Origin of the sequence: Streptococcus parasanguinis ATCC 15912, from assembly GCF_000164675.2 — a bacterium.
In the GTDB taxonomy this organism is placed as follows: Bacteria; Bacillota; Bacilli; order Lactobacillales; family Streptococcaceae; genus Streptococcus; species Streptococcus parasanguinis.
On the sequence record NC_015678.1, the window covers coordinates 1,960,835 to 2,076,177 of the forward strand.

A 115,343-nucleotide genomic window follows, 5' to 3' on the forward strand; every position below is an offset into this window, starting at 1 on the left:
CTGTTGGCTCTTGAGTTTGGGAGCGTATCTAAGTAATTCAACCATATAGCGATATCTTTTTCATGTAGAACTTGAATTCGATTTTGAGGTGCTTTAGGCTTGGGTGGTATCCTGACTTGTTTTGCGGGATTATTCTTTAGATTAAAGTGTACCATTCCGAAATCAAGAATATCTTTTAGTTTATGAACGACTGCACCATAATCAGATGCCTTTCCTTTATCTGCCTTACGTTTTCCCTTATTTATTTCTATTCGAGCTTTTTCTGCTAGCTGATCAACCCATTTTTGAACTTCAGTAGATTCAATAGAATCTATTTTATAATCACCAAATTTTGGAAGGATATATGTATCCAAATATCCCCTTACTCTATTTCTAGTATTATCAGATGATACCCAAGATTTATAACTATCATACCAAAATTCCGACAGTTCTTTTATAGTACCGACAGATAGAGTTTCTTTTCGAGTAGAATCATTTTCTTCAAATTTTCTTTTAGTCTCTAAATATTTGCGATCTAAGGCTTTTAGTGTTGGAGCTGATATAGTAGTTGTAACTTGTTTTCCTGTTTTTTTATCAGTTCCTAAATAAGCTCCTTTCATAGAATAAGTTATAGAACCATCTTTTTTGATTTTCTTAAGAACTTTCTTATTGTTTCTTTCTATTGTCTCAATTTGCATTTAGTTTACCTCAGATGGTCAAGAATTTAAGAATATCCCCACGTTTATAATACACTGTTCGGGTCCCTTCGATTGGTGGCTCCAACCGTGGCAGTCCTTTACGTTCCCAACTTTTGAGTGTATTAGGGGAAATATTCAGTTCTTTGAGGACTTCCTTTTGGGTCATAATTTCTAACTGATTAGTATCTGATCTTTTATCCAGAAGATTTACCAGAACCTGTAATAGATTTTCGATTTTATCTAGTTTTACTTGTTGTAGTGTATCCATATAATTATCCTTTCTAATGTCCAATAACATAGGTAAATTGTTTGGCAGTTTCTGCGTCAAAAGTACGGTAACTAATGATTCCTAACCCTTTTACATTACATTCTGAGACGAGAATTGAACCATCTGATTTGACCTGTTCCACAAATGAAATGTGTCCGTATATTGGATCAGCTCCAGCTTGTCCAGGGCTAAATGATAGAGCAGAGTGCTCTGTTGGTGTATGGGTTGTTGTGAATCCTGGCTTATTCATCCATTGTCCACCATTTCCCATAAATGGATCAAAGTTGACTCCGACTTGTTTTCCACGGTTGAAGACATACCAGGTACATTGTCCCCAAGGATAGGTACTAGTGATATATCCTGTGGTATCAATAGCTGTTGTCAAACTATAACCTACCGGTATATCATTTGAAGTGACTCCTCCACCATCTCTAGTTTTTCCTGTAGTTTGTTCAGGAGCTTTTGGTGTTCCTCCATGTTCATCAATGAAGGCATCCAGTTTTTGCATGGTTTCAGCACGTCTTTTTCCCGATCCTGTAGTATCTGTGAAATAGACCCCGCCATCAGTTGCTGGATTGAGTGTTCCATTCGCAAACTTTTTAGCCTTATCATCTTGAATTTTGAAGGTTTGGTTTTTATTTCCAATGATGGTTTGTTGGGTTAATTCGACAACAGCAATCTCATCATTAAAGTTATTGGCATATTCTGGATTGGAGTCATAAGCTCCAAAACCAAACATATTGGCTCCAGGATTGGTGGCCACCCCAGCAGTTCCAAGGGAACTTTCATTTAGTGCGATCGCAACGATTCCACGGACATCAAGATTAGATTTAGCTTCCCATTCGAGGAGTTTCTTTCCATTAATTCGATTCTTATCATAGGAGATTCCTAACGTATCTAAAAAGCCGTCTAATTGCTCTGCTGTGATACCGAAGCGATGAACCAGTAGATTGTGAGTATAGGGATCTCCATCTGACCAGTGATCCGCATAAGTCACTCCATTTTGGGATTGGGGTGAGCCATTCGTTCCACCACCTCCGACAGCCCCCATAAGGATAATAATAATGAGGACTGGTAGAAAGAGAGGAATGAGACCAGCTAATAGAAACCATTTTAGTTTTTTCATCGAATCTCCTTTCTAGTTAATGTCTTATATAAGCAGTGAACAAAACAGTCCCAAAACGCCATTTTGCATCTAAAACGACTGAATGGGACTTAGTTTGTAGGATGATTTGGTCTCTTTCTTGTTCTGTGACTGGAAACAAAAGAAGGAAATCGACTGAGCGTTTTCCTTCTTGGTAGGCCTGATAAAGAGTTTCTTCAAGAACTCTTGGAAAAGCAGTTCTTGAGCGTATCTTGGTATTCATATCATTCTCCTCTAAGTTGTTTTAAGCGTTCTGTTAATCGGTCTCTTCGTTCAATATTGGCTCTTAATTTATCATCTCGTGTCATGGTCTTCCTGTAAGCACGAGTGAAGGCATTCGATCCTTGAGCTTTGTACATAGCTTGAGGGTCTTTATATCCCTCTAATTTGCGTTCAATACTATTAATGCGGAGTTGTTTAAATGGAGAAATCCATTCTTCTTTAAGAGTTTGGAATTCCTCGCTTGAACTTGGTGTTGGCTCCGCTGTGATTGGGGATTCCATTGAAGGAGTTGGTGTTTTTTCTTCAACTGGTTTAATCCTTTCTAGCGCTGGCTTTGTTTTCGGAATGTTTGGTTCTGGAGTATCTGGACTTGTTGGCGTCTCAAGCGTTTCCGTTGGGAGCACTTCATCGGGTTGGTGCTCTGATTCCTTATTAGTAAAGAAAGAACCAACATTTTGAAAGTGACTCTTGGCATTCATCATCATCCCAGCTCCGAAACCAGCACCTGCTAAGGCAAAGTTCCCAAGGTGTTGAGCAGATGAAAGGCTTCTCGATGGTACTTGCGAAGCCACCTCTCTGGTCTTTGTGACCCCTTTTTCAACTTTGTTTCCAATATCATTCGCAACCATTCGTGCTTTAGATCCAAGAATGAATTGAATCAGTTCAGCTTTGTATTTCCATAGAAGAAAATATACAAGTCCTTTTGAGACAACTGAGATGAGTAGTTTAAAGACAAGGCCAAAGATGATCAAGGATGGAAGAGTTTTAAGGATACCATCAAAGCCAGTAATGACGATATTTTCTATCATTTTTTCAATGTAGAAGACTAATAGAGTCAATAGACTCGTGATAGCTGGAAAAAGCAGCCCACCAAACATGACTTTCAAGACTCCAAAAATCAAATCTTGCATTCTTGGTACAAAGGACATTAGTAGCACAATTGGAAAGAGCAAAATCATCATCAGGACGAGTGTCTGAGCGATGACGTTTAACATCTGAATCAAAATAACCGGTATCGCTAATACGAAAGCTTCACAGATTTTGAAGATGACGTAAAACATACGGGTAAAGATGAAATCTGGCATAGCTGAAACCCAGCGGTTCTTTTCACCATCATCATTAGCTCCATTTCCTAGTTCATCCAGATATTTATTACGATCTTTAGATTTGACCGCTTTAAAGTTTCCATTCTTATCGCCTGTTCCTAATACCTTACTATCGTCAAAAGTCTCTTGTTTCCCATCTTGGCTATTCTTATATTTCCCGTTTTCTTGTCCTGTATTGACAAAGACATAAGCTTTATAAGAGGTTTCTGCAATATAGCTATCTGCCATGGAATCACCAATTTTAATGGATTTATTATTGCCATACTCCACCTTGATATTCGTAATATTTTTAGTGACATCTTGGGAAACATGGTTGATAGTATCAAGTAGATACAGACCACCTGATGTTCCAGCAATTGTTCCAAAATAACCAAAGCCAAGGATGAGAACTAGAAAGACATGAAGAAGAGTTCTTGAAAAAGCTCCCTTAGAAAAGAAAAACTGATAAAAGAGATAAAACGCTAGAATCAGAAGCAACATTGAAACGAGTGATTGTTTTGCGACTCCACCAGAACTTGAACCGATGAATCCTTTCCAGATATTCATTGCTCCATTAAATACATAGTTCTTGTAGTTGGAGTATAGATCAATCTTTTCAAGAATTCGAATCAGCAAAGAAAAGAAGCCCACCACTGCGTTTAGAATGAAAAAGAAGAAGTTGACGAAAAGCTCGTTAATCAGAACCCAAGCCCCGTTAAAGGAAGCGAATCCAGTCGGCTCCATATAGGACTTGAGAGAGAAGATATCGACTCCCCTTAGTTTGTCAAAAGCTTCTTGCATGGATTCACCTCCTAACTAGCGTATTTATTTTCAAGGCTTGATGATACCGTAGCTTTCATTGGTTTTAGAAGCATATCAATATCTTCAAAGATGTTGTGTACGGAAATCATATTGAGATTGCCATAGACGTCATAGTACAGGCATTGGCCAGAGATCATATTGTCAATCCATTCGAGATTGCTTTCAGTGACTTCAAGATTGACGTGTTTTAAGATATCTTCTCGCTCAGACTTTTCATAGAAAGCAAAGATAGTCCCAAATCCAGTTGTATCATCGTCATTTTCTGCATCATGTACAGATTGAGTAATCAGTGCCAAGGTATTGTTTTTGGAGCGTCCAATCCGACGCATATTTTTGATAACGGCTTTTCCTTCTGCGGACTTCATAAGAATCCATGCTTCATCAAAGAACTCAATGGTATCTTCATTTTCATTTCGTTCTCCAAAGTGGGTACAGAAGGCACCAAGCGCAAACATGAGGGCAATAGAATTGCGTTCATGATCTGAAATTTTTGTGGAATCGTCTTTTGGTAGTTTGAGGTTATTGACCTCTAGAATGGTCACCCGTGATTCATAGTTAAGTCCTTGAGTGGTTCCATCTGAAAAGGCTAGTTCCAAGATAGAGTTTGTGACAATTGAAGTCAGATAACGACCAACCGAAGCAATTTCAGAGGAAGTGGATTCTCTAAGTACTTTTAGGACGTGTTTAAAGCCGACTTTCTCGCCAGCGACTCGTTTCTCCACAATCGCATTAATAGCTTCTGTGATCGCTGTTTTCTGGTCCATTGTGACATCATCTACAGCTTGTAGTAGAAATTCAAGCATGTTTTTTGCGACCTCTACAGCTTGTTCTTTATCTAGAACAACAATAGGATCTAAGACTCCGTGGTTTGATGGTAGTGAGCTATCTAGTGTTACAAAGTTAAAGTTCTCAATCTGTTTCTTGCGTTCAGGATAGAGACGTGCAAATTCAGGTGAGTTGATTACTTCTTGGTAGTGATTCCTAAGTTCACGTTTAGGGTCAATATAAAGGGTTTTAACATTTTGTAAAGCCACACTTAAAAAGATGATCTGAGCGAGGAAAGACTTTCCTTGTCCTGTTGCCCCCGTAATAATGATGTGCGGGTTCTTGGTAATCTTTCCAGCTATATCTTCTTTATTTCCCACTGTCGCATTGTAAAGTACAATGTTCTTTGAGGAATCAATAGCTTTAGCGATATTGTCCCAACGGCCTGTCCAATTATCTACTCGGCCAATATACCAACCGATACGGTTTCCAGAAGAGGTATTAGTAAAAGGCATGAGTTCTGAAAATCCACGAGCTGTGACCATATGTGTCCATGTGCGAGTTTTCTTTTGGAGGTTTTCTCCATAGAGCAGAGCTTGAAAGAGATAAGGTCCGTCTTGAGAGGCCTCACTAATCTCGACTCCCATATCATCAAAGTAGTTCAAAACCACTTGTCGTCTTTGACGGAGTTGGTTCACACTAGAAGCAGAGACAATCAGATAGGCTCCGTATTCGATGATATCTTCTTTATTTCCGACTTTCTTCATTAAGTCCTTTAGGGAGATGGAACCCATGATGATCTCGTCTTGTTGAACAGTATCAGTATTTTCTGCCTCTTCCATGATGTTTCTGTAACGTGTATTAGAACGTCCCATTCGACCCTTGATTTTGTTGGTATCAATGAATTCTGCCTTGATTCGTAGCTCAACGGGAAAGTTTAAACGCTGGATAAACTCACCTAGATGAAAGCCGTTAAATTGAACGGGGAATTTACCAACCGGAAGAATAGTCACAAAAGAAGATCCATAAGGGCTTTCTAGCTTAAGAAAGCCACCTTTTAGGACTTTGATCAAGGTGTCTGTGATATTGAATTGAGCACGATTAGCGAGCACCTCCTTCTTGTAGTGAGGGATATAGCGAAGATACTGCATCCGCTGGTAATAAAAGAGTTCTTCATTAGATAAACGCTTTGCCCGAAGGACAGAGAAGGCTTGGAAAATAGTGAATTCATCACTTTTATAGTCTTCATACCAGGTGGGACTTAATTCATATTCATAGCCCAGACCCTTGGCTATTTTTTCAGTGAACTCATTAAAGCTCTCATAGGCCAAGTCTTTGACGGTAGCTCCGTGATTTTGTTTGCGTAAGGTCACACCCACGACCCAGTCAAACTGATAAGGGATTTCCATTTCTTCTGTTAGACGATCCACCGTGTAGAGAAGAAGTTCTTCTCCTAGTTCACGACTGTCATCTGCGAGAGCATCTGAAAAGTCCCGCATTTTCTCTTCTAAGAGATAGTCTTTAGGGATCAGAGATATTTCAAAGAATTTGTTTTTCTGGAGCTTTTTCATCATTTGAGCAACAGTGATTTTATGTTTGCCCTTTTTTTCATTATCCGTAATTGTGATGGGAGTGTTTGGAATACGATAATAAGCAACGACTGTTTGATCTTTTTTGAGAGCTAGATTTTCATGTGTTTCCCTAATAGGATAGGTTAAAGTAATACTCATAGGTCCTCCTTTTCTATAGATTTGTTTTTTCAAAGACAATTTCTTCTACAGACTCTATTCGATCTTCATGGTAGATAGCTCTTTTATTGATTTTAAAGTCCCAGAAGTAAATCAGGTAATCTCCAATAAAGACATGCATCTTTTTACCGTGTGGTTCGTATTCAGTATAGAACTTGGCCAATTTGTAAGGGAGATACCAATAGAGCAAGAGAGAAATTGAATGAGTGATTTTTGCGAGTGGCACAAAGATAAACCCTCCAAAGAGTAACATGGCCACAAAAACGATGATAAAGACAATGAAAAAGGACAACTGCATAGGAGTCGCAAAGTACCAAAGTCGAGTGCCCTTTTTTGTCTTGATTTCTTGGATCCAATAAGGAGCATTTAGACCCTTACTGTAGTCATAAAGTCTTTCTTCATTCATACTTAGAGTCCTGATTCAATACCAAAGAGTCGAAGGAACCAGCCGACTGCTTTTAGGATATCTTGTCCTTTCGCAATGGAAACAATAACGGCATAGAAACCAACGACAGAGAAGAGTTGAAGCCAAGAGCTGTTCCGCCAAGCCTTAATCGCTAAGAGCACGGCAATGGCTGTCAGGATCCAAATTCCATCGCCCTGGAGGAAGGTTCGTAGATTGTCTGTATTCATAGAGTTCTCCTATTCTTTATCATTTGCATAATTTAGTGGAATGGTGTGTTCTAGTTTTGTGACATAGTAGGTCTTTTCTTTTTCTGAGAGGGTAAAAGTGAAGTTTTCTGAGTGAGTGGTCCCTCCGACCTCAAAGGTTGCTTGAACATAAGCGATTAGATTCTGACCGTCTTTTTTTAGATAGGTATAATCAATTGTTTTGAAGGTGGTATTGGCTATAATATCCACATCCTTAGCAATCAGATTGAGGTTGTCTTGGTTAGTAGTATAGTTAGTGAAAAAGACCTTGAGGAACTTTTCAACCTTCTTACGCTGACCATCTGAAAAGTGATCGTTAGCGGTTAGTTGAAGCTGATCGTCTTCGCTAAAGTGTCCAGCTTGTGAGGATTCAATGGCAGAGAACCAAGGAAGTCCAGAAATATAATATTTCCCATCTTTTTCATCAAATGGAATATTGAAACCTGTCACGATCTCTTTTTCTTCCGTGTTATTGTCCCGACGGATGATTTCCTTGTATTTGATCTTATAGGTCGCAACCTTCCCTTCTACAGTCACTAACTGAGAATAGAGGAGTTCACTAGGATTTCGAACTTGACCTTGGGCTTTCACATCAGGAATGAAGTTGTAAAAGCTATTTAAGTATTCCACTTGAGCTTGTTGTTTATCTCCTTCTTGCGGAAGGGTGAAATAGGCATAGACATAGTCATTCAAGTAGTACTGGAGTTTGTAGTCGTATTTTCTACTAGACTCCATTGGTTGTGCCTTTTGTTTTTTAGTAGCCCCCACTTGAGCTTGTAGTGTTCCTACTTTATTTGAAAGTGTGATAGCACGAAGAGATCCCAAGAGACCAACAAAAAGGAGGAAAGCAATTCCTCCTATGACTGCGATATTGACGGTCTTTTTATTGGTGACTTTTAGTTTTGGTGGGCCTCCTTTTTTCTCCACCTTTTTAAAGTGTGAGAGGTATTCTTTTGCTTGAAGCAAGTAGCGTTTGGCTTTATCCATAGATCCTCCTTTTAGAGACCAGCGAGTTCAATGAGCTTTGAGCCTTTTGCATATAGGCGCTTATTGGCTTTTTCAATCTCGCCGTTAATGTAATAGTAGCCTCGCAACTCAGTTTGGAGTTGTTCGATCAAGTCAGGTTTTAGGTCTTTGGCTTCTTCTTTTTTTAGGAGACTATTTAATTCTCCAGCTTTGGTCCAAGCCTCTCTGTGATCTTTCTTTTTAAGCAATTCTCCTAGTTCATTCGTGACTTGAGAGACTTTCTTTTCAAAAATAGTTTTAGTGGCCATTTCAATTTCCTTTCTAAATGTTTCTTGATTGTCTTTGATGGTCTTTTGGATATAAGCAATGAGTGAGGGGCGCATTTTTTTATTTACGCTCAACACTTTACCATCTAGCGTGAAACAGGCATGTTCATAGTCATAGAAACCTTTCGCATCTGGTGGTTTTTCGGTAGATCTTCCAGCGCATTCATAGTAGAAGTCCTTTCCTTTTCGTAAGAGAACGTACATATGCCAGAATTCTTGTTCTGGAAGAAGCAGAAAGTCTGCTTGATAAATCTTCTTCAGCATCTCAAGAAGCCTCAAGCAGATCATCGTAACCTAGAGCTTGGTAGATAAAATCTGAATCAAACCAGAGCCAGTCATTGATTTGTCCTTCTGTTGGTGTATCACCAGAGAAGATATCTTCACAAATGACAGTTAGGGTATCTACTCCACCACGTTCACGGACAGTATTCAAGGTGGTTAATCCACCAGACCAAGCTTTAAAGTTTTCTAGTGAATTGATTTGAACTTTGTATTCCATATTGCTTTTCCTTTCTAATGTTCATAGTGTTTATTGGCTTTAAGAAGTCGTAACATGGCTTTTCCTCGATCTGTTATTTCTCCGCTGTTTTGAATCATCTTCATGTATTCTGTTTGCAGGATTTTATCTGCTTCAGTGACTAGTGCAAGGGAGTTCGCAACTTGATAGGTTAGCCAACGAATCGTTCTCTCAATACTGTAAGGCTGTGGGTTGGTTGAGAGCTTTAAGGGTTCGACACCTCCAAAGAGACGTTGCCATTTTTCATCAGGTTTGTAAGCTCCGAAGCGAGTGAGACCATCATAGACTTGAATTTCTTTATTCACGATACCTCGTGCGATTTCTCCGAGATCTACACCGTTGATGTATTCCTCCACAATTCCTTGAGCCTTCTGATCTGAGAAACGCAATTCATAGCGATTCCAGATACCAAAAATCTCCAAGGATTCGTCCAAGGAGATGTTTTCCATTCGAGCTATTTCATAGCGCTTTTCATAAAAGTTAAAGTAGAGTTGACTTTGACGGCTCCCAAAGTAAATGGACAAGCCGTGATTCGCTTCCATGTCTTCATTATCTGTGAAAGATCCACCACCCGTGATATTCCATTTCTTGATCGTGTCTAGAACAATCTCTTTGGAATAGAGTTTATCAATCAATTTGGGAATCTGAATTTGTTCGTCCTCGTGACCGTATCCTTTATAAAGTTCATCTAGAGCGATATCGAGACGCTTTACCCGAACATCTTCATAGGAATAAAGAATGTTTTGAAGAAAGATCTGCCAAGTGATTCCCTTATCTTCTAGAAGCAATTCCAGCTCACGGCATCCTTGACCAGATAGTTGAAGACAAGTTTGGTAGTCATTGGTCACAGACTTATCAAAGAAATCAAAAATCCAGATGTTTCCTCGTTGCCACAAGTGGGTATAGTTCATAAGACGGGTTTCTTGGTCTGTAAATTCACTTAGGTGGCAGTGAAGAAAGTTTTCACAGAAAGCATCTAAATCTTTTAATCGAGGAAAGGTCAATCGTAGATAGTCGATTTGAGCCCGAAGACTGTTTTTATCGCAATCTTGATAGTAACCAAGTCTTTCTTTAAGTTCTCTAAACTTATCAATCGTCAGTCCTCTTTCGCCTGTTTCATAAGAGCGATAGGTTCTTGTAGGGAGATCAACAGCTTGTGCAAATGCTTTTTGACTAAGTCCTGTTTGTTTTCTGAAATTCTTAATATGAAAAGGACTAATTTTGTCCATTCATCGCAACACCTCTTTCTAACAAAGTGACACACTTTTTTGACGAAAGTGACACACTTCATAAAAATTGAAAACTCAACTCCCATAAGGAATGAGGAGGGGTGGACTTGGCGTTTTTGCCAAATGTAACCCCCCTATTAGAAAACGGGGGTTGAAGTTTCATCATGGCCTAGAAACTTCGGGCTACGGTCTGCGCCTGACCTGCGGTCAGGCTTGCCCTTGCCCTTGTCCTAGCCCATGATGAACAATCGTCGCTTCAACTGCTTTTGGATAAGACCTGCGTCCTCCCTCTTCAAATTGAGCGAGGATTTCAAGAAGAAGTTTTTCTTGAAAAGGATCCACTAGAATAGCGGATACAGTCCGTTCAAAGATGATCCCTTGTTCTGTTAAGAGATAGATAATCTTGCGTAAGGTTGGCATTTTAAGATTTTGTTCGTCCGCAAATTCCTTGAGTGGTCGTTTGTTTGGTTCGTTTTCTATAGTCTCCTCTTCCTCTATAGGATCAATTGTTTCAAGCGGTGGTTTATATTCTTCAAATACTGAGAATTCTTCCCCTTCAAACTCCATAATAGGAATTTTAGAGTAGGCATCATAGAAGGAAAAGCCTTGATCAAGCGGTACGTAGGGAGAGAAAAACTCACCAGCTAGCTCACCGTTGTTTGCGATATAACCCCGTCCTTTGACCTTGACTCCATTGATTTCATCCAGCTTTTTAAACTCTTTGGTTTTATTAGCATCTCCAAACATCATGTCATATCCTGTTGATTCTAAATGACCGACGGAAAGACGCTTCATAAAGTTATCCCGAAGAGCCGTTTTGATAAATTCTCCATCGGGCCGTTGCATAGCAAAGATGATAAAGACTCCAGCTTGACGGCCTTCTAGAACTAATTGTGAGAGGTATTCCATGAGTTCTGACTGTTGGCTATAGTCACGATCAATCTTTGCCATGAGGGCTGCCCACTCGTCTACCAGGATGAATTTTGGTTTCATGTCATAGTGAGTAAAGTTCTTTCCAGCTTGGAATCTTGGCGAAGTGGACATCCGCTCATAGCGTTTTTCCATGAACTCTACATTCTCTTTAAAACAGTTGATGATATCTTCCTTACTAGTATAAACACGGCCATGAAAGACTGGAATTTTCTTTAATCCAGCTAGATCAGAATTCTTTGGATCACAGATATCAACAAAGCCAATTTTAGCTAGTGCATAGATTATAGTCATGAGAACAACTGTTTTTCCTCCACCTGTTCCACCGCCAATGAGAAGATGAGGTTCTTCAATATAATCCCAAGATACATCTTTCATGAGCTGGAGCTTTGATCCCTTGACTTTTACTTCATCGATGGTGATACGGCTATCAATCCGATTAATAGCAATTTCATACTTGATAAAGCGGTTATCAAAGGTTTTATTGCGAAAGTCTCCGTTAAACATGACTTCAAGCGTAGCTCCAAGGTTTAAAAAGCGATCTTGGAACTTATTGCCCTCCAAAATAAAACTCACTTCAATCTTGTAGCGAGACTGCTTGATATACACTTGAGGCAAGGTGATTTTTTCAATGATCTTGTTTTCACGTCTAACCTTTTTAACTAGATAGAGGTTATTCTCAAGCAAAAAACGAGAAAGAATTCGAAGGCTGTTTAGCTTTTGAAAAAAGAGCATCTTCCTGTAGCAAACCCGATTAATAAACCAAGAGAGAAGCAAAGAAAAGAGAAGCCCAGCTCCTAGAAAATATCCTTGGGGTAAGGGATGAGATTTTAATTCTTCTAAATGTAAGTAGCTGTAGTAACTAATAGCCAACAAAAAAGGAAACCACCAGATAAACCATGTGATTCCCTTTAGTTTACGATGAAAAACTCGAACTCTTTTTCCCCGATAGGTAAAGAGTTTCATCCTGCATCACCTCCTAGTTTTCCTTCTTATTTTCTACCGGTTTGTTTTCTTTAATCGGTGCGCCTCCAGTTTTTTTCTTGATTTTAGAAGCAAAGAGCTTATAGATATCATTACGATTGACGTGGGTATGAGTGATAACAATATCTTCCAATTCAACCTCTTCTCGGTATTTAATACCTAGGTCTTCAATTTCAGACTCAGACATATCTGCGATAGTGAAAAAGAGGGTTTCATGCTGGACAGAAGAATGAATTCCTACAACAATTCCACGAATCTCACCTGTATTAACTTGTACAAATGATCCATCAGGATTTCGTTGTGAACGATCCACTTCAAAGATGATATCAGGACCTTCAATGCCTCGGAAAGACAGTTTTCCAAGGACAGCTGGGACATCTAGTCCATCTGTAATGACACGATAAGTCTTGTCAGCAATTTGTAGTTTTTCTCCGTAGTTTAATCCAATTTTAGCCATGTGATTTTCTCCTTTTATTTCTTATTTTTTAATTACCAATTTTTCCGCAAAGACATTGAGATAAGGTGCAACAGTATTGCCGTTTAAAGCAGTATCTGGGAAAAAGATTGGGTTAACTGCTTCTACTAGAGAATCTTCTGGAAAGACTGTTGTAGAAGCTGGTGTGATGACATGAAAGGCTCCGTGCTCTGCGCTGTTTAGAATGTGACGTTGGTATTTGCCTTCTTTTCTAAAAATAAATTTAGGAGCATCTCCTAAACGTTCGTAGTAAGCAGGGCCAATAAATTCTGGTTTCATTTTAAGTGTTTCTGAGATCATAAGATTTTCCTTTCTGAGTGTAAAATAAAAAGAGTTAAGCTAGTTGCTTCACTCTTGAGTAATAGTGGGTAAATAGTTTTCGTTTAAACATGCGACTATAAATATCAATATCCCCATGAGCGTAGCCATTTCTACGAGCATCTTGAACCAAGTGATCTAAATCTATTTGAGCTTGAGCATAGAGTTTAGCCTGTAGTTTATCAGATTCACTAAACATGCCATAGGTGAATTCATAGTTATCATAGAGTCGTTTACATTGTAGTGCGAAAAAAGTTTGTCATATTATTCTCCTTTATTGTAAAAGCAAAAAGCTACTAAGTGAAAAAAGGAAAGAACTTAGTAGCTTGAGAGTAGGTCTATCTTAGTAGATAGACAGCAGTAAAGAAAAGTTATTTGGTTGGAAAGATCCCTCTTTCCACGGTGGCAACGTTTAGCAAGGTGCTTTGCGTCAATTACCATCGCTTTCCCAGCCAATCTCTTTAGGTAGTCATGATCATACCCAAGAGATTCTCTTACGCCCTTTGGCGAAGCCAGTTCACTTTACTATTCGGAAAAGTGCGAAAGTCCGAAATGCGTGGAAGCCCACAAGAATTAAATCCTGTTTTTTATCTTCACTTCAACCATAAAACGGACTTGACTTTTAGTATCAAATAAATTACAATAAAGGTACGAAGTTTAGTGTAGTTTGATAGTCAGTCCTCTGGTTGTCAGACGCACTTTTTATTTAATTGTCAATGATCTCAATTGGTAGGGATTATTATTTTGATTTTCAATATCGCTACCAGCTATATCTATATATTATCGCCTATAGCGATAAAAGTCAAGGGATTTTTAAAATTTTTTTAAAAAATTTGAAGAGGAATAACTATGGCGTTTGCAGAACGTTTAAAAGAACTACGAAAACAAGCTCACCTTACTCAAGTTGAATTAGCAAAGCAATTAGGGATTGGGCAGTCTTCCTATGCAGACTGGGAGAGAGGAAAGAAAAATCCCACTCAAGAGAATCTTATTAGACTAGCACAAATTTTAAATGTGTCAGTTGATTATTTAGTTGGGAACTCAGAAGCAAAATCAGAGGAGTTAGATAATATTGAACTTCTTTTCCGTATGAACTCAAAAGGATTGACCGAAGAAGAAAAAGAGATTTTCAAAAAAGAGTTGATTGAGTTTATGGAAGAACGGAAGAGAAATTTTGAGTCCAGAAGTTAGTATATAAATGTTATGAAAGTACGATTTAGATTCTATAAAAATTTAATTCTTGGATGAAAAATGCCAATAGACTTTATTCAGACTTATAATTGCGTAATGTAGTACTTGTTAATTTTTTGAAAATATTATACAATAAGTTAGTTTAGGAGGTGAAATTTATGTTTTTAAATACCATAGTATATGATGAAAAGCAGTATGAGTCAGTAAAACGTAGTATTTCTACCTATCGAGAAAATTTTAAGAACTATCGTTCTGAACTCGAAAGAAGAGTAGACGATGATGAAGAGCTCAAATTTTTTTATTCTAACATTATATCTGAGAGTATTAAAGTATCTATTTTAGATAAGATTAGTTCTGATAAGGTATTACAAAAAAAATATTCAAATGATTTAATAAAATTTTTAAATTTTTATAGTGGTGTATTATCAAAGGAAACTACTTTCTTAGGACGTAATAGTGATGTAGAAAACTCTATTAATATTTTACACAGTAATAATGATAAATTACAGAATAAATTAAAAGATATTTATATTCAATTTGAAAAAAACTTTTCGAAAAAAGATGATCATAAATTCGAATTAGATAATATTGTAGTAACACTACCAGAAGGAGATAATAATGAAGATAATCAAGTCGATAGATTCAATTTATCCAACAGAATTAGTATTCAATTTAAATAGATTAGATGAAAAACTTTTACCAGATAATGTGGTTGAAATTAAGGTTGGTATAACAGTTAAAGAACTTGAACATGATGACCAAGGAAATTTCAGAGCAATTGTTTCATTCCTATTAAGTGTCGCTGATGAAAAGGAAAGTTTATTTAAATTATCGCATCAAATAGAATTCACTAGTTCAGATGAAAACTTTAATATCAAGGATAGGGAATATAACTTTGCATTGTTTGAAATCGTAGAACCTTATATTAGATATAGATTTAATGAGTTGTTTTCACAAACAAAATTCTCATCTCTTGAGATTCCATATAGATTTTGGGAGACAATTGATGACAGATCCGAAATATAAACTAAAGCATATTAGATTTAAGTCTAATCAAAGATTTGCGCCAACACGTGTACATAATATTGTATTGGAATTATATAAGTGGGCTGTTTCAGACTATTCCTGTTATAGAATTATTAATAGTTTTTTTGATTCAAATAGAAATAATAATGAAACTCAATTAGTTATAAATTCTCGAATTGAAGATCTTAAAGACGAACAAGAAGTCATATATAATAATTCGGTTAATATAGACAGTTTTAATGAATTGAAGAGATTACTTCTAAGTTTATTTAATAATAATTTATCTGCTCAAGACTATCGTATGATATATAGTTATTACCTTGAGTATATCACAATGCGATGGAGAAGAACTCCGGGTAGATTTGGAAAAGTTGTTTATGAACCTTTAATAAAGTATAAGCGGAAGGAACTATTTGGAAATAAAGATTTTTCTAAGTCAAAATGTGATGTAGTGTATAAGAATAATAGAGATAAGTCACTATATATCTATGAGTGTAAATTTGGGTTATCTACTTTTTTCTACCATCTCAGAGTTAATATCAATACTGCAACAGGAAGATTGAAAAAAAACGGAATTCGAGCTAATCGTAAAATTCAATATCTAGAAGAGTGTAACAATGTGTTTAAAACTAGTTCCGATGTTATTAATCTTGATGTAAAAATTGTAACACTTGCAACTAGAAGTTCTATCATAAGTTCTGTTGGCTTATTAAGAGGTATTGATTTAATGACTAGAGATGAACTAGAGGCCAAAGACTTTTACGACTTGTTAAAAAATAAAGGAGTCTAGCTAAAGTTAATGAACATTGTAAATAAATCCTTGGAATAATGTTTTTTCAATAATAGACTATTAAGGTTATGATTTTTAAAATATTATATTATTTTTTTTGGGTTGAAGAGTGGACAAACGTCCACTTTTTTTGTATAATCAACTCAATCAAATTGGTTTAGTTTATAACTAGTGACTTAAAGGAGGTACTATTCATTGGATGAATTGTATTCAAGAGTAAGTAAAATAACAAAACAAGCCCTGTATTCCTTTATGAAAGAGGAAGATATTTCAACCCTGAACTATCTCTTTCGCTACTATTTTGACCATTGTATTGATATGAATCAGATTAAAGTCATCCCTCATCACTTTTCAAACCATAAGATTGAAGGGTTGACGGTTATTGATGAACTAGGAACGAGTTTCTCCTACGAACAAGATAATCCTGTAAGCAAGCGTCACTTTACCTTGTGTCATGAATTAGGGCACTTTATCTTGAAACACGATGGTTCTTATTTTACAGAGTCAGTGGATAATCAGGAATCTATTCTAGAGCGAGAAGCTAATATATTTTCAGCTATCGTTCTCATGCCTGATATTGTTCTACTATCCAAGATTTACTACTCTTGTGATTCATTTCAAAAAGTCAAAGAGGATCTAGAAGTTTCAAAGCAGGCACTTTATTTCCGACTGATTGACTTATTGAGAGTTTACCAAGTGGATACTGAATCAGCCATCAAACAGGCAGTAGATGAATACCTTGACGGTCAAAACGCCTCACTTCACCATTTCTTTCATCAACTCAAAGAAATATTGATTGAAGAGTTCAATCAATATCAACCCTCGCTTATAGCACGGCTAAAAAAGAGATTGAAACAAACCAATTTCGTGACGAGTCAAGAACTACCAGAATTACTTGACCAGACTAGGTGGGACGAAATTAGAGCGGTAAAGAAATTCAAGGTGTGGCTTGTTTACAATAAGGGAAAATCTTTAGCCTACGTGTGGGATAGTGAAAAGTTATCTGAAACAGAAGCAAGGAGAAAGGCGAATTTAGAATTATTAGTCATGTGAGGTAAGTGATGTATCAACCAGAAAAACTAAAAATTCGTAGGAAAGAATTGAAATTAACACAAAAGGATATTGCTGATCAGTTGGGAGTCAGCTATCAAGCCTATTCCGCATGGGAACGTGGAGTAAAACAACCATCTAGAGAAAAAGTGCAACAACTAGAGCAGATTCTAAACGTACCGAAAGGTTTTTTTACAGAGATCGAAATCGTCCGACTATATAATACTTTATCGGATGAAGGTAAGAATAATGCACTTAGTTATGTCAGAGGCCTAGTTCAAAAAGAAAAATGTAAGAACATTGTTTCAATGTCAGAAAAACTATACGAATACCATGTTTACGAACAAATGTCTGCTGGTATCGGTTCATCGGTGTATAACGATCAAAACTATGATACTGTCTATTTTGATGAAGAACTAGCCCACGATTTCGCCTCATGGATTTCTGGTGACTCAATGGAACCCAAATATCAAAATGGTTCTGTGGCTCTCATTCGTGAGACAGGATTTGATTATGATGGTGCAGTTTATGCCGTAGTCTGCAACAATCAGACATACATTAAAAGAGTTTATCAGGAAGAACAGGGCTTACGGTTAGTTTCTATCAATCCAAAATATCGAGATATTTTTCTTTCGTATGATGAAGATCCTAGAATTGTAGGGATTATTGTAGGGAATTTCTTACCTGTTGAACAGTGATATTGTTAATGTAAAATAATAATAGTGTATTATTTTTTCTAGACAGGGTATAAGTGGAAGAAAAGATGAATAAAATGGAGAAGACTCTAATGGTTCTTCTCCATTTTTTTATCTAATTGGTAATGTTGAAAATCGGAAGTGAAATGATACTTTCAAAGAATTCATTTTGGACACTAGCAAACGAAATAGAGCCCTGATGCAAATCAACAATTTGTTTTGAAATTTTTAGCCCAATTCCAGTCGTTCTAATTTAGGATACTGACTACGTCAGTTCCATTTCAACCTCAAAACAGTGTTTTTAGCAACCTGCGGCTAGTTTACTAGTTTGCTCTTTGATTTTCATTGAGTATAAATAAAAATATGAGTTCTCCTCTTATTTTAAAAAATAATTATTTTATAATTTTTTTATACTTAGTGTAAACTATTCAGTGCGTCCCAAATACGGGAGGTTTGTTTCTGATTTTCATATTTGGATTATAATACTCTCATCAGAGTTACTTAAGGAGTAAGATATGAACCAGATTATGAAACAATATAAATTACTATATTTCTTGCTTATTTTATTAAGTCTGACAAGTGCTCTTTTAATGACATTCTTCTCTCTCCAATTAGGAAGAATACTTGATAGTATATCTAATTCAAATAGTGGATTACTCTTTCATATCACTATTTGTGTAAGTTCGATTTTACTGTGGTTCTTGATTTCTTGTTCCTATTCCTATCTTAAAAACCAATATGTAAAAAAAGTTATTTTAGATCTAAAAAGGCGTCTCTTATTACATTATTTATCGCGTGAATTTAACCAAATTGACAACCGTAACCATTCAGATTTCTTAAATAATATCACCAAAAACAGTGACCTTATTCAAGAAAATTTATTAATCCCTAAAATCTCTCTAATTGCAAATTTAGGGAGCCTTATCATGAGTGTGGTTGCTATTATTTATATAGAATGGCGATTAGCATTAGTCTTTCTTTTATTGTCGAGTCTAACGATTTTTCTATCACAAATTCCTGGAAAGTTAATGACTAAATCAACAAATAATTATTCTCTACAAAATAATCACTATTTGTCAAAAATGACAAACTTTATTAATGGTTTTGAACAAATTAAGTTATTAAATATTCAAAGCTGGACCCAAGAAAAAATTCAGGAAATCAGTTTAGAATTTGAAGAGTCCAGAAAAACATATCAATTCTTAAAAGACTTAGCTTCAACTACTGGAATTTTACTAAGTTTTGGCTCTCAACTATCCTGTATGGTTGCTGGTATCTTTTTTGTAAGAAATAACTTACTGACTATTGGATTACTAGTAGCAAGTATTCAATTATTAAACGGTGTTTTTGCTCCATTACAATCTATTCTTTACAATAAAAATTTAATCAGCAGTAGCAAGTCCATTATTGATAATATCCAAGAAAATTTATATGAGACAAATCATGAAATTTTCCATAAAACAAGGACAATTGATTGTGATAACATTTCGACCATTTCTATTAGCCAATTACATTATGAAATTGAAAATAAAATATTATTTGATCATTTTTCCTATGAATTTAAAAAAGGCAAACGCTATGCGATTATAGGTGCTTCAGGAGCTGGGAAAACAACTTTAGTAAAATTAATACTAAACTATTATTCCAAAAATCTTTATGATGGGGAAATAAAAATCAACGGAAAACAGAATATTGATATTCCCTCAGAGGAGTTATATAAAGATATTGCATTTGTGCAAAAAAATGATTTTCTGATTGAAGGAAATATCCTAGAGAATATCAAACTGTCCAGAAACCTTTATTTAACTGAAAAATTAAGAAAAGCCTTAGGATTTAATGAAGACTTCCTTAATAAGAGTCTATCTCAATCAAATCAAACCATTTCAGAAGGAGAAAAGCAACGAATTGATTTAGCTAGGTTTTTAGCCAAACCATATTCTGTATATATTTTTGACGAACCTACAAGCAACCTTGATCCAATAAAAGCCAAAGCAATGATGGACTACATTCTATCCATTAAAGATGCAATTGTTATTGTCATTACTCATGATCAAAATCCAGAAATATTGGAAGAGTTTGATCACGTTATTACCCTATAGATAAATGGCCTAGTCTACTAAATGAATGATGTGTTTCTCAAAGTATTCTTTGTAATTTTTGTAGATTGTTTTATTGAAGAGTTCGAAAATTTTTAAAGCTTCTTCGATTTTTAAAAGTGATTTTTGATTATGATAGAATTTCAGTTCCAAATATCCATCTAAATACAGCAAAATAGTTTGTTCAAAAAAATCTGTGGAATCCGCTAATATATTCTTCGTAGCCTGTTTTAAAAATAAAGATTCCTCATATAAGTCGTTCTCAATCATTATAATCAAAGAATTGAGAAGTAGTTGAATGAGAGATTGTCTATTTTTAGGTATAGAGCTATACAACTTCCCTTTTTTGAGCGCCTCTTTGGCATATCTAAATAATAAATCTGGAGATAGAACACGACAGCAATTTCCAAGGATGAGCGTTTCGTAATAACCCCAGTTTTCAACAGAAAATAAATAGTTTGTAAGATAAGAGGCGTCTTGACGACTCAATTGATGATTCTTATCCATTCCCGAAACAATACTTTCAATGAAAATAGCATTTAATTTATGGTAATGAGAATTTGTCCTATGAAAAAGTTCTATTTCTTTCTCTACCATATCTAGTAATGCTTGAGAATCTTCATTATATGCGGCCTGTTTAACAGAAGCTATTAAGGTATTAAAATCCGAAGGTTGATAATGATTACAGATAAGCAGAAATTCCTCTAGTGTTACTCCTATTCTTTCAAGAAGATACAATAACTTAAAGACAGAAATCTCTGTTTCTCCTAATTCAAATCTAGATATTTGAGATTTTGAAATTTCAGCACCTGCTAATGAAGAAATAGAAATTCCCTTTTCTTCTCTTATTTTCCTATAAGTTTCACCTAAAATCATATTTATCTCCATTTACCATAAAAAATCATTAGAAAGCGTGACAGATTATGAAAAAATACTATCAAATCTTTTTATTATTATTATTTGATATTATCATTATTATTGGATTATATCAATAAAATTAATGAGTGTGTGAAAATTCAATACTAGGAGAAAATGAAATAAATATTTCCACAATAAAAAGTATGATATCAAGTTTTTTGGAAAGCCTCTGTTTGTAAATTATTTTAACTCACAGTTGATGATTCCACAAATTGAAAAGTTTTAAACTTAGCATTTAAACGCTCAATTTTAATACGTATTACAACTATCTCTATTAAACTTCTTATCCTCTACAGTCGATACATGCTTTTTAGAACTTTTTAAAGGAAAAAAGATATCTCATGAATATTCATAGTATCTAAATAACAAAAACAAGTAATTGCTCTGACAAACTTGACCTATACTTTCTTTAAAAAGAGTAAAATCATGTGTATGACCGTCTCAAAAAACTAATTGACAGGCACGAAGTGTCGTTAAATCGATTATGATTGTGTCTTTATGGTGTATATCTTTTTCCAGGATAATTCTTACTTTGGTTTCTTTTAGGACATTGAAATAGGACTTTCTGTGACATCAATAGCTATAGTGACACTTGTTAATTTTAAGTTTTCTAAGTCAAATAGACTTGAGGAATGAAGAGTGTATTCTACGAATGTTAATGTTCACTAGTCCAAGACCAAAATCAAAAAACTAGAAGATGTTGAGTTGATTAATAGCATAAATAATGCAAGTTCAGAATTAACTGTTTTTCTAGACTTAAAGTTTTTGTGCCTCCTCCTTTACAGTGTTTGGATTTATAAGTTGTATCTAGACAGGATATCTTTGTTGGGAAGGTATCCTTTTTGACACTAATAAATAATTTAAAGTTCTCAGGAGTTAGTTGCATGGTTTTTCGTAAATAGTTTTCTTAACTATAGTATAGCATAGTACAGTATGGCACTTTATTTTTTCCAATAAGTCTATTATACCCCAAGGACAGCTGGTTTTAATTTTTTCTCTGAACTGTACGATTTTGCGCCAGAAATGTAGGAATTACCTTTCGTTGTGATGTGATAAAACTTACAAATCTTTTTTGTTATTCTTGACCTAGTTTTTTAGAAAGAAGGTCTAAGATGTTAAATAAAGTCAAAACTAAAGCCTTAATTAGTGTTGGAGCAGTGGCTGCAACTAGCTTTATTCTCTGAATCTTGCATGATAAGAAGAATAAAGAAATAAAAAGAAAAATCAAAGTGTTTGTTTATCGGCAATCATCACAATTCGGTTTTTTAAAATAGGATGGTATATTTTGTTTCTTTGACCAAAATTTGAACAAAAAATAGATTTGACTTTCGGTTAATAATAAGCTTAAAAGTTTTTTGAAGGAATCTATTTAGCACAAAAAAACACCTATTCGGGAAAATAGGTGTGAATGATGTTATTTATATCCATATTGTTTTAGTGCGTTATTATATTCTTCGCTATCTTTAAGATAGTAGTCGTGCTTAACTCCACTAATATCAACAGAAAAGACCCCATCTTTAAATGAATATTCTTCTGTTCGACTTGCAATATTTTGTCCAGTTAATTCGATCGTATTCTTTTTTTGTTAATGGTAAAGCTGTTGGCTTCTCCATGCTCTATGGAAGCATTATCTCCTTTAATAGTAAATGCCAATTCATTTCTTTCACTTGATATCCAATAGTATTCGCCATCCAGAGATTGTTGCTTATTTTTAGTGCAAGCAATTAACGTAATTATTGATAATGACAACAATAATATGCTAACAATTTTTCTCATGTTTCTCGCCTCCTTTTATAATATTACTATACCAAAATAATGTTACAAAACTGTATCAATGTCTGTTATAATGGAAATTTCAAACAATGTCCATTATAACAGACATTAGTAAATTATAGAAAAAGATCTATATTTGGCTATAGTTTTACTAAATCTCTACGACTATAGATTAAAAATGTATACACTTCTATACAAATAGTAGAAAAGGACTCAGTCCTGTGCAATACAGAACTAAATCCTTTGGATAAATTATTAATCTAACTATTTGGGTGCACTTAACTTTCGGGATGTTTTGTCAGGAAATGAATATGTAACGTAATGAAAATCTGTGCTATTACCCTATTCTTCATTGACTATTTTTTAGGCTTACCACTTGATCAGCTTGTTTCCAAATGGTTGGATTATGTGTTGCAATAATGATCAGACGTTCCTTATTTTTTAATGTTAGGAGTAAGTCCATAATCTCCTGTGAGGTCTCAGGATCAAGAGCGGCAGTTAATTCATCTGCCAAAATTAGAGGAGGATCTTTTAAAATGATCTTTGCCAAGGCTACACGTTGTGCTTCTCCTCCCGAAAGCTCATATACTTTTTGATCTAGTTGAATATAAGATAGTCCTACTCTATCTAATACTTCTTCTTTAGTCTCTCTCTTTTTTTGTTTGTCTAATTTATGACCAATTAATCCCAAATCTAAATTTTCTGAAACAGTATTATTATCGATTAGTCCAAAATTCTGGAAGAGATAACCTAGTTCATTTCTGAAATAGTTTGTTGGTTTAATCTTTCGTAAATCTTTCCCTTTATATTGAATACTCCCCTGATCATAAGGTTCTAGCTTGGCTACCATATTTAGTAAGGTTGTTTTGCCACAACCACTATTTCCGATAAGAGCATAGACTTTACCTGCATCAAAATTTAAGTTCAAATCACTAAATACCGTCCGGTCCCCAAAGGTTTTTGTTAGTTGATGGATTTTAATCATTTCTATGCTCCTTTCAATATAATACTAGCCATCCTATCTTCCTTACGAGAACGATGCATTAGTATTAAAATAGAATTCAAACCAAAGACGCAAGAGGTTAGAAAGACTACCCAAAGTTTATTTGTTAGCAAAAGACCAATAGCCCCTCCCAAAATGAAGATAACTATTTGCCAGATAAAAAATTTCTGGTGTAACTCAAAAAAATTTAATCCTGATATTTTCTTAATAAGAATAGTTTTACGAAATTCTTCAAAGTAGAGGATTGTCATTGTATTAAAGAGTAGAATTGAGGTAGCAATACCGAGAAAACCACCAGCAATGATTGTCAATATTTCAACTTGAATGTTGTGACTCATACCACGATAAACATAATAGGCAAGATCATACTGACTGATATATCTCTTTATTCCACCTTGTTCAACTAGTTTTTTAGTGGCATCCAAACCTTTAAAATACAGATAATCAGATGGATAAGTGAAGAAAGCATTTTGATTTTTTCCAAAAGAGCTTGGTTTAAGGACAATAAGTATAGGATCACTTAGAAATTGTTGATATGAGATTGGTGTAGAATTATATACGAAACGCTTCTTATTGTTTGAAATATAGAAAACACGAGCTTTCATAGCCTGTTGAATTTTATTTTCCTTATCGTTTCGAATCGCTAGGAAATCTTCATAAATTTGACGCAATTTATCTTCTTGATCTTTTAATTTTTCAGGCAATAGTAGTCCAAATTCTCCTTCTCCAAGGCTATTAATGCTCTTCTTATCTTCTTCATTTAATTCTACATTCTGAACATCTAAATAATTAGGAGTCACATATAAGCTATTAGCATACGGATTGTAGTCATTTATCGACATTTTTTCTCCCGTTAAGGGATGTGAAGACAGACCTTTTAGATCGAATGATGCAAATGGATGCTGAACAAGCATTCCTCCATTCTGAATGCCAGTTTCTATGAAGTTTTTCCATTGTTCTTCCAACATTTTTCTACTATCCTGATTTCTAATCTCTGACCCAAACTCCCTATTTGTTGAAAGCAATACCCAATCTTTTTGATTTGACCATGCTGTATCTCCAGACTGATGCAATTGCCAAATAGTTGAATAGATACTTGTTCTATGAATGGTAAGTACTATTAAAAGAAAAGCGACCAATTGCCCCAAGTAAAGAATACCCATAATCTGTTTCAAAGGTAACTTTCCTTTGAGTAAAGAAACCAAATGTACCGCTTTAATACTTAAAACATAAAGAAAGCTAAAGAGTATAGAAAGGAACAAAAGTAACAAATTATAAGTTATGCTAGCTGAAAAAATAACTGGAATAGAAAATGGTGTGATATGGAATAGACTTACACCACAGATTCCAAGAAAAATCCCTGTAATTACCCCTAAAAGTAAATCTCCACAATCACTAATCATTGAGTTTCCAAAAATCTGAGTTAGGTGCAATCCAGAAATATATCGAATCCCAACTGTTCGCATTTCCTTGGTTTTTTGAATAATCATTAAGGCTATAAAAGTTAGTAGAAAAATGACCAAAATGAGTAATTGAGTACCATTTCCCATAAACGTAAATAAGCTAAGAAAAATATTTGGATATGAAACAAATGTTTCTGTGAAACCCAATGATTGAAGTTCATGATTTAATCTATCTAGAGTGAGATTTCCAGATAAAATATAATAATTGACAAATAAGCTACTATTGTAAAAATCTTCTTTACTAGCTTTAACAAGGCCATTTGGGATATGGCCAGATCCATATATTGCATAGGAAAAATGAACCTTACCTTTATCATCTATTTTTTCAATTTGTTGACCAATCACACTGTCTGTTTCATTTGCTAATTGATCTAAACTGTATTTTACCTGATCTTTTGATACCTCTTTGTTCTGGGAAAGAATACCAATAGCTGGAAAACTATTGTGAATAACCAGATTTGAGGTTGAAAAACAAATCCAAAGTAGAAAACTTGTTATAAAGATATTTGAAAGGATAACAAAGAAGCGCTTCATACTTTACTCACTTTCTAAAACTTTCATGGATAGTAATATAATCTTTTCTATGAGCTATGAATTTTTTTAAAATCCGTAATTAAAATATGCTACTTCACCCAAATTTGTATTTATAAAAGCTTTTGAGGTCTGATGAGCAGGAGCGGTACCATATTTTGATTTACTATCTCTTGCACGAGTTACGCTTGACCAGTGATATTGGTAATCATGGTAATAATTTGAAAATGCACCCCAGTTATTTGGATCGTGATTAGCACCATAACTCCATACACCACCAGAAACCCAATCTGCAAAAACCGGACAAATTAAACAACAACTAATAACAATAGTTAAAGAAGTTAAAAATATCTTATAAAATTTCATTATTAAATACCTCCTAAACCTATATTTATAATTTAATAACTTATTTGTTTTAGATTACTTAATCTGGGACCTCCTTTCATATTACTATCCATGAAATTCTCAACAATTTATACATAAGGGCTATCAAAAATATTTATGATAAAATTAGATATTATCTTACAATTCTAATCTCATTTCTATTAATGAAATCCCCACCATCTCCAAATGTCTAACAAGTTAAAGAGTGGGAGTGATGCTACAAAAAATAAATAAATAGTGATTTTTTTCATGTTTTTCACCTCTTTCTTTATATATATGATATACTAAACACATATCGAAATGTAAAAATGTCACATATATACACATAATTAGAGGTGGAGTTTTTATGCGTTGGGATTACGGTACGATCTATAAAAAAATACGGAAATCAAAACATATTAGTCAAGAGGAAGTTTGCCAGGGTTACATTTCAAGAGCGCATTTATCACGTATTGAATCGAACCAAGTGGTACCGAGTTTTGAGTCGATGGAGCATCTTCTAAAGCAAGTTGGCTTAGATTTCGAAGAATTTCGATATATATGCCATTCTTACCACCACTCCGATAGGGAAGAAATTATCTTATTAGCGGAAGATAACAATGCCTACCAATCAAATGATAAATTATTGGAACTGAAGAATAAGAGTGTAGCTTATTTAAAAAAACATCCTAATGATATTCCTGTGTTAAATATACTAAAGAGAGTAGAGGTCATTCTTTGTTTACGAGAATCTGGTCCAAATGAAAAGGTAAGAATGATGGCAACGGAAGCTTGGAACGAAATCAAAAATCAGGATGTCTGGTATCATAGTGACCTAAAATTAATTGTCGTTATTTTATTTACACTTCCACTAGAAACAGTGATTTCTATCTGTGATGAAGTGATAGATAGGCTCAATGATTACTCTGATTATACAGAGATTCTTCCCACCAAGTATAAATTACTCTCAAATTTAGCTAGCATTTTTCTGTGGAATGGTTTGATGGAGAAGTGTACGAGTATCAGTTATCTATTGTTAGATACGGCCAAAAAAAGTAAGCGATATGATTTTCTAGGAAATGCTAAAGTGACACTTGGAATTTGTTTAAGTGATAAAAAGCTAGTTGATGAAGGCTTGCAGTTACTCGAATTAACTGATGAAATAACGTTGTTGGAAGCATGTAGGTCAGATGTGAATCGTTTTTTCAAGGAATGAGTTTCTAATTAAGAATCGTAGAAAAAGGCAAAGTTTCTTCGATGGATAACGATGAATGTTTTGCCATCTTAAAAAGCTAGAGTTTGAATTGAAATACAGTACAATAGTTCGCATTTGGCAAAAAGAAAAAAGCCTTTGAAATCAACGTTTCAATGGCTTTTAGCTTAATAAATTTTTTTCTTCTGTAATTATCAAGTATTACAACCTATATTTCTTTTAATATTTTATCAAATAATTTTTCTAATTTCCATAATTCTCCATAGACAGTTCCGTCCATATAAAGGTTGTAAATTTCATCATCTTGTTCCACTCGTATTTGTGCAGAATACCCTTTTGATAGTGCTAAGGAACGAATAACTTCCCGTTGAGTTCGTCCATTACCTTCTCGAAAGGGATGGAAATAATTAAGATTATCAAGAATTTTTGCTAAATGTTTAATGATTTCATCTCTTGAGTTGGCAGTTTGATGATAGGAATGAATGAGATGATTTATATAAGTTTCCGCAGCATTAAACGACTGTATCGACATAAAAGGATTACCACTTTTAGAGATATTCACCTTGCGATATTGTCCTGACCAAGCATAAACATCTTGAAACAAATAGTTATGAATGGCTAAAATATTACTCATGGAATAGACTTTAATGGCTTTCAAGCGCAAATCTGCAAGTCTTTTAGTAACGAATAAGTGTTCATTTCGGTAGGCTTCTTCAATATTTGTAACATTTTGTTTATTGATTAAGACTGTGGAATTTGGATAGGTATATTGGTGATTGGGGTCAATATACTCATAGCCTTCGTATTGATTTTTAACCAATATTCAATTCCTTTCGTTTGTTGATAACATAAGTTTTTAAATCAATCACATCTTGAACAGTAGGTTCATAATTTTCAATCATTGATGACCCAATAGCATACCAGACGGTATCGAAATCTGAAAAGTTATCAAAGGGAATCCCTAAAATTGTTAATTCTTCTTTATTTACATCAAGAGTCATGGCACACTTCCTTGTATAACGTTATCTTTATTATACCATAAAATCGGTATTTTTACCTAAAAGGATAGAGACCAAAAGATATATGTAAGCGTATAGATTAATACTTACAGAACTAAAAATATTCCCCTGTTTTTAGTCCAACTGAAACCCATACTTTCCAAACCAGGTCTTAAGAAAAAAGGTAGAGAAAAAGGTAGAGTTTGAATTGAAATACAGTGCAATATATCGCATTTGGCAAAAAGAAAAAACGCTTGAAATCAGCGTTTTTCTTCTGTATTGATTCGTATTGAACCCCTACTTCACTTCTGTAAAAACCAAATAAGGTAAACTTTTGATATTCTGGTTCGATTTTATCTTATTTTTAATGAAAGTTTACCTTATTTAAATGAAAGTGATTGAAATTAATTGAAATTTTAATTCTTAGAAACTTATGAAAATGTTGATTTTAAAGCATTTTGAAATTGGATAAAATAAGTGGTGCCCCAACCAGGTCTTAAGAAAGCACGTAAAGCTTCACAATTCTCAAAACGTTAATCAATACGATTATATCAACGTTTACAGACATTCAAGAGAACTCTCTTGGATGTCTTTTTTGTTTCAAAAATACAAAGTTCACCCTAAAATTCACCTTATACCTTTTGTGATGTTAAGCCTTCATATTGTCACTGTTTAGAGAAATGCTCTAAGCCATTTTGAATCAGAATGAGCAACTTGACTTAAATTGTTTACAAAATGACAAAAATAATGATATTTTTGACTAATATCATTGTCAAAAATAAAAAGATATGTTACAATGTAATCAAGTTAAAGAAATAAGAACTTAGATAGGGAGGAACTATGTGTGCATCGTTAATACTATCTTATTTAATAGCAAAGGAGGAAAGATCAAATTCTACCGTTTTTAGGCTATCTAAGCCAAGTGGTTGAATTTGATAGACAATGGTAAATATGAAGCTAAAAAATCGTTTAAAAGAGCTTCGCGCTCGTGATGGTTTAAACCAAACCGAGCTTGCAAAGCTAGCAGGTATATCGAGGCAGACTATTAGTTTGCTAGAGCGTGATGAGTATACCCCCTCTATTATTATTGCCTTGAAAATCTCTCAGATATTTCATGAGCCAGTAGAGTCGGTATTTCGCTTAGAGGAGGAAGAATCATGAACAAATATAGAGTAATTTATTATCTTTGTATCATTGCCTTTGTAGCAAATGTTTCGATGATGATCGGGACCTTGCTGGGATGGTTTCACATTTTAGACAGTAATTATTTTTTCTGGAGTAGCTTGATTTTTAGTTTAGTATTTGAGCGGATAGAAAAGAAAGTAAAAGAAAGAGAAAAAGTATAAAAGGAGTAAGATTATGAAAGAGTTTTTGGCAGATTTTCAAGTAGATACCGAACACAAAGAAATTGCAGGGGTTTGTGCCGGTATAGCTAATTATTTCAATATAGACCCTCTGATGATTCGTGCACTGGCTTGTTTGCTTTTTCTATCTTCGATAGAAATTAGTCTTCTCACAGTGATAAGTTATGCTTTTTTAGCTGGCTGGATGGGAAATGAATCTCTTGAAGTAGTCATCAAAAAATCAGGGTACAAGATTCTATTTTTCTATCTAGTTGCCATTCTCCTGAATAGTTTTGGTGATCAAGTTTTAACGGCTACTTTTGGGTTTGGGCATGCTCTGGTTCAAGGACTGCTAGGTTTATTTTAGAAAGAAGATAGAAAATGAAAAAGAAACATTTATTACTATTGTTAGGAAGTTTATTGTTGGGTGGTTTAATCGGAATGTTTGGTGTTGCCTTTACGAATCTTCATTTAAACATTTCTCAAGAGCAAGTACAGTTTATTTTGACGACCATCTTTTTCTGTCTGGGAATACTATCGACAATAGTAGCTCTCTATTTTATCATGAATAGTAGGAAAGTTTATGCTAGCTACCTAGCAGAAGAAGATGATGAATTAAACGAGCTAGCTTATATCAAGATGTATCGCTCTCTAGATTATGGGACAGTTGCTTACAATGTTTTGCAAGTTAGTATGCTTTTTAGCTTGCTTACAGTGTTGCCTAGCCACGATTTACCGATATCAGCTTTTCTCTTAGCAGTATTAACCATTCTTGTTGGAAGTTTCTGCATCAAAACAACGAGCAAAATTCGTAATTACCAACTTTCTATTTTAGCCACACCAAAAGAGGTATTAGATTATCTAGAAACCTATGACGAGGGAGAGAAACAAGCGGAAATGGAAGAGGCTTATTTAATCTTGTTCAAACTCAATCAGCTAATCTTACCATCTGTCTATATCATCTTGTTTGCCCTATCCATTATTCTTGGAGAAGTACAGTTAGTTGCTGCCCTTATTACTGCTGTCATCCATCTCTACATCAATATTGCACAATTAAGAAAAACAAAACGTTACTTTAAATAACAGGGATTTCTATGAATCGTGTCGCAAATGTAGGTGACGATGTTGAAAGGAATGAATCAATCAAAATAAATTTCATTCCAAGATAGAGCTAAACATAAAATTCTAAAAAGTTTGTAAAGTAGCTTTAGTAAACGTTCTTTTAAAAGAATGCTAATCATTACAATGAGCACCCTTCGGGGTGTTCTTTTTGTATAACTGAATTTGAAGCAAATAAAAACCCACCCCATCTTCCACAGTCAAATGCGACTGTAGAAAATAGAGTGGGACTAGGATGTTAAGGCTTAGTTGTCGTCTTTGTGAAAGATATTTTTAACGCCCTTGATAGCTCCTTCAACAGCTTCTTTTGCATCTTCAGCAACTTCTTTTGCTTTTGAAGCAACTTTTTCAGCAGTGCCTTCAGCTTCGGTTTTTTTATCGCCGGTTAATTTACCGAATCCTTCTTTAACAGAACCTTTTGCTTGGTTCAATTTTTCTTCTAATGACATAGGGTCACCTCCATGAAGTTGGTCGTTTATTTCTATGAATGCAATACAGTTGATTTAAAAAAATTAAAAATATTCGTCTCAGATTAGAATGAGTATATTCTTTTAAAAATTGAAAGTCAAATTTTTGCTACGGTATTCTGAAAGCAGGATCGATTTTTGATCTGAAGGCAAATCGTGAGCGACTAATAAGTCACGATATTTCGTTTTTACAGCAAAGATTTGAAATGAAAGAAGCAAAAAACTTTTTCTGTCTCCAATGAAATAAATGGTATAATAATCGTGAATGGAAACATCGTAACGCTGTTTTTTGAAAAAGAGAAGATAAATATGAAAAGAATCCTCACAACCTACCCTATTATCAGCACTTTAGCTCTAATCTGTTTGTTGCTTGGTCTATTGACTTCCTTTAATGGGGATGCTATGTATGACCTATTGGCCTTTCATTCGAAGCCGGTCTATGGTTGGCAATATGTCAGTGGGACCCTGATGCACGGTAGTAAAGGAGCCCCTATCTGGTTTTTATGGGTCCATTTGTTGTTAAATGGACTCATGATCCTTCCTTTCGGAGGACTGCTAGAAAGAAAAAGAGGCTTCAGACAAGTCTTGATTGTTTTTGTGACGGCGACAGTCCTTTCTTCCATCGTTTTTCACCTCTTAACCCAGGGGCAAGACATTCAGGCAACAGGGATCTCTGCTGTAGGATACGCCTTTGTAACCGGAGGGATTATGATCCTGCCAAACGTGTGGAAAGAATTTTCACGCACCGTAAAACTGTTTTATCTATTCTTAATTTTTCTATCTGGCCTCATGCTCTTACCAGCAATCACCGGATGGATCTCAACACTATTGCATCTTTCAGGGATTGTGAGTTATCCATTGGTCTTTATCGGAAGTAAAGTCTTGAAGGGGAGAAGCTAACCATTAAGACGGCTACTTAGTGAGGTTTTCATCGTACTTCCTTGACTCTTCCTCTACCAGGCCGTATAATATTCTATATCAATGAAGAAATCACCTTTTGTCATTGTGCAAAGGGTGATTTTATAACGAAAAAAAGGAGACGCAATGGGGTATATCTCTACTATTAAAACGGCTGTTCAGCTCTTTCCTTTCCTGGCATTTTTGCTGACCTTGCCCTACATGATTTTGAATTATCGCAAATATGGTTCGGTCAATAAATTGCGGGTGCTGATTTTCTATTCTTTTATGCTTTACTTGATGACGGTCTATCTCTTGGTGATCTTGCCTCTGCCGGATCCAAGTAAGATTCATACTAGCTACTCGGAAATGGTCAATCTCCATCCCTTTGCTTTTGTGGTGGATTTTTTCAAGGAGAGCCCCTTTGATCTAGCGCAGACTAGTACTTGGATTCAAGCCCTTAAGCATCCGACTTTTTATGTGCCTGCCTTTAATGTCCTGATGTTGATTCCTTTTGGGATGTATCTGCGCTATTATTTCAAGTGTGGTTTTAAGAAAACGATTCTTCTGACAGCCTTCTTTAGTCTCTTTTTGGAGCTGACCCAGTTGTCAGGTCTCTATTTTATGTATCCGGGTCCTTACCGCCTAGCAGATGTCGATGATATTATTCAAAATACCACTGGTGGTGGAGTGGGCTATGTGCTTGGTTGGTTCCTGGTTTGGTTATTGCCGACACGAGACGAAATTGACGAGCATTCTTTCCGAGTAGGAACGAGAGTATCTGGTTTTCGGATGGGTCTTGCCTTCTTGATCGACTTTGTGATGCTATCCTTGCTTTACGCGCTAATCGAGCGTTTAGAGACGATTCCTTATGTAGCGGTTTTGGCTGTCTATTTTGGCTTGATTCCCTTGTGGCGGGGCAAAACCTTGGGAATGGCTTTGTTGAAATTCCGCTTGCATTTTGACAAGCAAAAATGGCTTCGCACCATCTGGCGGGGAATCCTAGTAGTAGGTTATTTCTACTTGATTCCTCAGAGCTTGTTCTATTTGATTTCGCTCTTGAATAGCGATTTGACGGACAATTCCCTCTTAACCCTGTCCATGATTTTATTGCTCTTCTTTATGCTTTTATTGTATCTGATCCTCACCCTTGCCATCATCTTGCTCAATCGTCGCTTTCCCTTTGACCGTTTAGCTGGAGCTGAGTATGAGAGTACGGTGCGCGTGAAGAAAGAGCTCTTAAAGGATGAAAACGAATCATCAAAATAGAGAGAGTGGGACAGAAATCGGTAATTCGTTAGAATTCGAGTTCGTCGTCTCACCTCCGCACAGTTGAGTAGGGCTGTAAAAGCTGATGAAATCAGCGTAGTAGAGCCCACTCAACCACTGCGTCTTGCTCGACAATCCAAAAACAATTGAGAGGCTAGGACTTTTGTCCCAGCCTCTTTATTGTTTTATACACGTAAAAATATACGAACGTTCCCAGTTGAGAAGGGCGATTTTAAGGGGAATGTGCTACAATGGAAGCAAATAGATAGAATGGAGCAGTGAAATGAAAGCAATTATTACAGTCGTTGGTAAAGACCAAAAAGGAATCGTAGCGGGTGTTGCAACGAAAGTAGCAGAATTAGGACTCAATATCGATGATATCTCTCAAACCGTATTGGATGAATACTTTACCATGATGGCGGTCGTATCGTCAGATGAGAAAAAAGATTTCACACAGCTCCGTTCAGAGTTGGAAGAATTCGGTCAGTCTCTTCATGTGAAAATCAATATCCAAAGCGCAGCGATTTTTGATGCCATGCACAATTTGTAAGATAGGGGTTGAGAATTTATGGACATTAAACAGGTAACAGAAACCATTGCCATGATTGAAGAGCAGAACTTCGATGTTCGGACCATCACCATGGGGATTTCGCTTCTCGATTGTATTGATCCGGATATCGAAAAGGCAGCGGAAAAAGTCTACAATAAGATTGTGACAAAGGCCAAAGACTTAGTGGCTGTGGGGGATGAGATTGCGGCAGAACTTGGGATCCCTATCGTAAATAAACGGGTTTCGGTCACTCCGATATCCATTATCGGAGCCGCAACAGATGCGACAGATTATGTACCTTTTGCCAAGGCACTAGATCGTGCGGCCAAAGAAGTTGGGGTCAACTTTATTGGTGGCTTCTCAGCTCTGGTTCAAAAAGGCTACCAAAAAGGGGATGAAATCCTTATCAATTCTATTCCTCGCGCCCTTGCAGAGACTGATTTTGTCTGCTCTTCAGTCAATATCGGATCGACCAAGACAGGGATCAATATGACCGCTGTCCGAGACATGGGCCGTGTTATTAAAGAAGCATCTCAAGCAGATCCAATGGGGCCTGGTAAGCTCGTAGTTTTTGCCAATGCAGTAGAAGATAATCCATTTATGGCAGGAGCCTTCCACGGTGTCGGTGAAGCGGATGTTGTCATTAACGTTGGGGTTTCAGGACCTGGTGTCGTCCAACGGGCGATCGAAAAAGTTCCAGGCGCTAGCTTTGATGTATTGGCTGAAACGGTCAAGAAGACAGCTTTCAAAATCACCCGTGTCGGACAATTAGTTGGTCAAATGGCTAGTGAACGTCTCGGTGTTGAGTTTGGAATTGTTGACTTGTCCCTTGCTCCAACACCAGCTATTGGAGACTCTGTAGCCCGTGTCCTTGAAGCGATGGGGCTTGAAGTGGTAGGAACCCACGGGACAACAGCAGCCCTAGCTCTTCTCAATGACCAAGTGAAAAAAGGTGGAATCATGGCTTGTAACCAAGTCGGTGGTTTGTCAGGTGCTTTTATTCCGGTCTCAGAAGACGAGGGGATGATTGCGGCGGTCCAATCAGGACATATCAACCTAGAAAAATTGGAAGCCATGACCGCTATCTGTTCAGTTGGTCTTGATATGATTGCCATCCCAGCAGATACACCAGCAACAACCATTGCAGCCATGATTGCGGATGAAGCAGCTATCGGGGTCATTAACCAAAAAACGACAGCAGTCCGGATTATTCCTTATGGCGAAGAAGGCGATATGTTAGAGCTCGGAGGGCTTCTTGGATCAGCTCCAGTTATGAAGGTTAACAAAGCTTCCTCAGCTGATTTCATTGCCCGTGGTGGTCAAATTCCAGCTCCGGTTCATAGCTTTAAAAACTAAGAGAAATCTAGTATAATAGAAACAAGAATGGAAAAGTCTGAGATAAGGAAATTCAGACTTTTTTCTTGTAAAAGGAGACAAGATGGCTAAAACAAGATTATTTATTATTCGTCATGGAAAAACAATGTTTAATACAATCGGTCGAGCTCAGGGATGGTCAGATACGCCTTTGACCGCAGAAGGAGAACGAGGGATTCAGGCTCTAGGAATCGGCTTGCGTGAGTCTGGTTTAGAGTTTGCTCGAGCGTATTCTAGTGACTCAGGTCGCGCCATCCAAACCATGGGAATTGTTCTAGACGAATTGGAATTGAAAGACCAAATTCCTTACCGCTTTGATAAACGGATCCGTGAATGGTGCTTTGGAAGCTTTGATGGGGCTTATGGTGGCGAGCTCTTTCATGGTGTTGTCCCACGCGTATTGGACGTTGAAGATTATAAGAAGTTAACACTTGAAGAGTTAGCGAATGGAATTTACCAGGTAGATACTGCAGGTTGGGCAGAGCCTTGGGAGGTTTTGAAAGAACGGATCCTAGAAGGTTTTGAGGCGATCGCAAAAGAAGTAGAGGGTAATGGCGGAGGCAATGCCCTTGTAGTTAGTCATAGTATGACTATTGGAGCTTTGGTTTGTCTGTTGCATCCAGCAACCAAACTGAATCCAGGTGTTCAAAATGGTAGCATAACTCTATTAGAATATGAGAATGGTCAGTTTGAGGTCAAAACTATCGGAGACATCAGCTATCGTGAAGTCGGAGAGAAGATTTTGGAAAAGTAATTACAAATAGTATAAAGTTGCTGGGCTTACTGTTCTGGCTTCTTTTTGTAAGAGCTTTCCTACTTTCTTTTTGCAAAAAATGATATAATGAAAGGGATGCTACGGAGGTAATACAATGACAAAAACCAGATTATATATTGCTCGGCATGGAAAAACCATGTTTAATACCATCGGACGGGCGCAAGGATGGTCAGACACTCCACTGACAGAAGCAGGAGAGCGAGGAATTCGAGAATTAGGTCTCGGTCTCAAGGAAGCAGGTCTTTCTTTTGAAGAGGCTGTTTCGAGTGATTCTGGACGCACCATTCAAACCATGGGAATTATTCTTCGAGAGCTCGGTCTGACAGGAAAAATCCCTTATCGTTATGACAAACGGATCCGTGAATGGTGTTTTGGTAGTTTTGACGGTGCTTATGATGGCGATCTCTTCATGGGGGTTTTACCCCGTGTCTTTAAGGTCGATGATTTCCATCAGTTGAGTTTGATGGAGTTAGCAGAAGGGATCGTTGAAGTGGATACCACTGGTTGGGCTGAATCCTGGGGAACCTTGAGTAGTCGGATCAAAGAAGGATTTGAAGCCATCGCAAAAGAGGTAGAAGCAGCTGGCGGTGGCAATGCTATTGTGGTCAGCCACGGCATGACCATTACGACCTTGATTTATCTCATCGATCCAAAAGCGGTCGAAGAATTGGTCTTGGACAACGGAAGCGTGACGGTTTTGGCTTATGAAGATGGTGCTTTCAGTATTGAAAAGATTGGGGATATGTCCTATCGTAAGGTTGGAGCAAAACTTCTAGAGGGAAACTATGAGTAAAAAATACAAACGGGCACGTAAAAAACGGAAAAAATGGTGGCCTTACCTATTGAGTTTTTTTCTTCTTGTGGTCCTTGGATCAGGAATTGGCGCTTACTTAGCGAAGCCAAGCTTGTTTTCAGGGCTTCAGTTTTGGAAGGCTAAAAAAACAGCTGTAACGACTCCCTCTTCTTCTAAGAAAAAGAAAGAAAAATCAGATTTACCAGCCGTTTCGACAAAAGACTGGCAGTTGATCTTGGTCAATCGTGACAATGTGAAGCCTGAGCTGAAACCACAATTGACAGATGTGGATGCTATCAAAGTGGATAGTCGGATTGTAGAACCGACTCGTCAATTTTTAGAAGCAGCTCGAAAAATTGCCCCAGAAGAAACCTTGATATCAGGCTATCGAAGTGTGGCCGAACAAACCGAGCTCTATAATGAGCGTGTTGCGCAACTAGAGGCTAGCGGTCTTTCGCACGAAGAAGCTGAAAAGCAGGTACAGACTCAGGTGCAGGTCCCTGGTGCTAGTGAGCACCAGACGGGGCTTGCGATTGATATGAGTGTTGAAGCTGGTCAAAGTGATGAGTTGGGCATGCAGCTGGCTGCCATCGCACCGCAATATGGCTTTGTGCTTCGCTACCCAGATGGGAAGAGCAACATCACGGGTGTGAATTTTGAGAATTGGCATTTCCGTTATGTTGGCGTAGAAAATGCCCAGTATATGGCCAACCATCAGCTAGTATTGGAAGAATATATTCAACTATTGAAAAAGGCTGGAAAATAGGAGGGGATTCACTTCTCTAGGTCTTAAGAATGATTTTTAGCACTCTTGAAAAAAGAGTGCTAATTTTTTGGATTTTTCTCTTGACTTTCTTTTGGATGGGTGTATAATAGAATCATGGTTTAGCACTTGAACGTTTAGAGTGCTAAAAATGAAAGAGAGGTGAGGTCATGGTTACAGAACGTCAAAATGAGATTCTTAATCTTGTTGTCGATATCTTTACCAAGACCCACGAACCAGTCGGTTCAAAAGCCCTACAAGATGTGATTCAATCCAGTAGTGCGACTATTCGAAACGACATGGCTGCCCTCGAAAAACAAGGCTTACTAGAAAAGGCCCACACTTCGAGTGGCCGCATGCCTAGCCGAGCTGGTTTTCAATATTTTGTTCAGAACTCGCTTGATCTAGAGTTGATTGATGAGCAAGATGTTTACCAGGTGGTGAAAGCCTTCGATTTCGAAGCCTTTAAGTTAGACGATATCTTGGATGCTACGGCCAAGTTACTAGCCCAGATGACGGGCTACACCGCAGTGATTCAGGATGTTGAGCCGACAAGACAGCGCTTGACTGGTTTTGAGATTGTTCCATTATCCAATCACGATGCCTTAGCGGTTCTAACCTTGGATGAATCAAAGCCCGTCACCGTCCAGTTTGCCATTCCAAAGAATTTCTTAACCAGTGATTTGGAAATCTTCCACCAGCTGGTTCAAGAACGCTTCATTGGAAATACAGTCTTGGATATCCACTACCGCCTGCGGACAGAGATTCCACAGATTGTACAGCGCTATTTCAAGACGACAGACAATGTGCTGGATCTCTTTGATTACGTCTTCTCGCAACTGTTTCAAGAACTGGTCTTTGTAGAAGGAAAGGTTTCATCATTAACCTACGCCGATCTTCAGACCTATCAGTTCTTAGATAATCCCCAACATGTAGCCTTGGAGTTACGAGGGGGAATGCCAGAAGACCAAATGACCCAGATCCTGGTTGCAGAATCCCAAGAGAAGGCCTTGAAAAATGTGACGGTCATTAGTCACAAGTTCCTGGTTCCTTATCGTGGGATGGCCCTCATGCATGTGATCGGTCCTGTAGAGATGGATTACAGGCGTGTGATTAGCCTGGTCAATGTCATCGGCCGAGTACTGGTCATGAAGTTGACGGATTACTACCGTTACCTCAACAGCAACCATTATGAAGTAAATTAAGACCAAATGAAAGGGGTGTATGCCTTGACAGAAGATATCAAAAAAGAAGACGTGAAAGAAGAGGAAGTTGCCCAAACAACTGAAGAAGTTGTAGAGGAGTCCAACCAACCTTCTGAGTTAGAAGAAGCACAAGCGCGTGCCGAGGAATTTGAAAACAAGTACCTTCGTGCTCATGCAGAAATGCAAAACATTCAGCGCCGTGCCAATGAAGAACGTCAACAATTACAAAAATACCGTAGCCAAGATTTGGCAAAAGCGATCTTACCATCACTAGACAACCTCGAACGTGCCCTTGCCGTAGAAGGATTGACAGATGATGTGAAGAAGGGCTTGGAAATGGTCCAAGAAAGTTTGGTACATGCTCTGAAAGAAGAAGGAATTGAAGAAATTCCAGCGGACGGAGCCTTTGACCATAACTACCATATGGCCATCCAAACAGTCCCAGCTGATGACGAACATCCAGCAGACACTATCGCACAAGTCTTCCAAAAAGGCTACAAACTCCATGACCGCATCCTTCGCCCAGCCATGGTAGTAGTATATAACTAGGATACAAAGCCCGTAAAAAGCTCACAGTAAAAATAGGAGATTGACGAAGTGTTCGATGAACATAAGGAAATCTATCTTTTTTACCCAGAGCTTAGGGCGTGTTCAACTAGGCTACCTTGTCCGAAACGACACTAAACTATGAAAGAAAGATTAACATTGGATCGGCTTTGCCAATAGTGAGCGAAGTGAACCAAAGGCGATACTCTTCGCCGTGGCGATATGTTCGCAAACTTTGAGACCTTAGGCTCAAAGTTTAGTCAAAGAGATTGACGAAGTCAAGCTCTGACGGCGTCGCCACTTAAGAAGAGTATCAAAAAGAAAAAAGAAGAAAAAAGAAGAAAAAAGAAGAAAAAACTTAAGGAGAAAAACATATGTCTAAAATTATCGGTATTGACTTAGGTACAACAAACTCAGCAGTAGCAGTTCTTGAAGGAACTGAATCAAAAATTATCGCAAACCCAGAAGGTAACCGCACAACTCCATCTGTTGTGTCATTCAAAAACGGTGAAATCATCGTTGGTGATGCTGCAAAACGTCAAGCAGTCACAAACCCAGATACCATCATCTCTATCAAATCTAAGATGGGGACTTCTGAAAAAGTTTCTGCAAACGGTAAAGAGTACACACCACAAGAAATCTCAGCTATGATTCTTCAATACTTGAAAGGTTATGCTGAAGATTACCTTGGTGAAAAAGTAACCAAAGCTGTTATCACAGTTCCAGCTTACTTCAACGATGCACAACGTCAAGCAACTAAAGACGCTGGTAAAATCGCTGGTCTTGAAGTAGAACGTATTGTCAACGAACCAACTGCAGCAGCTCTTGCTTACGGTTTGGATAAGACTGATAAAGAAGAAAAAATCTTGGTATTCGACCTTGGTGGTGGTACATTCGACGTATCTATCCTTGAATTGGGTGATGGTGTCTTTGATGTATTGGCAACTGCAGGGGATAATAAACTCGGTGGTGACGACTTTGACCAAAAAATCATCGACTACATGGTTGAAGAATTCAAGAAAGAAAATGGTATCGACTTGTCAACAGACAAGATGGCGCTTCAACGTTTGAAAGACGCAGCTGAAAAAGCGAAGAAAGACCTTTCTGGTGTGACTTCAACACAAATCAGCTTGCCATTCATCACTGCAGGCGCTGCTGGACCTCTTCACTTGGAAATGACCTTGACTCGTGCGAAATTCGACGATTTGACTCGTGACCTTGTAGAACGTACGAAAACTCCAGTTCGTCAAGCCCTTTCAGATGCAGGTTTGAGCTTGTCAGATATCGACGAAGTGATCCTTGTCGGTGGTTCAACTCGTATCCCTGCCGTTGTAGAAGCTGTTAAAGCTGAAACTGGTAAAGAACCAAACAAATCAGTGAACCCTGACGAAGTAGTGGCTATGGGTGCTGCGATCCAAGGTGGTGTGATCACTGGTGACGTGAAAGACGTTGTCCTTCTTGACGTAACGCCATTGTCACTTGGTATCGAAACAATGGGTGGAGTCTTCACAAAATTGATCGACCGCAACACTACAATTCCAACTTCTAAATCACAAGTCTTCTCAACTGCAGCAGACAACCAACCAGCCGTTGATATCCACGTTCTTCAAGGGGAACGCCCAATGGCAGCAGATAACAAGACTCTTGGACGCTTCCAATTGACTGATATCCCAGCTGCACCTCGTGGTATCCCACAAATCGAAGTTACATTTGACATCGACAAGAACGGTATCGTATCTGTTAAAGCGAAAGATCTTGGAACTCAAAAAGAACAAACCATTGTTATCCAATCAAACTCAGGTTTGACAGACGAAGAAATCGACCGCATGATGAAAGACGCAGAAGCAAACGCTGAAGCAGATAAGAAACGTAAAGAAGAAGTTGACCTTCGTAACGAAGTAGACCAAGCTATCTTTGCGACTGAAAAGACTATCAAAGAAACTGAAGGCAAAGGCTTTGATGCAGAACGTGACGCAGCTCAAGCAGGACTTGATGATCTTAAGAAAGCTCAAGAATCAGGTAACCTTGAAGAAATGAAAGCGAAACTTGAAGCCTTGAACGAAAAAGCGCAAGCATTGGCTGTTAAACTCTACGAACAAGCTGCAGCAGCGCAACAAGCTCAAGCAGGAGCAGAAGGCGCACAAGCAACAGGAAATGCAGGCGATGACGTCGTAGACGGAGAGTTTACGGAAAAATAAAATAGTCCCGTGGACTATTTTATCCCGAGCTTGAAAATCGGGGAGCGAGGCGTTAATAATGAATACTCACTCTTGTGATTGTCACCCTACGACAATCGCTATGGCGCCTTTCCTAAACGCCTAACTAGTAAATGATAAAAAGAAATCCAGAGGTTGCAACCCAGCCTCTGTTTTTCGGTAAAATAGAGGATGCTGCCTATGAAAAAAGTACTTTGTATCATTTATCCTAATTTTTCTCTTTATGAGATTACTGCTTTAACGAGTACTTTAGCTCTGTCTTTTGATAGTACGATTGATTATGCCGCTTCAGATCATTCGATGGTGGTCTCTGAGGATGGCTTGCCCTGTCAACCAACGAAAACACTAGATCAAATCTGTATAGAAGAGTATTCTTGTGTGATTTTGCCAGGAATGATCAATATAGGGCCTGCTCTACAGGATGAGAAATTGATTTCGTTTTTGAGGGACCTTGGTGAGCAAGATATCTTAATTGCAGCCATTTCTTCAGCGCCTCTTTTATTAGCGAAAGCAGGTCTGTTGAAGGACACGAAATTTACAGGTGGAATTTGGCAAAACTTCTTTGGTTATTTTGAATTTCTTCCACGTGAAAATTTCCAACCCAAACTGGTTGTGCAAGATAAACAAATCATTACGGCTATCGGTTTTGCCCATCAAGAGTTTGCAAGAAAAGTGATTCTAAGCTTAGGCTTGGCAACTAATACAGACAACTATTTTAAAGAACAGAACGAGTATGCTGAAGAGGATTTGATATTTACTTTATCGGACAAAGAGTTTGATCAAGTGAAGCGAAGTATAGAAAACAGCCTCTAAAGATTTACATGAAAATTATAGAAAGGAACAAAGAGTGTTCGTAACTGAACACGGGCTACGGACGGTGCCAAAAAGATAGTTTTTTCTAGGACGCGAGCGTCCGTCGTCAAAACTCCTATTTTGGCTGTGTCCGTTTAACGCCCTTTGTATCTTGAATTATGAACAATACTGAATTTTATGACCGTTTGGGCGTTTCAAAGAATGCATCTCAAGATGAGATCAAGAAAGCCTATCGGAAATTATCTAAAAAATATCACCCAGATATCAACAAGGAGCCTGGTGCTGAGGAAAAGTACAAGGAAGTTCAAGAAGCTTATGAGACTTTGAGTGACGAGCAAAAACGAGCTGCTTATGACCAATATGGTGCTGCGGGTGCCAATGGTGGCTTCGGTGGCGGAGCAGGTGGTTTTGGTGGCTTTGATGGTGCTGGTTTTGGTGGCTTTGAAGATATCTTCTCTAGCTTCTTTGGTGGCGGTGCAAGTCGTAATCCAAATGCACCTCGTCAAGGGGATGACCTCCAATACCGCGTCAATCTCAAGTTTGAAGAAGCGATTTTTGGTGCGGAAAAAGAAGTCAAGTACCATCGGGAAGCTAGCTGTCATACCTGTCATGGTTCTGGGGCTAAGCCAGGGACTAGTCCGGTGACCTGTGGACGCTGTCATGGTTCTGGAGTCATCAATGTGGATACGCAAACCCCTCTTGGGATGATGCGCCGTCAAGTGACCTGTGATGTCTGTCATGGTCGTGGTCAAGAAATCAAAGATCCATGTAGCACTTGTCGTGGAACAGGTCATGAAAAACAAGCTCATAGCGTGAATGTCAAGATTCCTGCAGGAGTTGAAACAGGTCAACAAATCCGATTAGCTGGTCAAGGAGAAGCTGGCTTTAACGGTGGACCTTATGGTGACTTGTATGTCGTTGTCAATGTTGAGCCGAGCGATCGCTTCGAACGAGATGGCTCAACCATCTACTACAAGTTAGACTTGAACTTTGTCCAAGCAGCTCTTGGAGATACGGTCCATGTGCCAACTGTTCACGGAGATGTCGATTTGGTCATTCCTGAAGGAACCCAAACCGGTAAGAAATTCCGCCTCCGTGGAAAAGGGGCTCCAAGCTTACGTGGTGGTGCTATGGGGGATCAATATGTATCTGTCAATGTCGTCACCCCAACTGGTTTAAATGACAAGCAAAAAGAAGCCCTTCAAGCCTTTGCGGAAGCAAGTGATTTGAAGGTCAACCCAAAGAAAAAAGGTTTCTTTGACAAGGTCAAAGATGCTTTAGATGATTTATAAAAATGAACGAGTTTCCTTTTGAGTAAGGAGCTCGTTTTATTTTGGATCGAATCCAAGAACTTCCTCTCCTAATTAAAGAATAATGAGAAGCCTCATTGAATTTATTAAGATATCGTGCTAAATTTAAGAAAACGATTACAATGACAATTTAGGAGGTCCTGATGAAATCACATCAACCACGTTATGCGATTCGCAAGTATGCAGTAGGAGCTGCTTCGGTGCTCATAGGATTTTTTGCTGGTGCTCATGTTGTAGCGGCCGATACGCCGACGACTACTGAAAGTCCTGCAACGACAGTTCCAACTCAGCCAAACGAGAGTGAGTCAACTATTTCCCTTAATGAGGAAGCTTCTCAGCCAGCAGTAGAAAAACCAACGGCTCCTGCCCCGATCGTCGATCAAAGTCAACCAACACTGCCTGATCGTGAATTGCGGGTATCAGATCTTGACCGTTTGATTCGCGAAGAAGCAAGTTCTGTCGCAGAGTCGGATGTGACAACTCAACCAACGACAGCAGCGACGGAAACGCCTGCTAAAGATCCTGACCAAGAAGAAAAATTAGCCAAGAAAAAGATTGTTTCGATTGATGCCGGTCGCAAGTACTTCTCACCAGACCAAATCAAGGAAATCATTGATGAAGCAAGTAAGACGGGCTATACAGACTTGCATCTTCTAGTTGGAAATGACGGCTTGCGCTTTGTGCTGGATGATATGTCTTTGAAAGTGGGAGATACTTCTTATTCTAGCCAAGCCGTGACAGATGCTGTTGAAAAAGGGACGAAGGCTTATTACGATGATCCGAACGGGACAGCCTTGACCCAGGCTCAAATGGATGATATTTTGGCCTACGCCAAATCGAAGAAAGTAGGTGTCATTCCAACCATTAATAGTCCAGGTCACATGGATGCGATTCTGACAGCCATGGAACAATTGGGGATCGAAAACCCTCACTTTAATTATTTTGGTACAAAGAAATCAGCTAGGACAGTTGATTTGGACAACCAAAAAGCCTTAGACTTTACTAAGGCTTTGGTAGACAAGTATGCGGCTTATTTCAGCGGCAAAGCAGATATTTTCAATATTGGTTTGGATGAATATGCCAACGATGCCACAGATGACCATGGTTGGCAGGTTCTCCAAGCCAGCAAGCATTGGCCAGGTGAAGGCTATCCAGAAAAAGGCTATGAAAAATTCATCCAATATGCTAATGATCTAGCAGCTATTGTGAAAAAACACAAGATGAAACCAATGGCCTTTAATGACGGGATCTACTACAATGGCGATACTTCCTATGGTACTTTTGACAAGGATATCATTGTCTCCTACTGGACAGGTGGCTGGAATGGCTATGATGTCGCTTCTTCAAAACTCTTGTCTGAACTAGGTCATCAGATTCTTAATACTAATGATGCTTGGTATTATGTGATTGGACGGGATAAGGCTGGATCTGGTTGGTACAACCTTGATCAAGGTCTCGAAGGAATTTCCAAGTCAGCGATTGATGTCGTTCAAAAAAATGATGGGTCTAAGGTGCCCTTCATCGGTGGGATGGTAGCTGCCTGGGCAGATACACCATCCGCAACCTACAAAAAAGACCTTCTCTTTAAGTTGATGCATGCCTTCGTGGACAAGAATGCGGACTACTTTGTTGCAGATCTTGAAGTTGTCGAAAAAGCTCTTTCGGAAGCTCCAACTGATTTGGATCACTATACACCGGAATCTCTAGTAGCCTTTACGGCAGCCAAAAAAGCTTTAGAAGGGGTAGGAGCAGACACGACTCGAGCAGAGGCCAAAACCTTGATCGATCATCTTAAAGCGGCTCAAGATGCTTTGGTGTATACAGAAAGCTACGCGAAAGAAGTTGCTGCAAAAGAAGCAGCAGAAAAACTCGCCATGAAGAAGGTCATCTCGATCGATGCAGGTCGCAAATACTTCTCGCTGGATCAGTTGAAACGGATCGTAGATAAGGCCAGTGAGCTGGGTTATTCTGACTTGCACCTCCTTGTCGGAAACGATGGTATGCGCTTCGTCCTCGATGATATGACGGTGGAAGCCAATGGCAAAACCTATGCCAGTGACGATGTGAAAAAGGCCATTCTAGAAGGCACCAAGGCCTATTACGATGATCCAAATGGTCAAGCTTTGACCCAAGCAGAAATGGATGAGCTCCATGCTTATGCTACTGCTAAAGGAATCGGCTTGATTGCGGCAGTCAATAGTCCTGGCCACATGGATGCTTTGTTGGTGGCCATGGAAAAATTGGGCATTGAAAATCCACAAGCCAGCTTTGATACGGTTTCAAAAACAACCATGGATTTGACCAATGAAGCAGCAGTCAACTTTACCAAAGCCTTGATTGGCAAGTATATGGACTACTTCAAAGACAAGTCTAAGATCTTTAACTACGGAACAGATGAATATGCCAATGACGCTACCAGTGCGCAAGGTTGGTACTACCTCAAGTGGTATGACCTCTATGGTAAGTTTGCGGAGTATTCCAATAGTCTTGCAGCCATGGCGCGTGAAAAAGGCTTGCAGCCAATGGCCTTTAACGATGGCTTCTATTATGGAGATGAAGATGATGTTGCCTTTGACAAGGACGTCTTGATTTCATACTGGTCTAAAGGATGGTGGGGCTATAACCTCGCATCTCCACAGTATTTGGCAGATAAGGGTTATAAATTCCTTAATACCAACGGAGACTGGTATTATGTTTTGGGAAGAACACCTGAAACGGGTGGTGGTTATATTGAGAAAGCGATTGCCAATGCAGCTGCTACTCCATTTAGACAACTCCCAAGTACAACGTATCCTGAAACATCTTTGCCGATGATCGGTAGTATGGTAGCTGTTTGGTGTGATACCCCAAGTGAAGAATACATCGAAAAAAATGTCTTTGATCTCATGGAAGCTTTTGCCAACCATAACAAGGACTATTTCAAGGCGGACTTCACTGCTCTTAGAAAAGCAGTTGCTACGGTGCCAACAGATCTAGACATTTACACACCAGAATCGCGCGCAGCCCTTGCGAAAGTCTTAGATAGCTTGAATTGGAATGTGAGCCGTGCTCATCAAGATCAGGTGGATCAAGAAGTGGCCACTCTGACTCAAGCCCTTGCGGGGCTCAAGCCAATCACGCAAGTAGGTAGCTTGGCTGAAAATGACGTCAAAGCCCTAGTGGAAGACAAACCAAGTCTTGAAATCGTAGAAAAAGAACTTGATTTTGACCTTGTGGAACGGAGCAATCCAGATCTCGCTAAAGGAGAACGAAAAGTGATCCAGGCTGGGGTTAAAGGGCAAGGTCTTGAGTATGTAGAGGTTTCGGCACTTGATCAAAGTCGAAAAGTGATTGCTACAGAAGTTGCCACAGAGCCGGTTGCAGAAATTGTTGAAGTCGGTACCAAAGAAGTCGTGATCCCAACAACCCCTTCCGTAGAAGCGCCAGTGAAGTCAGACGTGCTCGTAAACAAAGTGGTTCCAGATCCTTCAACACCTCAAGTGATCTCGAAAGATCAACCAGTTGCACCAGGAAATACCCCAACGCCAATTCCAGCAGCTGTGGAAAAAGAGGTTCGTTCAGAAACAGTATCTTCTAACAAGCAACTTCCAGAAACAGGAGCAGAATCTGCTTTGGGACTCGCTTTACTAGGAGCGATCTTAGGGGCAGCAGGAATGGACTTGAAAAATAAAAAAAGAGACTAAGACCTAGTAGATTTGTAACAGGTCGAAGTTAGGAGAGTGGGACAGAAATCGGTAATTCGTTAGAATTCGATTTCGTCGTCCCACCTCCGCACAGTTGAGTAGGGCTGTAAAAGCTGATGAAATCAGCGTAGTAGAGCCCACTCAACCACTGCGTCTTGCTCGACAATCCAAAAATAATTGAGAGGCTAGGACTTTTGTCCCAGCCTCTTTTTGTGCCTGCAAAACTGTACCCGGACAGTTTGATTTTTTCACTATTGTAACCCCTTCTATATCTTGCTAAAATAGAACCATGACACGATACAAAGCAACCATTTCATATGATGGGACCTTGTTTGCAGGGTTTCAACGCCAACCGCATGCCCGCAGTGTGCAAGAGGAAATCGAGAAGACCTTGACGCGCCTCAATCAAGGAACCCCCGTTACCGTTCATGGAGCGGGGCGAACGGATTCCGGTGTCCATGCTCTTGGACAGGTGATTCATTTTGATCTCCCCCAAGAGCGGGACGAGGAGAAGCTCCGCTTTGCCCTCGATACCCAAACTCCAGAGGATATTGATTTTATCCGTGTGGAGCAAGTAGCGGCTGACTTTCATTCACGCTACAAGAAGCACAGCAAGACCTATGAATTCATCGTGGATTATGGTCGTCCCAAGAACCCCATGATGCGCCACTATGCCACCCACTATCCTTATCCTTTGGATGTGGAAAAGATGCAAGCAGCCATCCAAAAGTTGGAGGGAACCCATGATTTCACCGGTTTCACAGCTTCAGGAACCAGTGTGGAAGACAAGGTTCGTACGATTACAGAGGCTCGCTTGGTCGAGGATGCAGAACATCACCGCCTTGTCTTTACCTTTTCGGGCAATGGTTTTCTCTACAAGCAAATCCGCAATATGGTGGGAACTTTGTTGAAGATCGGAAATGATCGGATGCCGATCGAGCAGATCGATCTAATTTTAGAACAGAAGGACCGCAATCTAGCAGGTCCTACAGCAGCGCCAAATGGCTTATATTTAAAGGAGATCCGTTATGAGTAATGAATTGATTCTAGCTATTTCAGGAAATGATATTTTTAGTGGGGGAGGTCTTCACGCAGACCTTGCAACTTATACGACTAACAAACAGCATGGTTTTGTAGCGGTGACTTGTTTGACCGCTATGACGGAGCACGGTTTTGAAGTGATTCCGGTGGATCCAACGACCTTTGCGCAGCAGCTCAACTCTCTCAAGGATGTTCCTTTTTCTGCAATTAAACTCGGCCTTTTGCCAAATGTCCAAGTGGCAGACTTGGCCTTGGACTATGTCAAAGCCCATGCGGAGATCCCTGTGGTACTAGATCCTGTCTTGGTCTGCAAGGAAAGCCATGATGTTGAAGTTTCAGCTCTTCGAGACGAATTGATCAAATTCTTCCCTTATGTGACGATCATTACGCCGAACTTGCCAGAAGCTGAGATCTTGACCCAAAGCAAGATTCAATCGCTCGATGATATGAAGGAGGCAGCGCGCAAGCTCTACGAATTAGGAGCAGCGAATGTCGTGGTCAAAGGAGGCAATCGTCTCAATAAAGAAAAGGCCATCGATGTCTTTTATGATGGGACGGACTTCACCATCATTGAAGAGCCAGTCTTAGAAAAGAACAATACAGGAGCTGGTTGTACCTTTGCGTCTAGCATTTCCAGCCAGTTGGTGCAAGGGAAATCTCCACTTGAAGCTGTTAAAGCCTCTAAAGACTTTGTTTTCCAAGCGATTCAACATTCAGACCAGTATGGAGTAGTACAGTATGACATCTAATCGAACTCAACTCATTGCCCGCCTCTCTATTTTGACAGCCTTGACAGTTGTACTTGGCTACTATACCAAACTTCCAACTCCTACAGGGATCGTCACCCTACTAGATCTTGGTGCCTATTTCACAGCCTTCTATTTTGGACGCAAGGAAGGTGCTATTGTAGGTGGTGTCGGAGCCTTCTTATTGGATCTGATTTCAGGCTATCCTCAGTGGATGTTCTTTAGCCTCCTCTTTCACGGGGGACAAGGATATTTCGCTGGCTTCAAGGGCAAAGCTCGTTACCTAGGCTTGCTTCTTGCGACAGTCGTCATGGTAGGCGGTTACGCACTAGCTTCTGCTCTCTTTTTAGGCAATGGTTGGGGAGCTGCTATCTCGGACATTCCGAATAACCTCGCTCAGAATTTTGTTGGAATGGCTTTAGGCTATGTGGTCTATTATGCATTTCAAAAGAAAGGAAGCTAATTCATGGATCTGGAGCAACTGAAGAAGGATACAAAAGAAATCTTGGTAGATGTCTTGGAAAAAAGCCGTCTCCGCCAAGGACAGATTCTAGTCCTCGGGATGTCTTCAAGTGAAGTTGCAGGAGGGCGAATTGGAAAAGCCTCCAACATCGATATTGCCGAAGCTATTGTCCAGACCTTGCTAGATGAGTTGAATCCAAGAGGGATTTATCTGGCGGTACAAGGATGTGAGCATCTCAATCGCGCCTTGGTGGTCGAAAGAGAATTGGCAGATAAAAAGGAGTTAGAAATCGTCAATGTCCTTCCAAGTCTCCATGCAGGAGGTGCTGGACAACTCGCAGCTTTCAAGTATTTTAAGGATCCTGTTGAGGTGGAATTTATCACAGCTCAAGCCGGGTTAGACATCGGAGATACCTCAGTAGGGATGCATGTCAAACACGTGCAAGTTCCGATTCGCCCTATCTTGCGTGAACTAGGTGGCGCCCATGTCACAGCCCTCGCCAGTCGGCCAAAATTGATCGGTGGCGCCCGTGCTCTCTACCTCGATGATCCCATCCGAAAATCATAATTAGAACTAGCTTTTAAGGGCTAGTTTTTTTGGATGAAAAGAGAGGCAAAAACGTTTTAAAACTTGCAATTTCAAAGTTTTGTGGTAAAATTATAAGGAATGACTATATTATTTTAAGGAGAGACAGAATGTCTGTATCATTTGAAAACAAAGAAACTAACCACGGTGTATTGACTTTCACAATCAGCCAAGAGCAAATCAAACCTGCTTTGGACCGTGTGTTTGAGTCTGTTAAGAAAACTTTGAACGTACCTGGATTCCGTAAAGGTCATATTCCACGTCCAATCTTCAACCAACGTTTTGGTGAAGAAGCTCTTTACCAAGATGCTTTGAACGATCTTCTTCCAGCAGCATACGAAGCAGCTGTTAAAGAAGCTGGAATCGAAGTTGTAGCACAACCAACTTTCGATGTTGTATCTATGGAAAAAGGTCAAGACTGGACATTGACAGCAGCTGTTGTAACAAAACCTGAAGTAAAATTGGGTGCTTACAAAGACCTTGAAGTGTCAGTAGAAGTTTCTAAAGAAGTAACAGACGCTGATGTGGATGCTCGTATCGAACGCGAACGCAACAACTTGGCTGAATTGGTTGTTAAAGAAGGTGCTGCTGCAGAAGGTGACACAGTTGTGATCGACTTCGTAGGTTCTATCGACGGTGTTGAATTCGACGGTGGTAAAGGTGACAACTTCTCACTTGGACTTGGTTCAGGTCAATTCATCCCAGGTTTCGAAGACCAATTGGTTGGACACTCTGCTGGTGAAACAGTTGATGTGATCGTAACATTCCCAGAAGACTACCAAGCAGCTGACCTTGCAGGTAAAGAAGCGAAATTCGTGACAACGATCCACGAAGTAAAAGCAAAAGAAGTACCAGCTCTTGACGATGAATTGGCAAAAGACATCGACGAAGAAGTTGAAACTCTTGCTGAATTGAAAGAAAAATACCGCAAAGAATTGGCAGCAGCTAAAGAAGAAGCATACAACGATGCAGTAGAAGCAGCAGCAATCGATCTTGCCGTTGAAAATGCTGAAATCGTTGACCTTCCAGAAGAAATGATCCATGAAGAAGTACACCGTTCAATCAACGAATTCCTTGGAAACATGCAACGTCAAGGTATCTCACCTGAAATGTACTTCCAAATCACTGGAACAACTCAAGAAGATCTTCACAAACAATACGAAGCAGAAGCTGAAAGCCGTACGAAGACAAACCTTGTGGTTGAAGCAGTAGCGAAAGCAGAAGGCTTCGAAGCAACTGAAGAAGAAATCAACGCTGAAATCGAACAATTGGCAGCAGATTACAACATGCCAGTTGAACAAGTTCGCAACCTTCTTTCACCAGAAATGTTGAAACATGACATCACAGTGAAGAAAGCAGTGAACGTGATTACAAGCACAGCAAAAGTAAAATAATTGAGATTAAAAAGAAGAGCCGTGAGGCTCTTCTTTTCTGATTTCGTGGAGAATCCTGGAATTTTCCTTTGACGAAAGGGGAAATTTATCGTACAATAGAGTGTAACGATAAAATGCGTGATAGATTTAGTGACGAGAAGTTTTCAATCTATCATTGAGGATAGGATGAGGTTTAAGACCAGATCCTTCTCCATTTAGGAAATGAAACATAAGGAGATTTACCCTTGGAATTAGAAGTATTTGCTGGACAAGAAAAAAGTGAACTTTCTATGATTGAAGTGGCACGTGCGATTTTAGAATTACGCGGACGTGACCATGAAATGTACTTTAGCGATCTTGTAAATGAAATTCAAAATTACCTTGAAAAATCAAACAGCGAGATCCGTGAAGCTCTTCCATTGTTCTACACAGAATTGAATGTAGATGGAAGCTTTATCCCACTTGGAGATAACAAATGGGGCCTTCGTTCATGGTATGCCATCGATGAAGTTGATGAGGAAATCATCGCTCTTGAAGAAACAGACGAAGACGAAACTCCTAAGAAACGGAAGAAAAAACGTGTCAATGCCTTCATGGATGGAGACGAAGATGCAATCGACTACAACGATGACGATCCAGAAGACGAAGAAGTTTACGAAGCAGATCCAGCTCTTTCATATGATGAAGAAAATCCAGATGATGAAAAGAGTGAAGTCGAAGCTTACGATGCTGAAATCAATGAAATCGTACCAGATGATTTGGGTGAGGAAGTTGAATTGAGCGAAGAAGACGACGAAGAAGAGGATGCTGAAGACGAGGAAGAAGAATAAATCATAAGAAGAGGCTGGGACAAAAGTCCTAGCCTCTCAATTGTTTTTGGATTGTCGAGCAAGACGCAGTGGTTGAGTGGGCTCTACTACGCTGATTTCATCAGCTTTTACAGCCCTACTCAACTGTGCGGAGGTGGGACGACGAAATCGAATTCTAACGAATTACCGATTTCTGTCCCACTCTCTTTTTGTTTGCATTGACAAAAATGGCGAAATGGCATATGATAATCGTGTAAGGTTTCCCAATAGGAGGTGTTCAGATGGACTTTCGTTTAGATCAAAGTTTAGTAGCTCTTGGTATTGATACGGTTGTGGTCGGAATTGCTAGAAATGTGGACCCCCAAGCAGTTTTACCCCCTTCTTTTCTTGAAAAGAAGAAAGAGCTTGAACAATGGGCGCTCCAGTGTCAGACAGAAGAAGTAGTGGCATCTCCTGTCATCAAAGGGTATACAGACCTCTTGCAAAAAGTAGGGCGTAGCATCAAGAAAAATCCACCAACAGTCCTAGCTCTTATCCGAAACATCCAGCATCGAGGAGCTCTTCCTCAGATCAATAGCATCATCGATATCTATAATGTCGAATCTCTGAAGTCTTTTCTCGCGATCGGAGGACATGACCTAGATAAGATTGAGGGACAGATTGAATTTACAGTGAGTCAAAGAGACGATCTTTTCCTCCCTATCCTTTCTAGTGAAAAACATGTCGCACCGACAGATCCTGTCTATCGGGATCAAAAAGGAGTTTTGGCTTGGTTGGATGTACGCGATAGTGACCATTACAAATTTGAGGAGACTACGCAAAACGCCCTCTTTGTCATTCAAGGAAATACCGAGACATCAGTCGAGATGCGTTTAGAAGCACTGGAGCGAATCCGCAAGGACCTTGCTCTTTGCATGTCTCAGCTTCAATTTGAGAAATTTCTCGTCACACAAAATGGAGTGGAAAAGGTCTCGTAAACAGCGAAAATCATTTTCATGAAATTTTCAATTTGACAAAGTAGACCATTTGCGGTAAGATATTGTTCGGGCACCTCATTTTGAGGTCGGAGCTCCCTAAGGATTAGGGAGCTATTTTTGTTTTTTCTGCAAAGAGGAATGGCCTCTACAACATTAGAAGAAGAGGAAAGCACATGTCAACAAAATATATTTTTGTCACGGGTGGTGTCGTATCATCCATCGGAAAAGGAATTGTCGCAGCAAGTCTTGGTCGCTTGCTCAAAAATCGTGGATTGAAAGTGACGATCCAAAAGTTTGACCCTTATATCAATATCGACCCAGGGACGATGAGTCCTTACCAACACGGGGAAGTATTTGTCACAGACGATGGTGCAGAGACAGACTTGGACCTTGGTCACTATGAACGCTTCATTGATATCAATCTGAATAAGTACTCAAATGTGACAACAGGGAAAATTTATAGCGAAGTTCTTCGCAAAGAACGTCGCGGAGAATACTTGGGCGCGACTGTACAGGTTATTCCTCATATTACAGATGCCTTGAAAGAAAAGATCAAACGAGCAGCGACAACGACGGATTCTGATGTCATCATCACAGAAGTCGGGGGAACAGTTGGAGACATTGAGTCCCTTCCATTCCTTGAAGCTCTTCGTCAAATGAAGGCAGATGTTGGTGCTGAAAACGTTATGTACATCCACACCACCCTTCTTCCTTACTTGAAAGCTGCGGGAGAAATGAAAACCAAGCCGACCCAACACTCTGTGAAAGAATTACGTGGTCTTGGGATTCAACCAAATATGTTGGTCATCCGTACAGAAAAACCAGCTGGTCAAGGAATTAAGAACAAGTTGGCTCAATTCTGTGATGTCGCACCAGAAGCTGTCATCGAATCACTGGATGTGGACCATTTGTACCAAATCCCATTGAACTTGCAAGCACAAAATATGGACCAAATCGTTTGTGACCATTTGAAATTGGATGTTCCTGCAGCAGATATGACAGAATGGTCTGCGATGGTCGACAAGGTCATGAACCTCAAGAAGCAGGTCAAGATTTCCTTGGTTGGAAAATACGTAGAATTGCAAGATGCCTACATTTCTGTCGTTGAGGCCTTGAAGCACTCAGGTTATGCCAACGATGCAGAAGTCAAGATTAATTGGGTCAATGCCAATGATGTGACAGCTGAAAATGTGGCAGAACTCCTTGGAGATGCGGATGGGATCATCGTCCCAGGTGGTTTTGGCCAACGGGGAACAGAAGGAAAAATTCAAGCCATCAAGTATGCGCGTGAACAGGACGTCCCAATGTTAGGTGTCTGCCTGGGGATGCAGTTAACCTGTATCGAATTTGCCCGTCACGTTTTAGGTTTGGAAGGGGCCAATTCATCCGAATTGGATCCAGAAACCAAGTATCCAATTATCGATATCATGCGAGACCAAATCGATGTGGAAGACATGGGAGGAACGCTCCGTCTCGGTCTTTACCCATCTAAACTCAAACGAGGCTCAAAAGCAGCCGCTGCCTATGACAATCAAGAAGTGGTACAACGTCGCCACCGTCACCGTTATGAGTTTAACAATGCTTTCCGTGAACAGTTCGAAGAAGCAGGATTTGTCTTCTCAGGTGTTTCACCAGACAATCGTTTGGTCGAAATCGTTGAAATCCCAGAAAACAAATTCTTTGTCGCTTGCCAATACCACCCAGAATTGTCAAGCCGTCCAAACCGTCCAGAAGGACTTTACACAGCCTTTATCACAGCGGCAGTTGAAAACCACGATAGCAAATAAAAATCAAGGGAGCAGGTCGAAGGACCTGTTCCCTTTTTGTGAGAAAATGACAAACTTTGAAAAAAGTTTGAAAAAATTCTTGACAAAAAAGTCGTTGATTGATATACTAGTAAAGTACTCAATCGCGGGGATGGCGGAATTGGCAGACGCGCAGGACTAAGGATCCTGTGACCGCTTTAGGTCGTGAGGGTTCAAGTCCCTCTCTCCGCATCGGATCAAGATAGCTTCGGCTATCTTTTTTTATTTCTAAAATTATTTTAGTAGAATAGAAGGAAAGTGAAATGAGCTATAAGAGTGTTTGCATATCCTTATTTTGATATTACAGAGGTATTGAAATCTCCGAAAAGAGGGAATCCTCCTCATTTATCTTAAGAAAGTGCTTAAAGATACAGGAAAAACTAGCAATTTCATCTAAAAAGTGATAAAATAAACAATGTAAGTGGGATTAGCCCCACAAAAATATATAGGAGGCCTATGACTAATGGCAATCGTTTCAGCAGAAAAATTTGTCCAAGCAGCTCGTGACAATGGTTATGCAGTTGGTGGATTTAACACAAACAACCTTGAGTGGACTCAAGCTATCTTGCGTGCAGCAGAAGCTAAGAAAGCTCCAGTACTTATCCAAACTTCTATGGGTGCTGCTAAATACATGGGTGGTTACAAAGTATGTAAAGCCCTTATTGAAAACCTTGTAGAATCAATGGGGATCACTGTACCAGTTGCTATTCACCTTGACCATGGTCACTACGACGATGCTCTTGAATGTATCGAAGCTGGTTACACTTCAATCATGTTTGACGGTTCACACCTTCCAGTTGAAGAAAATCTTAAATTGGCGAAAGATGTCGTTGAAAAAGCTCATGCTAAAGGTATCTCAGTAGAAGCTGAAGTTGGTACTATTGGTGGTGAAGAAGACGGTATCATCGGTGACGGTGAATTGGCACCAATCGAAGACGCTAAAGCAATGGTTGCTACAGGAATCGACTTCTTGGCTGCAGGTATCGGTAACATCCACGGTCCTTACCCAGCAAACTGGAAAGGTCTTCACCTTGACCACTTGCAAAAATTGACTGAAGCTGTTCCAGGATTCCCAATCGTATTGCACGGTGGATCAGGTATCCCTGATGATCAAATCCAAGCAGCTATCAAACTTGGTGTTGCAAAAGTTAACGTTAACACTGAATGCCAAATCGCATTTGCAAATGCTACTCGTCAATTCGTACGTGAATACGATGCAAACGAAGCAGAATACGACAAGAAGAAACTCTTCGACCCACGTAAATTCTTGAAACCAGGTTTCGAAGCAATTACTGCAGCTGTTGAAGAACGTATCGACGTATTCGGTTCAGAAGGCAAAGCTTAATTAAAAACAGGAAAGCAAGGTCCCATGTGGATCTTGTTTTTTTGTATGGGAAAGGTTGCTTCCAGGGGTTAATTTTTGTACAATATGCCTATGAAAAAATTCAAACTGTGGAGCTGGATCGTTTGTGGCTTTCTCCTGCTCTTTTTAGGTGCTACATTTGTTTTTCATCAATTCAGTTTACGAAATGAAAGTGAGCTTCTCACACCTATTGGTAAACAAGTTACAGTCAATGGACATCGAATGAATATCTCTGTTAAAGGAGAAGGGCCTCAAACAATCGTTTTTCTTTCTGGTGCAGGTATCGCCTCTCCTATCCTAGACTTTAAGAATCTATCAGATCCCCTATCCAAAAAATACAAGGTTGTTGTCGTGGAGCGAGCAGGATATGGTTTTAGCCAAGATAGTGATCGTTCAAGAGATGTGATGGAGGTCCTTTCTGAGACGCGTCAAGCTTTGGCGCAAGCTCATGTTTCAGGTCCTTATGTGATTATTTCGCATTCTATGGCTAGTTTAGAGAGTCTTGCTTGGCAAGAGAAATATCCAAATGAAGTGAAGGCTTTGATTGGCCTAGATTGGGCTCTGCCGGAGAGTTATGAGGATTTAAAGGATAATCAGGCCTTGCTTACTGTGGCTTATTGGAGCAGTAAGATTGGCTTATTACGCTATTTCCCTGAGTCCTTTTATATAAAAAATCCAACTCTGACTGAAACTGAACGACAACAATATAAATTACTAGCATATAAGCAGTTGATGTCACAAGCCATGCTTCATGAATCCCGTTTGGCAAAGGAAAATGCCAAGAAAGTTCCATCTAGCATTAATCCGAAAATTCCAGCCTTACTCCTGGTTTCTAACGGTGAAGGCACGACCTTTAGCCAATCAGAGTGGCAACGTTATGCAGAGAGATTTGCAAGCGACCAGTCTAATGTTCAAGTCGACTATATGGATGCGCCTCACGACCTCTATCATTATCAAAGCGATGCTATTGTTTCTCGCATTAAAGAATTTTTAGAGAATAATTGAGGGCTTAAAAATCCATTGAGACTGATGATAATAATTGAAAGGTAATGACTTATGAATAATTCTTATATTTTACTTAGACATGCTCATTCAAGATTTTCAAGTGATGATTTTAATAGAACTTTGTCAGAAAAAGGATTTTCATCTCTTAATCAGTTAGATTTTTTGAATTCTTTTAATATTGGTTATTATTTTTCTAGTCCTTATAAACGAGCATTTGAAACGATTAATAGCTCGCCAATTCAATTTGATAAAATAGTTCTTGATAATCGGTTACGAGAGCGAAAATTATCCTCAAGATTTATTGAAGATACTGAGTTTGAAAAAACAATTCAATATTTATGGCAAAATCCAGATAAATCTCTTATTGGAGGCGAGTCCAATCGAGAAGCATTAAATAGAATTTTAGATTTATTTGAGGACTTGGAAGAAAGGTATTCAGATAAAACCATTTTACTGAGTTCTCATGGAAATTTGCTAGGAATCTTAATCAATCATTTTGATTCAAGTTTTGATTATAAAAAATGGGGACAGATGACTTTTCCAGATTGCTTTCTAGTTGACAAAGATAAGAGTGTGAAAAGAATTATGAAAGTTACATCTAGGTAATCATTTAGTTCAATCTATGTGATTTTATTTTCTGTTATTACAAATAGAATTGAAAGAAAAATAGCCATGATATTCGATCAGTCCTTGCAAGCCTACCTACATGAAGTAGATGATGTTCTTGTAGCTTGGGAAGAAAAACCAAGTGGAAACTTTGAGATGGAAGCTCAGTTGCTTGCAGCCAATTACCATAAAAATCTTTACCGTATTCTTGCATTTATACTGCCTCATTTACAAGAATTTTATGGGTATTTCACAGATGAAGAAGCTACTGAAAAATTGGGTAAACCCATCATCGAGCCAGAAAGACAAATCGTTACTTTCTGCGATCAAACTTTTGATGATATTCATATCTTTTCTTTTGACTATCAGGGGCAGGCATTTGAGAGTCTGGAGAATTTTGCCATTGATGGTTAAGGTCTGTTTTCAGTTTTAAAAAGAAGGAGAGAGACTGATGAGTACTGCTGATTTTGTCTTTATTGAGAGTAAAGGCCCCATATTCCTAGATTTACAAGCCTTTTGTACTGCTTTGAGAGAAAAATTCCCAGGTGTTTTGATCAGAGAAAGGATTAATCCTGAAAAAGCTTACTCGCTTTCTTGGGATTATCAAAGTCCTCAGTTTACCTTGGAAAGTTCTTTGAGTAGCAAGAAAAATGTTTTTGTGATAAATTACTTTGATTCACATAATAGGGTTCAGGATTATGCTTGCTATATCATCTGGCTTCGGAAATGGTTTCCACCTGAAGAGAAAGCTTCCTTTTGTGATGAAGGATATGAGTATGTGTTTGAACTTCCTAGTGATTTATCCCAAAAGGAGTTTGAAAACTACTTACGAACAAGGTTTGATGAGTGAAGAAGAAGTTCGAAAACGAATAATGATATGGAACAGTTGAAAAGGAGAATCAGATGCTTACTAAAGATGATATGTTAGTTGCTTTGCATGATGCAATTACTGAAGACCAAGAATTTGAGTTGGCAGACGAGATTGTAGATGCCATGGAGGCTTCCCCTCAACCCTTTGATTTGGTTGCTCCCATATTAGAACTCATTGCTAACCACCCAGAAGTTGATTTTGGTTCTCCAGGTGAATTGGTACACTTTGTGGAGAAGTTTTATCATCAAGGCTATGAGGATTTATTGTTGGAGTCAGTTCTAAAAAGTCCAACTGTGCATAACATCTGGATGCTTCATCGATGCTATAATGACAATGATCCAAATCTAGTCCGGCAGATTCAGACTTTGGTTGGAGAACTGAAGAAGGATAAGACTCTTGATTCACAAGTAAGAAGCATGATTGAAGACTTAACTTGGTAGAGGTAGGTGATGCAGCATCACCTTTTTATCTTTTCTTAGGGATAAAAATTTTCGATATAAATTAACACTTGTTTTCCTTAGACATTTGCACTATAATAGGGTGTTATTAGGGCTTTCTTTCCTTATGTTGAAAAAAAGGCAGATTTTAGGAGATAGATATGGCAATGATTGAAGTGCAACATCTTCGTAAAAATTTTGTGAAGACAGTTAAGGAGCCGGGGTTAAAGGGAGCCTTGCGCTCCTTTATTCATCCTGAAAAGCAGACCTTTGAAGCGGTCAAGGATTTAACTTTTGAAGTTCCAAAAGGGCAGATTTTAGGATTTATCGGGGCAAATGGTGCTGGGAAGTCAACCACCATCAAAATGCTGACAGGAATTTTGAAGCCCACATCTGGCTTTTGTCGGATTAACGGCAAGATTCCGCAGGATAATCGCCAAGATTATGTCAAGGATATTGGAGTCGTTTTCGGACAACGCACCCAGTTATGGTGGGATTTGGCTCTGCAAGAGACCTACACGGTTTTGAAAGAGATCTATGATGTACCGGACTCGCTTTTCCATAAGCGCATGGACTTTTTGAATGAAGTTTTGGATTTGAAGGAATTTATCAAGGATCCTGTGCGGACTCTTTCACTAGGTCAACGGATGCGGGCGGATATTGCGGCTTCCTTGCTTCACAATCCCAAAGTTCTCTTTTTAGATGAACCGACTATTGGTTTGGATGTGTCTGTCAAGGACAACATTCGTCGGGCCATTACCCAGATTAATCAGGAGGAAGAGACAACTATTCTCTTGACTACTCATGATTTGAGTGATATTGAGCAACTCTGTGATCGGATTTTTATGATTGATAAGGGGCAAGAGATTTTTGATGGAACGGTGAGCCAGCTCAAGGAGACCTTTGGAAAGATGAAGACTCTCTCCTTTGACCTGACGCCAGGTCAAAATCATCTAGTCTCTCATTATGAGGGCTTGCCTGATATGTCCATTGATAGACAAGGAAATACTCTCAATATTGAATTCGATAGTTCCCGCTACCAGTCGGCCGATATTATCAAGCAAACCTTATCTGATTTTGAGGTCCGTGATTTGAAGATGGTAGATACGGATATTGAAGATATTATCCGTCGCTTCTATCGAAAGGAGCTCTAAGATGGTCAAATTGTGGAGACGTTATAAACCCTTTATCAATGCAGGGATTCAGGAGTTGATTAGCTATCGAGTCAACTTTATTCTTTATCGGATTGGCGATGTCATGGGTGCTTTTGTGGCTTTTTATCTATGGAAGGCTGTCTTTGATTCCTCCCAGGAGCCTTTGATTCAGGGCTTCAGTATGGCGGATATCACCCTCTACATCATCATGAGCTTTGTGACTAATCTTCTGACTAGGTCGGATTCTTCCTTTATGATTGGTGATGAGGTCAAGGATGGTTCCATTATCATGCGCTTGTTGCGACCAGTGCATTTTGCGGCTTCTTACCTCTTTACGGAGCTTGGTTCCAAGTGGCTGATTTTTATCTCTGTTGGACTGCCATTTTTAAGTGTCATTGTTTTGATGAAAATCTTATCTGGGCAAGGGAGTGTAGAAGTGCTGGGACTAACTACCCTTTATCTTTTTAGCTTAACGCTGGCCTATCTGATTAACTTTTTCTTTAATATCTGCTTTGGATTTTCAGCCTTTGTATTTAAAAATCTTTGGGGTTCCAACCTACTTAAGACTTCCATAGTGGCCTTTATGTCTGGGAGTTTGATTCCCTTGGCTTTCTTTCCAAAGGTCATTTCAGATATTATGTCCTTCTTACCTTTCTCATCCTTAATTTACACTCCGGTCATGATTATTGTTGGGAAATACGATGCTAGTCAGATCCTTCAAGCACTTTTGCTTCAGCTTTTCTGGCTTATAGTGATGGTGGGCTTGTCTCAGTTGATTTGGAAACGAGTCCAGTCATTTATCACCATTCAGGGAGGTTAGGATGAAAAAATATCAACGCATGCATCTGATTTTTATCAGACAGTACATCAAGCAAATCATGGAATACAAGGTAGATTTTGTGGTTGGTGTGTTGGGAGTCTTTCTGACTCAAGGCCTGAACCTCTTGTTTCTCAATGTCATCTTTCAACACATTCCCTCCTTAGAAGGTTGGACCTTTCAAGAAATTGCCTTTATCTATGGATTTTCCTTAATTCCAAAGGGACTAGACCATCTCTTTTTTGACAATCTCTGGGCTTTAGGTCAACGACTAGTTCGAAAAGGGGAGTTTGACAAGTATCTGACTCGTCCTATCAATCCTCTCTTTCACATACTCGTTGAGACCTTTCAGATTGATGCCTTGGGTGAACTTTTGGTCGGTGGAATTTTACTAGCGACAACGGCGACTAGCATTGCTTGGACTCTTCCAAAATTCCTGATTTTTCTAGTTTGTATTCCTTTTGCGACCTTGATTTATACTTCCTTGAAAATTGCAACTGCCAGTATCGCTTTTTGGACCAAGCAGTCAGGTGCCATGATTTACATTTTCTATATGTTTAATGATTTTGCCAAGTATCCGATTTCTATTTACAATTCGCTCCTTCGTTGGTTAATTAGCTTTATTGTACCTTTCGCCTTTACGGCCTACTATCCTGCCAGCTATTTCTTGCAGGACAAGGATGGACTCTTTAATATTGGTGGTTTGATTCTGATTTCCCTTGTTTTCTTTGTTATTTCCCTCAAACTTTGGGACAGGGGATTGGATGCCTACGAAAGTGCTGGTTCGTAAGAGGTAAAGTAAGACTAAAATCAAGAAAGGAACTTATGATGTTTGTAATTAAAGAAGTCAAGGGTGAAGATCAAAAAATGGCAGTTGTCGCTGAGATTTTAAAGGATTTGCCAGAATGGTTTGGAATACCAGAAAGCACGCAAGCTTACGTCGAAGGAGCTAAGGATTTACGAGTTTGGGCTGCTTATCAAGAAAGTGATGTAGTAGGGTTTATAAGTTTATCATATTCGAGTGAAGATTGTGCTGAAATTGACTGTCTAGGCGTGAAAAAATCATTCCAAGGTCAAGGAATTGGAAGGGAATTAATTACGACTATAGAAAGAGAAGCAGTCAAACAAGTGGACTACCTACAGGTCAAAACAGTCGCAGAAGGTTCAAATAAAGATTATGACCGAACAAATGTCTTTTATCGCAGTCTTGGTTTTAAAAAATTAGAGATTTTTCCATCCCTATGGGATCCGCAGAATCCATGTCAGATTCTGATTAAAAAGATCAACTAAAAGTGCTTGACATCCGCTCTCAGAGTGCTATACTAAGAAGGTAATCGCCGATTTAGCTCAGTTGGTAGAGCAACGCACTCGTAACGCGTAGGTCACAGGTTCGATCCCTGCAATCGGCATCAGATGATACATTGAAAAGCCTGTTGTGACGGGCTTTTTTGATGTTGAATTACTTCTTGTACTAATGAAACTCTAACAGTAGTTTTCGTACGTTGATTTTCTATTTCTGATGACTATGTAATAAAGAATATAGAAATCTTTTACTTTGTAACCCTATGCGCCACCCTTTAAAAATTTAGATAAATTACAAATGTTACAAAAATATTTCAAAAACACTTGACAATCTGTAACATTGTAATATAATAGCTAATATAAATTTAGGTGAGGTATCATAATTATGAAAAAATGGACAAGTTTAGCACTTTTAGGCTTAACTTCTGCAACTCTACTAGTAGCTTGTGGTTCTAAAAAAGAGGAGAACAGTTCTTCTGTAAAAGAAACACAGACTTCTATGAAAGCTGGTCAGAAAAAAACAAATCAGTCTTCTAAAAAGAAAAATACAAAAGAAACTGAATCTAGTTCAGAAGAAACAACACAATCAAGTCAAACAACCACAGCGTCTAATACAACAAGTGGTGACAAAGCTACAGATTCATCCCAAATGGTTCCTGCAGAGCTCGTAGGGACTTGGACAGGTACAACTGAAATTGCGAAAGATGTCCAAATGACAGTGGCTGCGGACGGAACGGTCACTACGACAGCAAACTTTTATCAAGCAGATGTGAACCCAATTCGTACAGCAACGACTAGAGCAAAAGCTGTTCAAGCTTCTGGTAATATCTATTACTGGGAAACAGACGAACCTGGAGCTTTTGATGCCCTCCTTCCTGGTATTGCTGGACTTGGGGGGGCCAATGCCAAGGTAAAAGCCGGTTTCATTTTGGAAGAGGGCCATTATACACCAATTGTATTTGTAACAGGTCTCAATGAAGAGTTTGATTACAGCAAATACAATGATTTCCGTGTCTCACTCACAAAATAAAGACATATTCAACGCTCTTAAAATTGACAACACCCCAAAAGTTAGATTTTTCTATCTATCTTTCAGGGTGTTTTCTTATAGCCAAATTGGGAAAGAAATCAAAAGGTTTGTCCAAGTTCTTAGCTGCTCACTTGATCAGCTCTTTTACTTCTTAGATACGACCTCTTAGTAGGGAAAAGGTGCCACTTACTGAAAAGCCCTTGTTTTGTTTTCAACAGCTGTTATAATGGTACTATCAAAACGTTGGGAAAGGAGTTTTATGAAAGTTAAAATCGAATTGGATCCATCAATGGATGAGCCTGAGATCTTGATTCGAGCTCCGCGCTTGACCCCGGAGTTGACCCAGCTACAAGAGAGAATCCTGGAACAAAAGGTCGCTTCTTTAGCCTTCTACAAGGATCGAAGTGAGTATTTTCTAGATGTTGCATCGATCCTCTTTTTTGAGACGGATGGGGAGAAGATTTTTGGACACACCAAGGACGAAGCCTATGAGGTTAAGCAGAAGCTCTATGAATTGGAGGAGCTGCTTCCCCATCGCCTTTTGTCGGATTTCCAAATCCACCATTGTCAATGCAAAGCAGATCTACTCTCTGGAAAAGTCTTTTTCAGGGACCAGCACGGTCAATTTCTACCAGACCCATAAGCAGGTCCACGTATCTAGACGCTATTATCAACTCTTAAAAGAACGACTAAATGAAATGAGGTAATATCATGAGAAAAAAATTAATTGGAGTATTCTTAATTCTTTTAGCAGCCTTAATCCTCTTACAAGGCTATTTTGTAAAATGGGACATCAGCATCTGGACCTTGGCTTGGGTTACCTTGCTTGCAGTCCTGTCCCTCTCTAGTTTCTTAAAACGCCATTTTGGTTGGGGCTTCATCTATGGACTTTTAGCCCTCTTTTGTCTCAATGGGCAATACCATTTCCTTCCGGTGTCCAATTCGGTTGTCATCCTTTCCTCAATTCTCGCTGTGATTGGGCTCAACATTTTGTTTAAACCCTCTAAGAAAACAAAAGCCCGCCTAGCTTCCTATTCTGCTGGGTCCATGAGTAAGTCGGATGGCAATGACATTGATGTCACTTTTTCAACAGTGACAAAATATCTCAATGACCAACACTTTACCCGCGGAAGTGCAGATGTGAGTATGGGAGAAGCATCGGTTTATTTTGACAATTGCCGCATCGAGGGTCCTTCTGCTCAGTTTGTTGTTGATGTTTCTCTTGGGAGTCTGAGCCTCTATGTACCAAGCGATTGGCGTGTCCATGTAAATGTGGATAATTCCCTCTCAGCGATCCAGCACCAGGAAAATCCAAGTGCTCTGACAAGTAAGGATTTCTACATTACGGGCGATGTTTCCTTGGGAAATCTAGAAATTATCTATGTAGGAGCGAATTCGTTTTCTTAAGTCGGAAATGAAAAACTTTGGCCAAAAGCTTGCCAAGAGAGATTTTTTTTGGTAATATAGTACGGTATGTGGTGCTAGCACATCCGTTATATTAGATCTAATAGGAGGAAACACAGAAATGGCTAAAGTATGTTATTTCACAGGTCGTAAGACTGTATCAGGTAACAACCGTTCACACGCTATGAACCAAACAAAACGTGCCGTAAAACCAAACCTTCAAAAAGTAACTGTCCTTATCGATGGTAAACCTAAAAAAGTTTGGGCTTCAGCTCGTGCATTGAAATCTGGTAAAGTAGAACGCGTTTAATAAAGAAAGAAGGCTGGACAAAAATGTCCAGCCTTCACTTTTTTGATAGGATAGTTGCATGACGCAGTGGTTGATTGCTCGAAGCACTGCTTTGAGGTGGTGGATAGGACTTGCGAAGCAAGTTTCTTAAGACTTTGGAGTTCAAAAGTCCAAAGATGGTCTAATGAGGGAAACAATGTTTCCTTTATCTGCAACCTTCAGCACTCTCCCAGACTTTGAAGCTATTCGGGGTGGGAAGATTGAAGAGGTTGTGGGGGACCTTTTCAACCTTTTTTTATTTTACGAAGTTCTTTCCCACTCCTTTTTCTTCAGAGACAGCTGTTACAGAGGGAGAAGAATAGTCCCTACCCTTTTACAGTTGACCTCTTTTATGGTAAAATAGAATATAAAATACTTTTGAGGTAGAAATTATGACAGTAAAAATCAATACAAAGGACGGTCAAATTGAATTGACTGATGACGTTATCGCAACTGTTGTAGGCGGTGCCGCTACTGAGATCTTCGGTGTGGTTGGAATGGCCAGCAAAAATGCGATCAAAGATAATTTCCAAGCCCTCCTAGGGAAAGAAAACTTCTCTAAAGGTGTTGTTGTCAAAACAACGGAAGCAGGAACTATCGCAGTTGATGTTTACACTGTTTTGAGCTATGGAACAAAGATTAGCGAAGTCTCAAAAAATATTCAAGAACGTGTGAAATTTAGTTTGGAAAATCAACTTGGAATCACTACGGATACTGTGAATGTCTATATTCAAAATATCAAGATTGTGGGAGAATAATCGTGGCTAATATTACTACAAGTTTATTTCAAGAAATGGTTCAAGCGGGGGCTACGCGCTTAAATAAACAAGCGGAATATGTAAACTCTTTGAACGTCTTTCCTGTCCCAGACGGGGATACAGGGACTAATATGGGAATGACCATCGAAAATGGGGCCAAAGAAGTATCTGACCGTTCTGCATCAACTGTTGGAGAAGCAGCAGGAATCTTCGCTAAAGGTCTCTTGATGGGTGCGCGTGGGAACTCAGGAGTCATCACTTCTCAATTGTTCCGCGGATTTTCTCAAAGTGTCAAAGACAAAGAAGAATTGGATGGAGCAGCGCTTGCAGCAGCCTTCCAATCTGGAGTAGAAGTTGCTTATAAGGCCGTTATGAAGCCAGTTGAAGGAACCATTTTGACGGTTTCTCGTGGGGCAGCCATCGGGGCCAAGAAAAAAGCAGAATCTACCAACGATGCAGTGGAAGTGATGCGTGCAGCTCTTGAAGGAGCTAAAACAGCTCTTGCGAAGACTCCAGATATGTTGCCAGTCTTGAAAGAAGTTGGCGTGGTAGACTCTGGTGGTCAAGGTTTGGTCTTCATCTATGAAGGATTCTTGTCAGCCTTGACAGGTGAATTCATTGCTTCTGAAGAGTTCCAAGCAACACCTGCAACTATGTCAGAAATGATCAATGCAGAACACCACAAGTCCGTCGCTGGCCATGTCGCAACTGAAGATATCAAGTTTGGTTACTGTACAGAAATCATGGTCGCATTGAAACAAGGTCCAACCTATGTCAAAGACTTCGATTACGATGAATTCCGTAACTATTTGAACAACCTTGGGGATTCCCTATTAGTGGTGAATGACGATGAGATTGTCAAAGTTCACGTCCATACAGAAGATCCAGGTCTTGTCATGCAAGAAGGTCTTAAGTACGGAAGTTTGGTCAAGGTGAAAGTCGACAACATGCGCAACCAACACGAAGCGCAAGTTGAAAAAGAAGAACGTCAAGCCAAACCAGTTGAAGAAAAAGAATATGCCATCATCGCAGTAGTTGCTGGTGATGGATTGGCTGATATCTTTAAAGCGCAAGGAGTTGATTACATCATCTCTGGTGGTCAAACCATGAACCCATCAACAGAAGACTTTGTCAAAGCGGTTGAAGAGTTGAATGCGCGCAACATCATTATCTTGCCAAACAACAAAAATATCTTGATGGCTGCTCAATCTGCAGCAGAAGTGATTGATCAACCTGCAGCAGTTGTTGAGACCAAGACCATCCCTCAAGGATTGACTAGTCTTCTTGCCTTTGATGAAAGCAAGTCGATCGAAGAAAACTACGAACGCATGAGCGCTTCATTGGGCGATGTTGTGTCTGGTAGTGTGACAACAGCGGTTCGCGATACCACTATTGATGGGCTTGAAATCCATGAAAATGATAATCTTGGAATGGTCGATGGCAAAATCGTTGTTTCAAATCCAGATATGATGGAAACCTTGGAAGAAACATTCGCTCATATGTTGGATGAAGACAGTGAAATTGTGACCATCTATGTCGGTGAAGACGGCAGTGAGGAGTTGGCAAATGAATTGGCCCAAGCCCTTGCTGAGAAGTATGAGGATGTAGAAGTGGAAATCCACCAAGGTGGCCAACCCGTCTACCCTTACTTGTTTAGTGTAGAATAATTGAACAGAGAGGTTGGGACAAAAGTCCTAGCCTCTCAATTATTTTTGGATTGTCGAGCAAGACGCAGTGGTTGAGTGGGCTCTACTACGCTGATTTCATCAGCTTTTACAGCCCTACTCAACTGTGCGGAGGTGGGACGACGAAATCGAATTCTAACGAATTACCGATTTCTGTCCCACTCTCTTTTTTCGTGCTAAGAAAAACTAGATAGTATTTCCAAGAAGCTTATTAGATTTTGTATTTTGAAAGCGAAGCGAGTATTTACTAGGACAAGAATAGGGAGTATCAAATAGTCGAAGGTTTTATTTCCAAATAAAGAGCTTGAAATGGCTGGGAAATGGTTTGAGTGGTGGAGTTTTTAGACAAGAAAGACGCGATATGTTATACTGGTATCAGTATGTGAAAGGAGAGTTATAAAAATGAAGAAATTTTTTGTAACCCTTGGGCTAGCCATTTTGGTATTGACTGGTTGTTCGCAATCCCAAACGAAGAAAACTACAACCGCTAGCTCATCTAGCAGTTCCTCTGTTAAAAAAGAAACAAAAACTGAAGAAAAAACAACAGTATTAGTTGGGAATATCAATGGTGCTAAACATCGGGATGTTATCCAATCTAAAGGGGATAAGGTTGAAAGTCTTCGTATCGAAGTGACAGCTGATTTGCCCCAACAACTTAGTACAATTTCTGCAGAAAAATCACCTGAAGAGCTCACAGTAGCTATTCAAGCTTTGCTGGAGCAAAATGAAGACTATAAGAAGCTAAAAACTGTTCCCGGTTTTAGTTTGGAATACACAGTCACCCCAGAAAAGAAATTGCTCTCAACCAGTGTGATTGACCTCAACCAAATTGATGCCAAGTCTCTAGAAGAAATTTCTTACTTCAAAGATGCTGGTCTCAATGATTTGAAAAATATGAAGGCTGATGCCTTGATCAAAGCTTTGAAATTACACGGTATGAAAATCGAAGAAGGTCAGTAAGAAGAATAGAAAAAGTCGAGTGAAGTCACTTGGCTTTTTTTAGTGACTTTTGTCATGTAAGCGAGTGACAAAATCATCTAGTTGCCTCTTCTTCCTTTTCATATAATAAAGTTAGAAAGTAAGAGGGTTGAAAATGAAACAATGGATCTATAAAGTATTTACGTTAACAGTGGTTGGAATGGTCGTCTATTTGGTCTTTTCAAAGGATGATAGCCTCTATTACCATTTTCCTTGGGAATTATTTGCTGGGCTTGGCATGATGAGCTGGGTGGTACAGGAAGTTTTGAAAATGGTCAAGGCGGTAAAAAAGGAAATGGAGCAATGAAAAAACTAGAAATTGGATTGGTTTTTGCTTTGTGCCTGTTTTTGTGGATAACAGAGATGATGACGGGCTGGTTTTCTGCCCATTTTGCTAGCTGGTGTTTCCAAACGGTTTTGGGAGTGACCTTGGTTGTTTTTGTCATCATTCCTGCTAGCCAAGCCTGCTTGAAAGGAGAGTATCATGAGTGTCATTAGAGTAGAGAACTTGAAAAAAAGTATCAAAGGAAAAGTAATTTTAGAAGATCTTTCTTTTGTGGTTGAACGGGGGGATTGTCTGGCCTTGATCGGCCCAAACGGAGCTGGGAAAACAACCTTGATGAACTGCCTTCTAGGAGATATGAAGGTGACTTCTGGGATCGTTGAAGTAGAGGGGAAGGCACCTGGTCATCCTCAGTTAAAGGCTAGTGTATCCTATCTCCCTCAAGAGAATGCCATCGTTCAAAAGTTAACTGTACAGGAACTGATCAACTTCTTTCGCTCTATTTATCCTAAACCCTTAACAGGGGAAGAAATCGATGATTTATTACGTTTTAGCTTGGAACAAAAGAAGCAATTGGCTAGTAAGTTGTCTGGTGGTCAAAAGCGCCTCTTATCCTTTGTTCTAACCTTGATTGGTCGTCCTAGTCTTCTGTTTCTGGATGAGCCAACAGCTGGAATGGATACGTCCACTCGCCAACGCTTTTGGGAGATCGTCGGACATTTAAAGGAAAAAGGCGTAACCATTGTCTATTCTTCGCATTACATCGAGGAAGTAGAGCATACAGCCGATCGGATCCTGGTCTTGCATCAGGGGCATTTGCTTCGGGATACGACGCCTCTCGCTATGAGAAGCGAAGAGGTTGAAAAACATTTCACCCTGCCCTTGCGTTACCAAGCTCTAGTGGCAGAGATGGAAGGCGTTGGTGAAGTGGTCATTAAACCCGATGCCCTTCAGGTTGTGACACGCCATGCCAATCGTTTGTGGAGGCGATTGCAAGAAGAAGGATGTTCGATCCAAGAAATCGAAGTAACCAATCGAAGTTTATTGGATTCTATTTTTGAAAATACAAAGGAAGTAGGTAGAGAAGATGAAACGCATGAAAGCTCTCAGCGTGGTTGAGTGGCATTTGACCAGTCGCCAAGCCATTTATTACTTGTTATCAATTGGGATGCCCACGGCCTTCTATCTCTTCTTTTCAGGGATGTACCAGGATACGCCAGGGGATTTCATGAGGGATTATCTTTTGTCCATGACGGCTTTTTCTATGATGTCTACGGCTATCTTTTCTTTTCCAACAGTTCTTGAAACAGATCGACTCAATAATTGGCAAAAAGTCTTGCGCCATACCCCTGTATCTATGGTAGAATATTATCTAATAAAGGTTGTCGGTCTCTTTGTCGACTTTCTCCTATCCATTGTAGTTGTCTTCACCGTGGGGCATGTGGTACGGCATGTGAATATGTCCCTGCAGGATTGGGTCTTAGCAGCCTTCCTTCTCATCTTAGGAAGTCTGGCTTTTGTAGCGATCGGTCTGGTCTTGACCCTGCTTCCTTCCAGTCAATTGATGTCTGTTGTGGGTAATCTCCTTTACATGGGGCTGGCTGTCATGGGTGGCCTTTGGATGCCCATTAGCCTATTTCCAGAATGGATGCAAGCCATTGGCAAATGCCTGCCAACCTATCAATTGATGGAACTGATCAAGACCTTTTTAAACAAGGGACAGGTTAATGTCTTTGGGAGTGTCTATTTAACCTTGTTTACCATGGTCTTATTTGCCCTTGTTATCGTTTATCGTCGTCATTCAGAGGTTCGTTCATGATTGAAAAACTCAAACATATTCACCATATGTTTTACGTAGGCCTAATCTTTATGGTCTTTCCCTTTGCTTCTATCTTCTTGGGGCAGATTCCCTGGTGGCATTTCTTTTTAGCCCTCTTCTTTATGGTGAGCTATCTAGGAATCCTCATTACTGAAAATAGGACACTGACCTGGATTTTTTGGATTTATCTTTTGGCTTACATAGGGGGAAATACCTTGTATGTTGGGACGGGCTTTTGTTGGTTTTACTATTATCTAAGCAATATTTTAGTTTATCGTTTTAGAGTCCACAATTTTCGCTCACCCTTTCTTTGGACGGCCTTTGGATCACAACTGATTCTTTTGGGAGCCTTGTTATTTAATAGGGAGATGAGAGAAAATGATTGGATTTTTGTCCTGATCGTCTCTTTGTTCATCGCGATTATGACCTTTAGTATGGTCCGGATGGAGATGGTGGAAGAATTGAAAGCTGACCATGCCAAGCAAAATGCCCAGATCAATCTCTTACTAGCAGAAAACGAGCGCCATCGGATTGGCCGTGATCTGCATGACAGTCTAGGACACACCTTTGCCATACTGAGTGTCAAGGCGGACCTAGCTGATCAATTCTTGGCATTGGGTCAGGTTGAGAAGGCCCAGGAGCAGGTGCAAGAGATTCAAGCCATCAGTCAAGAGTCCATGCACCAAGTCCGTGAGATTGTCGAGAACTTGAAGCAGCGAACCCTGGCAAGAGAGCTAGAAACCGTCAAGCAAATGCTCGAAGTGGCTCAAATCAAAGTGGAGATTCAAAACGAGCTTGATACTGCTAGCATCTCGCCGATCCTAGAATCTGCTCTGGCTATGGTATCTCTGGAATTAGCTACCAATATGATCAAACATGCCAAAGCGACGCAAGCCCTTCTCTCTTATCGCTCCACCGAGATAGGTGTGGAAATGGTCGCAGAAGATAATGGCATCGGCTTTGACAAAGTTTCCGACAAGGACCTGCACTCGATTCGCGAACGGATTGCCTTGTTGGGAGGAGAGCTGGAGATCAGTCATCAACACAAGCCGACCCGGATAGAAATACGGATCCCCTATCAAGAAAGGAAATAAGATGCGCTTATTAGTTGCTGAAGACCAAAGTATGTTGCGCGATGCTCTCTGCCAGCTCTTGCTCCTGCAAGAGGATGTGGAAGATGTCTTGCAGGCTGGCGATGGACAAGAGGCCATTCGTTTACTCGGAACACATCCAGTCGATATTGCGATTTTAGATATCGAAATGCCCATCAAAACAGGGTTAGAAGTGTTGGAATGGGCTAAAAGTCAACAACCCCAGCTCAAGGTCGTCATCGTTACCACCTTTAAGCGACCGGGCTATTTTGAGCGGGCTCTCAAGGCTGGAGTAGATGCCTATGTCTTAAAAGAACGCCGCATCACAGATTTGATGGCGACTCTTCATGCAGTATTAGCAGGGCAAAAAGAATATTCGCCTGAATTAATGGAAGGGATTTTGACCCATCCCAATCCTCTAAGCCCTCAAGAAAAGGCAGTTTTAAAAGAAGTCGCAAAAGGGGCTTCTAACCAAGAAATTGCTGATCGCTTATTTCTCTCAAACGGGACTATCCGCAATTATATGTCAGCCATTCTGACCAAGTTGGATGCGGAAAACCGGACCGAGGCGGCAAAAATTGCCCAAGAAAAGGGTTGGTTATAAGGAAGAAAAGTTTCTAGGATTTCCTAGAGACTTTTTTTCTGATAGACGTAGCATTTTTAGAAAAACTCTCATTATTCGGATTTGAATAGAAAATTCAGAAAATTTACTATTTTTCCTTGAAATATTTTCTAAAAATGGTATGATAGTAGCATGCTAATTTGATATACAAAGTACTGGAAAGGAGAGACATGGAGAAAATTACCTTAGAAACTGCAAAAACCGGTTCAGAGCTCGTTCTTGAAACCCTGCGTGATTTGGGCATTGACACGATTTTTGGTTATCCTGGTGGAGCGGTTTTGCCTTTATACGATGCCATCTATAGCTTTGAGGGTATCCAGCATATCTTGGGTCGTCATGAACAAGGATGCTTGCATGAGGCTGAAGGCTACGCTAAATCAACTGGAAAGCTGGGTGTCGCAGTCGTCACTAGTGGACCGGGGGCGACCAATGCCATTACAGGGATTGCAGATGCCATGAGCGATAGTGTTCCCCTACTAGTCTTCACTGGTCAAGTCAATCGTGCGGGGATCGGGAAAGACGCTTTCCAAGAAGCGGATATTGTGGGAATTACCATGCCCATCACCAAGTACAACTATCAAGTACGTGAGACGGCAGATATTCCGCGAATTATCACCGAAGCTGTCCATATTGCGACGACCGGCCGTCCTGGTCCGGTGGTGATTGACCTTCCAAAGGATGTGTCTGCTTTGGAGACAGATTTCATCTATGAACCAAGTGTGAAGCTTCCAAGCTACCAGCCTACCATTGAACCCAATGAATTGCAGATCAAAAAGATTTTGAAGCAATTGAGTAAGGCTAAAAAACCAGTTCTTCTTGCAGGTGGTGGTGTGAGTTACGCTGGAGCTGCAAAAGAGTTGATTGCTCTAGCAGAGCGCTATCAAATTCCAGTAGTGACCAGTCTTTTAGGTCAAGGAACGATTGCGACCAGTCATCCTCTTTTCCTAGGAATGGGAGGAATGCACGGATCCTTCGCGGCCAACATTGCCATGACAGAGACGGATTTCATGATTAGTGTTGGTTGTCGATTTGACGACCGTTTGACAGGGAATCCAAAGACTTTCGCTAAAAATGCTAAGGTTGCCCATATCGACATTGATCCTGCAGAGATTGGTAAGATCATTGCTGTCGACATTCCTGTTGTTGGCGATGCGAAGAAGGCCTTGCAGCAGTTGCTAGCAGAGCCAACGGTTCATAACAACACAGAAAAATGGATCGAAAAGGTGACCCAAGATAAGAACCGGGTTCGTTCATACGACAAGAAAGAACGGGTTGTGCAGCCACAAGCTGTGATTGAACGCATCGGAGAGTTGACCAAGGGTGACGCTATTGTCGTCACAGACGTTGGACAACACCAAATGTGGGCAGCTCAATACTATCCTTACCAAAATGAGCGCCAATTGGTAACATCTGGTGGACTAGGAACGATGGGATTCGGTGTTCCTGCAGCTATCGGAGCGAAAATTGCCAATCCAGATAAAGAAGTTGTTCTCTTTGTCGGAGATGGTGGTTTCCAAATGACCAACCAAGAATTGGCGATCTTAAATATTTATAAGGTTCCGATCAAGGTTGTTATGCTCAACAACCACTCGCTTGGGATGGTCCGCCAATGGCAAGAAGCCTTCTATGATGGTCGGACATCAGAGTCAGTCTTTGATAGCCTTCCAGATTTCCAATTGATGGCGCAAGCTTACGGGATCAAGAATTATAAATTTGATAATCCTGAAACCCTAGAGAAGGATTTGGAAGTCATCACAGAAGATGTACCAATGTTCATCGAAGTAGACATTTCTCGGAAAGAGCATGTTTTACCGATGGTACCAGCTGGTAAGAGTAATCATGAGATGTTGGGGGTGAAGTTTAATGCGTAGAATGTTAACAGCCAAACTTCAAAACCGCTCAGGTGTTCTGAACCGCTTTACTGGAGTCTTGTCGAGACGTCAAGTCAATATCGAAAGTATCTCTGTTGGCGCAACAGAAAACCCTAATGTATCGCGGATTACCATTATCATTGATGTTGCTTCGCATGATGAAGTAGAGCAAATCATCAAACAGCTCAACCGCCAAGTGGATGTGATCCGTGTCCGGGATATCACAGATAAACCACACTTGGAGCGCGAAGTGATCCTGGTAAAAGTTTCTGCACCTGCTGAGAAGCGAGCAGAAATCTTGGCCATTATTCAACCTTTCCGTGCGACCGTGGTCGATGTGGCTCCAAGCTCTATCACCGTTCAAATGACGGGAAATGCAGAAAAGAGCGAAGCCCTTATTCGGGTTATTCGTCCGTATGGGATTAAAAACATCGCCCGCACCGGTGCAACTGGATTTACTCGAGATTAATTCTCACCTTAACATTGTTAACTCCGCCTTAAAAAGGCAAATAATAAAATAGAAAAGAGATTTTACTTATGGCAGTTCAAATGGAATACGAAAAAGACGTTAAAGTTGCAGCATTAAACGGTAAGAAAATTGCTGTGATCGGTTATGGTTCACAAGGACATGCGCATGCACAAAATTTGCGTGACTCAGGTCATGATGTCATCATCGGTGTACGTCCAGGTAAATCATTCGATAAAGCAAAAGAAGATGGTTTTGATACCTATACAGTAGCAGAAGCGACTAAATTGGCAGATGTGATCATGATTTTGGCTCCAGATGAAATCCAACAAGAATTGTACGAAACAGAAATTGCGCCAAACTTGGAAGCTGGTAATGCGGTTGGTTTTGCGCATGGATTTAATATCCATTTCGAATTTATCAAGGTTCCAGCAGATGTCGATGTCTTTATGTGTGCTCCAAAAGGACCAGGTCACTTAGTACGTCGTACTTATACTGAAGGATTTGGTGTACCAGCACTCTACGCTGTCTACCAAGATGCTACAGGTAATGCGAAAGATATCGCTATGGACTGGTGTAAAGGTGTTGGTGCGGCACGCGTTGGTCTTCTTGAAACAACCTACAAAGAAGAAACGGAAGAAGATTTGTTCGGAGAACAAGCTGTACTTTGTGGTGGTTTAACTGCCCTTATCGAAGCTGGTTTTGAAGTATTGACTGAAGCCGGTTATGCTCCAGAATTGGCATACTTTGAAGTTCTTCACGAAATGAAATTGATTGTGGACTTGATCTACGAAGGTGGCTTCAAGAAAATGCGTCAATCAATCTCTAACACTGCTGAATACGGTGACTATGTATCAGGCCCACGTGTAATCACTGAACAAGTGAAAGAAAATATGAAAGCTGTTCTTGCTGACATTCAAAATGGTAACTTCGCTAACGACTTTGTTAACGACTACAAAGCTGGACGTCCAAAATTAACTGCTTACCGTGAACAAGCTGCTAACCTTGAAATTGAAAAAGTTGGTGCTGAGTTGCGTAAAGCGATGCCATTCGTTGGTCAAAACGACGATGACGCCTTCAAAATCTACAACTAATTGTCTGTAGAAGACTAAGCAAGTTGGGACACCCTGGCTTGCTTTTTTGACCAATACACAAGAGGTATGAAATGATAACAGCAAAAGATGTGGCTAAGGCCCATAAAATATTAAGAGGAGTCGTTGTTAATACGCCTCTTGAATACGACCACTATTTATCTGAAAAATATGGGGCAAAGATATATTTGAAAAAAGAAAATGCCCAACGTGTTCGTTCGTTCAAGATTCGTGGAGCGTATTTTGCAATTTCTCAACTCTCAAAAGAAGAGCGTGAGCGTGGGGTAGTGTGTGCTTCTGCGGGAAACCATGCGCAAGGGGTTGCTTATACTTGTAATGAAATGAAGATTCCAGCGACCATCTTCATGCCGATTACAACACCTCAACAAAAGATCGGCCAAGTCCGATTCTTTGGTGGGGATTATGTAACAATCAAGTTGGTGGGGGATACCTTTGACGCGTCAGCTAAGGCTGCCCAAGAATTTACTCTCGCAGAAAAGCGGACCTTTATTGACCCGTTTGATGATCCACATGTACAGGCTGGCCAAGGAACAGTGGCCTATGAAATTCTTGAGGAAGCTCGAAAAGAATCGATTGTCTTTGATGCTGTCCTCGTTCCTGTTGGTGGAGGAGGCCTCATTTCAGGTGTTTCTACCTACATCAAAGAAACGGATCCTCGGATTGAGGTCATTGGGGTAGAGGCTGAAGGAGCGCGCTCCATGAAGGCTGCTTTTGAAGCAGGTGGTCCCGTCAAATTACCAGAAATCGATAAGTTTGCAGACGGGATTGCTGTGCAAAAGGTGGGCCAATTGACTTACGAAGTAACCCGCCAGCATGTGGAAACTCTTGTTGGAGTCGATGAAGGCTTGATTTCAGAGACCTTGATTGATCTTTATTCTAAACAAGGGATCGTAGCTGAACCAGCGGGAGCTGCCAGTGTGGCATCCCTTGAAATCTTGCGCGAATACATCAAGGGGAAAACCATTTGTTGTATTATCTCAGGTGGGAATAATGATATTAACCGCATGCCTGAAATGGAAGAGCGGGCTTTGATCTACGATGGAGTAAAACACTACTTTATCGTCAACTTCCCACAACGTCCAGGGGCCCTTCGAGAATTTGTAAATGATATCTTAGGGCCAAACGATGATATCACACGTTTTGAATACATCAAGCGTGCTAGTAAGGGAACAGGCCCTGTCTTGATTGGGGTTACTTTGGCCAATAAGCATGACTATGCAGGTTTGGTCAATCGTATTGAGCGTTTTGATCCGTCTTTCATTAACTTGAACGGAAATGAAACTCTCTATAATATGTTGGTCTGAGAATAGTATAGCAACATCGTATTTCTATACAGTGGATGGTTTTTATCAAATTAAGCAATATATTTTTATGGAATATATTGCTTTTTTGTTAGGACTTGTGATATGATATGCATAAATTACAAGGAGGGATACTTTTATGTCTGTATTCTTTTTATTTCTATTGTTCTTACTGTTGGTCATAGGTGGAATTGTGATTAGCTCACTTTATGTGGTCAAGCAACAATCCGTTGCCATCATCGAACGTTTTGGTCGCTATCAAAAAATTAGCGATAGTGGCATTCATATGCGAGCGCCTTTTGGCATCGATAAAATTGCAGCACGTGTTCAATTGCGCGTCTTGCAGAGTGAGATTGTGGTTGAAACAAAAACTCAGGATAACGTATTCGTTACCATGAATGTGGCAACCCAATACCGAGTGAACGAAAGCAACGTAAAGGATGCCTACTACAAACTCATGCGTCCAGAATCACAGATTAAATCATACATTGAAGATGCTCTTCGTTCTTCTGTGCCTAAGTTGACCTTAGATGAATTGTTTGAGAAAAAAGATGAAATTGCTCTTGAAGTTCAAAAACAAGTAGCAGAAGAAATGTCAACTTATGGATATATTATTGTTAAAACCTTGATTACCAAAGTTGAGCCAGATGCTGAAGTGAAACAATCCATGAATGAGATCAATGCGGCGCAAAGAAAACGCGTAGCAGCTCAGGAATTGGCAGAAGCAGACAAGATCAAGATCGTTACTGCTGCTGAAGCAGAGGCGGAAAAAGACCGTTTGCACGGGGTTGGTATTGCCGAGCAACGGAAGGCCATTGTCGATGGATTGGCAGACTCTATTAAAGAGTTAAAAGGTGCGAATGTAGATTTGACCGAAGAACAAATCATGTCTATTCTCTTAACCAACCAATACTTGGATACCTTAAATAATTTTGCAGATAAAGAAGGGAATAATACGATTTTCCTACCAGCAAACCCAGATGGCGTCGAAAACATTCGTACACAAATATTATCAGCCCTGAAAGCAAAGTAAACTTTTTATCATTTTTTAAAAAAGGTTCGTATTTTCAGCAATTTTAGTTGACAAAATGTGCAAAAAAATTTATATTAGTATTGGAAATAATAATATAGGAGAAAGATCATGGCCAAATCGAACTTTGAAAAAGTAGAATCAGTTGTTGGTTGGGTACGCGATAAGAAAATTACGGGATATCGTATCAGTAAAGAAACAAATGCCCGTGAAATGTCTATCATTGCCTTGGCTCAAGGACGTGCAAAAGTGAAGAATATCTCGTTTGAAACTGCACTTGGATTGATTGATTTTTATGACAAAAATCATCAAAAATTCGAAGATTAATTTGTTGTTCCAATTGAAAACCAGAGAGTTTGCTCTCTGGTTTTTTTCGATGCCTCAAAAGCAGAAGCGCTACAAAAAAAACAGCTTGCTTCTATACTGGTAAGCAAACTGTTTCAAGAGATTAATGTAAGAAGCGTTGAAGGAATTCCTTGGTCCGTTCTTCTTTTGGATTGCTAAAGATTTCTTTTGGATCACCTTGCTCAGCGATGACACCCTTGTCCATGAAGATGACCCGGCTAGAGACATCGCGGGCAAATTCCATTTCGTGGGTGACGACAATCATGGTGAGTCCTTCTTTTGCAAGCTCCTGCATGATTTTCAAGACTTCCCCAACCATTTCTGGGTCTAGGGCAGAAGTCGGTTCATCGAAGAGAATGGCATCAGGATCCATTGAGAGAGCACGTGCGATGGCGACCCGTTGCTTTTGACCACCTGAAAGTTGTTTCGGACGGGCAGCCCAATATTGAGATCCCATACCGACTTTTTCAAGGTTTTCTTTGGCAACTTTTTCTGCAGTTTCACGATCACGCTTGAGGACGGTCGTTTGTGCAACGATGGTATTTTCCAAGACGTTTAAATTTTCGAAGAGATTAAAACTTTGGAAAACCATCCCCAATTTCTCGCGGTAGTGGGTAAGATCATACTCAGGATCAAGGACATTTTGCCCACGATAGAGAATCTCTCCAGCAGTAGGAGTCTCTAGAAGATTGATGGAGCGAAGGAAGGTTGATTTTCCGCTACCAGAGCTCCCGATGATGGAGATCACCTCTCCTTTTTCAACGGTGAGCGAAATATCTTTCAAAACCTCATTTTGACCATAAGATTTTTTTAAATGTTGAATTTCAAGAATTTTTTCTGACATTATTTCACCTCCTTGACTTGCATTTGATTTGCACCTGTAGTATAAGTATCAGAATCTAAGCGACGTTCGATGTAGCGAAGGATTCGTGTGATAGTAAAGGTGAGAACGAAGTAAATCACAGCGATGATCGTAAAGGTTGGGAAGTATTGGTAGTTTTGAGTTGCGACCGTATTTCCTGTAAAGTACAGTTCAACTACAGAGATAACATTCAAAACAGATGTATCCTTGATGTTAATACCAAATTCATTCCCTGTTGCTGGCAAGATATTGCGAACAACCTGTGGAAGGACGACCTTGCGCATGGTTTGTCCATGGGTCATTCCTAGAGCAGTCGCTGCTTCAAACTGACCTGGATCCACTGCTAAGATCCCACCACGAACAATCTCACTCATATAAGCTCCGGTATTGATGGATACGATAAAGATGGCGGCCCAGGTACGATCCAAGGAAATGTTGAAGGCTTGGGCGGAACCGTAGAAAATGACCATGGATTGAACGATCATCGGAGTTCCACGGAAGATTTCAATGTAGACATTGAGGAACCAACCAAAGGCAGTTTGGCATCCAGCAAGGAATTTATTTTTAGCCTTCGGAGCTGTCCGGAAGACACCGATTAACAAACCGATAATCAACCCAGCGATAGTTCCAGTCATAGAGATTAAGAGGGTCATTCCAGTTCCCCGTAAGAACTGTGGGCCATTATCCTTTAAAATCTTCATCATTTGGCTAAAGAAAGTCTGCTTATCATCACTAGCATCACTGGAAGCTGGTTGCTTCTTAATCATATCATCCATGAGTTTGACTTGGTCTTCAGACGAAATCTTAGCTAGTGCGGCATTGACTTGGTCAATTCTAGTGTCACCCTTCTTCATCCCGATAGCGATAGTCGCATCTTCTTCCCCAACTTCAAATCCTTTTTTGAATTGAATCATCTTAAATTTAGAATTAGCGGACTCGGCGGTTAGGGCTTCGGGACGTTCAGAAACATAGGCATCGATAACACCTGATTCTAAAGCTTGCCGCATCTGGGCGAAATCACCCATTGCAGTTTCTTGTTTCACACCCTTTAGTTGGGAAATGAGAGAATAGAGGTAGACCCCTTGTTGAGAGGTGACCTTTGCATCCTTAAAGTCATCTAGGCTAGTAGCGTTTGCATAGTTTCCATCTTTACGAACGAGCATGACCGGTTCACTGGTATAGTAGCTCTTGGAGAAGGCGACCTCTTTTTTACGTTCAGCGGTTGGACTCATCCCAGCGATAATCATATCGATTTTACCAGAAGTGAGGGCTGGAATTAAACCGTTCCAAGATGTTTTTACGATCAGAGGTTTTTTACCTAACTCCTCAGCAACTTTTTTGGCGATTTGGACATCGTACCCATTGGCATATTGATTGGTACCGTCAATTTTAACAGCTCCATTTGCATCATCTTCTTGGGTCCAGTTGAAAGGAGCATAAGCTGCTTCCATCCCAATACGTAAATAGTCATCTGCATGAGCAATCTGTGTGATCCCTAAGCAAATGAAAAGCCCTGTTAAGAGCGCAAATATTGTTTTTTTCATTTTTTCTCCTCTTCCTTATTTTAACTTCTCCTATTGTACAGTAAAATAGGCTGCATTTCAAATATGGTCCTCTTTTTATTTAAAAAATGCTATAATAATACAAAGGAGCGTGATCAAATGAAAAAGTATTTGTATGTTTTTTTCGCTTTTCTGGCCTGCCTTTTTGTCAGTCAGAATGTCCAGGCATCTAGCCCATCTTATGATGTTCTTTATTATGGTGGGACCTTGACCTTGGACACCTGGGATGACGCCACCTATGAGGAAGAACTGGTTTATTATTTCAAAGATTCTTATAGAGGGCAGTATGTCAGTCTAGGTACGGCGGGGAACATGCCACAAGGCTTTGCAATTGAGATACCGCCAAAGGTTGAGGTGGAAGGTCGTGATCTTCAAAGAGAACCCGAGATTACGAATCTAGGTGATGGCTACCGAGTGAAAATTTATAACAGTGGTGTGGCGACAGATACAGTCAAAATTAAAGTCACATGGAAATTAAAAAATCTTCTTTATTCACACAAGGATATCTTGCAGTTGAACTGGAAACCGATAACAGATGGTGATCAGAAGGTGGATGAAGTTCAGTTTCGTGTCATCCCTAAGTTCGCGCCCGCCAATGCCCAATCGGAACTGTATATCCATACAGCCTTTATGGGACCGGATGTGACTGTGAAGAAAGAAGATGGAATCTATTCTGCTACTTTCTATAACCTAGGCAAAGGAAAGGCTGTGGAGTTGTATGGTTACTGGTTGAAGTCAGACCTAACTACCTTGTATGATTCTGGTCGAAATACCGGATTGACCAAATTGGATGAATTTCACAAAAACCAAGCTAAAATTGAACAGGAAAAATACTGGACACGCATGTTTTGGAATTGGATCTTGCCAGTCTTGATTTTTGCACTCTGGCTTCTTGCTCTCTTGGGCCGCAACCGGTTCAAAAAAATGATTTGGCCTGGTGTGACCTATCCGACCAATACTCGTCTTTATGAGATTCCACAGGACATTGCACCTCTAATTATGAGTTCGGTTGTTTATTCAGCCGAACTAGACGAGGCCTCCCCTACCAATAAAGAGAAGGCAACTCCTCCGGTGTTTACATTTGAAAAAATGCTTCAAGCTACATTGCTGGATTTGATGGATCGTGGAGTGATTGTCTACGAGCAGCAAGGAAATGAAGTCGTTTTGACCAGAAAGTCTCATGGACATGTGGATGATTTTGAACGCTCCTTTATGAATATGGCTTTTGGGGATCAGGTTTCCTGTCCTGTAAACCGTCTCTTTGAGAATTATGAATTTAGTGATGATGTATACAAACATGCCAAAAAAGCAGATCAAGATGCGATTCGTTCACTAGGAAGTAAGGCTCAGGCTCGTTTTGATACGGCTGTGAACCAAGTGGCCCGAGATGTTCATCGCAAGGTGGAAGATCTCCATTTGCCAAGCTACTATCGCCCTTTAGAGGCAAAAGAAGAAGCGCAAGCTAGACGAAGTCTCTTCTTTGGTTGGGCTGCTTGGTTTATCGCTCTTGGAGCAGAAATCTTTGCCATCTTTGGGATGGGTTGGTTCTCTGTTCCTTGTTTGATAGGGATCCTCATACTTTGGTTTATGCCAGTGCGCTTCAATGGTGTCTTTAAAGCTTGTCTACGAGATGGGGTTGTCAATCTTGCGGGTGCTGAGCAACGCTATTACTGGGATAGTTTTGGTCGGATGTTGAAAGAGATTGCTCACCTCAACGATGCAGAGTTGCAGTCTCTGGTCCTATGGAATCGGTTATTGGTCTATGCGGCCTTGTATGGTGTAGCCGATCAGGTCACAAAGGTCATGAAACTTCGGAATATTCATTTAGAAAATCAAGCCTTAAATGCCTTCGTTTACACCCCATTCTATCATGATGTGACCCACTCAAGTCATGCCATGTCTACTTATGGATCGACAGCATCGACGGCTAGTCATTTCACAGTTTCCTCTGGTAGTGGAGGAGGCTTCTCTGGCGGTGGTGGCGGCGGAGGCTTTGGTGCTTTCTAATAAGCCAAAAGATCAGTCATAGTCACTCAGGCCATACTGGCTGGAGCGATCTAGCCTGGCGAATAGAATTATGATATAATAGAGCAAATGTAAGTTTAGGAGAAAAAGATGTTTCTGATCGAATTAATCAAGGCGGTTCTTTTTGGGATTGTCGAGGGGATTACAGAATGGTTGCCGATCTCAAGTACAGGTCACTTGATTCTGTTACAGGATTTTGTGCAGTTTAAAAATCAAGATCCAGCCTTTATGGAGATGTTCAATGTCGTGATCCAATTGGGTGCGATCCTAGCGGTTGTGGTGATTTATTTCGATAAATTGTATCCCTTCAAACCTGGTAAATCTCCACTAGAAGTACGTCGAACTTGGCAATTATGGGCAAAAGTTGCGGTTGCAACGCTCCCGCTTGTCTTTGTTTTTAAATTAGATGATTGGTTTGAGGCTCATTTTCACAATTCTATTTCTGTTGCGATTATGTTGATCACCTACGGGATTGCCTTTATCTATCTGGAAAGACGAGAACAAGTTGAGCCAGCAGTAACGGAATTGCATAAGCTACCTTATCGAACAGCTCTTTATATCGGACTCTTCCAAGTTTTATCGCTATTTCCAGGAACAAGCCGTTCAGGTGCTACGATTGTAGGTGGCTTGATCAATGGTGTTAGCCGTCCAGTAGTGACAGAATTTACCTTTTATTTGGGGATCCCAGCTATGTTTGGTGCTAGCCTCTTAAAGGTTGGAAAATTCGCTCTTGGCGGACATTCACTAGCACTGGGGCAACTCTTTATTCTACTGGTAGCGATGGGAGTGGCCTTTGTGGTCAGCATGTACGCCATCCGCTTCTTGACAGATTATGTGAAAAATCATGATTTCACCGTCTTTGGGAAATACCGGATCGTTCTTGGTTCCATCTTGTTATTGTATGGCCTCTTCCGTGTTATTTTCTAAGAGAACGGTTGAACTCGATCAAATTATTTTCGAGGTTGGAGACTTTTGTCCCGACCTCTTTTCTATGCATCCTTTTTTTGAATTCTATCCAATTTTTTAGTATAATAGTAAGACTAGAAGTATGAGGTTATGCTATGAAGATGAAGCAAATTAGTGATTCAACAATTAAGATCACGATCCAACTAGAAGACTTAGAAGAACGTGGGATGGAAATTGCTGATTTTCTTGTCCCACAAGAAAAAACAGAAGAATTTTTCTACGCCATTTTGGATGAACTCGAAATGCCAGAAAGCTTCCTGGATAGCGGGATGCTGAGTTTTCGTGTGACGCCAAAACCAGATAAATTGGATGTTTTTGTTACCAAATCAAAAATTGACCAACAATTGGATTTTGAGGATTTGTCAGATCTTCCTGATATGGAAGAGTTGTCGCGCATGACGCCAGATGAATTTATCAAAACCTTGGAAAAAACAATCTCTGATAAGACAAAAGGGGATGCAGAAGCCATTCACCATTTGGAACAAGAAGAGTTACGTGATAATCAAGAACAAGATCCGACACCTGAATCCCCAGTGACTCAGTATATTTATTACATTTTGCGTTTTTCGAATATCCAGCAAGCAGTTGCCTTTTCCAAAACGGTGACTTACCCAGTAGATACCTCTGAATTGTACAAGATGGGGTCGGAATATTATTTGACAGTGCTAATTGATACAGAGAATCAGCCTATCCAATATCCTACTTGGTTACTCGCAACTATTCGAGAGTATGCGGATGATTCAGAAGTGACACGGGCAGTTTTACAGGAGCATGGGTATTTATTGATGGTATCAGGTGCGATAGAGAATTTAAAGAAAGTTGCTAGTTTATGATGTCCTTTTCTCTGCAATTTATTCTGATATTGATCGGGACCTTTTTGATTGCGCTTGTGTTGACGCCTTTGGTTCGTTTATTATCATTTAAAATCGGTGCAGTTGATTACCCTAATGCTCGACGAATCAATACCAAGCCCATGCCAAGTGCTGGTGGATTATCTATTGTAATCGCCTTTTCGATCGCAACCTTAGTATTCATTCCTATGCTGACATCTAATGCTGCACCAATCAAAAGTTATCTCTCTTATACCTTGCCGGTTGTAGGTGCAGGATGGATCATTGCTCTTACAGGCTTGATCGATGATGTGAAAGAATTGTCAGCCAAGAAGAAGATGATTGGCATTCTTCTTGCAGCGAGTATAGTCTGGTTTTTGACCGATTTCAGGCTGAATGATTTCAAGATTCCCTTTGGTGGTCCTTTGCTTCATTTTGATCCGTGGTTATCATATCTTTTAACAGTGATTTGGATCATTTCTATTACCAATGCGGTCAATTTGATTGATGGATTAGATGGTTTGGTGAGTGGTGTATCCATTATTTCTCTAGTGACAATGGGGATTGTTTCCTATTTCTTTCTGCCAGTTCCAAATCTCTTCTTGACCATGACCATTTTTGTTTTAGTTGCAGCAATCGCTGGATTTTTCCCCTTTAACTACCATCCAGCCATTCTTTATCTGGGAGACACCGGTGCTCTGTTTATCGGATTTATGATTTCTGTCTTGTCTTTGCAAGGCTTGAAAAATGCGACAGCTGTTGCGGTAGTCACGCCAATGATTATCCTCGGAGTTCCGATTACAGATACCTTTTTAGCCATTATCCGTCGGACTTTGTCTGGTCAAAAATTTTACAAACCGGATCGCAATCACCTACATCACCGTCTGCTTTCTTTAGGCTTGACGCACCGAGGGACAGTACTTGTGATCTATGGGATCTCGATGATCTTTTCCTTGATTTCTCTACTGCTCAATATTTCAAGTCGAATTGGGGGCATTTTGCTCGTGATAGGACTTTTGTTTGGAGTGGAGTTGTTAGCAGAATTGATCGGGGTTCTGGGGCCACATCATAGTCCTTTGTTAAATGTTCTGCGCTATATAGGGAATTCTTCCTATCGGGAGGAAGTTCGTCAAAAACGAAAAGGAAAAACTAAATAAGAATAGTTCTAATCAAAAGAAAAGCCATTTAGGCTTTTTTTTGATATACTTGAAAGGTAAAAAAATACTTTGTGATGAAGGAATCGATGCTTTGAGAACCTTCTAGACTTCAAAGTAAAAAGAAAGGGAATGCAATGTCGACATTAGAAATTAAAGACCTTCACGTTGAAATTGAAGGCAAAGAAATTTTAAAAGGTGTAAACCTAACCCTAAAAACTGGTGAGATCGCAGCCATCATGGGACCAAACGGAACGGGTAAATCTACTCTGTCAGCTGCCATTATGGGTAACCCAAATTATGAAGTGACTAAAGGGGAGATTCTGTTTGATGGTGTCAACATCTTGGAATTGGAAGTAGACGAACGTGCACGGATGGGCTTGTTCCTTGCTATGCAATACCCTTCAGAAATCCCAGGGATTACCAATGCAGAATTTTTACGTGCAGCCATGAATGCTGGTAAAGAAGAGGACGAGAAGATCTCCATTCGTGATTTCATCAAAAAATTGGATGAAAAGATGGAATTGCTCAACATGAAAGAAGAAATGGCAGAACGCTATTTGAACGAAGGGTTCTCAGGTGGTGAAAAAAAACGCAATGAAATTCTTCAATTATTGATGTTGGAACCAACATTTGCTCTTTTGGATGAAATTGATTCTGGTTTGGATATCGATGCTCTTAAGGTCGTATCTAAAGGGGTTAATGCAATGCGGGGTGAAGGTTTTGGAGCGATGATCATCACCCACTACCAACGTTTGTTGAACTATATTACTCCTGACGTCGTTCATGTGATGATGGAAGGCCGTGTCGTGCTTTCAGGTGGGCCAGAATTGGCTGCACGCTTGGAACGTGAAGGCTATGCCCAACTCGCAGAAGAACTCGGTTACGACTATAAAGAAGAACTATAACCTGATGACAAGTGATCTAATGTTGTCATAAAATCAAACAGATAGTATCTTTATTAGGAGAAAAAAATGAGTATTGAAAATATTACCCTCTTTTCGGAACTGCATGCTGAGCCAAGCTGGCTGCAGGATTTACGAAAAAAAGCTTTTAACAAGATTGATCAGTTGGAATTACCAGCGATTGAACGCGTAAAATTCCATCGCTGGAATCTTGGCGATGGAACGATCACAGAAAGCGAGGCTTCTGCCAATGTTCCTGATTTTACAGCCCTTGATTCGAACTTAAAATTGGTCCAAGTTGGAACTCAGACTGTATTTGAACAGGTGCCACAAGCCTTGGCAGACCAAGGAGTTCTTTTTACAGATTTCCATACTGCCCTAGAAGAAATTCCGCAGGTGATGGAAGACTACTTCATGTCTTCAGTTAAATACGATGATGACAAACTAGCAGCATACCACACAGCTTATTTTAATAGTGGGGCTGTTCTCTATATTCCAGATAACGTCGAAATTTCAGAACCAATCGAAGGCATTTTCTACCAGGATAGCGACAGTGATGTACCTTTTAATAAGCACATTTTGATTATCGCAGGTAAAAACAGCAAGTTCAGCTATTTGGAACGCTTGGAATCAAAAGGTGATGGCTCAGCAAAAGCAACTGCTAATGTGACGGTTGAGGTGATTGCCCGCTCCGGTGCTCAAGTGAAATTTGCGGCGATTGACCGTCTGGGTGAAAATGTCACAGCCTACATCAGTCGACGTGGAAAACTAGGTCAGGATGCCAGCATTGATTGGGCCATCGGTGTCATGAATGAAGGCAACGTGGTTGCAGACTTTGACAGTGACTTGGTTGGAAACGGAAGTCATGCAGATTTGAAAGTCGTTGCCTTATCAAGCGGTCGTCAGGTGCAAGGAATTGACACCCGTGTGACCAACTTTGGTTGCAACTCGATCGGAAATATCTTACAACACGGGGTTATTCTTGAAAAAGGAACCTTGACCTTCAACGGAATTGGTCATATTATTAAAGGGGCCAAAGGAGCAGATGCTCAGCAAGAAAGCCGTGTCTTGATGCTATCGGATCAAGCGCGTTCAGATGCCAATCCAATCCTCTTGATTGATGAAAATGACGTCACGGCAGGCCATGCTGCATCGATCGGTCAAGTGGACCCAGAAGATATGTATTACCTTATGAGTCGTGGTCTGGATCAACACACAGCAGAACGTTTAGTGGTGCGTGGTTTCTTGGGATCTGTTATTGTTGAAATCCCAGTTAAAGAAGTACGTGATGAAATGATTGCCACCATCGAAGAAAAGTTATCTCAACGCTAAGGAGAAACAATGCTAGATAAAAATACGATTGCTCAAGATTTTCCCATTCTCGATCAACTAGTTCACGATGAGCCTTTGGTTTATCTAGATAATGCAGCGACGACGCAAAAACCTAAACGTGTTCTTGAAGCAGTTAATCACTATTATTTGCAAGATAACGCCAATGTCCATCGTGGAGTCCATACTTTGGCTGAACGAGCAACAGCAGCCTATGAGGTGGTGCGTGAGAAAGTTAGAAAATTTATCAACGCTTCATCAACCAAGGAGGTGCTCTTTACAAGAGGGACAACGACTGGACTCAACTGGGTGGCCCGCTATGCAGAAGAAGTCCTAAAGGAAGGGGATGAAGTCCTGATTTCCATCATGGAACATCACTCCAACATCATTCCTTGGCAGCAAGCCTGCAAGAAGACAGGAGCAAAACTGGTTTATGTCTATCTAAAAGATGGCTTACTGGATATGCAGGACTTAAAGAGCAAGCTTAGTGAGAGGACAAAATTTGTCTCCATCACCCATGCTTCGAATGTCTTAGGGGTGGTCAATCCGATCAAGGAAATTACTCGATTAGCTCATGAAGTTGGAGCGATCATGGTCGTAGACGGTGCTCAATCAACCCCTCATATGGCCATTGATGTACAAGACTTAGATGCGGATTTCTTTGCTTTTTCTGGCCACAAGATGGCTGCACCAACAGGGATTGGTGTCCTCTATGGGAAGGAAGAAATCTTAGAGCAAATGTCTCCAATCGAGTTTGGGGGCGAGATGATTGACTTTGTTTACGAACAATCTGCCTCTTGGAAGGAATTACCTTGGAAATTTGAAGCTGGAACACCTAATATGGCGGGCGCAATTGGTCTTGGTGCAGCAATCGATTACTTAGAAGAGCTGGGTATGGACCAGGTAGAAGCGCATGAGCAAGAATTGATTGCCTATGTGTTTCCAAAATTACAGGCTATCGAAGGCTTGACCATCTATGGCTCCCAAGACTTAGCCCAACGTTCTGGCGTCATTTCCTTCAATCTAGGAGATCTCCATCCGCATGACTTAGCAACAGCATTAGATTATGAAGGAATTGCCGTTCGTGCAGGTCACCACTGTGCACAACCGCTCCTTCAATACCTACAAGTCCCAGCGACAACGAGAGCAAGTTTTTATATCTACAACACCAAAGCGGACTGTGATAAATTAATTGAGGCATTGATCAAAGCAAAGGAGTTTTTCAATGGCACTTTCTAAATTAGATTCGCTGTACATGGCGGTCGTAGCTGACCATTCAAAACACCCCCACCACCAAGGACAGATTGAAGATGTTGATCAGATCCAACTCAACAATCCAACTTGTGGAGATGTGATCCAGTTAAGTGTGAAATTTGATGAGAATGACAGGGTTGAAGATATTGCCTTTGTGAATTCAGGCTGTACGATCTCAACCGCTTCAGCTAGTATGATGACGGATGCTGTAATGGGAAAAACAAAAGAGGAAGTTGAAGAATTGGCACAGGTCTTTTCAGAAATGGTCCAAGGCCAATCAGATCCTCGCCAAGAGGAGTTGGGAGATGCAGCCTTCTTATCTGGAGTCTCAAAATTCCCACAGCGGATTAAATGTGCGACCCTCTCCTGGAATGCTCTTAAAAAAGCGATCGAACGTAGTAATTAGTTAAAAGAAGAAACAGAGAAAGAAAGGAAATTATGGCTGAAGAAAGAGTCGAACCGAAACCAATTGATCTCGGTGAATATAAATTTGGATTTCACGATGACGTTCAACCCATTCTCTCTACCGGGAAGGGATTGAATGAAGCGGTAATTCGTGAATTATCTGCAGCAAAAAATGAACCAGAATGGATGCTAGAATTCCGTTTGAAATCCTTTGAAACCTTCAAAAAGATGCCCATGCAAACCTGGGGAGCCGATCTATCAGAGATTGACTTTGATGATTTGATCTATTATCAAAAACCTTCGGATAAACCTGCCCGTTCATGGGACGAAGTTCCAGAGAAAATCAAGGAAACCTTTGAGCGTATCGGGATTCCTGAAGCGGAACGTGCTTACCTAGCAGGTGCTTCTGCTCAGTATGAATCAGAAGTGGTTTACCACAATATGAAAGAAGAGTTTGAAAAGTTAGGGATTATCTTTACTGATACCGATTCTGCCTTAAAAGAATATCCAGATCTTTTCAAACAGTATTTTGCGAAGTTGGTACCGCCAACGGATAACAAATTGGCTGCCCTCAACTCAGCAGTCTGGTCTGGTGGAACCTTCATTTATGTACCAAAAGGCGTAAAAGTAGACGTTCCCCTTCAAACTTACTTCCGTATCAACAATGAAAATACAGGTCAGTTTGAGCGCACGTTGATTATCGTGGATGAGGGAGCAAGTGTCCACTATGTAGAAGGCTGTACAGCGCCGACCTACTCAAGCAATAGCCTCCATGCAGCGATTGTTGAGATCTTTGCCTTGGATGGTGCTTATATGCGCTACACGACTATCCAAAACTGGTCTGACAATGTCTACAACTTGGTCACCAAGCGGGCCAAAGCCCAAAAAGATGCTACAGTTGAGTGGATCGACGGGAACTTAGGAGCCAAGACAACCATGAAGTACCCATCTGTTTATCTAGATGGAGAAGGAGCGCGCGGGACCATGTTGTCCATTGCCTTCGCTAATGCAGGTCAACACCAAGATACAGGTGCTAAGATGATCCACAATGCCCCTCATACCAGCTCGTCTATCGTATCAAAATCTATTGCGAAAGGTGGCGGAAAGGTAGACTACCGTGGACAAGTTACATTTAACAAGGATTCTAAAAAATCTGTTTCTCATATTGAGTGCGATACCATTATTATGGATGATTTGTCAGCATCAGATACGATTCCTTTTAATGAAATTCACAATTCACAAGTTGCTTTGGAGCACGAAGCAAAGGTTTCAAAAATTTCAGAAGAACAGCTTTATTATTTGATGAGTCGTGGACTGTCTGAGTCAGAAGCGACAGAAATGATTGTCATGGGATTTGTAGAGCCCTTTACAAAAGAACTTCCAATGGAATATGCCGTTGAGTTAAACCGACTTATTAGTTACGAAATGGAAGGATCTGTAGGATAATTCATTTTCATCAATCAAAAATCACAATGGATTTGACTCCATTGTGATTTTTTGCTTATAATTTTTCGTTGACATAACGGACGAATTGATTCCACCAAACCTTTAAGAAAAAGCTTTTCTCAACGGTTTTTCCTGCTACCATATCGACTGTCGGCTCTTGATCTTCTAAGTAGCCTCGCCCGATTTTATTTGGATCTGAGTATTGGAGAATTCCAACATCATCTCCAGATTTTACAGGGGCTTTGAATTGGTTTTGACTACTTTTGAATTGGATCTTAGGTTCAGTTTGATTGCCTTGTTTTACCACGACATAGAAGTCTTTTTTGGCAACAGCCGAAACGGACTCAAACTTCCCATCCGTAATGGCGACCTTACTTTTTCCATAGGTATCTCCTCTCTTTACGACAATGGAAGAAACAAAGGTTCGTACCACGTAATTCATCAGTGATGAAGTTGCTACAAAGCGTGCATAAGGATCACCGTCAACTGCTTCAACTCCTAAGACAACTGTGATCATGTGGATACCATTTTGCGTCGTTGATGCAGCAAAGGTAATTCCTCCTTTGGTGGAGTTGCTGACTCGAAGGCCGTCGACTCCAGAACGGTAATTCGGCATCCCTTCTAGCATTAGGTTGGGGTTTTCAATCTGCGTGTTTGAAAAAAGAGCAGTGGGTTTTGAAGTATATTTGGTCACTTCAGGAAAATCCTGGAGTAAGTGCTTGGCAATAACAGCAATATCATAAGCACTCAATTGATTTTCGTCTTCTTTCCCGTCAGGATCTCCGCTGATGGTTTGAGTATTTAATCCGGTAGCATTAATTAAATGAGGAGATTGAATGCCCCATTCAGCAAGTTTTTGCTTCATTTTTTCAACGAAGCTTTTTTCGGAGCCACCCACTTTCTCAGCTAAGGCGAAGGCGGCAGTGCTAGAATTTCCAACTAAAAGAGCAATCAATAACTGATCAACCGTATATTGGTTTGCCTCAATGGGAAGAGTTCCAGCACCTTTAATATCATTTAAGGCCAATGCCTCCTCGGATAATTTGATTGGGTCTTTTAACGAAAGTTTTTTGTCATGAATGGCTTCGAAAATTAGATAAGTGGTCAGCAGTGTAGACAATCCTCCAACTTCTCGCTTTTTATCCGAATCTTTTTCATACAAGATCTTACCAGTGTCTGCTTCGACAGCGATGGCACTTTGAACAGGAAGATCCGGCTCATTCGCAAAAATCCTTTGAGGTGGTAGACTGCATAAAAGTAGGATGAAGGTTAAAAAAGAAAGAAAGAATTTTTTCACGGTAATTTCCTCATTATTTAGTCTTCTCTATTGTATCATACAAAATCTGAATAGAAAATTGGAAAATCATCATCAAGCTAAAAAGTCAGTCGTATCAAGGTTTTTGAATGGTGATGACGCAAATATTCAGAAAATTTAGTTTACTTTTTTTTCTAGTTGTGATATAATCTTAAACAAATCTAAAAAAACTATTGGAGAATTCCTATGAAAAAAGGTAAAGTATTCGCAGTTGCCGGAGTAACACTCCTTGCAGCTGGATTGTTAGCTGCATGTTCTAGTTCAAATACTAGCAAAGCAAGCTCAGGCGAAGACAAAAACTATGGTTATGTCTACACTTCAGATCCAACAACTTTGGACTATACAATTTCTTCTAAAGCTGCTACCCATGACATCACTACAAATGTGGTAGATGGTTTGTTAGAAAATGATAAATACGGTAACCTTGTACCTTCACTTGCGGAAGACTGGTCTGTTTCTAAAGACGGTTTGACTTATACCTACAAGATTCGTAAAGGTGTCAAATGGTATGATGCGGATGGTGAAGAACATGGCGAAGTGACTGCCAAAGACTTCGTGACTGGTTTGAAACACGCTGCTGATAAAAAATCGGAAACTCTTCCACTCGTTCAAGGTTCTGTCAAAGGATTGGATGATTATGTCCAAGGAAAAATCACAGACTTCAGTCAAGTTGGTGTCAAAGCGGTTGATGATTACACACTTCAATATACATTGAACAAACCTGAAACTTTCTGGAACTCTAAAACGACTAACGGAATTTTGTTCCCAATAAGCACAGAGTTCTTGAAGAGTAAGGGAGATGATTTTGGTCAACCAAACGATGTGAAGTCAATCCTTGCAAACGGACCTTTCCTTCTTAAATCAATCACTTCAAAATCATCTGTTGTATTTGAAAAGAATGACAACTACTGGGATAAGAAAAACGTTCACCTGAAAGAAGTAAAATATACTTATTACGATGGATCAGACCAAGATTCATTGGCGCGTGGTTTCTCTGATGGTGCTTATACAAAAGCTCGCCTTTTCCCTGCAAGTTCAAACTTTGCAACTGTAGAGAAAAAATATAAAGACGATATCTTTACTACACCAGCAGGATCAGGTGTAGCAGTTCTTGGCTTTAACCTTGATCGTCAATCTTACAAACACACTGCTAAAAAATCAGATGCTGAAAAAACTGCTACTAAGAAAGCAATTTTGAACAAAGATTTCCGTCAGGCCATCACTTTTGCCTTGAACCGTGAAAACTACTCAGCACAAGTCAATGGTAAAGAATTTGCTAAACCAGCTATCCGTAATACCTACACAGCACCAGCCTTTGTCCAAGTAGATGGAAAAGATTTTGGGGATGTCGTAGCAGATAAATTGACTACTTATGGAGACCAATGGAAAGGTGTGAACCTTGCTGATGGTCAAGATGGTCTTTATAACAAGGATAAAGCTAAAGCGCAACTTGAAAAAGCCAAAGCTGAACTTCAAAAAGATGGTGTTCAATTCCCAATTCATATTGATGTACCGGTAGCACAAAATTCTACAAACTTTGTTTCACGGATGCAATCTCTGAAACAAACTGTGGAAGATACTCTTGGTAAAGACAATGTCGTTCTTGATCTTCAAATGATGGACTCAGACGAAGTGTTGAATATTACTTTGAATGTGCCATCAGCTGCAGACGCAGACTGGGATCTTCAAGGAATGGTCGGATGGAACCCAGACTATGATGATCCATCAACTTACCTTGATACTCTTCAACCAGCTTCTGAGGACCAAACAAAAGTTTACCTTGGTTTTGCAGGTGGTGTAGATAACCCATCAGCAAAAGCAGTCGGTTTGGATGAGTTTGCAAAACTTCTTGACGATGCAAACAACGAAACACAAGATGTTGTGAAACGTTATGAAAAATACGCAGCAGCTCAAGCTTGGTTGACAGATAGTGCGATTGTTATTCCAACGATGTCAAGTACAGGTGCTGCAACAGTTGTTTCTAAGGTAGTTCCATTCTCTGAACCATCATCACAAACAGGTAACAAAGGTTCAACATACTTGAAATACGTTGAAGTTCAAGATGAGCCAGTTACTAAGAAACAATACGAACAAGCACGTGAAAAATGGCAAAAAGAAAAAGCTGAGTCAAACAAAAAAGCTCAACAAGATCTTGAAAAACACGTTAAATAATTAAATTATTGCTTTTCATTAGAACTTTCTCTTCTAGGGGAGAAAGTTCTTTTGGACATTAAAGGAATGAAATATGAAAAAATATGTTTTTATGCGTATTTTGCGTTCGTTAGTGTCGATCTTTCTCGTCACGACATTAACCTACATGATTATCTATACGCTAACACCGAGAAATCTCATCTTTAAAAATGACCCCAACTACAATAAAGTAGCGAAGACAAAGGATTCGAAGATCAACTACGAAAATACAGTCTACGATCGCATGGGTTATTTGGAATACATGGATTCAAAGAGCTTGCAACAAAAAGCAAGTAAAGAAGATTCTTCCGTAACGGTTGATGCGACAAATGCCAATGAAAAGATCTACAAAAAATATATTGAAAAATTAGGTCATGGTTGGCAGTTGAAACGTTTCCCGGAAAGTAAGTCTTTCTATGCGGTGCGTGAAATTCCGGTTTTTGAACGTGTCATTAGCTTCTATGCGAATTTGATTCAGTTTGATCATCCAGGTTGGGTGAAAGATGCCTCGAATCCAAATCTCAAACGCTATATCCGTATTGAAAATGATCCATCTATTGGTTGGTCAGTTGTAGGTTCTGGTACGAAACACAAATACCTCTTGTACTTTAATGGTCAATTCCCATATGTACACCAAAACTTTGTAACCTTAAACCTTGGAAATTCATATCCAACTTATTCAAATACCCCTGTTCTTCAAGTGATTACCCAAGGACAAGGAACAACTAAGAAGAGTGAAGTGAACTTCCCAACAGGTAAAAAGACATCTTCCATCGATATCTACTCACGTACTTACAAATCACCAAGTAAGGCAGACTCACAAGACATCAGTCGATTTGGTAAAGGTGACGCTTATACAGCAACGTTGAGCAACTATGAAAATCCATCCATGATTGCATCTTCTTCAATCATTGGTTTGATTGGTATTGCGATTGCTTACTTGATTGCGATCCCATTAGGATCTTACATGGCTCTCTTCAAGAACTCATGGTTTGATAGCATTTCAACAGCGACCTTGACATTTATGATGTCCCTTCCAACTATTGCCCTTGTTTACATTGTGCGTCTAGCAGGTTCATTCTTTGGACTTCCAGACTCATTCCCAGTTCTTGGAGCACAGGATTGGCGTTCATATGTATTGCCGTCTCTGATTCTTGGTTTGTTGAGTGCGCCATTTATCGCAGTTTGGATTCGTCGTTACATGATCGATATCCACTCGCAAGATTTCGTCCGTTTTGCTCGTTCAAAAGGATTGTCAGAACGTGAGATCTCAAGAAAACACATCTTCAAAAATGCGATGGTTCCATTGGTATCTGGTATTCCAGGTTCTATTATTGGAGTTATCTCAGGTGCGACACTTACTGAAACAGTCTTCGCTTTCCCAGGTATGGGTAAAATGTTGATTGACTCTATTAAAGCATCAAACAACACCATGGTCATCGGACTTGTCTTCATCTTCACATCACTTGGTATCTTTGCTGCCATGTTAGGTGATATCTTGATGACAGTGCTTGATCCACGGATTAAATTAACGAATACGAAAGGAGGCAAATAATGGCTACAATCGATAAAAATAAATTTCAGTTTGTAAAACGCGATGACTTTGCCTCTGAAGTAATCGATGCTCCAGCGTATTCATACTGGAAATCTGTATTCAGACAATTCTTGAAAAAAAGAACCACTATCATTATGCTTGCTATTTTGGTTGGGATTCTCTTGATGAGTTTTGTCTATCCTATGTTTTCAAATTTTGATTACAACGACGTAAGTAAGGTAAATGACTTTTCAGCACGTTTGAATCCACCAAGTGGGAAAGCACTATTTGGTACAGATAATAACGGTAAATCCCTCTTTGATGGAGTTTGGTTTGGTGCTCGAAATTCCATTATCATTTCCTTCATCGCCACTGTTATTAACGTGGTAGTCGGAGTTATCGTTGGTGGAATTTGGGGGATCTCAAAATCTATCGACCGTATCATGATGGAAGTTTATAACGTTATTTCAAACATTCCATTTATGTTGATCGTTATCGTCTTGACTTACTCAATGGGATCTGGATTCTGGAACTTGATTCTTGCCATGTCCTTAACTGGATGGATCGGAATTGCTTATACCATTCGTGTCCAAATCATGCGTTACCGTGATTTGGAGTACAACCTTGCCAGCCGAACATTAGGAACACCAACAATGAAAATTGTTACGAAAAATATTTTACCTCAATTGGTATCTGTTATCGTGACACAAACATCACAGTTGCTTCCAAGCTTTATTTCTTACGAAGCCTTCCTTTCCTTCTTCGGACTTGGTCTTCCAATCACAGTTCCAAGTTTGGGCCGGTTGATTTCTGACTATTCTCAAAACGTAACTACAAATGCTTACCTATTCTGGATTCCGCTTACTGTTTTGATTTTAGTATCCTTGTCATTCTTTATCGTCGGACAAAACTTGGCCGATGCTAGCGACCCACGTACACATAGATAGGAGGAGTAGATATGACATCAAATAACAATATTATTTTATCTGCTCAAGATATCGTAGTGGAATTTGACGTGCGCGATCGCGTACTGACAGCTATTCGTGGCGTATCGCTTGAGCTAGTCGAAGGTGAAGTTCTTGCCTTAGTTGGTGAGTCAGGTTCAGGGAAATCAGTTTTGACAAAAACGTTCACCGGAATGTTAGAAGATAACGGCCGTATTGCCCAAGGTTCGATTAAATATCGTGGTCAAGAATTGACAGATTTGAAATCGAATAAAGATTGGGAAAATATTCGTGGATCTAAGATCGCTACAATTTTCCAAGACCCAATGACAAGTTTGGATCCAATCAATACAATTGGCTCACAAATTACCGAAGTCATTATCAAACACCAAGGGAAAACAGCTAAAGAAGCCAGAGAAATGGCTTTGGACTATATGGAAAAAGTTGGAATTCCAGATGCTGAACGTCGTTTTGATGAGTATCCATTCCAATATTCAGGTGGGATGCGTCAACGGATCGTTATTGCCATCGCCTTGGCCTGCCGCCCAGATATCTTAATCTGTGACGAACCAACAACAGCCCTTGATGTAACCATTCAAGCGCAAATCATTGATTTGTTGAAATCCCTTCAAAAAGAATACCAATTTACAGTTATCTTTATCACCCACGACTTAGGTGTGGTTGCAAGTATTGCAGATAAAGTAGCCGTTATGTATGCTGGAGAAATTGTTGAGTTTGGTAAGGTAGAAGAAATTTTCTACGATCCAAAACATCCATACACATGGAGCTTGCTTTCAAGCTTGCCTCAATTGTCAACCTCAGATGGTGATCTTTACTCTATTCCAGGGACTCCGCCATCATTGTATGCTCCAATCAAAGGAGATGCCTTCGCACTTCGTTCAGACTATGCAATGCAGATTGATTTTGAAGAAGAGGCACCGGCTTTCAAAGTGACCGATACTCACTGGGCTAAGACATGGTTGCTCCATCCAGATGCACCAACAGTTCATAAACCAGAAGTAATCGAAAACCTTCACGAAAAGATTGGCTCAAAAATGGGCTTCACTCACATGACAGAATAGGAGGAAGGAAATGACTGAAAAATTAGTTGAAATTAAAGATTTAGAAATTTCCTTCGGTGAAGGAAGTAAAAAATTCGTTGCTGTTAAAAACGCCAACTTCTTCATTAATAAGGGAGAAACTTTCTCTCTTGTTGGTGAATCAGGAAGTGGGAAGACAACAATTGGACGTGCGATCATCGGTTTGAATGATACAAGTGCTGGAGAAATTATTTATGATGGTCGCAAGATCAACGGAAAAAACTCTCATAGTGAAAAATCAGAGTTGATCCGTAAAATTCAAATGATCTTCCAAGACCCAGCAGCAAGTCTGAATGAACGTGCAACAGTTGATTATATTATCTCTGAAGGTTTGATCAATCACCATTTGTTTAACAGTGAAGAAGAACGTCAGGAAAAAGTAAAAAATATTATGCATGAAGTTGGGCTTCTTGCAGAACATTTGACACGTTACCCTCATGAATTCTCAGGTGGACAACGTCAACGGATCGGTATTGCCCGTGCACTTGTTATGGAACCAGAATTTGTCATTGCGGATGAACCAATCTCAGCCCTTGACGTTTCAGTACGTGCGCAGGTCTTGAACCTTTTGAAAAAATTCCAAAGAGAATTAGGCTTGACCTACCTCTTTATCGCCCATGACTTGTCAGTTGTGCGCTTCATTTCTGACCGTATTGCAGTTATCTATAAAGGGGTTATTGTAGAAGTAGCAGAAACTGAAGAGCTATTTAACCACCCAATCCATCCATATACTCAATCCCTACTTTCAGCGGTCCCAATTCCAGATCCAATTCTAGAACGTAAAAAAGTTCTAAAAATTTATGATCCGGAACAACATGATTATTCTGAAGATAAACCACAAATGGTTGAAATTAAACCAGGTCATTATGTATGGGCTAACAAAGCTGAAGAAAACAAATACAGACAAGAATATAAATAGAGAGGCTTTCCTCTCTATTTTCTTTATGCCTTTTTGTCAACTGTAGTGGATGACGAAACTTCTAGAGAGGACCAGATAGGTCTTCCTTTTTTATATGTTTAGAGCGATGAAAACACGCTTCCTAAAGTTGATAGAGTTTCTAAAATCAAATCCTATAGGTTTGATGTCTTTGATCAACTTATTAGTCGTTTTGAGTTTCTCGTTTGAATCGTCTGTTTCTAGCGTATTTATGATGTGTCTAAGGAAAGTCCTAAATGGTGATGGACCGTTCCTCTAACAGCTCAAAGAACGCATCTACTCTCTTCTCCTGAAAAGACTAGTGTCTTCTCAACGACTTCATCGGTAATCAAGGTTTGACGGAAAGTCATTGAATGAAAAGAGTTGAGAGATAACTTACGGATTTCTTTTTGAAAGATTTGCCAGTGAATATTTAAGGCACGATAGGGTAGTGACTTCTTATCAAATTGGTTCATAATCGAAATCTTGTCTTTAAAAACACGCGTCCAAGGTGATGGGAAATGTGGAAACGATCAAGAACGATTTTAGCGTTTAAAAAGCGTTTTCGAGCCAATGGAATATAGGTTCTGATATATCCATCGCGATAAATTGGACCTTTTGCCGAGCTTTCAATGAATACAAAAAAAGTAGTTTTGTATAGTAATTTGGAGACCTTTATCGAGGAGGATAATGAGTTCGCTGGACTCATAGTTTTGTGTCACAAAAACTAAGTCACCTTTCTTAAAACCAAACTCCTTCCAGGACATAATCTTTGAGAGTTGGTCATAATGTTTCTTGAAAGTAAATTGGTAATGCTTACGATAGACAGTATAGGTTAACACATGAAGTTTTCAATCAATATCCATTAGAGGTTCCTTCTGAGTTAGGGGGTGTGTAATTTTTTTCGGACAAGGGTTGAGATATAACATATATTCTTAATAAATGATGTTTCGGCAATCATGACACTCCTACAGCTTTTACACGGGAAACAATGTTTCTTTAGACGTAGTAGTGTTGAAGTTCCAGCTTGTTCAAGAAGAGGAAGTTTAGAAGGTTTTTGAAAGTCTTATTTAATAATCTTTCCTTGGCAATGGGGGATAATGGTACAGGATAATCGAATTTTACTTGAATCTCAGGATGAATATCATTTTCAAAACGAATGAAATAATGATATTAGGGTCTTTAATTCCGAATAATTCTGAGGTATCCTTAATGAGTCCCATAGGTTCCTCCTAACGGTAGTTTCGTCGCTTTTCATTATAGTTATTATAGGAGTATTTGTTTATAAGTAAAATGTTCTAAAATCTATAGAATAGTTTTCCCCGCTATAGGAATTATTAAGCCAGAGTTTTTTACTATATCTAATAAAAGAATAAAATTGTAAAGAAGTAATTTTTCTAAAGCATGAAAAGCCTTTATTGTAGGCTTTTTTTCGATTTTTTAAAAAAAATCTTAAAAAAAGTAAAATTTTTTTAAAAAAGTGTTGACAGTAAGGAGAGATCATGATAAACTAATATAGTTGTCGCGAGAGAGCGACAAAGACCTTTGAAAACTGAACAAGACGAACCAATGTGCAGGGCACTACAACTGAAGTTGTAGTAACTGAACAATAAAAAAACAATAAATCTGTCAGTGACAGAATGAGTTTAAGACAAACAATTATTTTAATGAGAGTTTGATCCTGGCTCAGGATGAACGCTGGCGGCGTGCCTAATACATGCAAGTAGAACGCTGAAGCTTGGTGCTTGCACCGAGCGGAGGAGTTGCGAACGGGTGAGTAACGCGTAGGTAACCTGCCTCTTAGCGGGGGATAACTATTGGAAACGATAGCTAATACCGCATAAAAGTCGACATTGCATGATGTTGACTTGAAAGGTGCAAATGCATCACTAAGAGATGGACCTGCGTTGTATTAGCTAGTTGGTGAGGTAACGGCTCACCAAGGCGACGATACATAGCCGACCTGAGAGGGTGATCGGCCACACTGGGACTGAGACACGGCCCAGACTCCTACGGGAGGCAGCAGTAGGGAATCTTCGGCAATGGACGGAAGTCTGACCGAGCAACGCCGCGTGAGTGAAGAAGGTTTTCGGATCGTAAAGCTCTGTTGTAAGAGAAGAACGAGTGTGAGAGTGGAAAGTTCACACTGTGACGGTAACTTACCAGAAAGGGACGGCTAACTACGTGCCAGCAGCCGCGGTAATACGTAGGTCCCGAGCGTTATCCGGATTTATTGGGCGTAAAGCGAGCGCAGGCGGTTAGATAAGTCTGAAGTTAAAGGCTGTGGCTTAACCATAGTACGCTTTGGAAACTGTTTAACTTGAGTGCAGAAGGGGAGAGTGGAATTCCATGTGTAGCGGTGAAATGCGTAGATATATGGAGGAACACCGGTGGCGAAAGCGGCTCTCTGGTCTGTAACTGACGCTGAGGCTCGAAAGCGTGGGGAGCAAACAGGATTAGATACCCTGGTAGTCCACGCCGTAAACGATGAGTGCTAGGTGTTGGGTCCTTTCCGGGACTCAGTGCCGCAGCTAACGCATTAAGCACTCCGCCTGGGGAGTACGACCGCAAGGTTGAAACTCAAAGGAATTGACGGGGGCCCGCACAAGCGGTGGAGCATGTGGTTTAATTCGAAGCAACGCGAAGAACCTTACCAGGTCTTGACATCCCTCTGACCGCTCTAGAGATAGAGCTTTCCTTCGGGACAGAGGTGACAGGTGGTGCATGGTTGTCGTCAGCTCGTGTCGTGAGATGTTGGGTTAAGTCCCGCAACGAGCGCAACCCCTATTGTTAGTTGCCATCATTTAGTTGGGCACTCTAGCGAGACTGCCGGTAATAAACCGGAGGAAGGTGGGGATGACGTCAAATCATCATGCCCCTTATGACCTGGGCTACACACGTGCTACAATGGCTGGTACAACGAGTCGCGAGTCGGTGACGGCAAGCTAATCTCTTAAAGCCAGTCTCAGTTCGGATTGTAGGCTGCAACTCGCCTACATGAAGTCGGAATCGCTAGTAATCGCGGATCAGCACGCCGCGGTGAATACGTTCCCGGGCCTTGTACACACCGCCCGTCACACCACGAGAGTTTGTAACACCCGAAGTCGGTGAGGTAACCTTTTGGAGCCAGCCGCCTAAGGTGGGATAGATGATTGGGGTGAAGTCGTAACAAGGTAGCCGTATCGGAAGGTGCGGCTGGATCACCTCCTTTCTAAGGAAAAGGAACCCTGTACGTTGGTCTTGTTTAGTTTTGAGAGGTCTTGTGGGGCCTTAGCTCAGCTGGGAGAGCGCCTGCTTTGCACGCAGGAGGTCAGCGGTTCGATCCCGCTAGGCTCCATTAACACTGTAAGGGTGTTAAGCTTGAACATTGAAAATTGAATATCTATATCAAATAGTAACAAGAAAATAAACCGAAACGCTGTAAATATTTAAAGAGTTTAGGTCGCAAGACCAAAAATAAGGTTAAGTTAATAAGGGCGCACGGTGGATGCCTTGGCACTAGAAGCCGAAGAAGGACGTGACAAACGACGAAATGCTTTGGGGAGCTGTAAGTAAGCGATGATCCAGAGATGTCCGAATGGGGGAACCCACTAGCTAATGGCTAGTACTCCTATCTGTTAAGGATAGGTAGAGGAAGACGCAGTGAACTGAAACATCTAAGTAGCTGCAGGAAGAGAAAGCAAAAGCGATTGCCTGAGTAGCGGCGAGCGAAACGGCAGGAGGGCAAACCGAAGAGTTTACTCTTCGGGGTTGTAGGACTGCAATGTGGACATAAAGAGTATAGAAGAATGACATGGGAAGGTCAGCCAAAGAGAGTAAGAGCCTCGTAATCGAAATAGTCTTTATACCTAGCAGTATCCTGAGTACGGCGGGACACGAGAAATCCCGTCGGAATCTGGGAGGACCATCTCCCAACCCTAAATACTCTCTAGTGACCGATAGTGAACCAGTACCGTGAGGGAAAGGTGAAAAGCACCCCGGGAGGGGAGTGAAATAGAACCTGAAACCGTGTGCCTACAACAAGTTCGAGCCCGTTAATGGGTGAGAGCGTGCCTTTTGTAGAATGAACCGGCGAGTTACGATATGATGCGAGGTTAAGTTGAAGAGACGGAGCCGTAGGGAAACCGAGTCTGAATAGGGCGCAATAGTATTATGTCGTAGACCCGAAACCATGTGACCTACCCATGAGCAGGTTGAAGGTGAGGTAAAACTCACTGGAGGACCGAACCAGGGCACGTTGAAAAGTGCTTGGATGACTTGTGGGTAGCGGAGAAATTCCAAACGAACTTGGAGATAGCTGGTTCTCTCCGAAATAGCTTTAGGGCTAGCGTCGACATTAAGATTCTTGGAGGTAGAGCACTGTTTGGGTGAGGGGTCCATCCCGGATTACCAATCTCAGATAAACTCCGAATGCCAAAGAATTATGGTCGGCAGTCAGACTGCGAGTGCTAAGATCCGTAGTCGAAAGGGAAACAGCCCAGACCACCAGCTAAGGTCCCAAAATAATTGTTAAGTGGAAAAGGATGTGGGGTTGCACAGACAACTAGGATGTTAGCTTAGAAGCAGCTATTCATTCAAAGAGTGCGTAATAGCTCACTAGTCGAGTGACCCTGCGCCGAAAATGTACCGGGGCTAAAACAATTTACCGAAGCTGTGGATACCTTTATAGGTATGGTAGGAGAGCGTTCTATGTGTGGAGAAGGTGTACCGTGAGGAGCGCTGGAACGCATAGAAGTGAGAATGCCGGTATGAGTAGCGAAAGACAGGTGAGAATCCTGTCCACCGTAAGACTAAGGTTTCCAGGGGAAGGCTCGTCCGCCCTGGGTTAGTCGGGACCTAAGGAGAGACCGAAAGGTGTATCCGATGGACAACAGGTTGATATTCCTGTACTAGAGTATGTAGTGAAGGAGGGACGCAGTAGGCTAACTAAAGCGTGCGACTGGAAGTGCACGTCTAAGCAGTGAGGTGTGAATTGAGTTAAATGCTTAATTCTGTAACATTGAGCTGTGATGGGGAGCGAAGATTAGTAGCGAAGTTAGTGACGTCACACTGCCAAGAAAAGCTTCTAGCGTTAATCATACTCTACCCGTACCGCAAACCGACACAGGTAGTCGAGGCGAGTAGCCTCAGGTGAGCGAGAGAACTCTCGTTAAGGAACTCGGCAAAATGACCCCGTAACTTCGGGAGAAGGGGTGCTGGCTTTGAGTCAGCCGCAGTGAATAGGCCCAAGCAACTGTTTATCAAAAACACAGCTCTCTGCTAAATCGTAAGATGATGTATAGGGGGTGACGCCTGCCCGGTGCTGGAAGGTTAAGAGGAGTGCTTAGCGTAAGCGAAGGTATGAATTGAAGCCCCAGTAAACGGCGGCCGTAACTATAACGGTCCTAAGGTAGCGAAATTCCTTGTCGGGTAAGTTCCGACCCGCACGAAAGGCGTAATGATTTGGGCACTGTCTCAACGAGAGACTCGGTGAAATTTTAGTACCTGTGAAGATGCAGGTTACCCGCGACAGGACGGAAAGACCCCATGGAGCTTTACTGCAGTTTGATATTGAGTGTCTGTGCCACATGTACAGGATAGGTAGGAGCCATAGAGATCGGGACGCCAGTTTCGATGGAGGCGTTGTTGGGATACTACCCTTGTGTTATGGCCACTCTAACCCGGTAGGTTTATCATCTACGGAGACAGTGTCTGACGGGCAGTTTGACTGGGGCGGTCGCCTCCTAAAAGGTAACGGAGGCGCCCAAAGGTTCCCTCAGAATGGTTGGAAATCATTCGCAGAGTGTAAAGGTATAAGGGAGCTTGACTGCGAGAGCTACAACTCGAGCAGGGACGAAAGTCGGGCTTAGTGATCCGGTGGTTCCGTATGGAAGGGCCATCGCTCAACGGATAAAAGCTACCCTGGGGATAACAGGCTTATCTCCCCCAAGAGTTCACATCGACGGGGAGGTTTGGCACCTCGATGTCGGCTCGTCGCATCCTGGGGCTGTAGTCGGTCCCAAGGGTTGGGCTGTTCGCCCATTAAAGCGGCACGCGAGCTGGGTTCAGAACGTCGTGAGACAGTTCGGTCCCTATCCGTCGCGGGCGTAGGAAATTTGAGAGGATCTGCTCCTAGTACGAGAGGACCAGAGTGGACTTACCGCTGGTGTACCAGTTGTCTCGCCAGAGGCATCGCTGGGTAGCTATGTAGGGAAGGGATAAACGCTGAAAGCATCTAAGTGTGAAACCCACCTCAAGATGAGATTTCCCATAACTATATGTTAGTAAGAGCCCTGAGAGAAGATCAGGTAGATAGGTTAGGAGTGGAAGTTGTGTGAGCAATGGAGCGGACTAATACTAATAGCTCGAGGACTTATCCAAAGAGTCAGAAGATATTGACAAAGTTAGGTTTAGTTTGTTAGAATATAGATATTCAATTTTGAATGTTTAAACATTCAGAGTTAAGTGACGATAGCCTAGGAGATACACCTGTACCCATGCCGAACACAGCAGTTAAGCCCTAGAACGCCGGAAGTAGTTGGGGGTTGCCCCCTGTGAGATAAGGAAGTCGCTTAGCTTGATTCCGCCATAGCTCAGTTGGTAGTAGCGCATGACTGTTAATCATGATGTCGTAGGTTCGAGTCCTACTGGCGGAGTATATTCAAAGAGGTCAATTATTGACCTCTTTTATTTTTTAGAAAAAGCTCTATTAGGCAATTGGAGCTTCAGAATGTATACAATCCCAATAAACAATAGAAAATTTCTATTTTGAGGTTGCTTACCATATAATGGAAACTCTTAGGAATGCTGATATAGTACTATTTTTAAGAGTTTTTTGCTTTCTCTGGTAAAAAAAAGATTGAAGAAAGTAATCAAAATTGATTTTTTCTTCAATCCGAAGTACCTGTTAAGTAACGGAACATTTATCTATTTATTAGTTATTTGAGAAAAATGCATTATATAAAGCTTTAATGGCTTTTTCTTCTTGGTTTTTACTTACAACGAACATAATGGAAACTTCACTAGAACCTTGTGAAATCATTTGAATATTAACTTCATTTTCTGATAGTGCTTTGGCTGCAGTTGCCGTAACCCCAACTTGACTTTTCATTTTTTCACCAACAATCATAATGATTGAAAGATCATGTTCAATCTCAGCTGTGTCAACTTCAAGTTTCTGAGTTAATTGTTTTAAAATTTCTTGTTCTTTAATTGGAGTGAGTTCACGTGAACGTAAGATTATAGATAAGTCATCGATACCAGTTGGCATGTGTTCCCAACTAATATTAAGATCTTCTAGTACTTGTAAAACTTTACGACCAAAGCCAACCTCACGGTTCATGAGGTATTTGGTCATATTGATACTTACAAAACCTGAATCACCTGCGATTCCTACTACAGTTACATGATCATTAGAATGTTCTAAAACAATTCTTGTACCAGGATGATTTGGATTGTTTGTATTTTTTATTACTAGAGGAATTTTACCTCTGTATGCTGGTACGAGAGCCTCATCATGCAAGACAGAAAAGCCAGCATAGGCTAATTCACGCATCTCTTTGTAGGTTAACTCAGGAATCGAGTGGGGATTTTTAATAATACCAGGGTGTGCAGCAAATATTCCATTGACATCCGTAAAGTTTTCGTATAAGTCTGCTTTTACACCTGCAGCAATGATTGATCCTGTAATATCAGAACCACCACGAGAAAATGTACAAATGTCCCCATCTTGGGTAACACCAAAGAATCCTGGAACGACAATCACTTCACTTGAATCTTTTAGTTCTTCAATTTTATCATAACTAGATGGCAAAATCCGAGCGTTGGAAGGTTCTGCAGTAACGGTAATTCCTGCTTCTTTTGGATGAATATATCTTGATTCTAAGCCATTTTGATTGAAATAAGCAGCAATGAGTTTAGCATTGTTATTTTCACCAGCAGCTAGGAATGCATCGTATGTAAATGGGTTTCCTTTTTTGGGTAAATTTGTCAAATCATAGATATCTTCAGCAATTTCTTGAATAATGGATTCTTTGAGACCCAATTCTTCCGTAATAGCACGATAACGCTCTATAATCCACTGTTGTGTTTGAGTAACATCCTTATCTGAAGTAAATTCTTTATAATATCGAATCAGAGCATCTGTTACTTTTGTATCTTCTGCATTGCGTTTACCTGGAGCCGATACAACTACAAACCTTCTTTCTGGATCATCTTTAATGATATCAAGTACTTTTTTTAATTGAGAAGCTGATGCTAGAGAACTTCCACCGAATTTTGTTACTTTCATGTTTTCTCCTTAATAGTTTTCATTAATACATTATACCAAAGTTCAGTTATTGATACAATTTATTTCCTGATAGGAAATAGTATTTGTAACTTCTGAGGCAAAAGGTTGAAACTATTCAAACTTTACAATTTTGTTACATCATATAGATATATTTTACTAATTTTATTTTTTGTGGTATGATATGTTATAATTCATAAGTTTTAATATCAAAATATTTAATGTTAAAACAAAAGGAGTCTGAGATGTTTGAAACAATTTTGTATTCAGTTGAAAATGACCTAGCAACGATTTCTTTAAATCGTCCTGAGGTATCAAATGGTTTTAACATTCCAATGTGTCAAGAAATTTTAGCTGCTTTGGAAGATGCAGAAACCAATGAGGAAGTTAAATTCATTATTCTGTCAGCAGAAGGAAAAATCTTTTCAGTTGGTGGGGATTTGAGCGAAATGAAACGTGCAGTTGATGCGAATGACATCGAGTCTCTTGTCTTAATTGCGGAATTGGTTAATACTATTTCGAAGAAAATTAAACAATTGCCTAAGCCAGTTATCATGGTGGCAGATGGAGCTGTCGCAGGAGCAGCAGCAAACATTGCAGTAGCTGTTGATTTTTGTATTATTAGTGAGCGGACAAAATTCATTCAGGCTTTTGTTGGGGTTGGTTTAGCACCAGATGCAGGTGGTTTATTCTTATTAGGAAAATCTATTGGAATGTCTCGTGCTACTCATTTAGTAATGACGGGTGAAGCCCTGAACGCTGAAAAGGCATTTGATTATGGCCTAGCTTACCGTGTATGTGAATCTGATAAACTCGATAAGACGGTAGATCAACTGCTTAAAAAATTAAGAAGAGGATCTTCAAATTCTTATGCTGCTATGAAAGAAATGGTATGGGAAGCATTCCTGAAAGATTGGGATCAATATGCGGGTCTTGAATTGGAATTGCAAAAGAAACTAGCTTTTACGGAAGATTTTAAGGAGGGGGTTATTGCCTACTCTGAAAAACGACGTCCACAATTTAAAGGAAAATAAATTTGTATTTTTTCTGTGTTTTTTGAAAAAATGCTTGCAAATTATTTTCATTTTTGATACAATTCGACTGTCAAAGTAATTTAGGAGGTGGAGTTTTGAATTACCAATTAGTTAACGATTATTTAACATCCATCTTTAATAATGTTTTGGTTATTGAGGAGTCGAGCCTAAGAGCAAGTCGATTCAAAGATGTTTCTATAAAGGAAATGCATACGATTGATGTGATTGGTTCGACACCGAATGCAACACCGAGTGATATTTCACGGGAGTTGATGGTGACTTTAGGGACTGTCACGACAAGTTTGAATAATCTTGAACGCAAAGGGTATATCGAAAGAAGAAGATCAGAGGTTGATCGCCGGGTTGTACACTTAAGTTTAACGAAAAATGGTCGTCTCCTTTATCGTCTTCATCAGCAATTCCATAAACGGATGGTCAACCAAATTATTGGAGATATGAGTCCTGAAGAGAAGAAAGTGATGCAAAAGGGGTTACAGAATTTGTATCGTTTCTTGGAGGAAATCAAATAATGGTCTTTGCTAAAATAAGTCAAGTTGCTCATTATGCACCTGACCAAGTCATATCAAATGATGATTTGGCTGAGATCATGGATACTAGTGATGAATGGATTAGCAGTCGGACAGGAATTCTTCGTCGTCATATTTCAAGAGCGGAAATGACAAGTGATCTTGCAACAGAGGTTGCTAAGAGACTGTTGGAAAAATCTAAATTATCCGCAGAAGATCTTGATTTCATCATTGTTGCTACGATTACACCAGATAGCTTAATGCCTTCTACTGCTGCTCGAGTCCAAGCCAATATTGGAGCCTCGCGAGCATTTGCCTTTGATCTGACAGCGGCTTGTAGTGGATTTGTATTTGCGTTATCGACAGCTGAAAAATACATTTCATCTGGAATGTATCAGAGAGGGATTGTGATCGGTAGCGAGACGCTTTCAAAGGTCTTGGACTGGTCGGATCGATCCACCTCTGTGCTTTTTGGTGATGGAGCTGGGGGTGTCTTACTTGAAGTTAGTGATCAAAAAACATTTTTAGCTGAGAATCTGTATACGGACGGGAGTAGAGGTAATAGTTTGGAATCTTGCTATTTGGGTCTGTCTTCCCCTTATTCAGATGAAGTTTCTGATCGAAAATATCTGACAATGGACGGACGGGCAGTTTTTGATTTTGCTATTCGTGATGTAACGAAAAGTATTCAAAAAATTATAGCAGACGCCTCTATGGAAGCAGAAGAGATTGACTATTTTCTGTTACACCAGGCGAATGACCGAATGTTAGATAAGATGTCAAAAAAACTGGGTGTCTCTAGAGAGAAAATCCCAGCAAATATGATGGAATATGGGAACACTAGTGCTGCTAGTATCCCCATTCTATTATCGGAGTGTGTCGAGAATCATCGAATCAAGATGGATGGAAGTCAAAAGATCCTTCTAACAGGATTCGGTGGAGGTTTGACATGGGGCACACTTCTTGTTACAATCTAGTTAAACATGTGGAAACACATTTTAAAAATTTATTTATTATTTTTAAGGAGGCCAATCATGGCAGTATTTGAAAAAGTACAAGAAATTATCGTTGAAGAACTTGGTAAAGAACCATCAGAAGTAACTCTTGAATCTACTTTCGAAGATTTAGAAGCAGATTCTTTGGATTTGTTCCAAGTAATCTCTGAAATTGAAGATGCATTTGATATCCAAATCGAAACTGAAGAAGGATTGTCTACAGTTGGTGATCTTGTCGCTTACGTAGAAGAAAAAACAAAATAATGATAGATGAGAGTATCGAAAGATATTCTCTCTTGTTTAGGTAATAGTTTGAGGCTCAAAGAAACAGTCATACAAACTCAAACTATTACTTAAGCGAAAAATGAGGTAGGAATTATGCAAACACGAATTACTGAACTATTGAATATTAAGTATCCAATCTTCCAAGGTGGGATGGCTTGGGTAGCTGATGGTGACTTGGCTGGAGCGGTATCAAATGCCGGTGGTCTTGGAATCATTGGTGGTGGAAACGCTCCAAAAGAAGTTGTTAAGGCTAACATTGATAAGGTGAAGTCTATTACAGATAAGCCTTTTGGTGTAAATATCATGCTTTTGTCCCCATTTGCAGATGACATTGTTGACCTGGTGATTGAAGAAGGTGTAAAAGTTGTTACAACTGGCGCTGGAAATCCTGGGAAATACATGGATCGTTTCCATGAAGCAGGGATCACTGTCATTCCAGTGGTTCCGTCTGTTGCCCTTGCAAAACGGATGGAAAAATTGGGTGCCGATGCGGTGATTGCAGAAGGCATGGAAGCTGGAGGTCACATTGGTAAATTGACGACCATGACCTTGGTTCGTCAAGTGGTTGAAGCTGTTTCTATTCCAGTAATTGGTGCTGGAGGTGTCGCTGATGGTTCCGGTGCTGCAGCTGTCTTTATGTTAGGCGCTGAAGCTGTTCAGGTGGGAACTCGTTTCGTGGTTGCTAAAGAATCTAACGCTCACCAGAACTTTAAGAATAAAATCTTGAAAGCGAAAGATATTGATACGGTAGTTTCAGCATCAGTTGTTGGACACCCTGTTCGTGCGATCAAGAATAAATTGGCTTCTGCCTATAACCAAGCTGAAAGAGATTTCTTGGCAGGTAAGAAGACTCAAGAAGAAATTGAAGAATTAGGAGCAGGTGCCCTTCGCAATGCCGTTGTTGATGGAGATGTTGACAATGGATCTGTAATGGCAGGTCAAATTGCTGGTCTTGTTAGCAAGGAAGAAACTTGTGCTGAAATTCTAGAAGATATCTATTATGGTGCAGCCAAGGTGATTCAAAGAGAGGCTGCTCGTTGGGCAGATGTAAACGTCTAAAAACGTTGAAAGGATTAGGATAGTGACAAAACGTGCGTTCTTATTTGCTGGTCAAGGGGCTCAGAAATTGGGCATGGCGAGCGATTTGTATGCGGCTTATCCCGTTGTTAAAGAGACATTTGATACGGCTAGTCGTATTCTAGGTTATGATTTGCGTGAATTGATTGATTCTAACGAAGAAAAACTGAATCAGACACGCTATACTCAACCAGCTATTTTGACAACGTCAGTAGCCATTTATCGTCTCTTAGCAGAAAATGGTATCACTCCTGATATTGTTGCCGGCCTCTCTTTGGGGGAATATTCTGCCTTAGTTGCGGCTGGAGCTCTTTCGTTTGAAGATGCTGTAGCTTTGGTTGCGAAACGTGGTGAATTCATGGAAACAGCAGCTCCTGCTGGAAGTGGGAAAATGGTTGCTGTTATGAATACAGATCCAAGTTTGATCGAAGAGATTTGTCAACAAGCATCTGAAAAGGGTGTAGTGACACCAGCTAACTACAATACACCAGCACAAATTGTGATTGGTGGTGAGGTTGCGGCTGTGGACTATGCTGTAGAACTATTGAGGGAAGCAGGTGCCAAACGTTTGATCCCTTTGAATGTGTCAGGTCCATTCCACACAGCCTTACTGAAATCTGCTAGTCAAAAATTGGTGGCTGAATTAGAAAAAGTATCATTTAATGATTTTGATCTTCCTTTAGTTGGGAATACAGAAGCTACTATCATGAAGTCAGAAGATGTGAAAGCACTTTTGGCCCGTCAGGTGATGGAACCTGTACGTTTTTATGATTCGATTGCCACTATCCAAGAATTTGGTGTAGATGAAGTGATTGAGATTGGTCCAGGAAAAGTCTTGTCAGGTTTCTTGAAGAAAATTGATAAAACCCTACCAATTCAAAATGTTGAAGACCAAGCTAGTCTTGATGCCCTTCTTAATGCTTAAAACGAGGTAAACATGGAACTTAAGAATAAAAATGTTTTTGTAACCGGTTCAACACGTGGAATTGGATTAGCTGTGGCACATAAATTTGCTAGTCTTGGTGCCAACGTTATCCTAAATGGACGTTCTGAAATCTCTGAGGACTTGCTTGCACAGTTTGCAGATTATGGTGTAACTGTTGTTGGTATTTCTGGGGATATTTCTAATGGCGAAGATGCTCAACGTATGGTGGCTGAAGCAATTGAAAAGCTTGGCAGTGTTGATGTTTTGGTCAATAACGCTGGCATCACAAACGACAAGTTGATGTTGAAAATGACTGAAGAAGATTTTGAACGGGTCTTGAAAATCAACTTGACCGGTGCCTTTAATATGACACAAGCTGTCTTAAAACCTATGTCTAAGGCTCGTCAAGGTGCCATTATCAACATGTCCTCTGTTGTTGGTCTAATGGGGAATATTGGTCAAGCGAACTACGCGGCTTCAAAAGCTGGTTTGATTGGTTTTACCAAATCAGTAGCGCGTGAAGTTGCGGCCCGTGGCGTTCGTGTGAATGCCATTGCACCTGGTTTTATTGAATCGGATATGACAGACGCTATTCCAGAGAAAATGAAAGATGCCATGCTAGCTCAAGTGCCAATGAAACGAATTGGTCAAGCTGAAGAAGTGGCAGAAGTTGCGGCTTTCTTGGCAGGTCAAGAATATTTAACAGGTCAAACAATTGCCATTGATGGCGGAATGACTATGCAATAATGAATGCTCACTGATCGAAAATCACTTACTTAAATATCCATCCGACAAAAGGAGAATATATATGTCTACAAATCGTGTTGTTGTTACAGGTTACGGTGTAACCTCACCAATCGGAAATACACCAGAGGAGTTCTGGAATAGCCTTCATGAAGGAAAAATTGGAATCAAGCCCATTACGAAATTTGATGCTTCCGAAATTCCAGTCTTTAATGCTGGTGAAATTCAAGATTTCCCATTCGATAAATATTTTGTGAAAAAAGATCAAAATCGTATGGATACGTACTCATTGTATGCAATCTATGCTGCGATGGAAGCTATTGAAAATTCAGGCTTGAATATGGAAGAAGAAGACCGCGATCGTGTAGGTGTGATTGTATCATCTGGTATCGGTGGTTTGCAAGAATTGGAAGACCAAATTATCCGGATGCATGAACGTGGGATGAAGAGAATCCAACCCATGTTTATTCCGAAAGCTCTTTCAAACATGGGTGCTGGAAACATCGCACTTAAGATTGGGGCTCAAGGGGTATGTAAATCCGTGACAACTGCTTGTGCTTCTGCCAATGATGCAATTGGTGAAGCTTTCCGTGAAATTAAATTTGGTATGCATGATGTTGTTTTGGCAGGTGGTGCTGAAGCTTCGATTACTAAGATTGGTATCGGTGGTTTCAATGCCCTTACGGCCCTTTCAACAACGGAAGACCCAGAACGTTCATCTATTCCATTTGACAAAGACCGTAATGGTTTTGTGATGGGGGAAGGTGCAGGGGTTCTTGTCATCGAAAGTTTGGAACATGCCCAAAAACGTGGTGCTAACATTTTGGCTGAGATTGTTGGTTATGGTTCAAACTGTGATGCCTACCATATGACAACACCGACACCAGATGGTTCAGGTGCGGCCAAAGCAATTAAATTAGCGATCAATGAAGCTGGTATTAAGCCTGAAGACGTCGATTATGTCAATGCTCATGGTACATCTACACCTGCCAATGAGAAAGGTGAAAGCGGAGCTATTGTTTCTGTACTTGGTAAAGAAGTTCCTGTATCATCTACTAAATCATTTACAGGACACTTGCTTGGTGCCGCTGGTGCAGTTGAAGCGATTGCTACCATCGAAGCGATTCGTCACAGCTTTGTACCAAAAACTGCTGGTACTAAAGAATTGTCTGACTATATCGAAGCAAACGTTGTTTATGGTGAAGGCCAAGAAGCGGATATTCAGTACGCTATCTCAAATACCTTTGGTTTTGGAGGACACAATGCTGTTCTGGCCTTTAAACGTTGGGAGGGTTAATTCATGAATATTTCTGAGATCAAAGATTTGTTGGCTCAATTTGATGCATCAACTTTGCGTGAATTCTCATATAAAAATAATGGCGAAGAATTGAATTTGAGTAAAAATCAAACGACTTCAGTTGCGACTACACCGGTAGCTCCTGCAGTTGAAGTGGTAGCAACACCTCAAACTCCTGTCGTAGCCCCTGTTGTTGAAGCACCAGCAACTCCAGCTGTAGTAGCTGAACCAGTTGCTGCTCCAGCTCAAGAGGCCGAAGGTGATGTCGTTGAAAGTCCATTGGTTGGGGTGGCTTACTTGTCACCAGCTCCGGATAAACCGGCCTTTGTATCTGTAGGAGATAAGGTCACTAAGGGTCAAACACTCTTGATTATCGAAGCCATGAAAGTGATGAATGAAGTCCCAGCACCTAAAGATGGGGTAGTCACTGAAATTTTGGTAATGAATGAAGAAATGGTTGAATTTGGAAAAGGATTGGTTCGAATCAAATGACAATTGATATTAATGCTATTCGTGAGGCTTTGCCGCATCGTTACCCAATGCTTTTGGTGGATCGCGTTTTAGAAACAAGCGAAGATACGATTGTTGCCATCAAAAACGTGACAATTAATGAACCGTT

The 115,343-nt window shown here is 40.1% G+C and carries 113 protein-coding genes, 4 tRNA genes, 3 rRNA genes and 3 pseudogenes (2 of these 123 running past the window's edge); 94 read left to right on the plus strand and 29 right to left on the minus strand.

What is annotated here, in order from left to right; translation table 11 throughout:
* From HMPREF0833_RS09175 to HMPREF0833_RS09250, 16 genes are all read right to left on the minus strand, one after another.
* Positions 1-677, minus strand: partial view of a tyrosine-type recombinase/integrase gene (locus HMPREF0833_RS09175; protein WP_013904633.1) — the 5' portion only. Its footprint begins 595 nt before the window's first position; only the first 677 of its 1,272 coding nucleotides appear in the window; its start codon is at positions 675-677; the stop codon falls past the left edge of the window.
* Positions 678-687: 10 nt separating this feature from the next.
* Positions 688-945: a MerR family transcriptional regulator gene (locus HMPREF0833_RS09180; RefSeq protein ID WP_006152868.1), complete on the minus strand. Its 258-nt coding sequence runs from the start codon at positions 943-945 to the stop codon at positions 688-690.
* Positions 946-958: 13 nt separating this feature from the next.
* The gene (locus HMPREF0833_RS09185; protein ID WP_013904635.1) at positions 959-2,071 is read right to left on the minus strand and encodes a CHAP domain-containing protein; all 1,113 of its coding nucleotides are present in this window, start codon (positions 2,069-2,071) and stop codon (positions 959-961) included.
* A 16-nt stretch (positions 2,072-2,087) separates the two neighbouring features.
* A complete protein-coding gene (locus tag HMPREF0833_RS09190; RefSeq protein WP_013904636.1) occupies positions 2,088-2,312 on the minus strand; it encodes a hypothetical protein in 225 nt (74 codons plus the stop codon).
* A gap of 1 nt (position 2,313) precedes the next feature.
* Positions 2,314-4,197, minus strand: coding sequence for a phage tail family protein (locus HMPREF0833_RS09195; RefSeq protein ID WP_013904637.1), 1,884 nt, complete (start codon positions 4,195-4,197; stop codon positions 2,314-2,316).
* Positions 4,198-4,208: 11 nt separating this feature from the next.
* Positions 4,209-6,713, minus strand: a complete 2,505-nt coding sequence (locus HMPREF0833_RS09200) for an ATP-binding protein (protein ID WP_041818436.1) — start codon at positions 6,711-6,713, stop codon at positions 4,209-4,211.
* Positions 6,714-6,726: 13 nt separating this feature from the next.
* A complete protein-coding gene (locus HMPREF0833_RS09205) occupies positions 6,727-7,137 on the minus strand; it encodes a conjugal transfer protein (RefSeq protein ID WP_013904639.1) in 411 nt (136 codons plus the stop codon).
* Positions 7,138-7,139: 2 nt separating this feature from the next.
* The gene (locus HMPREF0833_RS09210; protein ID WP_003005585.1) at positions 7,140-7,364 is read right to left on the minus strand and encodes a TcpD family membrane protein; all 225 of its coding nucleotides are present in this window, start codon (positions 7,362-7,364) and stop codon (positions 7,140-7,142) included.
* A 9-nt stretch (positions 7,365-7,373) separates the two neighbouring features.
* A complete protein-coding gene (locus HMPREF0833_RS09215) occupies positions 7,374-8,369 on the minus strand; it encodes a conjugal transfer protein (RefSeq protein ID WP_013904640.1) in 996 nt (331 codons plus the stop codon).
* Positions 8,370-8,380: 11 nt separating this feature from the next.
* The gene (locus HMPREF0833_RS09220; RefSeq protein ID WP_013904641.1) at positions 8,381-8,938 is read right to left on the minus strand and encodes a hypothetical protein; all 558 of its coding nucleotides are present in this window, start codon (positions 8,936-8,938) and stop codon (positions 8,381-8,383) included.
* A 1-nt stretch (position 8,939) separates the two neighbouring features.
* Positions 8,940-9,173 (minus strand): hypothetical protein, encoded by a 234-nt coding sequence (locus HMPREF0833_RS09225; protein WP_000456042.1) that lies wholly within the window; start codon positions 9,171-9,173, stop codon positions 8,940-8,942.
* A gap of 14 nt (positions 9,174-9,187) precedes the next feature.
* Positions 9,188-10,420, minus strand: a complete 1,233-nt coding sequence (locus HMPREF0833_RS09230; protein WP_013904642.1) for a replication initiation factor domain-containing protein — start codon at positions 10,418-10,420, stop codon at positions 9,188-9,190.
* Between the two features lie 207 nt (positions 10,421-10,627).
* Positions 10,628-12,316 (minus strand): FtsK/SpoIIIE domain-containing protein, encoded by a 1,689-nt coding sequence (locus HMPREF0833_RS09235; protein WP_013904643.1) that lies wholly within the window; start codon positions 12,314-12,316, stop codon positions 10,628-10,630.
* Positions 12,317-12,329: 13 nt separating this feature from the next.
* Positions 12,330-12,791 (minus strand): hypothetical protein, encoded by a 462-nt coding sequence (locus HMPREF0833_RS09240; protein WP_013904644.1) that lies wholly within the window; start codon positions 12,789-12,791, stop codon positions 12,330-12,332.
* Positions 12,792-12,812: 21 nt separating this feature from the next.
* The gene (locus HMPREF0833_RS09245; protein ID WP_013904645.1) at positions 12,813-13,109 is read right to left on the minus strand and encodes a hypothetical protein; all 297 of its coding nucleotides are present in this window, start codon (positions 13,107-13,109) and stop codon (positions 12,813-12,815) included.
* 34 nt (positions 13,110-13,143) lie between these two features.
* Positions 13,144-13,326, minus strand: coding sequence for a hypothetical protein (locus tag HMPREF0833_RS09250; RefSeq protein ID WP_013904646.1), 183 nt, complete (start codon positions 13,324-13,326; stop codon positions 13,144-13,146).
* A 650-nt stretch (positions 13,327-13,976) separates the two neighbouring features.
* On the opposite strand from HMPREF0833_RS09250, the gene HMPREF0833_RS09255 reads away from it, so the two are divergent.
* The 7 genes from HMPREF0833_RS09255 to HMPREF0833_RS09285 all read left to right on the plus strand — a co-directional run bounded on the left by HMPREF0833_RS09255 (position 13,977) and on the right by HMPREF0833_RS09285 (position 19,978).
* Positions 13,977-14,318, plus strand: coding sequence for a helix-turn-helix domain-containing protein (locus tag HMPREF0833_RS09255; protein ID WP_013904647.1), 342 nt, complete (start codon positions 13,977-13,979; stop codon positions 14,316-14,318).
* Between the two features lie 158 nt (positions 14,319-14,476).
* Positions 14,477-14,998, plus strand: coding sequence for a hypothetical protein (locus HMPREF0833_RS10170; protein WP_013904648.1), 522 nt, complete (start codon positions 14,477-14,479; stop codon positions 14,996-14,998).
* Complete coding sequence (locus HMPREF0833_RS09265; RefSeq protein WP_041818439.1) at positions 14,937-15,344, plus strand: hypothetical protein; 408 nt, start codon at positions 14,937-14,939, stop codon at positions 15,342-15,344. Before HMPREF0833_RS10170 ends, HMPREF0833_RS09265 begins: the two co-directional genes overlap by 62 nt.
* The gene (locus HMPREF0833_RS09270) at positions 15,325-16,134 is read left to right on the plus strand and encodes a hypothetical protein (protein ID WP_013904650.1); all 810 of its coding nucleotides are present in this window, start codon (positions 15,325-15,327) and stop codon (positions 16,132-16,134) included. Before HMPREF0833_RS09265 ends, HMPREF0833_RS09270 begins: the two co-directional genes overlap by 20 nt.
* A gap of 195 nt (positions 16,135-16,329) precedes the next feature.
* Complete coding sequence (locus HMPREF0833_RS09275) at positions 16,330-17,187, plus strand: ImmA/IrrE family metallo-endopeptidase (RefSeq protein ID WP_013904651.1); 858 nt, start codon at positions 16,330-16,332, stop codon at positions 17,185-17,187.
* A gap of 8 nt (positions 17,188-17,195) precedes the next feature.
* Positions 17,196-17,882: an XRE family transcriptional regulator gene (locus HMPREF0833_RS09280; RefSeq protein WP_013904652.1), complete on the plus strand. Its 687-nt coding sequence runs from the start codon at positions 17,196-17,198 to the stop codon at positions 17,880-17,882.
* A gap of 512 nt (positions 17,883-18,394) precedes the next feature.
* Positions 18,395-19,978, plus strand: a complete 1,584-nt coding sequence (locus HMPREF0833_RS09285; RefSeq protein WP_013904653.1) for an ATP-binding cassette domain-containing protein — start codon at positions 18,395-18,397, stop codon at positions 19,976-19,978.
* Positions 19,979-19,987: 9 nt separating this feature from the next.
* On the opposite strand, the gene HMPREF0833_RS09290 is transcribed toward HMPREF0833_RS09285, so the two are convergent.
* Entirely contained in the window at positions 19,988-20,851 is an 864-nt protein-coding gene (locus HMPREF0833_RS09290; protein WP_041818440.1) for a helix-turn-helix domain-containing protein, read from the minus strand.
* A gap of 1,154 nt (positions 20,852-22,005) precedes the next feature.
* On the opposite strand from HMPREF0833_RS09290, the pseudogene HMPREF0833_RS10865 reads away from it, so the two are divergent.
* Positions 22,006-22,074, plus strand: a pseudogene (locus HMPREF0833_RS10865) (peptidylprolyl isomerase); the annotation flags it as partial.
* A gap of 379 nt (positions 22,075-22,453) precedes the next feature.
* Here the strand turns inward: HMPREF0833_RS10865 and HMPREF0833_RS11115 are convergent.
* The 4 genes from HMPREF0833_RS11115 to HMPREF0833_RS09310 form a co-directional block, all read right to left on the minus strand.
* Positions 22,454-22,669, minus strand: coding sequence for a hypothetical protein (locus tag HMPREF0833_RS11115; protein WP_013904656.1), 216 nt, complete (start codon positions 22,667-22,669; stop codon positions 22,454-22,456).
* A gap of 346 nt (positions 22,670-23,015) precedes the next feature.
* Positions 23,016-23,651, minus strand: a complete 636-nt coding sequence (locus HMPREF0833_RS09300; protein ID WP_013904657.1) for an ABC transporter ATP-binding protein — start codon at positions 23,649-23,651, stop codon at positions 23,016-23,018.
* Positions 23,652-23,653: 2 nt separating this feature from the next.
* Positions 23,654-25,666, minus strand: coding sequence for a DUF1430 domain-containing protein (locus HMPREF0833_RS09305; protein ID WP_013904658.1), 2,013 nt, complete (start codon positions 25,664-25,666; stop codon positions 23,654-23,656).
* A 66-nt stretch (positions 25,667-25,732) separates the two neighbouring features.
* Positions 25,733-26,029, minus strand: coding sequence for a lactococcin 972 family bacteriocin (locus HMPREF0833_RS09310; protein WP_013904659.1), 297 nt, complete (start codon positions 26,027-26,029; stop codon positions 25,733-25,735).
* A 364-nt stretch (positions 26,030-26,393) separates the two neighbouring features.
* Here HMPREF0833_RS09310 and HMPREF0833_RS09315 point away from each other — a divergent pair, with 364 nt between their 5' ends.
* A complete protein-coding gene (locus tag HMPREF0833_RS09315; RefSeq protein ID WP_013904660.1) occupies positions 26,394-27,242 on the plus strand; it encodes a helix-turn-helix domain-containing protein in 849 nt (282 codons plus the stop codon).
* Positions 27,243-27,447: 205 nt separating this feature from the next.
* Here the strand turns inward: HMPREF0833_RS09315 and HMPREF0833_RS09320 are convergent, their stop codons facing one another.
* Together HMPREF0833_RS09320 and HMPREF0833_RS09325 are read right to left on the minus strand one after the other, a co-directional pair.
* Positions 27,448-28,059: a Fic/DOC family protein gene (locus tag HMPREF0833_RS09320; RefSeq protein ID WP_013904661.1), complete on the minus strand. Its 612-nt coding sequence runs from the start codon at positions 28,057-28,059 to the stop codon at positions 27,448-27,450.
* Complete coding sequence (locus tag HMPREF0833_RS09325) at positions 28,052-28,240, minus strand: hypothetical protein (RefSeq protein ID WP_000171299.1); 189 nt, start codon at positions 28,238-28,240, stop codon at positions 28,052-28,054. The genes HMPREF0833_RS09320 and HMPREF0833_RS09325 overlap by 8 nt, the downstream gene beginning before the upstream one ends.
* Before the next feature lie 948 nt (positions 28,241-29,188).
* Between HMPREF0833_RS09325 and HMPREF0833_RS09330 the strand changes: the two genes are divergently transcribed.
* The 4 genes from HMPREF0833_RS09330 to HMPREF0833_RS09345 are packed head-to-tail and all read left to right on the plus strand — an operon-like array spanning position 29,189 to position 30,663.
* Positions 29,189-29,398, plus strand: coding sequence for a helix-turn-helix transcriptional regulator (locus HMPREF0833_RS09330; protein WP_031576108.1), 210 nt, complete (start codon positions 29,189-29,191; stop codon positions 29,396-29,398).
* Positions 29,395-29,583, plus strand: coding sequence for a hypothetical protein (locus HMPREF0833_RS09335; protein ID WP_013904663.1), 189 nt, complete (start codon positions 29,395-29,397; stop codon positions 29,581-29,583). Before HMPREF0833_RS09330 ends, HMPREF0833_RS09335 begins: the two co-directional genes overlap by 4 nt.
* 13 nt (positions 29,584-29,596) lie before the next feature.
* Entirely contained in the window at positions 29,597-29,947 is a 351-nt protein-coding gene (locus HMPREF0833_RS09340) for a PspC domain-containing protein (protein ID WP_013904664.1), read from the plus strand.
* A gap of 14 nt (positions 29,948-29,961) precedes the next feature.
* The gene (locus HMPREF0833_RS09345) at positions 29,962-30,663 is read left to right on the plus strand and encodes a DUF3169 family protein (RefSeq protein ID WP_013904665.1); all 702 of its coding nucleotides are present in this window, start codon (positions 29,962-29,964) and stop codon (positions 30,661-30,663) included.
* Positions 30,664-30,944: 281 nt separating this feature from the next.
* Here HMPREF0833_RS09345 and HMPREF0833_RS09350 read toward each other — a convergent pair whose 3' ends face one another.
* Entirely contained in the window at positions 30,945-31,148 is a 204-nt protein-coding gene (locus tag HMPREF0833_RS09350; RefSeq protein WP_013904666.1) for a CsbD family protein, read from the minus strand.
* 327 nt (positions 31,149-31,475) lie between these two features.
* Between HMPREF0833_RS09350 and HMPREF0833_RS09355 the strand changes: the two genes are divergently transcribed.
* The 52 genes and pseudogenes from HMPREF0833_RS09355 (at position 31,476) to HMPREF0833_RS09615 (ending at position 78,819) form a co-directional block, all read left to right on the plus strand.
* A complete protein-coding gene (locus tag HMPREF0833_RS09355; RefSeq protein ID WP_041818443.1) occupies positions 31,476-32,066 on the plus strand; it encodes a rhomboid family intramembrane serine protease in 591 nt (196 codons plus the stop codon).
* A gap of 144 nt (positions 32,067-32,210) precedes the next feature.
* Complete coding sequence (locus tag HMPREF0833_RS09360) at positions 32,211-33,332, plus strand: VanZ family protein (protein ID WP_013904668.1); 1,122 nt, start codon at positions 32,211-32,213, stop codon at positions 33,330-33,332.
* 283 nt (positions 33,333-33,615) lie between these two features.
* On the plus strand, positions 33,616-33,882 hold the full coding sequence (locus tag HMPREF0833_RS09365) for an ACT domain-containing protein (protein WP_003004214.1): 267 nt from the start codon (positions 33,616-33,618) through the stop codon (positions 33,880-33,882).
* A gap of 18 nt (positions 33,883-33,900) precedes the next feature.
* A complete protein-coding gene (locus HMPREF0833_RS09370) occupies positions 33,901-35,238 on the plus strand; it encodes a PFL family protein (RefSeq protein WP_013904669.1) in 1,338 nt (445 codons plus the stop codon).
* Positions 35,239-35,320: 82 nt separating this feature from the next.
* Complete coding sequence (locus HMPREF0833_RS09375) at positions 35,321-36,010, plus strand: histidine phosphatase family protein (protein WP_013904670.1); 690 nt, start codon at positions 35,321-35,323, stop codon at positions 36,008-36,010.
* A gap of 115 nt (positions 36,011-36,125) precedes the next feature.
* The gene (locus HMPREF0833_RS09380; protein WP_013904671.1) at positions 36,126-36,824 is read left to right on the plus strand and encodes a histidine phosphatase family protein; all 699 of its coding nucleotides are present in this window, start codon (positions 36,126-36,128) and stop codon (positions 36,822-36,824) included.
* On the plus strand, positions 36,817-37,590 hold the full coding sequence (locus tag HMPREF0833_RS09385) for a M15 family metallopeptidase (RefSeq protein WP_013904672.1): 774 nt from the start codon (positions 36,817-36,819) through the stop codon (positions 37,588-37,590). The genes HMPREF0833_RS09380 and HMPREF0833_RS09385 overlap by 8 nt, the downstream gene beginning before the upstream one ends.
* Positions 37,591-37,757: 167 nt before the next feature.
* A complete protein-coding gene (hrcA, locus tag HMPREF0833_RS09390; RefSeq protein WP_003004578.1) occupies positions 37,758-38,792 on the plus strand; it encodes a heat-inducible transcriptional repressor HrcA in 1,035 nt (344 codons plus the stop codon).
* A 24-nt stretch (positions 38,793-38,816) separates the two neighbouring features.
* On the plus strand, positions 38,817-39,341 hold the full coding sequence (grpE, locus tag HMPREF0833_RS09395) for a nucleotide exchange factor GrpE (RefSeq protein ID WP_304364630.1): 525 nt from the start codon (positions 38,817-38,819) through the stop codon (positions 39,339-39,341).
* A 371-nt stretch (positions 39,342-39,712) separates the two neighbouring features.
* Positions 39,713-41,536, plus strand: a complete 1,824-nt coding sequence (gene dnaK / locus HMPREF0833_RS09400; protein ID WP_013904674.1) for a molecular chaperone DnaK — start codon at positions 39,713-39,715, stop codon at positions 41,534-41,536.
* Between the two features lie 198 nt (positions 41,537-41,734).
* Entirely contained in the window at positions 41,735-42,367 is a 633-nt protein-coding gene (locus tag HMPREF0833_RS09405; RefSeq protein ID WP_041818445.1) for a DJ-1/PfpI family protein, read from the plus strand.
* 158 nt (positions 42,368-42,525) lie between these two features.
* Positions 42,526-43,659 (plus strand): molecular chaperone DnaJ, encoded by a 1,134-nt coding sequence (gene dnaJ / locus HMPREF0833_RS09410; RefSeq protein ID WP_013904676.1) that lies wholly within the window; start codon positions 42,526-42,528, stop codon positions 43,657-43,659.
* 161 nt (positions 43,660-43,820) lie between these two features.
* Positions 43,821-47,360, plus strand: coding sequence for a family 20 glycosylhydrolase (locus tag HMPREF0833_RS09415; RefSeq protein ID WP_013904677.1), 3,540 nt, complete (start codon positions 43,821-43,823; stop codon positions 47,358-47,360).
* Between the two features lie 289 nt (positions 47,361-47,649).
* The gene (gene truA, locus HMPREF0833_RS09420; RefSeq protein ID WP_013904678.1) at positions 47,650-48,396 is read left to right on the plus strand and encodes a tRNA pseudouridine(38-40) synthase TruA; all 747 of its coding nucleotides are present in this window, start codon (positions 47,650-47,652) and stop codon (positions 48,394-48,396) included.
* Complete coding sequence (locus HMPREF0833_RS09425; RefSeq protein ID WP_003017985.1) at positions 48,389-49,150, plus strand: bifunctional hydroxymethylpyrimidine kinase/phosphomethylpyrimidine kinase; 762 nt, start codon at positions 48,389-48,391, stop codon at positions 49,148-49,150. The genes truA and HMPREF0833_RS09425 overlap by 8 nt, the downstream gene beginning before the upstream one ends.
* Positions 49,140-49,610 (plus strand): ECF transporter S component, encoded by a 471-nt coding sequence (locus HMPREF0833_RS09430; RefSeq protein ID WP_003017988.1) that lies wholly within the window; start codon positions 49,140-49,142, stop codon positions 49,608-49,610. The genes HMPREF0833_RS09425 and HMPREF0833_RS09430 overlap by 11 nt, the downstream gene beginning before the upstream one ends.
* A 3-nt stretch (positions 49,611-49,613) precedes the next feature.
* Positions 49,614-50,177, plus strand: a complete 564-nt coding sequence (locus tag HMPREF0833_RS09435; protein ID WP_003017993.1) for a TIGR01440 family protein — start codon at positions 49,614-49,616, stop codon at positions 50,175-50,177.
* Positions 50,178-50,305: 128 nt separating this feature from the next.
* Positions 50,306-51,589, plus strand: a complete 1,284-nt coding sequence (gene tig, locus HMPREF0833_RS09440; protein WP_003017990.1) for a trigger factor — start codon at positions 50,306-50,308, stop codon at positions 51,587-51,589.
* Between the two features lie 224 nt (positions 51,590-51,813).
* On the plus strand, positions 51,814-52,398 hold the full coding sequence (gene rpoE / locus HMPREF0833_RS09445) for a DNA-directed RNA polymerase subunit delta (RefSeq protein ID WP_003004516.1): 585 nt from the start codon (positions 51,814-51,816) through the stop codon (positions 52,396-52,398).
* A 260-nt stretch (positions 52,399-52,658) separates the two neighbouring features.
* Complete coding sequence (locus tag HMPREF0833_RS09450; RefSeq protein ID WP_003017330.1) at positions 52,659-53,354, plus strand: B3/B4 domain-containing protein; 696 nt, start codon at positions 52,659-52,661, stop codon at positions 53,352-53,354.
* 173 nt (positions 53,355-53,527) lie between these two features.
* The gene (locus HMPREF0833_RS09455) at positions 53,528-55,141 is read left to right on the plus strand and encodes a CTP synthase (RefSeq protein WP_003017325.1); all 1,614 of its coding nucleotides are present in this window, start codon (positions 53,528-53,530) and stop codon (positions 55,139-55,141) included.
* A 124-nt stretch (positions 55,142-55,265) separates the two neighbouring features.
* Positions 55,266-55,351, plus strand: a tRNA-Leu gene (locus HMPREF0833_RS09460).
* Positions 55,352-55,622: 271 nt separating this feature from the next.
* The gene (locus tag HMPREF0833_RS09465; protein WP_003004573.1) at positions 55,623-56,504 is read left to right on the plus strand and encodes a class II fructose-bisphosphate aldolase; all 882 of its coding nucleotides are present in this window, start codon (positions 55,623-55,625) and stop codon (positions 56,502-56,504) included.
* A gap of 84 nt (positions 56,505-56,588) precedes the next feature.
* Positions 56,589-57,527: an alpha/beta fold hydrolase gene (locus HMPREF0833_RS09470; RefSeq protein ID WP_013904680.1), complete on the plus strand. Its 939-nt coding sequence runs from the start codon at positions 56,589-56,591 to the stop codon at positions 57,525-57,527.
* 51 nt (positions 57,528-57,578) lie between these two features.
* Positions 57,579-58,133: a histidine phosphatase family protein gene (locus tag HMPREF0833_RS09475; RefSeq protein ID WP_013904681.1), complete on the plus strand. Its 555-nt coding sequence runs from the start codon at positions 57,579-57,581 to the stop codon at positions 58,131-58,133.
* 66 nt (positions 58,134-58,199) lie between these two features.
* On the plus strand, positions 58,200-58,547 hold the full coding sequence (locus HMPREF0833_RS09480; RefSeq protein WP_003017324.1) for a hypothetical protein: 348 nt from the start codon (positions 58,200-58,202) through the stop codon (positions 58,545-58,547).
* Positions 58,548-58,584: 37 nt separating this feature from the next.
* On the plus strand, positions 58,585-58,983 hold the full coding sequence (locus tag HMPREF0833_RS09485; RefSeq protein ID WP_013904683.1) for a hypothetical protein: 399 nt from the start codon (positions 58,585-58,587) through the stop codon (positions 58,981-58,983).
* A 53-nt stretch (positions 58,984-59,036) separates the two neighbouring features.
* Positions 59,037-59,444, plus strand: a complete 408-nt coding sequence (locus HMPREF0833_RS09490) for a hypothetical protein (RefSeq protein ID WP_003017340.1) — start codon at positions 59,037-59,039, stop codon at positions 59,442-59,444.
* 158 nt (positions 59,445-59,602) lie between these two features.
* Entirely contained in the window at positions 59,603-60,595 is a 993-nt protein-coding gene (locus HMPREF0833_RS09495) for an ABC transporter ATP-binding protein (protein ID WP_013904684.1), read from the plus strand.
* Between the two features lies 1 nt (position 60,596).
* Positions 60,597-61,415 carry an ABC transporter permease gene (locus tag HMPREF0833_RS09500; protein WP_013904685.1) on the plus strand — a complete coding sequence of 273 codons (819 nt, stop codon included), beginning with the start codon at positions 60,597-60,599 and terminating at the stop codon, positions 61,413-61,415.
* 1 nt (position 61,416) lies between these two features.
* Positions 61,417-62,202 (plus strand): ABC transporter permease, encoded by a 786-nt coding sequence (locus HMPREF0833_RS09505; RefSeq protein ID WP_003017328.1) that lies wholly within the window; start codon positions 61,417-61,419, stop codon positions 62,200-62,202.
* Between the two features lie 38 nt (positions 62,203-62,240).
* Positions 62,241-62,702 (plus strand): GNAT family N-acetyltransferase, encoded by a 462-nt coding sequence (locus tag HMPREF0833_RS09510; RefSeq protein ID WP_041818447.1) that lies wholly within the window; start codon positions 62,241-62,243, stop codon positions 62,700-62,702.
* Between the two features lie 46 nt (positions 62,703-62,748).
* Positions 62,749-62,821, plus strand: a tRNA-Thr gene (locus HMPREF0833_RS09515).
* Between the two features lie 278 nt (positions 62,822-63,099).
* Positions 63,100-63,744 (plus strand): hypothetical protein, encoded by a 645-nt coding sequence (locus HMPREF0833_RS09520; protein ID WP_013904687.1) that lies wholly within the window; start codon positions 63,100-63,102, stop codon positions 63,742-63,744.
* A 259-nt stretch (positions 63,745-64,003) separates the two neighbouring features.
* Positions 64,004-64,451: pseudogene (locus HMPREF0833_RS09525) on the plus strand (LytTR family DNA-binding domain-containing protein).
* Between the two features lie 4 nt (positions 64,452-64,455).
* Positions 64,456-65,151: a LiaF transmembrane domain-containing protein gene (locus tag HMPREF0833_RS09530; protein ID WP_013904689.1), complete on the plus strand. Its 696-nt coding sequence runs from the start codon at positions 64,456-64,458 to the stop codon at positions 65,149-65,151.
* Between the two features lie 118 nt (positions 65,152-65,269).
* Positions 65,270-65,458, plus strand: coding sequence for a 50S ribosomal protein L28 (rpmB, locus tag HMPREF0833_RS09535; protein WP_001140948.1), 189 nt, complete (start codon positions 65,270-65,272; stop codon positions 65,456-65,458).
* Between the two features lie 410 nt (positions 65,459-65,868).
* Positions 65,869-66,234: an Asp23/Gls24 family envelope stress response protein gene (locus HMPREF0833_RS09545; RefSeq protein WP_013904690.1), complete on the plus strand. Its 366-nt coding sequence runs from the start codon at positions 65,869-65,871 to the stop codon at positions 66,232-66,234.
* 2 nt (positions 66,235-66,236) lie between these two features.
* Positions 66,237-67,901 carry a DAK2 domain-containing protein gene (locus HMPREF0833_RS09550; protein WP_013904691.1) on the plus strand — a complete coding sequence of 555 codons (1,665 nt, stop codon included), beginning with the start codon at positions 66,237-66,239 and terminating at the stop codon, positions 67,899-67,901.
* Positions 67,902-68,321: 420 nt separating this feature from the next.
* A complete protein-coding gene (locus HMPREF0833_RS09555) occupies positions 68,322-68,879 on the plus strand; it encodes an SP0191 family lipoprotein (RefSeq protein WP_013904692.1) in 558 nt (185 codons plus the stop codon).
* A gap of 133 nt (positions 68,880-69,012) precedes the next feature.
* Positions 69,013-69,204 (plus strand): hypothetical protein, encoded by a 192-nt coding sequence (locus HMPREF0833_RS09560; RefSeq protein WP_003015470.1) that lies wholly within the window; start codon positions 69,013-69,015, stop codon positions 69,202-69,204.
* On the plus strand, positions 69,201-69,395 hold the full coding sequence (locus HMPREF0833_RS09565; RefSeq protein WP_003015464.1) for a hypothetical protein: 195 nt from the start codon (positions 69,201-69,203) through the stop codon (positions 69,393-69,395). Before HMPREF0833_RS09560 ends, HMPREF0833_RS09565 begins: the two co-directional genes overlap by 4 nt.
* Positions 69,382-70,299: an ABC transporter ATP-binding protein gene (locus tag HMPREF0833_RS09570; protein ID WP_013904693.1), complete on the plus strand. Its 918-nt coding sequence runs from the start codon at positions 69,382-69,384 to the stop codon at positions 70,297-70,299. Before HMPREF0833_RS09565 ends, HMPREF0833_RS09570 begins: the two co-directional genes overlap by 14 nt.
* Positions 70,268-70,999: an ABC transporter permease gene (locus HMPREF0833_RS09575; protein ID WP_003015494.1), complete on the plus strand. Its 732-nt coding sequence runs from the start codon at positions 70,268-70,270 to the stop codon at positions 70,997-70,999. Before HMPREF0833_RS09570 ends, HMPREF0833_RS09575 begins: the two co-directional genes overlap by 32 nt.
* Positions 70,996-72,093, plus strand: coding sequence for a sensor histidine kinase (locus tag HMPREF0833_RS09580; protein ID WP_013904694.1), 1,098 nt, complete (start codon positions 70,996-70,998; stop codon positions 72,091-72,093). Before HMPREF0833_RS09575 ends, HMPREF0833_RS09580 begins: the two co-directional genes overlap by 4 nt.
* A 1-nt stretch (position 72,094) precedes the next feature.
* Positions 72,095-72,694, plus strand: a complete 600-nt coding sequence (locus HMPREF0833_RS09585) for a response regulator transcription factor (protein ID WP_013904695.1) — start codon at positions 72,095-72,097, stop codon at positions 72,692-72,694.
* Positions 72,695-72,882: 188 nt separating this feature from the next.
* Positions 72,883-74,583: an acetolactate synthase large subunit gene (locus HMPREF0833_RS09590; RefSeq protein WP_003004603.1), complete on the plus strand. Its 1,701-nt coding sequence runs from the start codon at positions 72,883-72,885 to the stop codon at positions 74,581-74,583.
* Positions 74,576-75,052 carry an acetolactate synthase small subunit gene (gene ilvN, locus HMPREF0833_RS09595; RefSeq protein ID WP_003010242.1) on the plus strand — a complete coding sequence of 159 codons (477 nt, stop codon included), beginning with the start codon at positions 74,576-74,578 and terminating at the stop codon, positions 75,050-75,052. The genes HMPREF0833_RS09590 and ilvN overlap by 8 nt, the downstream gene beginning before the upstream one ends.
* A gap of 68 nt (positions 75,053-75,120) precedes the next feature.
* Positions 75,121-76,143: a ketol-acid reductoisomerase gene (gene ilvC / locus HMPREF0833_RS09600; protein WP_003010246.1), complete on the plus strand. Its 1,023-nt coding sequence runs from the start codon at positions 75,121-75,123 to the stop codon at positions 76,141-76,143.
* A gap of 71 nt (positions 76,144-76,214) precedes the next feature.
* Positions 76,215-77,465 carry a threonine ammonia-lyase IlvA gene (ilvA, locus tag HMPREF0833_RS09605; protein WP_013904696.1) on the plus strand — a complete coding sequence of 417 codons (1,251 nt, stop codon included), beginning with the start codon at positions 76,215-76,217 and terminating at the stop codon, positions 77,463-77,465.
* A gap of 136 nt (positions 77,466-77,601) precedes the next feature.
* Positions 77,602-78,495, plus strand: a complete 894-nt coding sequence (locus tag HMPREF0833_RS09610; RefSeq protein WP_003015492.1) for an SPFH domain-containing protein — start codon at positions 77,602-77,604, stop codon at positions 78,493-78,495.
* 108 nt (positions 78,496-78,603) lie between these two features.
* Positions 78,604-78,819: a capsule biosynthesis transcriptional regulator gene (locus HMPREF0833_RS09615; protein ID WP_003004771.1), complete on the plus strand. Its 216-nt coding sequence runs from the start codon at positions 78,604-78,606 to the stop codon at positions 78,817-78,819.
* A gap of 121 nt (positions 78,820-78,940) precedes the next feature.
* On the opposite strand, the gene HMPREF0833_RS09620 is transcribed toward HMPREF0833_RS09615, so the two are convergent.
* The gene (locus HMPREF0833_RS09620; RefSeq protein WP_003015483.1) at positions 78,941-79,681 is read right to left on the minus strand and encodes an amino acid ABC transporter ATP-binding protein; all 741 of its coding nucleotides are present in this window, start codon (positions 79,679-79,681) and stop codon (positions 78,941-78,943) included.
* On the minus strand, positions 79,681-81,243 hold the full coding sequence (locus tag HMPREF0833_RS09625) for an ABC transporter substrate-binding protein/permease (protein ID WP_013904697.1): 1,563 nt from the start codon (positions 81,241-81,243) through the stop codon (positions 79,681-79,683). The genes HMPREF0833_RS09620 and HMPREF0833_RS09625 overlap by 1 nt, the downstream gene beginning before the upstream one ends.
* 117 nt (positions 81,244-81,360) lie before the next feature.
* On the opposite strand from HMPREF0833_RS09625, the gene HMPREF0833_RS09630 reads away from it, so the two are divergent.
* The 9 genes from HMPREF0833_RS09630 (at position 81,361) to sufB (ending at position 91,575) form a co-directional block, all read left to right on the plus strand.
* The gene (locus HMPREF0833_RS09630) at positions 81,361-83,268 is read left to right on the plus strand and encodes a DUF2207 domain-containing protein (RefSeq protein ID WP_041818452.1); all 1,908 of its coding nucleotides are present in this window, start codon (positions 81,361-81,363) and stop codon (positions 83,266-83,268) included.
* A 108-nt stretch (positions 83,269-83,376) separates the two neighbouring features.
* Positions 83,377-84,213 (plus strand): undecaprenyl-diphosphate phosphatase, encoded by an 837-nt coding sequence (locus HMPREF0833_RS09635; RefSeq protein ID WP_013904699.1) that lies wholly within the window; start codon positions 83,377-83,379, stop codon positions 84,211-84,213.
* A 134-nt stretch (positions 84,214-84,347) separates the two neighbouring features.
* A complete protein-coding gene (mecA, locus tag HMPREF0833_RS09640) occupies positions 84,348-85,085 on the plus strand; it encodes an adaptor protein MecA (protein WP_013904700.1) in 738 nt (245 codons plus the stop codon).
* Positions 85,082-86,239, plus strand: a complete 1,158-nt coding sequence (locus tag HMPREF0833_RS09645; protein ID WP_013904701.1) for a glycosyltransferase family 4 protein — start codon at positions 85,082-85,084, stop codon at positions 86,237-86,239. Before mecA ends, HMPREF0833_RS09645 begins: the two co-directional genes overlap by 4 nt.
* A 134-nt stretch (positions 86,240-86,373) precedes the next feature.
* On the plus strand, positions 86,374-87,144 hold the full coding sequence (gene sufC / locus HMPREF0833_RS09650; protein WP_003004238.1) for a Fe-S cluster assembly ATPase SufC: 771 nt from the start codon (positions 86,374-86,376) through the stop codon (positions 87,142-87,144).
* Positions 87,145-87,210: 66 nt separating this feature from the next.
* The gene (gene sufD, locus HMPREF0833_RS09655; protein WP_013904702.1) at positions 87,211-88,473 is read left to right on the plus strand and encodes a Fe-S cluster assembly protein SufD; all 1,263 of its coding nucleotides are present in this window, start codon (positions 87,211-87,213) and stop codon (positions 88,471-88,473) included.
* 9 nt (positions 88,474-88,482) lie between these two features.
* Entirely contained in the window at positions 88,483-89,709 is a 1,227-nt protein-coding gene (locus HMPREF0833_RS09660; RefSeq protein WP_013904703.1) for a cysteine desulfurase, read from the plus strand.
* The gene (sufU, locus tag HMPREF0833_RS09665) at positions 89,696-90,130 is read left to right on the plus strand and encodes a Fe-S cluster assembly sulfur transfer protein SufU (RefSeq protein WP_013904704.1); all 435 of its coding nucleotides are present in this window, start codon (positions 89,696-89,698) and stop codon (positions 90,128-90,130) included. Before HMPREF0833_RS09660 ends, sufU begins: the two co-directional genes overlap by 14 nt.
* Positions 90,131-90,162: 32 nt before the next feature.
* The gene (sufB, locus tag HMPREF0833_RS09670; protein WP_003015477.1) at positions 90,163-91,575 is read left to right on the plus strand and encodes a Fe-S cluster assembly protein SufB; all 1,413 of its coding nucleotides are present in this window, start codon (positions 90,163-90,165) and stop codon (positions 91,573-91,575) included.
* Between the two features lie 55 nt (positions 91,576-91,630).
* Here sufB and HMPREF0833_RS09675 read toward each other — a convergent pair whose 3' ends face one another.
* Positions 91,631-92,872, minus strand: coding sequence for a serine hydrolase (locus HMPREF0833_RS09675; RefSeq protein ID WP_013904705.1), 1,242 nt, complete (start codon positions 92,870-92,872; stop codon positions 91,631-91,633).
* A 204-nt stretch (positions 92,873-93,076) separates the two neighbouring features.
* On the opposite strand from HMPREF0833_RS09675, the gene HMPREF0833_RS09680 reads away from it, so the two are divergent.
* The 5 genes from HMPREF0833_RS09680 (at position 93,077) to HMPREF0833_RS09700 (ending at position 99,577) form a co-directional block, all read left to right on the plus strand.
* Positions 93,077-95,062 carry a peptide ABC transporter substrate-binding protein gene (locus HMPREF0833_RS09680; protein ID WP_013904706.1) on the plus strand — a complete coding sequence of 662 codons (1,986 nt, stop codon included), beginning with the start codon at positions 93,077-93,079 and terminating at the stop codon, positions 95,060-95,062.
* 73 nt (positions 95,063-95,135) lie between these two features.
* Positions 95,136-96,635 (plus strand): ABC transporter permease, encoded by a 1,500-nt coding sequence (locus HMPREF0833_RS09685; RefSeq protein ID WP_013904707.1) that lies wholly within the window; start codon positions 95,136-95,138, stop codon positions 96,633-96,635.
* Positions 96,635-97,561, plus strand: coding sequence for an oligopeptide ABC transporter permease OppC (gene oppC, locus HMPREF0833_RS09690; protein ID WP_013904708.1), 927 nt, complete (start codon positions 96,635-96,637; stop codon positions 97,559-97,561). The genes HMPREF0833_RS09685 and oppC overlap by 1 nt, the downstream gene beginning before the upstream one ends.
* Before the next feature lie 11 nt (positions 97,562-97,572).
* The gene (locus HMPREF0833_RS09695) at positions 97,573-98,640 is read left to right on the plus strand and encodes an ABC transporter ATP-binding protein (RefSeq protein ID WP_013904709.1); all 1,068 of its coding nucleotides are present in this window, start codon (positions 97,573-97,575) and stop codon (positions 98,638-98,640) included.
* A gap of 10 nt (positions 98,641-98,650) precedes the next feature.
* On the plus strand, positions 98,651-99,577 hold the full coding sequence (locus HMPREF0833_RS09700) for an ATP-binding cassette domain-containing protein (RefSeq protein WP_003010296.1): 927 nt from the start codon (positions 98,651-98,653) through the stop codon (positions 99,575-99,577).
* Between the two features lie 61 nt (positions 99,578-99,638).
* Here HMPREF0833_RS09700 and HMPREF0833_RS10505 read toward each other — a convergent pair.
* A pseudogene (locus HMPREF0833_RS10505) lies at positions 99,639-100,797 on the minus strand (transposase).
* 440 nt (positions 100,798-101,237) lie between these two features.
* Here HMPREF0833_RS10505 and HMPREF0833_RS09715 point away from each other — a divergent pair.
* The 5 genes from HMPREF0833_RS09715 (at position 101,238) to HMPREF0833_RS09735 (ending at position 106,209) form a co-directional block, all read left to right on the plus strand.
* A 16S ribosomal RNA gene (locus HMPREF0833_RS09715) occupies positions 101,238-102,785 on the plus strand.
* Positions 102,786-102,838: 53 nt separating this feature from the next.
* Positions 102,839-102,911: transfer RNA gene (locus HMPREF0833_RS09720), tRNA-Ala, on the plus strand.
* A 123-nt stretch (positions 102,912-103,034) separates the two neighbouring features.
* A 23S ribosomal RNA gene (locus tag HMPREF0833_RS09725) occupies positions 103,035-105,934 on the plus strand.
* Between the two features lie 80 nt (positions 105,935-106,014).
* Positions 106,015-106,130, plus strand: a 5S ribosomal RNA gene (rrf, locus tag HMPREF0833_RS09730).
* The 16S, 23S and 5S rRNA genes sit together here with 2 tRNA genes alongside, the layout of an rRNA operon.
* Before the next feature lie 5 nt (positions 106,131-106,135).
* Positions 106,136-106,209: transfer RNA gene (locus HMPREF0833_RS09735), tRNA-Asn, on the plus strand.
* Between the two features lie 278 nt (positions 106,210-106,487).
* Here the strand turns inward: HMPREF0833_RS09735 and HMPREF0833_RS09740 are convergent.
* Positions 106,488-107,843, minus strand: coding sequence for an aspartate kinase (locus tag HMPREF0833_RS09740; RefSeq protein ID WP_013904712.1), 1,356 nt, complete (start codon positions 107,841-107,843; stop codon positions 106,488-106,490).
* Between the two features lie 242 nt (positions 107,844-108,085).
* Between HMPREF0833_RS09740 and fabM the strand changes: the two genes are divergently transcribed.
* From fabM to fabZ, 10 genes are all read left to right on the plus strand, one after another.
* Positions 108,086-108,874 carry a trans-2-decenoyl-ACP isomerase gene (fabM, locus tag HMPREF0833_RS09745; protein ID WP_041818454.1) on the plus strand — a complete coding sequence of 263 codons (789 nt, stop codon included), beginning with the start codon at positions 108,086-108,088 and terminating at the stop codon, positions 108,872-108,874.
* Positions 108,875-108,969: 95 nt separating this feature from the next.
* Positions 108,970-109,404: a fatty acid biosynthesis transcriptional regulator FabT gene (gene fabT, locus HMPREF0833_RS09750; RefSeq protein WP_003003993.1), complete on the plus strand. Its 435-nt coding sequence runs from the start codon at positions 108,970-108,972 to the stop codon at positions 109,402-109,404.
* On the plus strand, positions 109,404-110,378 hold the full coding sequence (locus tag HMPREF0833_RS09755; protein ID WP_003018505.1) for a beta-ketoacyl-ACP synthase III: 975 nt from the start codon (positions 109,404-109,406) through the stop codon (positions 110,376-110,378). Before fabT ends, HMPREF0833_RS09755 begins: the two co-directional genes overlap by 1 nt.
* Positions 110,379-110,435: 57 nt before the next feature.
* A complete protein-coding gene (locus HMPREF0833_RS09760) occupies positions 110,436-110,660 on the plus strand; it encodes an acyl carrier protein (protein WP_003003892.1) in 225 nt (74 codons plus the stop codon).
* A 114-nt stretch (positions 110,661-110,774) separates the two neighbouring features.
* Entirely contained in the window at positions 110,775-111,740 is a 966-nt protein-coding gene (gene fabK / locus HMPREF0833_RS09765; protein ID WP_013904716.1) for an enoyl-[acyl-carrier-protein] reductase FabK, read from the plus strand.
* 22 nt (positions 111,741-111,762) lie between these two features.
* The gene (gene fabD / locus HMPREF0833_RS09770; RefSeq protein WP_013904717.1) at positions 111,763-112,683 is read left to right on the plus strand and encodes an ACP S-malonyltransferase; all 921 of its coding nucleotides are present in this window, start codon (positions 111,763-111,765) and stop codon (positions 112,681-112,683) included.
* A 12-nt stretch (positions 112,684-112,695) separates the two neighbouring features.
* Positions 112,696-113,430, plus strand: coding sequence for a 3-oxoacyl-[acyl-carrier-protein] reductase (gene fabG / locus HMPREF0833_RS09775; RefSeq protein ID WP_013904718.1), 735 nt, complete (start codon positions 112,696-112,698; stop codon positions 113,428-113,430).
* A 61-nt stretch (positions 113,431-113,491) separates the two neighbouring features.
* Positions 113,492-114,724: a beta-ketoacyl-ACP synthase II gene (gene fabF / locus HMPREF0833_RS09780; RefSeq protein WP_003010454.1), complete on the plus strand. Its 1,233-nt coding sequence runs from the start codon at positions 113,492-113,494 to the stop codon at positions 114,722-114,724.
* 3 nt (positions 114,725-114,727) lie between these two features.
* Positions 114,728-115,216: an acetyl-CoA carboxylase biotin carboxyl carrier protein gene (gene accB, locus HMPREF0833_RS09785; RefSeq protein WP_013904719.1), complete on the plus strand. Its 489-nt coding sequence runs from the start codon at positions 114,728-114,730 to the stop codon at positions 115,214-115,216.
* A protein-coding gene (fabZ, locus tag HMPREF0833_RS09790) for a 3-hydroxyacyl-ACP dehydratase FabZ (RefSeq protein WP_003004019.1) crosses the window boundary here: on the plus strand, positions 115,213-115,343 show its start. It continues 295 nt past the right edge of the window; only the first 131 of its 426 coding nucleotides appear in the window; it begins with the start codon at positions 115,213-115,215; its stop codon lies beyond the right edge, outside the window. Before accB ends, fabZ begins: the two co-directional genes overlap by 4 nt.

Coding starts and splice junctions, on each gene's coding strand:
- HMPREF0833_RS09580 (WP_013904694.1), top strand. CDS start 70,996: ATGATTGAAAAACTCAAACATATTCACCATATGTTTTACGTAGGCCTA.
- HMPREF0833_RS09435 (WP_003017993.1), top strand. CDS start 49,614: ATGGATCTGGAGCAACTGAAGAAGGATACAAAAGAAATCTTGGTAGAT.
- HMPREF0833_RS09220 (WP_013904641.1), bottom strand. CDS start 8,938: ATGCTGAAGAAGATTTATCAAGCAGACTTTCTGCTTCTTCCAGAACAA.
- HMPREF0833_RS09310 (WP_013904659.1), bottom strand. CDS start 26,029: ATGAAATTTTATAAGATATTTTTAACTTCTTTAACTATTGTTATTAGT.
- HMPREF0833_RS09545 (WP_013904690.1), top strand. CDS start 65,869: ATGACAGTAAAAATCAATACAAAGGACGGTCAAATTGAATTGACTGAT.
- HMPREF0833_RS09615 (WP_003004771.1), top strand. CDS start 78,604: ATGGCCAAATCGAACTTTGAAAAAGTAGAATCAGTTGTTGGTTGGGTA.
- HMPREF0833_RS09425 (WP_003017985.1), top strand. CDS start 48,389: ATGAGTAATGAATTGATTCTAGCTATTTCAGGAAATGATATTTTTAGT.
- HMPREF0833_RS09315 (WP_013904660.1), top strand. CDS start 26,394: ATGCGTTGGGATTACGGTACGATCTATAAAAAAATACGGAAATCAAAA.
- HMPREF0833_RS09660 (WP_013904703.1), top strand. CDS start 88,483: ATGCTAGATAAAAATACGATTGCTCAAGATTTTCCCATTCTCGATCAA.
- HMPREF0833_RS09490 (WP_003017340.1), top strand. CDS start 59,037: ATGCTTACTAAAGATGATATGTTAGTTGCTTTGCATGATGCAATTACT.
- HMPREF0833_RS09380 (WP_013904671.1), top strand. CDS start 36,126: ATGACAAAAACCAGATTATATATTGCTCGGCATGGAAAAACCATGTTT.
- hrcA (WP_003004578.1), top strand. CDS start 37,758: ATGGTTACAGAACGTCAAAATGAGATTCTTAATCTTGTTGTCGATATC.
- ilvA (WP_013904696.1), top strand. CDS start 76,215: ATGATAACAGCAAAAGATGTGGCTAAGGCCCATAAAATATTAAGAGGA.
- rpmB (WP_001140948.1), top strand. CDS start 65,270: ATGGCTAAAGTATGTTATTTCACAGGTCGTAAGACTGTATCAGGTAAC.
- HMPREF0833_RS09450 (WP_003017330.1), top strand. CDS start 52,659: ATGGACTTTCGTTTAGATCAAAGTTTAGTAGCTCTTGGTATTGATACG.
- HMPREF0833_RS09455 (WP_003017325.1), top strand. CDS start 53,528: ATGTCAACAAAATATATTTTTGTCACGGGTGGTGTCGTATCATCCATC.
- HMPREF0833_RS09355 (WP_041818443.1), top strand. CDS start 31,476: ATGAAAAGAATCCTCACAACCTACCCTATTATCAGCACTTTAGCTCTA.
- ilvN (WP_003010242.1), top strand. CDS start 74,576: ATGCGTAGAATGTTAACAGCCAAACTTCAAAACCGCTCAGGTGTTCTG.
- HMPREF0833_RS09340 (WP_013904664.1), top strand. CDS start 29,597: ATGAAAGAGTTTTTGGCAGATTTTCAAGTAGATACCGAACACAAAGAA.
- accB (WP_013904719.1), top strand. CDS start 114,728: ATGAATATTTCTGAGATCAAAGATTTGTTGGCTCAATTTGATGCATCA.
- HMPREF0833_RS09485 (WP_013904683.1), top strand. CDS start 58,585: ATGAGTACTGCTGATTTTGTCTTTATTGAGAGTAAAGGCCCCATATTC.
- HMPREF0833_RS09510 (WP_041818447.1), top strand. CDS start 62,241: ATGTTTGTAATTAAAGAAGTCAAGGGTGAAGATCAAAAAATGGCAGTT.
- HMPREF0833_RS09210 (WP_003005585.1), bottom strand. CDS start 7,364: ATGAATACAGACAATCTACGAACCTTCCTCCAGGGCGATGGAATTTGG.
- HMPREF0833_RS09185 (WP_013904635.1), bottom strand. CDS start 2,071: ATGAAAAAACTAAAATGGTTTCTATTAGCTGGTCTCATTCCTCTCTTT.
- HMPREF0833_RS09345 (WP_013904665.1), top strand. CDS start 29,962: ATGAAAAAGAAACATTTATTACTATTGTTAGGAAGTTTATTGTTGGGT.
- sufD (WP_013904702.1), top strand. CDS start 87,211: ATGAGTATTGAAAATATTACCCTCTTTTCGGAACTGCATGCTGAGCCA.
- HMPREF0833_RS09290 (WP_041818440.1), bottom strand. CDS start 20,851: ATGATTTTAGGTGAAACTTATAGGAAAATAAGAGAAGAAAAGGGAATT.
- ilvC (WP_003010246.1), top strand. CDS start 75,121: ATGGCAGTTCAAATGGAATACGAAAAAGACGTTAAAGTTGCAGCATTA.
- HMPREF0833_RS09555 (WP_013904692.1), top strand. CDS start 68,322: ATGAAGAAATTTTTTGTAACCCTTGGGCTAGCCATTTTGGTATTGACT.
- HMPREF0833_RS09270 (WP_013904650.1), top strand. CDS start 15,325: ATGACAGATCCGAAATATAAACTAAAGCATATTAGATTTAAGTCTAAT.
- HMPREF0833_RS09585 (WP_013904695.1), top strand. CDS start 72,095: ATGCGCTTATTAGTTGCTGAAGACCAAAGTATGTTGCGCGATGCTCTC.
- HMPREF0833_RS09250 (WP_013904646.1), bottom strand. CDS start 13,326: ATGTTTAGTGAATCTGATAAACTACAGGCTAAACTCTATGCTCAAGCT.
- HMPREF0833_RS09500 (WP_013904685.1), top strand. CDS start 60,597: ATGGTCAAATTGTGGAGACGTTATAAACCCTTTATCAATGCAGGGATT.
- HMPREF0833_RS09530 (WP_013904689.1), top strand. CDS start 64,456: ATGAGAAAAAAATTAATTGGAGTATTCTTAATTCTTTTAGCAGCCTTA.
- HMPREF0833_RS09235 (WP_013904643.1), bottom strand. CDS start 12,316: ATGAAACTCTTTACCTATCGGGGAAAAAGAGTTCGAGTTTTTCATCGT.
- HMPREF0833_RS09570 (WP_013904693.1), top strand. CDS start 69,382: ATGAGTGTCATTAGAGTAGAGAACTTGAAAAAAAGTATCAAAGGAAAA.
- HMPREF0833_RS09760 (WP_003003892.1), top strand. CDS start 110,436: ATGGCAGTATTTGAAAAAGTACAAGAAATTATCGTTGAAGAACTTGGT.
- HMPREF0833_RS09385 (WP_013904672.1), top strand. CDS start 36,817: ATGAGTAAAAAATACAAACGGGCACGTAAAAAACGGAAAAAATGGTGG.
- HMPREF0833_RS09330 (WP_031576108.1), top strand. CDS start 29,189: ATGAAGCTAAAAAATCGTTTAAAAGAGCTTCGCGCTCGTGATGGTTTA.
- HMPREF0833_RS09300 (WP_013904657.1), bottom strand. CDS start 23,651: ATGATTAAAATCCATCAACTAACAAAAACCTTTGGGGACCGGACGGTA.
- HMPREF0833_RS09590 (WP_003004603.1), top strand. CDS start 72,883: ATGGAGAAAATTACCTTAGAAACTGCAAAAACCGGTTCAGAGCTCGTT.
- HMPREF0833_RS09680 (WP_013904706.1), top strand. CDS start 93,077: ATGAAAAAAGGTAAAGTATTCGCAGTTGCCGGAGTAACACTCCTTGCA.
- HMPREF0833_RS10170 (WP_013904648.1), top strand. CDS start 14,477: ATGTTTTTAAATACCATAGTATATGATGAAAAGCAGTATGAGTCAGTA.
- sufB (WP_003015477.1), top strand. CDS start 90,163: ATGGCTGAAGAAAGAGTCGAACCGAAACCAATTGATCTCGGTGAATAT.
- HMPREF0833_RS09375 (WP_013904670.1), top strand. CDS start 35,321: ATGGCTAAAACAAGATTATTTATTATTCGTCATGGAAAAACAATGTTT.
- HMPREF0833_RS09190 (WP_013904636.1), bottom strand. CDS start 2,312: ATGAATACCAAGATACGCTCAAGAACTGCTTTTCCAAGAGTTCTTGAA.
- HMPREF0833_RS09240 (WP_013904644.1), bottom strand. CDS start 12,791: ATGGCTAAAATTGGATTAAACTACGGAGAAAAACTACAAATTGCTGAC.
- HMPREF0833_RS09695 (WP_013904709.1), top strand. CDS start 97,573: ATGACATCAAATAACAATATTATTTTATCTGCTCAAGATATCGTAGTG.
- HMPREF0833_RS09495 (WP_013904684.1), top strand. CDS start 59,603: ATGGCAATGATTGAAGTGCAACATCTTCGTAAAAATTTTGTGAAGACA.
- HMPREF0833_RS09405 (WP_041818445.1), top strand. CDS start 41,735: ATGAAAAAAGTACTTTGTATCATTTATCCTAATTTTTCTCTTTATGAG.
- truA (WP_013904678.1), top strand. CDS start 47,650: ATGACACGATACAAAGCAACCATTTCATATGATGGGACCTTGTTTGCA.
- HMPREF0833_RS09280 (WP_013904652.1), top strand. CDS start 17,196: ATGTATCAACCAGAAAAACTAAAAATTCGTAGGAAAGAATTGAAATTA.
- HMPREF0833_RS09180 (WP_006152868.1), bottom strand. CDS start 945: ATGGATACACTACAACAAGTAAAACTAGATAAAATCGAAAATCTATTA.
- dnaK (WP_013904674.1), top strand. CDS start 39,713: ATGTCTAAAATTATCGGTATTGACTTAGGTACAACAAACTCAGCAGTA.
- HMPREF0833_RS09465 (WP_003004573.1), top strand. CDS start 55,623: ATGGCAATCGTTTCAGCAGAAAAATTTGTCCAAGCAGCTCGTGACAAT.
- HMPREF0833_RS09225 (WP_000456042.1), bottom strand. CDS start 9,173: ATGGAATACAAAGTTCAAATCAATTCACTAGAAAACTTTAAAGCTTGG.
- HMPREF0833_RS09620 (WP_003015483.1), bottom strand. CDS start 79,681: ATGTCAGAAAAAATTCTTGAAATTCAACATTTAAAAAAATCTTATGGT.
- sufU (WP_013904704.1), top strand. CDS start 89,696: ATGGCACTTTCTAAATTAGATTCGCTGTACATGGCGGTCGTAGCTGAC.
- HMPREF0833_RS09480 (WP_003017324.1), top strand. CDS start 58,200: ATGATATTCGATCAGTCCTTGCAAGCCTACCTACATGAAGTAGATGAT.
- HMPREF0833_RS09505 (WP_003017328.1), top strand. CDS start 61,417: ATGAAAAAATATCAACGCATGCATCTGATTTTTATCAGACAGTACATC.
- HMPREF0833_RS09285 (WP_013904653.1), top strand. CDS start 18,395: ATGAACCAGATTATGAAACAATATAAATTACTATATTTCTTGCTTATT.
- oppC (WP_013904708.1), top strand. CDS start 96,635: ATGGCTACAATCGATAAAAATAAATTTCAGTTTGTAAAACGCGATGAC.
- HMPREF0833_RS09645 (WP_013904701.1), top strand. CDS start 85,082: ATGATGTCCTTTTCTCTGCAATTTATTCTGATATTGATCGGGACCTTT.
- fabM (WP_041818454.1), top strand. CDS start 108,086: ATGTTTGAAACAATTTTGTATTCAGTTGAAAATGACCTAGCAACGATT.
- HMPREF0833_RS09685 (WP_013904707.1), top strand. CDS start 95,136: ATGAAAAAATATGTTTTTATGCGTATTTTGCGTTCGTTAGTGTCGATC.
- HMPREF0833_RS09195 (WP_013904637.1), bottom strand. CDS start 4,197: ATGCAAGAAGCTTTTGACAAACTAAGGGGAGTCGATATCTTCTCTCTC.
- HMPREF0833_RS09560 (WP_003015470.1), top strand. CDS start 69,013: ATGAAACAATGGATCTATAAAGTATTTACGTTAACAGTGGTTGGAATG.
- HMPREF0833_RS09740 (WP_013904712.1), bottom strand. CDS start 107,843: ATGAAAGTAACAAAATTCGGTGGAAGTTCTCTAGCATCAGCTTCTCAA.
- HMPREF0833_RS09230 (WP_013904642.1), bottom strand. CDS start 10,420: ATGGACAAAATTAGTCCTTTTCATATTAAGAATTTCAGAAAACAAACA.
- HMPREF0833_RS09255 (WP_013904647.1), top strand. CDS start 13,977: ATGGCGTTTGCAGAACGTTTAAAAGAACTACGAAAACAAGCTCACCTT.
- sufC (WP_003004238.1), top strand. CDS start 86,374: ATGTCGACATTAGAAATTAAAGACCTTCACGTTGAAATTGAAGGCAAA.
- fabG (WP_013904718.1), top strand. CDS start 112,696: ATGGAACTTAAGAATAAAAATGTTTTTGTAACCGGTTCAACACGTGGA.
- HMPREF0833_RS09245 (WP_013904645.1), bottom strand. CDS start 13,109: ATGATCTCAGAAACACTTAAAATGAAACCAGAATTTATTGGCCCTGCT.
- tig (WP_003017990.1), top strand. CDS start 50,306: ATGTCTGTATCATTTGAAAACAAAGAAACTAACCACGGTGTATTGACT.
- HMPREF0833_RS09265 (WP_041818439.1), top strand. CDS start 14,937: ATGAAGATAATCAAGTCGATAGATTCAATTTATCCAACAGAATTAGTA.
- HMPREF0833_RS09205 (WP_013904639.1), bottom strand. CDS start 7,137: ATGAATGAAGAAAGACTTTATGACTACAGTAAGGGTCTAAATGCTCCT.
- HMPREF0833_RS09565 (WP_003015464.1), top strand. CDS start 69,201: ATGAAAAAACTAGAAATTGGATTGGTTTTTGCTTTGTGCCTGTTTTTG.
- HMPREF0833_RS09335 (WP_013904663.1), top strand. CDS start 29,395: ATGAACAAATATAGAGTAATTTATTATCTTTGTATCATTGCCTTTGTA.
- HMPREF0833_RS09520 (WP_013904687.1), top strand. CDS start 63,100: ATGAAAAAATGGACAAGTTTAGCACTTTTAGGCTTAACTTCTGCAACT.
- HMPREF0833_RS09325 (WP_000171299.1), bottom strand. CDS start 28,240: ATGACTCTTGATGTAAATAAAGAAGAATTAACAATTTTAGGGATTCCC.
- dnaJ (WP_013904676.1), top strand. CDS start 42,526: ATGAACAATACTGAATTTTATGACCGTTTGGGCGTTTCAAAGAATGCA.
- fabF (WP_003010454.1), top strand. CDS start 113,492: ATGTCTACAAATCGTGTTGTTGTTACAGGTTACGGTGTAACCTCACCA.
- HMPREF0833_RS09360 (WP_013904668.1), top strand. CDS start 32,211: ATGGGGTATATCTCTACTATTAAAACGGCTGTTCAGCTCTTTCCTTTC.
- HMPREF0833_RS09350 (WP_013904666.1), bottom strand. CDS start 31,148: ATGTCATTAGAAGAAAAATTGAACCAAGCAAAAGGTTCTGTTAAAGAA.
- HMPREF0833_RS09430 (WP_003017988.1), top strand. CDS start 49,140: ATGACATCTAATCGAACTCAACTCATTGCCCGCCTCTCTATTTTGACA.
- mecA (WP_013904700.1), top strand. CDS start 84,348: ATGAAGATGAAGCAAATTAGTGATTCAACAATTAAGATCACGATCCAA.
- HMPREF0833_RS09200 (WP_041818436.1), bottom strand. CDS start 6,713: ATGAGTATTACTTTAACCTATCCTATTAGGGAAACACATGAAAATCTA.
- HMPREF0833_RS09755 (WP_003018505.1), top strand. CDS start 109,404: ATGGTCTTTGCTAAAATAAGTCAAGTTGCTCATTATGCACCTGACCAA.
- fabK (WP_013904716.1), top strand. CDS start 110,775: ATGCAAACACGAATTACTGAACTATTGAATATTAAGTATCCAATCTTC.
- HMPREF0833_RS11115 (WP_013904656.1), bottom strand. CDS start 22,669: ATGAGAAAAATTGTTAGCATATTATTGTTGTCATTATCAATAATTACG.
- HMPREF0833_RS09630 (WP_041818452.1), top strand. CDS start 81,361: ATGAAAAAGTATTTGTATGTTTTTTTCGCTTTTCTGGCCTGCCTTTTT.
- HMPREF0833_RS09470 (WP_013904680.1), top strand. CDS start 56,589: ATGCCTATGAAAAAATTCAAACTGTGGAGCTGGATCGTTTGTGGCTTT.
- HMPREF0833_RS09370 (WP_013904669.1), top strand. CDS start 33,901: ATGGACATTAAACAGGTAACAGAAACCATTGCCATGATTGAAGAGCAG.
- HMPREF0833_RS09305 (WP_013904658.1), bottom strand. CDS start 25,666: ATGAAGCGCTTCTTTGTTATCCTTTCAAATATCTTTATAACAAGTTTT.
- HMPREF0833_RS09415 (WP_013904677.1), top strand. CDS start 43,821: ATGAAATCACATCAACCACGTTATGCGATTCGCAAGTATGCAGTAGGA.
- HMPREF0833_RS09700 (WP_003010296.1), top strand. CDS start 98,651: ATGACTGAAAAATTAGTTGAAATTAAAGATTTAGAAATTTCCTTCGGT.
- HMPREF0833_RS09215 (WP_013904640.1), bottom strand. CDS start 8,369: ATGGATAAAGCCAAACGCTACTTGCTTCAAGCAAAAGAATACCTCTCA.
- HMPREF0833_RS09575 (WP_003015494.1), top strand. CDS start 70,268: ATGAAACGCATGAAAGCTCTCAGCGTGGTTGAGTGGCATTTGACCAGT.
- HMPREF0833_RS09365 (WP_003004214.1), top strand. CDS start 33,616: ATGAAAGCAATTATTACAGTCGTTGGTAAAGACCAAAAAGGAATCGTA.
- HMPREF0833_RS09625 (WP_013904697.1), bottom strand. CDS start 81,243: ATGAAAAAAACAATATTTGCGCTCTTAACAGGGCTTTTCATTTGCTTA.
- HMPREF0833_RS09635 (WP_013904699.1), top strand. CDS start 83,377: ATGTTTCTGATCGAATTAATCAAGGCGGTTCTTTTTGGGATTGTCGAG.
- HMPREF0833_RS09475 (WP_013904681.1), top strand. CDS start 57,579: ATGAATAATTCTTATATTTTACTTAGACATGCTCATTCAAGATTTTCA.
- HMPREF0833_RS09610 (WP_003015492.1), top strand. CDS start 77,602: ATGTCTGTATTCTTTTTATTTCTATTGTTCTTACTGTTGGTCATAGGT.